Raw genomic sequence first — 114,248 nt, 5'->3', positions numbered from 1 at the left:
GATCCTCCATTTGAGGGGCAACGGGGATCACACGGGCAAAGAGCGCATCACCCAAGTCTTCGAGAATGAGAAAGCCGCGCGACTCGTCCTGTGCCAGAATCTGCGGCGCGCTGAGGCCAAGACCGGTCAGATAGCGGGCGATATGCAGAAAGGGGCGCACATCCTCGCCGCGCTCGGGCGGGGCATCCATCAGCACGGCCGTCGTGCCGGTTGAGGGATGGGTAAGGCGCAGGTAGCGCCGGTTCGAGGCGTCCCCCGCCAGCGGGGCAATCGCCGCCCCGGCCCAATCGGTCGCGGCGATGAACGCCTGCATCAAGGCGCTGCGGTCAGTCATTCAGAACCTCCTTCAGTCGCTGTGCCCAACTGTCATCCTGCCAAGCGATCCGCAAGAGGCGGTGATCCTCTGCACCGGGATTTGGCAGCGGTTCAAACTCCAGCCAGAGGGCGCCGGGCGGGGCCATATCCCCGAGCCGGTCAGGCCATTCAATCAGGCAGATGGCCTCTGCGAAGGCTTCGGTCAGCCCCAGTTCGATCAGGTCCATCGCATCGCCAAGGCGATAGAGATCGGCGTGCCAAATCTCGGCCCCCTGCCCCTGATAGGTCTGCACCAGCGTATAGGTGGGCGAAGGCACATCCTCGGGCGACAGAAGCAGGGCCTGGATCAGGCAGCGCGCAAAATGCGTCTTGCCCGCGCCGACACCGCCCGACAGCAGGAGCGTATCGCCCGGCCGGAGCCGGGGCGCCAAGGCGTGCGCCAAGGCGCAGGTCGCATCGGGGCTGGCAAGGAGGATCTGGGCGCAGGGATCGGACATGCCCCGACACTACACGCGCCGCGCCTGCCCGCAACCCGTCTCAACGCAGAGGCAGGCCCACGCGGTCGGCCTCGGCGATGGCGCGATCCTTGAGACAGAGCATGGATTGCCCCCGCCCAAGCGGCACGACACGCAGGTCAGCCCCGGCCTGACCCGGCGACACGGCGCGATCATGGAGGGTTGCAACCAGACGCCGGGTTGCGATGCGATCCTCGACCTCGGGCCAAAGGCCGGGATCGGGGTAGCGCGCCGCGCAGGCGGCGATGACATCATGCAGGCCCATCTCGGCAAAGCTCGAATCCGGGTCAACCCCCAGCATCTCGCCAAATGCGGTGTTGCAAAAGAGCAGGCGGCCATCCTGCGCGAGCACGGCAATGCCCTCCTCCAGACGGTCGATCACGGATTGGCGCAGGTCCATCTGCAGCCGGTGACGCCGGGTTGTCGACACCTCAAGCGAGATATCCTCGAACAGAAAGGCCACGGCGCCATCGGGATGGGGCCGCCCGGTAACGCGGTAGGTCTGGCCCGAAGGCAGGGTCCAGACCTCGTGATAGAGACCGCCCGCAGCACTCTTGACCATATCGGTGATCTGGCTACGCCAGCTTGCGTAATTCTTGGGTTCGGGCATCACTATCCGGTCGCGCAGGGCATCGAAAAAGCCAAAGAGGCTGGGCCGCGCGCTCAGGAATTCAGGGGGCAGACCCGTGAGATCCGTGAGCGCGGGATTGAAAACCGCAAGCATCATGGCCCGGTCAAAGACCACGAGACCGGTGGTGAGGTCGGCAAAAGTCTTGCTCAACGTCTGGACAAACTCGCGTTGCAGCGTTTCGGCACGAACAAGGCGGGTGATGTCCTGCGCGTGGTGGACACAGCCCATCGCGGTGCGGGTTACATGCAGGTCATAGACATGATCCTGATCGCCCGACTCGCCGGCAAGACGGAGCCGCGCACAGGAGGTGTCGCCCACATCCGGCGGAAAGTCGGGGCGCGCGGTCAGATGCGTAACATGGGCGGGCGGCACTGCGCCGGCGCTGTCATTTTGCCAGAGGATGGAACCGGCGCCATCCATGATCCAGATCGGGGTGGGCGCACGCTCGGCGGCCAAAGACCGGGAGAGAAGATCGTGACGCTCGCTTGCGAGGGCGTGGCAGGCGGCTGCGTCAACGGGGGCCGTGTCACGCAGCACGGCGCGCAGGCTATCTCGCTGCCGGATGAGGGTGAGGGCCGCGCCATCCTCGGCCTTCAAGAAGATGCTCTGGCCTGCGTGCATGTCGTCGTGATGTTGCGGCAGATCGCCAAACCGAAAACCCATCCAGTGGCAAAAGCGCGACCAATCGCTAACCTCTGTCGCGGCCTCGGGCAAAGACAGGCAGCGGGCATCGTGATCGACCAGCACGCCATCGCGAAAGAGAAAGGCCACATCGCGCGGGCCCGGTACCGCTTGCGCGCGCCGGCTAAGAGGGCTGGGGCGGCCCATCAGCCAGAGAATACCCAATGACAATAGAAGCGCCAAAGGCACAAGAACGGCGATATCCGAAGCAGCCATGGCAAACATCTACATCCCTCGCAGGCGGGTTCCGAGACCAAGCTTGGCCCAGAGTGGTTAAGAGGGTATTAACGCCGACCGGGGATCATCCGCGCAAAGGCTGATTGAGGCCCAAGGCGGGGTTGAGAGCCCCGGATGGGGCCTCGAGCGCGTCGCGGGGCCAGGACACCTCGACCAAGGCGCCGGTGCGCGCGGCACGGCTGGCCTCTTTGCGAAAGGAATCCGAGCCATTGGCAAAGGTGAGATCGGCGCCTGACCGTTCCAGCAGGGTCTTGGCGATGAATAGACCTAGGCCCATGCCCTCGTATTCCGGGCGCTGTGGGTCGTTGGCGGGGGCGCGGCGGCGGATGTAAGGATCGCCGATGCGCCCCAGCATGTCGGGCGGATAGCCGCGCCCGTCATCCATGATGCGCAGGGTGATTGTATCCGCGGTCCAGCCGCTTTCGACCCAGACATTGTCACGGGCGAAATCCACGGCGTTCTGGATCAGGTTGCGCAGGCCGTGGATCACCTCGGGTCGGCGCAGCACCGTGGGTTGGCTGGTCAAATCCTCTGGCCCGTGGTCGAAATGTATGTGTTTGCCGCGCGCGATATGCGGCTCTGCCGCCTCTTCGATGAGCGCGGTGAGGGGGGCGCTGCGCAGGTGCAGATCATCCTTGCCCACGCGCCCCATGGAACGCAGGATGTCGCGGCAGCGATCGGTCTGCTGCACGATAAGCAGAGCATCCTCGCGCAGGTCCGGGTAGTCAGCGAGTTCCTCGGCCAATTCGGCACTGGCCAGTTTGATCGTGGCCAGCGGCGTGCCCAGCTCATGCGCGGCGGCGGCCACCACGCCGCCCAGATCGGTCAGTTTCTGTTCGCGCGCCAAGGCCATTTGCGTCGCTTGCAGGGCGTCGGACATGGCGCGCATTTCCTGCACGATCCATCGCGAATAGACCCCGAGGAAAAGCACCGCGATAACAATCGCCACCCAGTTGCCAAAGCGGAATACATCCGGCATCGCCAGAACGAAACCGTCCTGAAGCCGCAGTGGCAAGTAGAATTGCATCAAGAGCGTGACGATCATGATCGCCATCGCGCCGAGAAAAGCGGTGGAGCGCCCCGAGAGCGCGGAGGCCGACACCGTGACCGGCCCCACAATCAGGATCGAAAAGGGATTGTGCAGCCCGCCCGTGAGATAGAGCAATAGCCCCAGTTGCAGCATGTCGAAGAGCACGACCTGAAAAGTATCCTGTTCCGACAGGCGCTTGTTCTCGGCAAAGACGAAGGAAGCCACCAGATTGCTGACGATGGAAACACCGATCACCAGAAAACACAGGCCGATTTCGAGATCGAGCCCATAGACCCGCTCGGCGATGATGAGGGCGGTCGCCTGCCCCACGATGGCCCACCAACGCAAAAGCACCAGCGTGCGCAGGCGAATCCAGTTGCCGCGTTGCGGGGATTTCAAGGGTTCTGGCGAGAGTTCAACCATATGTGCGCCTGCGTCCCATTGCATGCGAGAGGTGGGATGATACATAGGCAGCGTCGCACTCTGACCCCACGAACGCAAGGACATCCCATGACCCGATTGATCGCCATTGCCGCTGGATTAGCCGCCATCCTCGGGCTGGGGATCACCTATGCCATGACCATGATGAAGGGAGACGACGACCAGTTTGCGCAGTGCCGGGCGTCGAATGTCGCTGGCGGGGTGTCGCAGATCGGCGGTGCGTTTACACTTGTCAGCGAGACCGGCGAGACCGTGACCGACAAAGAGGTGATCGACCAGCCGGCGCTGATCTATTTCGGCTATACGTTCTGCCCTGATGTCTGCCCGCTCGACAATACGCGCAATGCCGAGGCGGTCGATCTGCTCGAGGACCGTGGTGAAATGGTCAAGCCGGTGTTCATCTCGATTGATCCCAAGCGGGACACGCCCGAGGTGATGGCGGAATACACCGACTATGTGCACCCCCGCCTGCTTGGCCTGACCGGCAGCGAAGAACAGGTGCGTGCCGCCTCAAAGGCCTATCGTACGTTTTTCCAGGCGCATCAGCCAACCGAGGGCGAAGAGGATTTCTATCTCGTGGACCATTCCACGATGACCTATCTGTCCCTTCCCGAGCATGGCTTTGTCGAGTTTTTCCGCCGTGACGTGACCGCAGAGCAAATGGCTGATCGCGTTCAATGTTTTCTTGACGCTCGTTAGAATAGCGCGTTTGTTTGACGCAGGTCAGGCTGCGGGCTAGAACCTGTGTCAGAATGGCGGAGCGGGAGGGACGGCATGACCGACGAGATACAGGATATCGGTGAAGATAGGTCTCTTCTGCTTGTGGATGATGACGAGGCGTTTCTGAAACGTCTGGCCAAGGCGATGGAAAAGCGCGGTTTCGAGGTTGAAACGGCAGGATCGGTCGCGGCCGGGCGCGCGATTGCCACGGCGCGCCCCCCCGCCTACGCGGTTTGCGATTTGCGGCTCGAGGATGGCAACGGGCTCGACGTGGTCGAGGTGATCCGCGAAAAACGCCCCGACAGCCGGATCGTGGTGCTGACGGGCTATGGCGCGATTGCAACCGCTGTTGCGGCGGTCAAAATCGGGGCCACGGATTACCTGTCCAAGCCAGCGGATGCCACCGACATCACCAACGCCCTCTTGGCCAATGGCGCCGACCTGCCGCCGCCCCCCGAGAACCCGATGAGCGCCGATCGGGTGCGATGGGAGCATATCCAGCGGGTCTATGAACTTTGTGATCGCAACGTGAGCGAAACCGCTCGTCGCCTCAATATGCACCGCCGCACCTTGCAGCGCATCCTCGCCAAGCGGTCGCCCAAGTAAGTTTGCACCGCGCCGGGGTGCGATTTGATCATTTAGCGTCAACAGACTATATTTTTAGCTAAGATTGTTTCTCAAAAGCCCGTATTAAACATTGAGGAATAATGTAAGGCCGTTCCGGGCAGGCAACAGGACGTGATTTTTGGGGGCATGGCAGTCATATCGGATGCGGTTGCGGCGCAAACGGGCGAAGATTCGCGCGTTTCGCAAGCATTTTTCGCTTAATCCGGTGATCAACCGCACCGATCGGATCAAGCCGGGCGATGTGTTGTTATTTTCAACCATGCGTGACGAGCATATTCGCCTGCCCTATTTCCTGCGCTATTACCGCGAATTGGGGATTTCGCACTTTCTGATCGTGGATAATGACAGCACCGATGGTGGCGCGGAATATCTGGCGGCGCAAGAGGATGTGTCGCTATGGTCAACCAAATCGAGCTACAAGCGCGCGCGGTTCGGGGTGGATTGGCTCAACTGGTTACAGGGCAAATATGGCCATGGTCATTGGACGCTGGTCGTCGATCCTGATGAATTCTTCATCTATCCGTTCTGCGATACGCGCCCCATTCGGGCGCTGACCGATTGGCTGGATACCTCTCAGGTCAAATCCTTTGGCGCGATGCTGCTCGATATGTATCCCAAGGGGCGGATTGATGCGGTTCCCTATCAGCCGGGGCAAAACCCGATAGAGATTGCCGCATGGTTCGATCCCGGTAATTACATCATCGAAAAGAATAAGTTTTACGGCAATCTCTGGATTCAGGGCGGGCCGCGGGCGCGGGTGTTTTTCCCGGACAACCCCAAAAAGGCGCCGGCGCTGAACAAGACACCGCTGGTGCGGTGGGACCGGCGCTATGCCTATGAAAGCTCGACCCATATGATCCTGCCGCGCGGTCTGAACCTGACCTATGACGAATGGGGCGGGGAAAAGGCGAGTGGCATCCTGCTCCATGCCAAGTTTCTGGACACCTTTACCGTCAAGGCGGCAGAGGAACTGACCCGCCGCCAGCATTATTCCGGCAGCGTCGAATACAAGGCCTATGCAGAGTTGGTGAAGGACAATCCCGAACTTTGGTGCAAATGGTCGGAAAAATATATAAACTGGCGACAATTAGAAATTCTCGGGTTGATGTCCAAGGGGAACTGGGCATGAGCACGGGGACGGGAACAGGGACAGAATGAGCGTCGGCATCATCATGCTGGTTCATACGGCCTTTGGTCGCGCCGAACAGGTGGCGCGCCACTGGGCGGCCTCAGGCTGTCCGCTGGTTATCCACGTCGATAAGGCAGTCCCACGCAAGACCTACAATGCCTTTGTGCAGGCGCTCTCGGACATGAGCGATGTGCGCTTTGCCCCGCGCCATCGGTGTGAGTGGGGCACCTGGGGGCTGGTCGCGGCAACACAGGGGGCCGCTGAGATCATGCTGCGCGACTTCAAAGCGGTGCGGCATGTGTATCTTGCCTCTGGTTCGTGCCTCCCGTTGCGCCCGGTGCAAGAGTTGATCGATTATCTGGGAAAGCGGCCACATACCGATTTCATCGAGAGTGCCACAACGGCGGACGTGCCTTGGACCATCGGCGGCTTGGATCAAGAGCGATTCACGCTGAGGTTTCCGTTTTCCTGGCGTAAGAACCGCTTTCTCTTTGACAAATACGTCGCGCTTCAAAGGCTGGTGCGGTTCAAGCGGCGCATTCCCAACGGTATCGTGCCGCATATGGGAAGCCAGTGGTGGTGTCTGACGCGGCAAACGCTATCCGCCATTCTGGAAGACCCGGAGAGGCGGATCTATGACCGTTATTTCTCCAAGGTGTGGATTCCCGACGAGAGCTATTTTCAGACCCTGGCGCGGCAATATTCCCGCCAAATCGAGAGCCGGTCACTGACGCTGTCGAAATTCGACTATCAGGGCAAGCCGCATATTTTCTATGATGATCACCTGCAACTCTTGCGGCGCTCCGACTGCTTTGTCGCGCGCAAGATCTGGCCCTTTGCCGACCGTCTTTATGAGGCGTTCTTGACCGATCAGGCCAGTGCGATGAAGCGGACAGAGCCGAACCCCGGCAAGATCGACCGCATTTTCGCCAAGGCGGTGGAGCGGCGCACGCGCGGGCGCCCCGGTCTCTATATGCAGAGCCGGTTTCCGGTCGAGGGGCGCGAGAACGGACTAACCTGCGCACCCTATTCGGTGTTCGAGGGTTTCAGCGATCTTTTCGAGAATTTCGAGCCGTGGCTGGCACGGATGACCGGCATGCGGGTGCATGGCCATCTCTTTGCGCCGGAACGGGCCGAATTTTCCGACGGGCAGATGGTGATGAACGGGGCGCTGTCAGACAGTGCCGCGCTGCGCGATTACAACCCGCGCGCCTTTCTGGCCAATCTGATCTGGAACACGCGCGGCGAGCGGCAATGTTTCCAGATGGGACCACGCGATGTGCTGACGGATATCGAGTGGGATATTGTCCGCGACCCCAACGCGCAGGTTTCGGTGATTTCGGGGGCTTGGGCGGTTCCACTCTTCAAATCCAACGCCAATTTCTCGGACATCCGGCGCGAGGCGGCACAGTTGCAGCGGATAGAGAGCAAGCATCTGGAGGTGCTGCGCTCGCAATGGATCAAGGCACGGGTGCGCATCTGGACCATGGCCGAATTCATCGAGGCCCCGATGGAGCCATTGCAAACAATCATCGACGAAATTGGCCAGCAGAACCTGCGCGGTTTGGCCGAGGTGCCGCGCATGGCCGATCTGACCGGCTTTGGTCAATTCCTGCAAAACCTCAAGAATCAAGGGATGCACCCCTATGTGATGGGGGATTTTCCGGTGGAGCAGGGGATAAACGAACCGCAGAACAATCCCCGCAAACCCTATCTTGTGCGATAAGGCCGAATGACAGGCAATTTTGATTATTTCGTGGTGTTCGCAGAGATGCGCACCGGGTCCAATTTTCTTGAAAGCAACCTGAATGCCTTTGACGGGATCGAATGCCATGGCGAGGCGTTCAATCCGCATTTCATCGGCTATCCCAACAAGACAGAGCTCTTGGGGTTGACCCAAGCTGAGCGGGACGAGGTGCCAGAGCGGTTGATCGGCGCAATCAAGGGGCAATCACAAGGCATCGGCGGGTTTCGCTATTTCCACGACCACGACCCGCGTATTCTGGATCTGATGCTCGACGATCCGCGCTGCGCCAAGATCATCCTGACACGCAACCCCGTCGAGAGCTATGTGTCGTGGAAGATTGCGCAGGCCACGGGACAATGGAAGCTGACCAATGTCAAACGCCGGCGCGACAGCAAGATCACCTTTGATCCAGAAGAGTTCGAGCTGCATGTGGGCCGGCTGCAGGCGTTTCAGGTGTTGCTGCTGAACCGGCTACAGGCCGCGGGGCAGACGGCGTTTTACGTGGCCTACGAGGATCTGCAAAACCTCGAGGTGATGAACGGTCTGGCGCGCTACCTGGGCTGCGAGACGCGGCTCGAGGCGCTCGATGCTTCGCTCAAGAAGCAGAACCCTGAACCACTGGAAAGCAAGGTCGAGAATTTCACGGAGATGGAGCGGGCGCTGGCGGGGCTCGATCCGTTCAACCTGACGCGCACCCCCAATTTCGAGCCGCGACGCGGCGCGGCCGTGCCCGGATTCGTCAGCGCGGCACGCGCGCCCTTGCTCTATATGCCGGTGCGCTCCGGTCCCGAGGCAGAGGTTTGTGCGTGGCTCGCGTCACTGGACAATGTGCCGGTAGACACCTTGCCCACCAAGCTCAATCAAAAGGCGCTGCGGCAATGGATGCGGCGCAAGGGAGGGCATCGACGCTTTACCGTGTTGCGACACCCGGTGGCACGCGCGCATGCTGCCTTTTGCGACAAAATCCTGATCAAGGGACCGGGATGCTATCGCGACATTCGCCGCACGCTGCGCAATTTTCACAAACTGCCGATTCCCCAAGGGGATTTGGATGCGAGTTATGATCGCGCCGCGCATCGAGAGGCGTTTGCCGCCTTTCTGCGGTTTCTCAAGGCAAATCTCGCGGGACAGACCGGCATAAGGGTGGATGCCCATTGGGCGACGCAGGCCGCCGTACTTGAGGGATTGGCGGACTTCGCCCCGCCCGACATGGTGGTGCGGGAAAGTGAAATGGCGGGGTATCTGACCGCCTTGGCCCGGCAGGTGGGCTATTCCAAGGCTCCTTCCCCGGCCAACGCGCGCGACACCGCACCCTTTCCACTGGCCGAGATCTACGATGCCGAAATCGAGGCTCTGACGCGCGACGCCTATTTACGCGACTACATGACCTTTGGCTTTGGCGATTGGGCGTGACAGCGCCGTGCCTCACGCAAGGGTGACGCGGGCAGTCTGTGCAGGGGCGGCGGAATGTGGGAGAGTTTGGGGCAACTGTCCTCTGACCGGAGCCTCATATGCGCCTTGTCTCTGTTCTTGCCCTCTGTCTGGCTCTTGCTGTGCCGCTGAGGGCCGCACCGCTCTGCGGTAATCCTGAGACGCCCTGCGAGACGCCGAATGGCAGCTATCACATCGCCCTGCCCAAAGGAACCGGGCCGCATCCGGTGATGATCTTTTTGCATGGGCACGGCGGGCGCGGCGGGCCAATGGTTGAGGGTGCCACCGCACGGGAGGCCACCGCGCGCGGCTATGCCTATATCGCGCCTAACGGGCTGATCCGTATGGGGCGCACGCGCCCCAGCTGGAATTTCCACCCGGATTTTCCGGGACAGCGCGATGAGGCGGCGTTCCTGCAAGAGGTGATGCAGGATGCCGCCGCACGCTTTGACATCGACCCAAAGCGCAGTCTCCTGGCTGGGTTTTCGATCGGCGGGTCTCTCACCAGCTATATCGCCTGCGCCACACCGGACGCCTTCAGCGCCTATGCCCCGGTGTCCGGCAGCTTTTGGCGACCGCATCCGACTGGCTGCGCCGGGCCTGTGCGGCTTTTGCATACGCATGGCTGGCGCGACGAAGTGGTGCCGCTCGAGGGGCGCGTGATCCGTCAGGTCATGGGGCGTGATTTTGCCCAGGGTGACGTGTTTCATGCCATGAGCCTGTGGCGCGCGGCCAATGGCTGTGACAATTACCGCGCCGACAGGTTCGAGACCTCGGGCGATTTCCTGCGCCGAAGTTGGACCCGCTGCGCCCCCGGTTCCGCGCTAGAGTTCGTGCTGTTCGACGGGGGGCATAGCGTGCCGAAAGGCTGGTCCACCATGGCGCTCGACTGGTTCGAGACGCTCAAGGGACCCGGCCAGTAGCGGTTACTCGGCGGCGATGGGCGGGCTCTCGGGATGGCGGAACATCATCCGGTGATTGCGGGCCAATTGCAGGATCGGCGGGGTATCGACCATCTCGGGCGTGGCCATCAGGGACGCAAGGCCACGTCGTTGATCCAGCCGCAGGCCCGACACCATCGAGAGCGGCACGGCGGCAACCAGGCTCACCGCAATCGGCAAAAGCCAGAGCGACACCACCCCCGCCGCCATACCGAGCACCAGAAGCGCACCGCTGACGGTTTCGAGCGCATGAAACTTGAGCACGGTGCGCGGGCTGTAATCGCCGCCTTTGCGCGCCTGCGGCGACCAAGTGGGACGAATGCCGATCACGGTGCGCAGCACCGCAACCACCTGTTGCACCATCATGATCGGCGAAAAGAGGATCGACAGCAACACTTCGACCAGCAGCGAGATGGCAAATCGTGCCCCGCCGCCATAGCGCTGCATTTTCTGCTCGGTGAGGCCGAGCGACAGCGCGCCCAGCATCTTGGGCGCAAGCAGCATCCCATACATGAACAGCAGGATGAGCACGGAACTGACCCGGCTCATTTCTGGCCAGACCGGATAGAGCGGGTTTTCCATCGAGAAATAGGTGATGACGCTGTCTTGGCCATTCCCCAGGATCGCCCAGATCACCAGAAGGCCGAACCACGCGGGCGAGAGCAGATAGCTCATCGCGCCGTGGAAAAGATGAAAGCGAGAGACCGGATGTAGGCCGCGCGTCGCCAGAAGGCTGAGGTGTTGAAGATTGCCATGGCACCAGCGGCGATCACGCAGCGCATAGTCGATCAGGGTGGCAGGCGGCTCTTCAAAGCTGCCGGGAATGGAGGGAAGGAACCGTACCGCCCAGCCGGCACGGCGCAAAAGCCCCGCCTCGACGAAATCATGACTGAGGATCAGACCGCCCTTGCCGCGCAGCGACGGCATGCGCGGCAGGCCCGCGCAATCCGCAAAGGCGCGGGTGCGCAGGATGGCGTTATGGCCCCAATAATTGCCTTCGGAGCCTGTCCAACCCGCCAGCCCCTGAGACAGAAGCATCCCGTAGACGGAGGCCGAGAATTGCTGCATCCGGCCAAAGAGCGTGTCAGAGCCCACCACCAGCGGGGCCGACTGAATAAGCCCTGCGGTCGGATCAAGCGACATCTCGTCAGAGAGGGCGATGACCGCCTCGGGGCTCATCAGGCTATCGGCGTCGAGCACAAGCATCGCCTCATAGGCACCGCCCCAGTTTTCCAGCCATTGCGCGATGTTGCCCACCTTGCGTTCGGTGTTCTGCAGCCGCCTGCGATACCAAACGGGGGCATCGGGCGGCATGGTGGCGCGCAGCGTGGCGTAGGCGCGTTGCTCGGCCACGGCGATGTCACTGTCCTGCGTGTCGGACAGGATAAAGAGTTCGAACCGATGCGCACTGCGCGCGGCGCGCAGTGCGCTCATCATGGCGCTGGCATTACCGAAAACCTCGGCCGTATCCTCATTATAGATCGGAACAAGCAGCGCCACTCGTAGCGCTTCGGGGGTCGCGCCGGCGCGGGCGGTTTGCTGATTGCGGTGTACGGCAAGGCCAAGCGTCGCCGTGCCCATCGCCAGAGCAATCCAAAAGAAGGTGGCAACAACAAAGGCCAGCAGCACCCATTCCAGCCACCAGATGCCATTTGTCGACAACCAATCGCCAAAGGCCCAAGCCAGAACGCCAGTGGTCAGAACGGCGGGCACAAAGGCCGCCACACGCCGCCATTGAAACACGGCGGCGGGGTGCCAGACCGGCGCACTGGGGTCTCGATAGGCGTGACGCAGGCTCTGGACCGGATGGGCCAGAGGCGCAGGCGCGGGCATCAGCCCGGTGCCGGGAAAGGGGGTCAGACTGTCCATCGGTAAAGCCAGACTTCGGACACGGCCTGTCCTTGGTGATAGAGTTGCGCACGCATTTCCGACGCCTCGACATCGCCGGGATCAAAGGAAAACACCAGCCGCGGTCCGTCTGTTTCCGGATTGCGCTGAATTTGGGGGACAGACGTTTCAAAGGTGTTGGCCCTGACGTAAGCGACCAACTCCTCATAATCATCGGGCAAGGCGGGATGCGGGGCAAAGTCGATGACCACGACCTTGTGATCATTATGAGCAAAGCCCTTGCCCAGCCGGGTATTCAGCACCGGCGTCACCGGCTTGGTCACCTCGATCTGGTCGGTCCAGGTCATGCGATAGCTGAACGCGTGTTCAGACCCCTCCGCAAGAGGTGTCCGGGGTTTCCAATAGACAACGATATTGTCGTAGATTTCCTTATCCGTCGGGATTTCGACCAGCGTCACCGCGCCCTGTCCCCAATCTTCGCCGGGCGTGATCCAGAGGCTGGGACGCTCATGGTAATGCGCCTCGAGATCCTCAAAGTTGGAAAAAGCGCGCTCGCGCTGTGCCAGGCCGAAACCCTTGGGGTTATCATCGACGAAACTGGAAATCTGAATAAAGGTCGGGTTGGCCAAAGGCCGCCAGATCAACTCGCCATTGCCGTTGTGGATGCTGAGCCCGTCGCTGTCATGCACGGCGGGGCGGAAATCATCGAACCGGCCACGGTTGGTTTCGTCGAAATAGAACATCGAGGTCAGCGGCGCGATGCCGACATTCGCAAGCTCCGTGCGCGGCCAGAGGGTGCAGCGCACATCGACCTCTGTCGTGGTGCCACTGGGCCGCAAGGTGAAGTGATAGATGCCTGTGACAGAGGGGCTCTCGAGCAGGGCGTGGACCTTGTGCTCGGTGACCCCCGGTGCCGGCTTCTCGATCCAGAAGCGCGTGAAATCCGGAAACTCCTCGCCATCGGGCGAGGCGGTATTGAGCGCCAGGCCGCGCGCCGAGAGACCATAGGCCAGATCTCGCGCGATCACGCGGAAATAGCTCGCCCCTTGGAACACGGCGTATTCCTGAAAGAAGCCCGGCTTTTCAATCTCTGCCCGCAAGCGGATCCCGGAATAGCCCAAGGCGTCGTCCACGGGCAAATCCGGCACGATTTCGTGCAGGTCATAGAGCGCAAAATCAAATGGCAATTTGCGAGAGATGCCATTTTCGACCATGTTCACCTCTACCGCATGCGGAAAGTAGAGGCCCGGCGGGAACATGTCGAATTCAAGCGTGGTGTCAGTGCCCGCCCAGATCGCCTTGTCGGTATCGTAGCGAATACCGCGATACTGATCATAGGTCAGTTCCCGCCATGCGTCGGGCACGAACGGGCGCTCTGCATAGGGATTGGCCGCGATCTGGCGGGCCAACTCGTGCAGCATTGCTTCGGAAAAGGCCACGCCCCCCTCGGCCCGGGCCACGCCGGGCCAAAGCGCAAGTGCCGCGATGGATTTCAGAACATCTCGGCGGATCATTTCGCGACCCGCCATGGATGAGATTTAAACCAGGCCGCGATGTAAGCCACCGCGATCAATGCCCCGAACCCGATGAAATTCGCGAGCGTTATGTTCCAGGTAGTGCGTCCGATCTGGTCCATGACAAAGCCCGAAAAGCGGGCGAACACCATGGAGAAGACGAAGACCGCCAGCGATTGCTGCCCGACCTTCAGAATCATTTTGAGCAGAACTCCCCACACATATGAGATGACGCCAGTGCCAGTGGCGCGCAGGCGCATACCACCTTCTCCGGCCGCTGCCCAGCACAGATATGCAAGTGCCAGAAAATGTACATAGCGCAGGATTCCGAAATCGGATTTGTTGAACAGCCCGTTGTTTGCGCCGCGCCAGTCGCGGGCCCAATCAAAGCCGAATTCGCGCACGCCGATGTTGGAAAGCGGGATATTCGCGATGACAAGCGCTGCCGCGATGCCGATCAACACGCGGTTTACCGGCGGTTTGGGCAGCCAGCCGCGCATGAAGGCAAAGCCGGTGAAAAAGATCAACTGCCAGCCGAACGGGTTGAAGAACCATTCGCGATTCGACCAAGGCTCTGCCGGAAAGGCCAGGTGCCATTGGCCGAGGCCCAGTGAGTCGAGAAGAAACTCCTGCGCCATGAGCCAGGTCAGACCCATCGCCGCCGCCACGGCCCATAGGCTGATGCGGCTGAGCGCCACGATGACCGGCATCATCACGAGGATGACCATATACATCGGCAGAATGTCGAAATAGTTGGGGACATAGGTAAGCGTGAACAGACCCAGAAGCTGCGGGCCGGGATCGGCAAAGAACCTCTGGAGGTTCAGGCCATTGACATAGCTTTTGTCAAAACCGCCGAGGATGTCGAAAGCTGCAAGCATCGTCGCGATGACAAAGAACATCCCGATATGCGCCCAATAAACCTGCCAGACGCGATAGCCCACGCGCCCGGTGCCCAGCGCCCAGCCCGCGCGGTCAAAGGTGCGCCCAAAGGCAATGGCAGAGGCCATGCCCGAGCAGAACACAAAGATTTCGGTGGCATCCGAAAAACCCCAACGCGCCGGAATCCAGCTTGTGAAGAAATTGCGCGGGGTGTGGGCACACAGGATGATGAACATCGCAAGCCCGCGAAAGAAATCCAGCCGGATGTCGCGCGTGCTGGCGACCGGCTTGACGGCTGCATGGGTGGTTTGGCCATGCGTCATGGACGGATCTGCAACACTCGTCATAACGGTGCCGACTCCTCTTCGTAAATCTGTCGAGACCTATTCCGCCGGCAAACGGTCCGCGTCGTCCCAGTCAACGCGCGAGCGCGAGATAAGTTCCAGACGGGTATTGGCATAGGAATCAAGACGGCCCGCGCGCTGTGTGGCGCGCTCTTGCAAGATATTTTCTGCCTCATCGAGAAATCCGCCGCGAATGGCAGCGTCGATGGTCAGACGTTCAAACACATCGCGTTGCGCGTGACTTCCACCCGCAAGCTGCATCGAGCGCCGCGCGCGGCCAAGGTTTAGAAAGGCAGTCTTGTAATCGCCTTCACCAAAGGCCTCGAGCCCAGTGGCCGCCGACAGACCGGGATTGGCCATGCGCGCCATCAGTTCGCCCGCATTGGTCTGTTTTGCGTCGCGGTGCATCCGCGCCAACATCCCCTTGACGGCCATGTCACGGTTGTCACCAACAAGCGCCAGCAAATAATGCAGGTCGGCAAAGAGCAGGCAGGCATCTTCGCTGCGCCGCTCGGAAATCTCGGCCAATTCCTCCCAACGGTCGCCGACGTCATGCCCCTCGAGTTCGAGCCGCATCAAGAGAGAGGTGCCGTTAGAAATGTCGCGGAAATCGTCGGTCTTGTCGCGGCGAATCTCTGTGTCATAGAGGTCGAAAACCGCGTCAATCTCCCCTTGATCGAGATGCATCAGCGCCTTGTGCCACCAGACATGATAGCGAAAATTGTTGCAATGCGCCCAGGCATGCTCGCGCCCTTCGAGCCAGTTGAGCCCGGCGCGCGCATTGGCGGTCATGTCAAAGACATGCGCAACCGCATGCAGACCCCAGGCATCATCGGGCGACAGGCTGAGGCCAAGACGACCAGCGGTCTCCGCGCGCGCATAGTCGCCGGTTTCTTCGAGCGAGAAGGCATGACAGCCAAAGAGATAACCGCGCGCCGGATTCTTGGCATCATAGGCGGGCAAAAGTGCCTCAATCGAGGCGCGCATGCCCTTGCCATCGCCAAGGATGAACCGGGTGGCATGGCTGATCTTCATCGCCAGCGCGTCCTCGGGCCAGCGCGTGAGGATCGCTTCCATCTCGCGCACGGTCTCGGACGGACGACCATCGAGCCATGCCCCAAGCGCGCGGACATAGCCCGCCTCACGCGCGGTTGGAACGCTGCGTTGTGCGGCATCGACGGCAGAACGATGTGCCTCCTGCGCGGTTTCGTTCAATTCGCGCCGCCCCAGCATAAGGAAAAATAGCCCCTTGGTGGCATGGGCCATGGCAAAATCCGGCTCTTGGCTAAGAACAGCCCCCAGATATTCAGGGGTCTTGGCGGCATGGGCGAGAAAGGCCAATACCATCTTGTCCCACGCCTCAGCGGCGGTAGGGGATGATATGGTCAACTCATACCCGAATTGATCTGAACGCATGACCCGAAATCCTTTTTCTAGCTCTCACCACAGCTATTTCGGCAAAATATGAAAGCGGCAACACATCCGCCCCCCACCTCACCAAGTCGTTATCGCCAGCTTAACGATTGTGACCGCCAAGTGGCAGGGCAATAGGTGTAATGCACCGGAAAATAGGCGCAATTTCGCTTAGACGGGTATCGCTGGCGACCACCCCGCCTCAAAATCATTCAGCGATGGCGGTTTCGGCGACGGTTTTGAAAACATCATCCAGTTCGGACGCAAGCGCCCGGAGGTCATCGCCGCCCTCGTCGAAATAGGGTGTAAAAACCACAGTCGGCGTCTTGTAGCTGAGGGTTGCGGTGCCGTCGGAATCTTCGGTCACATAAAGACGGATCGGGGCCTCGATTCCCGCCGCGACACTGGCGGCCAGCATGCGGCGCGCATAGTCGTTGCGGTAAAGGCCAAAGATACGGTTGCCCGGGATGGTGATCCCCTGCCCGCGCGCGCCATCCGAGGCGCTCGCCTGTGTGACAATCGCGATGGGCGCAGTCTTGACCGCTTCGCGCACAGCCTCGACCAACGCGTCAAAGCCTTTGTCGGTGTCGTGGATGACCCAGCCTTCACGCGGTTCCAGTGCTTGTGCCGCGCCAGACAGGAACAGAAAGGCGGTCAGAATTGTCAGAAATCGTTGCATGAAATGGCCCTCCGGCTGCACCCGGAGGGGTAAGGCATCGCCCGAGTCGCAGCAAATCACGTGGCCGCGAGGCGAGGTTACAGATCGCGCCTCAGTGTTGAGAGCACCGCCTCGGTATCCGCCCCGGTCGCAGGCGGAGCAGAACGGTAACTGACCGGTGTGCGCGAAAACTTCAGCGGATTACCAATGAGACGCACCGTGCCTTTGGCGGTATCCGGCGCAGGCATGGTGATGGTCATGCCGCGCGCCTGTGCCTGCTCGGTTTCCAGCGCCTGCCCAATCGTGTTGACCGGCCCCACAGGCACCTTGCGCACCTCAAGCCCGTCGATGACATGCGCGGTGGTGCGCGTGGCCAACACCTCGGCGATCATCGGCACAAGAGTATCGCGATGCGCAAGCCGCGCGGTATTGTTGGCATAGTGCGGATCGGTGGCCCAATCAGGACGGCCCAGATAATCGCAAAAGCGGGCATATTGGCTGTCATTGCCCACGGCCACGATCACATGGCCATCGGCGGTGGCAAAGACCTGATAGGGCACGATATTGGGATGGGCATTGCCCGCGCGCGTGGGCGAGACCCCGGAGGTGAGATAATTCAGCCCTTGATTGACCAGCCACGCCATCGTGGCATCAACCAGGGCGATATCGATATGCTGGCCCTCGCCGGTGACGTCACGGTGACGCAGCGCCGCCAGAATCCCGGTCGCCGCATAGAGGCCGCAGACCACATCTGCCACGCCCACGCCCACCTTCATCGGCTCTCCCCCGGCCTCGCCGGTGATCGACATGATGCCGCCATAGCCTTGCGCCATGAGGTCATAACCCGGCTTCTCACGGTTCGGGCCGGTCTGGCCGAAACCGGAAATCGAGCAATAGACGAGGCCGGGATAGGCAGCGCAGAGCGTTTCGTGATCAAGACCGTATTTGCGCAAACCGCCGGGTTTGAAATTCTCGATCACCACATCGGCGCGGCCAGCGAGGTCATGCAGCAGGCGCTGCACCTCGGGGTCGGTCAGGTCCACCGCCACGGATTTCTTGTTGCGGTTGGACGACATGAAATAGGCCGAGAGATCGGTGGGATTGCCCTCGGCATCCAGCGCAAAGGGCGGCCCCCACTGGCGGGTATCGTCGCCTTCTAGGCTCTCGATCTTGATCACCTCTGCCCCGAGGTCGCCCAGGAGCTGCGTACAGGTGGGACCCGCCAGAATACGGCTGAGGTCGAGGATAACGAGACCATCCAACGGGCCGGGCATGGGCATCTCCTCAGATACGGTTGTCGTAGGAGCCGCGATCTATCTCGGCGGCGATGACGGTAAAGGTGTCGGCCTCTTGCGCGGCCTGCAACGCGGCGCGCAATTCGGCGCGGTTGGTCACGCGCACGCCATGCCCGCCAAAGGCGCGCCCGATGGCGGCAAAATCGTGATGGCCGAAATCGACCGCCAGATTGACCATCTGCCGCTCGCGCTGCTTCTTTTCGATGAGAGCAAGGCTCGCATCGACGAAGACGACGAAGATTACTGGCAGTTTGAGTTCGGCCACGGTCGAGAGTTCGCCGGCGACCATGAGAAACCCGGCATCCCCCGAAAAGCTGACAACAGTGGCGTCGGGCGATGCCAGCTTGGCCCCCATCGCCAACGGCACGGCACAGCCCATCGTGCACAGCGCGGTGGATTGCAGCAAGGCGCGAGGGATGTAGCTCGTCCACATTTGCGACAAGAGGATGCGATGCGCACCGCTATCGACGGTGGCGATGGCATCCTGCGGCAGCACCGCGCGTGCCTCGGCGATGACACCAGCGGCCCCCCATTCGTCATCCGTTGGAAAGGCACCCGCCAGCGACACGCGGGCCGCGGTCACCTGTCCCCCCGTCCACGTCGCACGGGGACTGACGCCCTCGGTGATGGCCGCAAGAGAGGGCGCGCAGGCCCCGACGATATTCATCGTGGCTTGATGCATGTACTGATCGTTCGGCACGGCGGCGATGTCGATCACATTGACCTCTGCCGGGTGCCAGATCTCGCGCCAGCCGGGGCGCATTTCAATGGGGTCATAGCCCACGCAGAGGATCAGATCGGCCTCTTGCACCAGCGGCACGAGGATGCCGTCTGCCAAAGGCGACAGACCCGCGCCGCCCAGACAGAGCGGGTGGGTTTCGGGGATGATCCCCTTGGCCTTGTACGTGGTGATGACGGGGATGTTCAGGCGCTCGGCGGCCTCGAGGATTGTGGCGCTCGCCCCTTCATTGACCGCATCAAGGCCCACGATCATCAACGGGCGCTCGGCCGCCGCCAGCCAATCGCGGGCCGCTTGCGGCGCGGCGGGCTGCATCGGCACGGCATCGGGGCGTCGGCGCAGGCGGGGCGGGGTCACGCGCATATCCGCCACTGAAATCGGCACGTCGATATGCACGGGGCCGGGGCGGCCCTCGGTCGCGATGCCGATGGCCTTGTCGGCAATAATGTCGGCCCCTTGGGCGGTCAGGCGGAATGTGGCCTTGGTGATTGGGGCCAACACCGCCTCGTGGTCGAGGATCTGGTGGGTATATGTCAGCGCCTCATCGGCATCGACGCAGCCGGAGAGGACGATCAGCGGAACACGGTCCTGATGGGCGTTGGCGATGGCGTTGACCCCATTCAAAACCCCCGGTCCCAAAGTGGCAATCAGGATGCCGGGCGCGCCGGTGCGATGCCAAACCCCCTCGGCCATGAAGGCGGCGGCATTCTCATGGCGCGCCAACGTGACCTCGATTCCGGCTTTCGCCAGCGCATCCATCACGGTCAGAACCTCACCGCCCGGCATGCCAAACGCATGGCGACACCCCGCCTCGTAAAGACGCCGTGCAAGATAGTCGGCGGCGCGGTCTTTGGTCTGTCGGCTATCAGTCACGGGGCGGACTCCTCTGTCGTTCTGCGGACTTTGTGGCGGAGCGGTCGGGCGACCGCAAGCCCGGTTCGCGGCGCAAAGACCGGGGGAACACTGGTTTTTCCCCCTGCCCCACCCTAAATCCGGGTTGAGGGACTGCACAAAAGCGCCTAATCACGAGGCCATTCACATAGGTTCACCGGGCTGCCTCGCACCGGCCACAAGGAATTCCAATGGCAAATCATCTCTATCAGAACGACCTGCCCGATGGGCTGGACCTTGGCCCTGTCGTTGCGATTGACTGCGAAACCATGGGGCTGCACCCGCACCGCGACCGGCTCTGTGTTGTGCAGCTTTCGGGCGGGGATGGGCATGCGCATCTGGTGCAGGTGGCCAAGGGGCAGATCCACGCGCCCAATCTGGCAAGGTTGCTGGAAAATCCCGACGTGCTCAAACTCTTTCACTTTGGCCGGTTCGATATTGCCGCGATGCACAATGCCTTCGGCGCGTTGGCCGCCCCGGTCTATTGCACCAAGATCGCCTCGAAGCTGATCCGCACCTACACGGACCGTCATGGCCTTAAATATCTGTTGCAAGAGTTGCTGGGCGTCGACATCTCCAAGCAGCAGCAAAGCTCGGATTGGGGGGCAGAGAGCCTCAGCGCCGCGCAGCTCGACTATGCCGCGTCCGACGTGCTTTACTTGCACCGCTTGCGCGAAGAATTGAACGCGCGGCTGATCCGCGAGGGTCGGATGGATCTGGCACAGGCCTGTTTCGATTTTCTGCCGCAGCGGGCGCTGCTCGATCTTGCGGGCTGGCCCGAGATCGACATTTTCGCACATTGACGGATGGCCCGCGCGCAGAACACCTATTCGCGGATCGTGGCTTGGATCAAGATCATCCTGCCACTCAGCGCGCTTGGGCTGCTGTCGACGCTGTTTCTGTTCTCGCGCACGGTAGATCCCACGCTCTCTGTGCCCTCGTCGCAGATCGACCTTGAGCAGCGGGCGCAGGATCTCGGCGCGACCAACCCACGCTTTGCTGGGGTCACACGAGAGGGCGACGAAATCCGTTTCGCCGCTGAATTCGCGCGCCCGGATCGGGACACGCCCGAGCATCTGATCGCGGACGGGGTGACGGCGCAGATACGGTTGAGCGCCGGCACGGTGATCGACATAACATCGGGTCAGGCGCAGATGCAGCAGGGGCAAATGACCGCGAGCCTGATGGGAGAGGTGCAGATCACCACCTCGACCGGCTATGTCATCGACACAGAGCGCCTGAATTCCCGACTGGATGAGGTCTATGCTGAAACGCCGGGACAGGTCACGGCAACCGGCCCGGTTGGCGCGCTGACCGCCGGGCGGATGCTGCTGCATAACAATGCCGAGAGCGGTGCGCCGGAATTGCTTTTCACCGAGGGTGTCAAGCTGATATACCAGCCGGGGGAAGCGGGGGAATGAAACCAGTGCCAAGAGTTTCCGGAATGATCGCGGCCATCGCATTGGCCCTTTTGCCTGTGGTCGGATGGGCGCAGGCCGGGCAGGTCGCCTTTGGCAAAACCCAAGCGGATCGCAATCTGCCGGTCGAAGTGACCTCAGACAACCTCAGCGTCAATCAGGCCGACAATACCGCCACATTCACCGGCAATGTGGTGATCGGTCAGGGCGAAATGCGGCTTGCGGCCCCTCGGGTGCTGGTGGTCTACCTTCCCGACCGTACCGGAATTGAGAGCCTGGAGGCCACCGGCGGCGTGACACTGGTCAGCGGCGAGGATGCCGCCGAGGCCGAGCGCGCCGATTACAACATCTCAACCGGCATGATCGAGTTGCGCGGCAATGTGCTCTTGGTGCAGGGGACGAATGCCATCACCGGCGAGACCGTGCTGGTCGATACCGCAGGAGGCACGGCGCAGGTCAGCGGTCGGGTCAAGACCATTCTGCAGCCGGGGACCACCCCATGAGCCGCCCGGCGTTGACACTGGCGCATGAGAGCACCGGTCTGGTGGTCGAGAACCTGCGCAAGAGCTATCGCAAGCGCTTGGTCATTCGCGATGTCACGCTCACCCTGCGCCAAGGCGAGGTCGTGGCACTCCTGGGGCCGAACGGATCGGGCAAGACCACGACATTCTACGCCATCGCCGGGCTGATCTATCCAGAGGGCGGGCACATCCGGATCGACGGGCGCGACGTGACCGGACTGCCGATGTATCGCCGGGCCAAGCTAGGGATCGGGTATCTGCCGCAGGAAATGTCGATTTTCCGCGGCCTGTCGGTCGAGGATAACATTCTGGCGATCCTCGATATTGCCGAAAAGGACCGGCACAAGCGGCGCGAGCGCTTGGAAGAGTTGCTGTCGGATTTCTCGATCGAGCATCTCCGCCGCGCACCCGCTCTTGCCCTGTCGGGGGGCGAGCGGCGGCGGGTCGAAATCGCCCGCTGTCTGGCCGCCAATCCGCGTTACCTCTTGCTGGACGAACCCTTTGCTGGGGTCGATCCGATTTCGGTGGGCGACATCCGGCATCTGGTGGCCGACCTCAAGAAACGGGGCATCGGCGTGCTGATCACCGATCACAATGTTCGCGAAACGCTCGAAATCGTTGACCGCGCGTATATCTTGCATGATGGCAAAGTGCTGATGTCGGGCAGCCCTCGCGATGTGGTGGAAAACGAGAATGTGCGCCGCGTCTATCTGGGCGACAGCTTTCGCATTTCCTGACTGCGACATAGGCGGCAAATCCGCGCCCCTCTCCTTCAAATCAGATTGACAAGATGCGCGGAAAGCGCGTCAATTGAGCTATGACATGTGTTGATCTCGCGCTGTTCCCTGAATGGCCCCCGCGACAAGGGCCTGTCTTGGGACAATTTCACCACCTGTCAGTTTTCAGCATCCGGGATTAACCAGACCCGCGGAGTAATCGCCGCGTATGGCCCCGGCTTGTCAATCGAAGGAGATGAGATGCGGTATCAAATCAGTGGAAAGCAGATCGACATCGGCGAGGCCCTGCAAACGCATGTGAAAGAGGAATTGGGCACGGCTGTTGCAAAATACGCCGAACGTCCGACCGATGCGATGGTCGTCTTTTCCAAGAGCGCTAGCGAATTCGCCTGCGAAACCATCGTGCATCTTTCTACGGGCCTGACGGCGCAGGCCAGCGCCAAGGCGCACGAAATCTACGCCGCCTTCGATGCCTGTTGCGAGAAGATGGAAAAGCAATTGCGCCGCTACAAACGACGGCTCAAGGACCATCACCGTGACCGGGCGGAACCGGTTGAACTCTTTGGAGCGTCCACTTATATCCTCGCCGCAGATAGCGCGGAAACGGAATCAGAGCCCGACAGCCTGCAACCGATCATCGTCGCCGAGATGGAGACCAAGATTCCATCGCTCTCGGTTGGTGAAGCGGTCATGCAGATGGAACTGGCGGGTGCACCTGTTTTAGTTTTCCGCAAACAAGGCAAGGATACGGTCAATGTCGTGTATCGTCGTGAGGACGGCAACATCGGCTGGATTGACCCATAACGAGAGGGTGGCAGGCGGTGACACGCTTGTCTGAGCGGCTCAATTCATGGAACTTCCGATGATCCTCAAGCCAGAGGCGGTGCGCGTTTTGTCAGGGGCAACCAGCAAGAAGCGTCTGATACATGAACTCGGCAATATTGCCGAAGCCGCCTATGGCGTGTCCCATTCCGCAGCTGTCGAGGCCCTCTTGGAGCGTGAGAGCCTGGGTCCGACGGGTGTCGGCCACGGCGTTGCACTCCCGCATGCCCGCTTGGATGGATTGGATCAGGTGGTGGGCGTTCTGACTTTGTTGGAAAAACCGATCGACTTCGACTCGGTGGATCGGCAGCCGGTGGATTTGGCCTTTGCGCTCTTTGCACCAATTGATGCGGGCGTTGAGCATCTCAAGGCGCTGGCGCTGGTGTCGCGCACCCTGCGCGACCCGGGGCTGCGCGCCAAGCTGCGCTCCAACACCGATCCCTTGACGCTCTACACCATCGTCACCGAGGCGCAGGCGGTGCAAGCCGCCTGACGCCTGTCTCGGGCGAACGGCCGCCCTCAGACCAGCCGGTCGCCCGGTTCTTTTCCCGCGAAAAATGCATCGAGATTGTCGAGCGCGCGAAAGCCCATGGCATCGCGCGTGGCGCGGGTCGCGCTGCCGATATGAGGCAGCATGAAGACATTCTCATGCGCCGCAAACGCCGGGTTGCCACCCGGCTCTACCTTGAAGCAATCGAGACCGGCGGCGGCAACATGGCCGGATTTCAGAGCCGCCAAGAGCGCATCCTCGTCAATCAGCGCGCCGCGGGCGGTGTTGACCACAACAGCCCCCGCAGGCAACAGCGCAAGGCGCTCAGCGTTCAGCAGATTGGTCGTGTCGGGCGTGGCCGGGCAATGCAGCGACAGGAAGTCCGCCACTTCAAGCAAACTCTCCACATCGGCATGAAAAACGGCACCGTGTTCCTCGTCAGGCGCAAGCCGCGTGCGGTTGTGATAATGGATTTCCATGTCAAAGCCGCGCGCCTTGGCGGCAAAGGCACGGCCCACACGCCCCATGCCGATGATCCCCAGCCGTGCGCCGGTCATCTGCTTGCCCACCATGAAAGAGGGCGACCAGCTATCCCATTGCCCCTGCCGCACGATCCGGTCTCCTGCGACCGCGTGCCGTGCAGCCCCCAGCATCAAGAGCATGGCAATCTCGGCGGTGGCGTCGGACAGCACATCTGGCGTGTTGGTGACGACGATTCCAGCGGCCTTGAGCGCCGCCAGATCGCAATGATCGACCCCGACCGAGTGGTTGGCAACGATCTTGAGCCTCGGATCAAGCTGCGCCACCACGTCGGCGCTGAAATGCTCGGAGTGGCACGGGATCATCCCGTCAACCTTGGCGCTAATGGCGATGATCTCTGCGGCGGTGCCGGGGGTGTCCGCTTCATTCACGATCACCTCATAATCGCGGCGGGCGCGGGCAAGCGTGGCGTCGGAGAGGCGGCGCGGAATCCAGAGGACTTTCTTGTCCGGCATGTCAGCTTTTGTTCTTGCTCGAGGTCACAAAATCATACGCGGCAAGCGCTGCAGTCAGGCCAACAACGACCCAAAGGTCGAACGTGCCGACCTTCTCCGCAAGGATATAGAGAAAAGCGGCAAAGACCGCGAAGGCAAACATCGCCATAATTCTGTTCATGTCGTCATCCTTTTCTCATGCTGTGGCCTCGGACAGCCAGCCCGTGAACCAGTTTGCGTTGCGCAAGAGCCGCGCGTCATTGCCGCGCGCGGCAACAAATTGCACGCCCATCGGAAGGCCATTCTCCGCCGTAAAGGCAGGCACCGTGATCGCCGGCGTGCCGGTCAACGTCCAAAGCCCGTTGAAAATGGCATCGCCGGTATACTCCAGCCCCTCAGGTGCGGGGCCCGTGGCGGCGGGACAGAGGATCGCATCACAGCGCTCAAAAATCTCGTCCAGCCCGGCATAGAGCACATCGGCCCAGTCGAGTGCCGCAAGATAGTCGCGGGCGAGCGTGGCATTGCCCGTTTTCAACGCCTCTTGCGTGCGCGGCCCAAGCGCGTCGATGGATTTGCCATAGCGGTAATAGTATTTCGCCATTTCCGCGAAATTGATCCGCGCCCGCACCTCTGCCGCCTCATCAAAGGCATTGGGCAGGGGCGCTTCGAACACCTGTTCGCCCAACGCCTCGATCAGTTCGTCAAAGGCCGCGTGCAACTGCGGATCGGCCTTGTCCCAGCCCGGCGGGCGGACAAAGGCAAATACCGGCTTGAGCGGCGGCGCTGACGTGGCCACCGACAAGAGCGGGGGCACAGGGGCAGGCGTGGTCGCAGGGTCGCCCGCGTCATGGCCCATGAGAACCTCAGCCAGAAGCGCCGCATCGGCGGGCGTGCGGGCAAACACCCCAAGCGTATCAAGCGTGGGCGATTGCATCAGAACGCCTGTGCGCGGGATCGCGCCAAAGCTGGGCTTGAACCCTGTCACACCGCAATAGGACGCCGGGCGGATCACCGAGCCGCCAGTCTGCGTGCCAACCGCGAGCGGCACCATGCCATCCGCCACTGCCGCAGCAGAGCCCGAGGACGAACCGCCGGGCGTATGGGCGGGGTTGAGCGGATTGCGGGTGGGCCCGGCGTGCATATAGGCCAGTTCTGTCGTGATCGTCTTGCCCATGATCACCGCACCCGCTGCCTTGAGCCGCGCAACGATGGCAGCGTCCTTGATGGGGATGCGCCCCGCATCCAGCGGACAGCCATTTTCCGTCGGAATTTTCGCGGTGTCGATAATGTCCTTGAGTGCCACCGGCAGGCCATGCAGCGGCCCGATAGGGCGCCCGGCCTGTCGTTGCGCATCAAGCGCCTTTGCCTGTTGACGGGCAAAATCGGCGTCAAACCACGCCCAGGCCCTGATCTCAGGTTCTCGCGCCTCGATGCGGGCGATGCAGGCCTCGACCAGATCGAGCACGCTCAGCGCCCCCGAGGCCAGACGCGCACGCAGGGCGCACGCATCCAGCATCAGGATATCGGCCTTATTTGCCATACATCAGCTCCGGCAGATAGAACACGATCTGCGGGAAGATATACATCAGGGCCATCGCGATAAAGACGCAGAAGAGAAACGGCATGACGCCCGAGAAAATCTGCGTAAGCTTGATCTCTGGCGGGGCGATCCCTTTGAGGTAATAGGCCGACATCGCCATAGGTGGGGTCAAGAAACTGGTTTGCAGGTTGAGCGCCACCAGAATGCCGAAGAAGAGCGGATCCACTTCGAAGAACGCCAAGAGTGGCAGGAAAATCGGCACGAAGATGATGATGATCTCGGACCATTCCAGCGGCCAGCCCAGCAGAAAGATGATGAGCTGCGCCAAGAGAAGGAACATCAGCGGGCTGAGGTTCATGCTCTGGACGAAATCCGAAATAATGTGCTCGCCACCGAGATAGGAAAACACCGCCGAGAACGTGTAGGAGCCGACAAAGAGCCAGCAAACCATCGCCGTTGTCCGCACGGTGAGATAGACACTCTCTCGCATCCGTTGCCATGTCATCGCGCGGTAGACGAAGGCGAGGAAGATGCCACCCAGTGCGCCAATTGACGCCGCTTCGGTCGGGGTTGCAAGACCGAGCAGGATCGAGCCAAGCACCGCGAGAATAAGAAACGCCAGCGGCACAAAGGACGTTACGATCATAAGGAAAAGCTGCATCTTGGGGATGTCAGGAATTTCCTCTTTGCTGGGCTTGGGTGCCACGGACGGCTGAATGATCGCCCGACCGATCACATAGACCAGATAGAGCCCGACGAGCGTAAGCCCCGGCAGGAGCGCCGCTGCATAGAGCTTGACGATAGAGACGTTGGACGCAGCCGCATAGACAATCAGCATGATCGAGGGCGGGATGAGAATACCCAGCGTGCCACCAGCGCAAATAATCCCGCTTGCGAATGACGGATCATACCGCGCCTTGAGCATGGCAGGCAGCGCCAGAAGACCCATCAGCGTCACCACAGCCCCCACGATGCCGGTGGCCGTGGCAAAGAGCGCACAGGTCACAAGAGCCGCCACGCCCATCGAGCCCGGCATGTTCTTGGCGGCGACGTTGAGCGTCGAGAAAAGACGGTCCACAATATTCGCCCGCTCAACGATGTAGCCCATGAACAGGAACAGCGGCACGGCGGTGAGAACCTCGTTCGACATCACGGTATAGGTCTGATTGACGAAGAGGTCGAATATTCGGTTGTTGAAGAACCCCTCGAGCCACAAGCTCCATTGGTCCCAGGTGCCGGCATCCTCGCCTAGCCGGTTAAAGCTGCGCCACATGCGACCAGCGTCGAAATAGGCGTAGTAACCAAAGCCGATCCCCATGGCCATGAGGGTAAAGGCGATGGGAAAGCCCAGAAATACGAAGATAAGGAAAAGGCCCAGCATCATCAGGGCGATTTGCGGATCGGTCATGGATGTGCGTCCTTTTCGGCCTCGGCGGCCTTTTGCATCAGCAGGTCTTCGGTCTCGAAGACGTCTTCATCGGCCTTGAGCCATTCATTCGTGCGCATGCAGTGAATGCAGCGGCACACTTGGGCAATGCCCTGGATGAAGAGAAGAATTCCGGCGGCGACGATCACGGTCTTGAACTGATAGATCGGGATGCCTGCGGGGCTGTTCACGGACACCTCGGCATAGGACCATGACCGCGCGGCATATTTCCAGCCCGCAGCGATGAGCGCGATGATCCCCGGAAAGAAGAACAGAATGTAGAGAACCAGATCGACCTTGGCCTGATTGCGTGGCTGCCAGAGGCGATAGAGAAAATCACCCCGCACATGTCCGCCGCGCGACAAGGTATAGGCTCCGCCCATCATGAAGAGCGTGCCATACATGATGAAAGACACATCCAACGACCACGCGGTCGGGTTGTTGAAGACATATCGCACCACCACTTCATAGCCGGTGCCAAAGGCCATCAGCACAATCAGCCAGGCAAACGCCTTGCCGAACCAGGCCGACAGGTTGTCGGCGAAACGTATGAAACCGATCACACGGAGCCCCCTCTATTTTGAAAGTGGCCCCGGCGTTTCCTGCGCCGGGGCCCTGGATTTTTCGGTTGTTACACCGGGATTACAACTTGAGCTTGCCGGGGAAGTAATGATCGTAAGCAAGCGCGTAATCGGGTGAGTTCATCAATTCGTAGAACGTCACATCCTGAACCCATGCCCGCTGGCTGTCGAGGCACTTCTTCATGAACGGGTCTTCTTCGAGAACGGGGATCAGCTTGTCCCACGCCTCGATCTGGCCGTTCAGGATGTCCGTGGACGTGCGGTGCACGGTGACACCTGCCTCTTCCTGAAGCCACTTGAGGTCGGCCGAGTAACGACGCATCGCCTTGGCGGTGTTGGCGGTCGAAGCGGCCTCCACACCATATTTCAGGATCGCGCGCAGATCGGGATCAAGGTCTTCCATGGTGAGCTTGTTGAACAGGAATTCAAAGCTCTCGGACGCCTGGTGGTACGAGGACAGGTAGTAGTTCTTGGCCACGTCATGCGCACCGAAGTCCTTGTCCGACGACGGGTTGTTGAACTCGAACGCGTCAATCACGCCGCGCTCCATTGCCGGCACGATCTCGCCGCCCGGAAGCTGTGCCACGGACATGCCCATGGACTGCAACAGATCCGCCGCAAGACCCACGGTGCGATACTTGAAGCCTTGCAGGTCAGCGACGGTGTTCACCTCACCCTTGAACCAGCCAAAGGGCTGCGCGAACATCGGGAAGCCGAGATAACCATCAACCTCCATGCCGAGGATATCGTTCACCAGCTCGTCATAAAGCGCCTTGCCGCCACCCTCATAGAACCAGCTCAGCATCGTTGTGGCCGAGCCGCCGAACACGGGCCCGGTACCAAAGAGCGAGGCCGCCTTGTTCTTGCCATACCAATACACCGGCACCGAATGGGCGATGTCGAGCACGCCGTCGTTCACGGCATCGAGCACCTGGAAAGCAGCCACGACCGCACCCGCGGGCAGCACGTCGATCTTCAGGCGGCCACCAGACATCGCCTCAACCCGGTCGGCGTAATCCTGTGCAAATTCTTGCCAGATATTACCCGATCCCCAGGATGTCTGCATCTTGAGCACCAAGGGCGCTTGTGCCAACACCGCCGGAGCCGCGAGCGCGCCCGCAGCAACCGCCGGCGCCCCAACCGCCGCGCGGCGCAGGAACGAGCGCCGGTCCATCTTCGACTTGTTTGTCATTTTAGTCCTCCCTTAAATCTGTTGCGTCTGTTCGCATCGGATGGCGGGCAAAGCATAACCCCCACGGGCGATTCGAAGCCCTGTTTCCGCCACACGCGGGCAATCGTAACGCTTATGTGAGTAAAGGCAAGCATTCTGGTAAGATTAATTTACCAAATTGGCTTGATTTCCTGTTCCAGACGACAGTTTTGCGGGCCAGCCCATGGACCACGCGCGCCGATGCGCCTTGCGCGCCCCCTCTTGCTTTGATTTAACCGCTGCAATTGTCCCGCCGGAGGCCACCCATGGTCGATATCGCCACCCGTGTGCATAATCACAAATGGAAGATCGACCCGATTGTCCGATCCCTGATCGACACCGATTTCTACAAACTCTTGATGTGCCAATCGGTGTTTCGCCGGCGTCCCGATACAACCGTCACCTTTTCGCTGATCAACCGCAGCAGCGCGATCCGTCTGGCCGATCTCGTGGATGAGGGCGAGCTGCGCGAGCAACTGGATCACATCCGGTCCCTGTCGCTGTCGCGCGGCGAGAGCACCTGGATGCGCGGCAACATGTTCTATGGCAAGCGCAGCATGTTCACGCCCGAATTTATGGATTGGTTCGAGGCTCTGCGCCTGCCGCCCTATCATCTGGAAAAACGCGACGGGCAATACGAACTAACATTCGAGGGCAAGTGGCCCGAGGTGATGCTCTGGGAAATCCCGGCGCTGGCCGTGCTGATGGAATTGCGGTCGCGCGCGGTGCTGCATCACCTCAAGAAGTTCGAGCTTCAGGTGCTTTATGCCCGTGCCATGACCAAGCTGTGGGAAAAGGTCGAACATCTGCGCCCCATCGAGGGGCTGCGCATCGCCGACTTCGGCACAAGGCGGCGGCATTCATTTCTGTGGCAGGATTGGTGCGTGCAGGCGATGAGCGAGCGGTTGGGCAACCGCTTTGTCGGCACATCGAATTGCCTGATCGCCAAGAACCGCGATCTGGAGGCGATCGGGACCAATGCCCATGAATTGCCCATGGTCTATGCCGCCCTGGCCGAGGATGATGCGGCGCTGGCGCGCGCGCCCTACGAGGTGCTCTCGGACTGGCATGAAGAGCATGATGGCAACCTGCGCATCATCCTGCCCGACACCTATGGGACCAAGGGTTTTCTCGACAATGCGCCCGACTGGCTGGCGGGGTGGACCGGCATACGCATCGATTCCGGTGCGCCCGAAGAAGGGGCGGAAACCGCGATAAACTGGTGGAAATCACGCGGCGAGGATCCGCGGCAAAAGATGGTGATCTTTTCCGATGGTCTCGATGTGGACCGCATCATCGCGTTGCATCAGCGTTTTTCAGGACGGGTGCGTTGCTCATTCGGCTGGGGTACGCTCTTGACCAACGATTTCAGGGGATTGACGCCGGATGATGCGTTGGCCCCGTTTTCACTGGTGTGCAAGGCGGTGGCCGCCAATGGGCGACCCACGGTCAAGCTGTCGGACAACCCGCGCAAGGCGATGGGACCCGCCGATCAGATCGCCCGCTACCAGCGCGTCTTTGGTGTGGGCGCACAGGAAGAGTTCGAGGTTATCGTCTAACGCCTGACATGGAGGTAATGCGCATGGACCTCTATCACACATCACCAATTCAAAGGCCTGCGCGCCAGTGGGCGAGCTCACAGGCCCGCCCGCGGCAGATGCGATGAGCCGGGGGGTGGGCCGACGCACGGTTCTGGCGGGATTGGGCGCGGTCGCCTGTGCAGCGGGCAGTGCCGCGGCACAACAGGGCAAACGCACCGTCGTTATTGGCGCGGGTCTGGCGGGGCTCTCGGCGGCGCGCGCGCTTCACGACGCAGGGCATGCCGTGACGATACTAGAGGCCAGCCCACGGGTTGGCGGGCGCATCCGGACATCGCGCCATTGGCCCGACCTGCCGATCGACCTTGGCGCAAGCTGGATACACGGACAGCGCGACAATCCCCTGACGGATCTGGCGCGGCAGAGCGGCGCACGGATGGTTGCGACGAGCTACAATGCAGCAATCCTCTTGGCGCAGGACGGATCGGAGATTGACCCGGACATGCGCCCAGCCAACACCCTTTTGCGCCGCGCCCTTGCCGCCACAGAGAGGCGCTCGCGCGACATTTCCGTGATGCAGGCGCTCGAGGCCGCGCCTGAATGGCAAAGCGCCGATGCAGACCTGCGGCGTCTGGTGCTCTATCTGGTCAACAGCACGCTGGAGCAGGAATACGGAAGCCCCGCGCGCCTCTTGTCGGCGTGGTATGGCGATGAGGGCGAGGACTTCGGCGGCGCGGAGGTGCTCTTTCCGCTGGGGTTCGACCAGATCACAACCCGGCTTGCGCAAGGATTGGACATCCGGCTCTCTTCCCCCGTGCAGGAGATTGCTCCTGGCGAGGTCCGTCTGGCCGATGGCAGCCGGATTGCGGCAGAGCGGGTAATCTGCACCCTGCCGCTTGGCGTTCTGAAATCGGGGCGGGTGCGCTTTGGCGCGGCCCTCACGCGCGCGCGACAGGCGGCCATCGACAGCCTGCGGATGGGCCTCTTGAACAAATGCGTGCTGCGCTTTGATCGCATTCATTGGCCCGGGGATGTGGACTGGATCGGCTGGCTGGGTCCGCGTCCGGGCTTCTGGGGGGAATGGGTCTCACTGGCGCATACGATGGCGGTGCCTGTTTTGATCGGCTTCAACGCCGCCGATCCGGCCACCGAGATCGAAGGCATGAGTGATCGTGACACCCGCACCGCCGCGCAGGATGCGCTGCGCGCGATGTTCGGCACCGGGTTTCCGGCACCTCTGGATTCGCAGATCACCCGCTGGGGGCAAGAACCGCTGAGCAGAGGCAGCTATAGCTACAACGCGGTTGGCACCGGGCCCACGACGCGGCGCGCCTTGGCGGGTTCGGACTGGAACGGGCAACTCTGGTTTGCCGGCGAGGCCTGCTCGGTCGGGCATTTCGGCACGGCGCATGGCGCGGTTTTGACGGGGCGAGAGGTCGCGCAGGCCATTCTCAAGGACGGATAAGCCCCGCCACCTGTCGACCGATCACCCCAATCGCCGGCCTGTGGCGCGGTCGAAAAGGTGCATGTTCTCGGGCTTGATACCGAGGCGCAGGATCTCTCCACCATGCGCAACCGTATGGACGCCAGGCAGGCTTGCGGTAAACCCTTGGCCCGTTTCCAGCTTGCCGTGCAACAGCGTGTTGGCCCCCAGGGGCTCGGCAAGCTGCACCTGCATCGCAATCGGCCCCTCGGGATCGGGCACAAGATGCTCTGGCCTGAGCCCCAGCATCACAGGCCCCCGATGACCCGTCGGATTGGGCAGCCGGGTCGCCCCCAGCCAGAGCGCGCCCTCCCGCCCCTCACCTTCCAGCACATTCATCGACGGGCTGCCAATGAACTGCGCCGCAAAGAGCGTGGCAGGACGCTCGTAGACATCCAGAGGCGTGCCGATCTGTTCGGCGCGGCCTGCATTCATCACGATCATGCGGTCCGCCATGGTCATCGCCTCGACCTGATCATGGGTGACATAGAGCGATGTGATGCCGAGCTTGGCCTGCAACTCGCGGATCTCCAGACGCATCTGAACCCGCAGCTTGGCATCGAGGTTGGACAAGGGTTCGTCAAAGAGAAAGACCGACGGCGCGCGCACGATGGCACGCCCCATGGCGACACGCTGGCGCTGACCGCCCGAAAGCTGCCGGGGCTTGCGATCCAGCAACTCGGTCAGTTGCAGGAGTTTGGCCGCATCCTGCACCTTGGCCGCAATCTCGGCCTTGGGCAGTCCCGCGATCTTGAGGCCATAGCCCATGTTCTGCGCAACGCTCATATGCGGATAGAGCGCGTAATTCTGGAACACCATGGCGATGTCACGGTCCATCGGCTCCAGATCATTGGCGCGGCGATTGCCGATGCGCAACTCGCCCTCGGTGATCGTCTCTAGCCCCGCGACCATGCGCAACAGGGTGGATTTGCCACAGCCCGAGGGGCCGACAATGACAATAAATTCGCCATCCGCCACGTCGAGGCTGACACCCTTGATCACCTCGGTCGGTCCAAAGCGTTTCTTGATATTGTCGAAGGTTACGGTTGCCATTGGGTCTATTTCTCGCTGTCCACGAGGCCGCGGATAAAGAGTTTCTGCATCGAGATGACCACCACCACCGGCGGGATCATCGCAAGGATCGAGGTGGCCATGATCACCGGCCAATCGGCCACGTCATCGCCCGATGGAAACATCTGGCGGATGCCCATGACGATCGTGTTCATCGACGGATCCGTGGTGATCAGAAGCGGCCAGAGATATTGGTTCCAGCCATAGATGAAGAGGATCACGAAAAGCGCCGCGATATTGGTGCGGCTCATCGGCAAGAGGATATCGCGAAAGAACTGCATCGGGCTCGCCCCGTCGACGCGCGCCGCTTCGGCCAACTCATCGGGAATAGTGAGGAAGAATTGACGAAAGAGAAAGGTTGCAGTGGCCGACGCGACAAGCGGAAAGATCAGACCCTGATAACTGTTGAGCATGCCAAAGCCCGCGATCACCTCATAGGTCGGCACGATCCGCACCTCGACAGGCAGCATCAAGGTGAGGAAGATCAGCCAGAAGAACATATTGCGCCCCGGAAAGCGGAAATAGACGATGGCAAAGGCCGAGGTGAGCGAGATGATGATCTTGCCCACGGCAATCCCCACCGCCATGATCAGCGAGTTGCCCAACATGCTCAGCACCGGCACGTTGACGCCCGAGAAAAGGGCTGCGGTGTAATTCTCGATCAGTTGGTCGCCGGGCCAGAGCGGCATCGGCGGGCGCACGATTTCCGGCTGCGTCACAGTCGAGGCAACGAAAGCCAGCCAGATCGGAAAGAAAATCACGAGCACGCCCGCGATCATGCACAGATGCGTGAGCCAAAGACCCGCACCGCGCCGCTCCACCATGCCTGTGATCTCGCGCGCCATCAGTAGTGCACCCGTTTCTCGATGTATTTGAATTGCAGCACCGTGAGCAGGCCCACGACCACCAACAGGATCACCGATTGCGCGGCGCTAGACCCCAGATCCTGACTGACAAAGCCATCGGAAAACACCTTGTAGACGAGGATTGTCGTGGATTGCTGCGGCCCCCCGGCGGTGATGGTGTGGATCACACCAAAGGTCTCGAAGAACGCATAGACGATATTGACCACGAGCAGGAAAAACGTGGTGGGCGACAGGAGCGGCAGCACGATGGTAAAGAACCGCCGCCAGAACCGCGCGCCGTCGATGGCAGCCGCCTCGATGATCGAGCGGGGCACGGCCTGAAGCGCGGCAAAGAAGAACAGGAAATTATAGCTGATCCGCCCCCAGGCAGAGGCGGCGACGACCAGCCCCATCGCCTCGGTTCCGTTCAGCACATGGTTCCAATCATAGCCCAGTTGCCCCAGATACCACGACACCACGCCCACGCGGGTGTTGAACATGAACATCCACAGCACCCCCGCGATGGCCGGGGCCACGGCATAGGGCCAGATGAGCAGCGTCCGGTATGTGCCCGCCGATTTCACCAGCCGGTCGGCCATGACCGCCAGAAAGAGCGCCGGGATCATCGACGCCAGCGTGACCAGCGTGGAAAACACCGCCGTGGTGACAAAAGACGCGCGGTAATAGGGATCGCCAAGCAGGTATTCGAAATTCCCCAGCCCCACGAATTGCGACGACAGGCCGAAAGGATCAGGAATAAAGAGCGACTGCCAGACCGCCTGCCCCGCCGGATAAAAGAAGAACACCGCAGAGATGAACACCTGCGGAGCGATCAGGCAGAGCGGCAAGAGCCAGCCCTTGAAGGTGACACGTTTTTCCATGCGCGGTCAGGGGCCGGTTGCCCGGCCCCGCCCTAAATCAGCGATTGGCTTGCTCGAAGCGGCGCAGCAGTTGATTGCCGCGTTCCACCGCCGTATCCAGCGCCGCCTGCGCGTCCTTGTCGCCGGACCAGACGGCCTCCAGCTCTTCGTCGATGATCGCGCGGATCTGATCAAAGGACCCAAGACGCAACCCCTTGGAATTCTCGGTCGGTTCCTTGCTGGTCATCTGGATCACGGCAACATCCGTGCCGGGGTTGGCCTCGTAGAACCCCGCCGCGCGCGTCACCTCGGCAGCGGCAGAGGTGATGGGCAGATAGCCGGTGTTCTGGTGCCATTGCGCCTGCACCTCGGGCGAGGAGAGGTAGTTGAGGAACGCGGCGGTGGCCTTGTATTCCTCGGGCTCATGCCCGGCCAGCACCCAGAGTGAGGCGCCGCCGATGATGGTATTCTGCGGCGCACCCTCAACCCCGTCCCAATAGGGCAAGGGGCGGATCTGGAAGTCGAACTGCGCTTCGGCCTTCACACCGGCATAGCCTGCCGAGCTTTCGGTGAAGAGGGCACAGTTTCCGGCGCGGAAATTGGCCCCGGCTTCGTTGCGGCGACCGGCATAGATGAATTTGCCGTCCTGCGCCCATTCCCCCAGCTTGGAAATATGCTGCACCTGGAGCGGTCCGTTGAACACAAGTTCCGTGTCCAGACCGCCAAAGCCATTGGCCTGCGTGGCAAATGGCACATTGTGATAGGCCGAGAAGCTCTCGAGATGGACCCAGCTCTGCCAGGAGGTGGTGTAGGGGCAGGCATGGCCCGCCTCTTTGAGTTGGCCCAGCACCGTGTCAACGTTTTGCCATGTGCTGAGGTCCGTGTCGGGGTCGATCCCCGCCCCTTCCAGCGCGTCGCGATTCACATAGAGAACCTGCGTCGAAGAGTTGTAGGGCAGCGAGAGCATTTGCCCCTCGGCGGTGGTGTAATAGCCGGTAACGGCAGAGAGGTAGGCATTGGGATCAAAGGGCAGACCCGACTCGTCCATGACCTCGTAGACCGGCTTGATTGCCCCTTTGGCGGCCATCATGCTTGCGGTGCCAACCTCGAAGACCTGGAGGATTTGCGGCTGTTCGCCCGCGCGGAACGCGGCGATCCCGGCATTCAGCGCCTCGGAATAATTGCCTTTGGGCGTGGCCGTGACCTTGTAATCGCTCTGCCCGGCGTTAAAGCCAGCAACCTGTTCATCGAGCAATTCGGCCAGCCGCCCCGTGAAGGCGTGCCAGAATTGAATCTCGGTCTGCGCGGCGGCGGTGAGTGGTGCAAGGGCCGTGGTGGCCGCAAGAATGGCGCCAAAAGCGAATTTAGACATCTGATCCTCCCTGTGGAACGCGTGCCCGGATCATCCCGTCCAGCCGCGTCTTGCGCGGTCAAGCTACACGTAAAACGCGAACAGGCAACCGTAGTAACGGCTGCCTGTGCAAATTTCACCAAACTGTTATGAACCGGATCAGCCCAGGGTGATGGGTGTCACCAGCCCTTGTTCACGCGCCAGTTTGGCCGCGACCGAGGCCACGGCAAGATCCTGAAGCCCGACGCCCGTGCCATCAAAGAGCGTGATTTCCGTCTCCGACGCGCGCCCGCCATGGGTGCCGTTGATAACAGCGCCGATGGGGGTAATGTCGCCTTCGGCAATCAGGCCCTTGCCCACCGCATGCTGTGCCTCACCGATGGTGATCGACTGCGCGATCTCATCAGCAAAGACCGTGGCACGGGTAAAGAGCGCCGGATCGACCTCTTGCTTGCCCTTGGTGTCGGTGCCCATGCAGGCGATATGCGTGCCGGGCTTGACCCAGTCTGCCATCATCAGCGGCTCAAAGGCTGAGGTGATCGTGATGATCACATCGGCCTGCGCGCCCAGCTCTTCTTGCGTTACCGCCTCGAACTCCAGCCCCAGCTCTTTTGCCACAGCGCCAAGGCGCGGCAGCATGTCGGGATGCGGGTTCCAGGCAACGACCTTTTCAAACGCGCGCTGCTCGACGGCGGCACGCAATTGGAAGGTGGATTGATGACCTGCACCGACCATGCCCAGAACCTTCGCGTCCTTGCGCGCGAGATGGGCGATGGAGACCGAGGACGAGGCCGCCGTGCGAATGGCGGTCAGGTAATTGCCGCCCACCAGCGCCGAAAGACGCCCGGTATCGGGATCAAACAGGAACACGGTGGACTGATGGTTGGTCAGCCCCTTGTCCATATTGCCCGGCCAATAACCCCCGGCCTTGAGGCCCAGCGCCAGGCCAGAGCGGTCAAACCCACCCTTGAAGCCATAGAGCGCATCGGCATGACCGATCGCCTCGCGAACCACCGGAAAGTTATAGGCATCGCCGCTTGCCATTGCGGCAAACACCGCCTCGACCGCGCCAAAGGCGTCCGCCCGGCTGATGATTTTCTGGCAGATTTCCTCGCCGACGATCACGAAACCGTCGGCGGCCACCTGTTGTTGGGTATTCATCATGCCAGCCCTTAGTAGGCCCGGCCGCGTGCTGAAACCGGCCATACGGTTTCAACCTTGCCGTTGCGGACGCCGACATACCAATCATGCACGTTGCAGGTCGGATCGCAGTGACCGGGTACAAGGCGCAGCTTTTCGTTCACCTTGAGCACGCCATCGGGATCGGACACAACGCCATGCTCGTCCGAGCATTTGACATATTGCACATCTGTGCGGCCAAAGACGAAGGGCAAGCCCGAGTCGACCGACTGTGCCTTGAGGCCCGCGTCAACGATGGCCTTGTCGGCCTTGGCATGGCTCATGACAGAGGTCAGGATGAACAGCGCATTTTCCCATTCGCCTTGGTCAATACGCTTGCCGTCCTTGTCGAGGATGCGGCCATAATCGGCGTCCATAAAGGCGTAAGAGCCACACTGAAGCTCGTTATAGACGCCCGAGTTACCTTCGAAATAGTAGCTGCCAGTGCCGCCGCCACCTACGATGTCGCACTCCAGCCCCTCGGCCTTGAGCGTGTCAACGGCATCCTTGACCTGCGCCACGGCGAGGTCGATCTTGGCCTTGCGGTCCTCGTATTTGTCCATGTGCTGCATCGCGCCCTGATAGGCTTGAATGCCCGCGAACTTGAGGCCGGGTGCGGCGTCAATCGCCTTGGCGATCTCCACCACGGCGGGGGTTGTCGTCACACCGCAGCGCCCAGCGCCACAGTCGATTTCAACGAGACATTCGATTTCGGTGCCATGCTTTTGCGCCGCCGCCGAGAGGTCGGCGACGTTGGCCAGATCATCAACGCAGCAGATGGTGCGCGCGCCAAGTTTCGGCATGCGGGCCAGACGGTCGATCTTGGCCGGGTCGCGAACCTGGTTCGAGACCAGAACGTCCTTGATCCCGCCACGGGCAAAGACTTCGGCCTCGCTGACCTTTTGACAGCAAACGCCGCAGGCACCGCCAAGGCTCTCCTGCAGCTTTGCCACGTCAACGGATTTGTGCATCTTGCCGTGGACGCGGTGGCGCATGCCATGATCGCGGGCCCAATCGCCCATTTTCTTGATGTTGCGCTCGAGAGCGTCGAGATCAAGCACCAAGCAAGGGGTCTGAATTTCGGATTCGTCCATGCCCGGCAATGCGGGAATGTCATAGCCTACCTCGTAGGCGTCGAGATTGATCGTGTCTTTCATCAGAGGTCCTCCCAGAATTCGGGTTTTTCAGTTACGGCGCGCGGGGGTCGCGCGCCGCTTGGAATTGGTCACTTGATCCACGGCAGCGTGTCGAGATCGACATTGCCACCCGTGATGATCACGCCGACGCGCTTGCCCGCGAAAACCTCGCGGTTCTTGAGGATGGTGGCAAGAGGCACCGCGCAACTTGCCTCGATCACGATCTTCATCCGCTTCCACGTGAGCTTCATCGCGTCGATGATTTCCTCTTCGCTGGCGGTCAGGATGTCGGTCACATTATGGCTCACGAAATGCCAGGTGTTTTCCTTGAGAGGCACCTTGAGACCATCGGCCACGGTATTGGGCGCGTCATCGGCGATGATATGGCCCGCCTTGAAACTGCGATAGGCGTCATCGGCCTGCTCGGGCTCTGCTGCATAGATCTCGACATGCGGCGCGATGTTCGACAGCGTCAGACAGGTGCCCGACACCATGCCACCCCCGCCGATGGGGGCGATCACGGCGTTCAGCCCCTCAACCTGCTCCATCAATTCGAGCGAACAGGTCGCCTGCCCGGTGATGACGCGCAGATCATTGTAGGGATGCACGAACTCCGCTCCGGTTTCTGCCTGCACCTTGGCGAACACCTCTTCGCGGCTGGTCGTTGACGGCTCGCATTCCGTGATGATCCCGCCATAGCCGCGCACCGCATCCTTTTTCGCCTGCGGCGCGGTGCGGGGCATGACCACATGACAGGGAATGCCCCGCCGCCCGGCGGCATAGCTGAGCGACAGCGCGTGATTGCCAGAGCTGTGGGTCGCCACGCCCATCTTGGCCATCTCGTCGGTCAACCCGAACACCGCGTTCGAGGCACCGCGCACCTTGAAGGCACCCGCCTTTTGGAAGTTCTCGCATTTGAAGAACAATTCCGCCCCGGTCAGCTCATTCAGATAAGACGAGGTCAGCACGGGCGTGCGGTGGATATAGGGTTTGATCCGCTCGTGCGCGGCGCGCACATCGTCGATCGTCAGGTCGCTCGGACTACGTTGATCCAGCATTTGGTCTTCCTTTCACGCGGCTTTTTCGGCCAAAACAGGCTTGGCGGTCGAGCGGTAGTATTCCTGCGCCGCGATCACGCCAGACCCCATCTTAACGGGGTAATTTAGATCCGCCATGGCCATTTCGAGCGTAGCGAGACCCGAGAGCATCATCGACTCGGTCAGGCTGCCGAGGTGGCCGATGCGGAAGGCGCGGCCGTTCATTTCACCCAGACCCACACCAAAGCTCATGCCATAGGTCGAGAACACGCGCTCGGTCAGACGGTTGCTGTCAAAGCCTTCGGGGACGAAAACCGCGCTGACCGTGTCAGAATACAGATCTGGCGTCTGCGCCACCAGTTTCAAGCCCCAAGCCGCAACCGCGCGGCGCACACCCTCAGCAATCCGGGTGTGACGGGCATAGACATTGTCCAACCCTTCCTCGAACAGCATGTTCAGGCTCTCGGCCATACCGTAGATCAGCTGCAGCGGCGGGGTATAGGGAAAGCCGCCCTTGGCATTTGCACCCATCATATCACGGAAATCAAAGAAGGTGCGCGGCAATTTCGCGGTTTCCATCATCGCCAGCGCCTTGGGGCTGACGGCGAGAATAGCCATGCCGGTGTTGAGCATGAAGCCCTTTTGCGACCCGGAGACAGCGATATCCACGCCCCAGGTGTCCATCTCGAAGGGCATCGAGCCCAAGGAACTGACGCAATCGACCATCAGCAGCGCCGGGTGCTTGGCAGCCTTCATCGCGGCCCGAACGGCGGCAATGTTGGACACGACGCCGGTCGCGGTCTCGTTATGGGTGACGAGAACGGCCTTGATGCTGTGGTCCTTGTCGGCCGTCAGCGCCTCTTGGAAACGGTCCGCGGGTGCGCCGCTGCCCCATGGGCATTCGATGATCTGAACATCCAGCCCATGCCGCTGACACATGTCGATCCAGCGATGGCTGAACATGCCATAACGCGCCACTAGAACCTTGTCGCCGGGGCTGAGCGTGTTGGTGATCGCCGCCTCCCAGCCACCTGTGCCCGACGCGGGAAAGGTGATGATCTCACCCTTGGCCGTGCCAAAGACCGTCTTGCAGCCCTTGAGAACCGGGGCAAGCGTGTTGACGAAAGCGGGCGAGCGGTGATCCTGTGTCTGCACCTGCATGGCGCGACGCAACCGGTCGGGGATATTCGTAGGACCGGGGATGAAAACCGGGTTTTGATCTGACATTGCACCATCCTCCTCTGAGATAGCACCAATATGGTGAAGACGGCCCCACTTTGCAATTTTCTTGAAAGGCATTTTCATTTTATTAATTAAATAAGCAAGCATATGTTTTTATTTGATTTTCATTTTTCCAAATCCAATTTAAGGAAATGCGTGAAAATATTTTTTATTCTGCATACAATCGCCTACCGAGTGAACCAGCAAGGGAATCACGACCATGACCCAGACCAAGCGCGCGCGCGGCCGTCCGAAATCGCAGTTTGCCGATAGCAGCGCCGGGACCATGCAAGCGCTGGATCGCGCGCTATCGGTGCTGACCGCCGTGGCCCGGCAAGAGGGGGTGAACCTGACCGATCTGTCGCTCAGCCTTGGCATCCCCACCGCCACGACGCACCGGATATTGACCACCCTGCAAAAGCGCGATTTCGTGCGCTTCGACGAAGAGCGGCAGGATTGGACCATCGGCATCGAGGCCTACCGCACCGGGGTGGCCTATCTCAAACGCACCAATCTGGCCGATGCGGGCCGGCCCGTGATGCGCCGATTGATGGAGCAGACCGGCGAAACCGCGAATCTCGCGGTACCGGACGGGGCCGAAGTGGTCTTTATCGGCCAGGTCGAGACTCAGAATCCGATCCGCGCGTTCTTTCCGCCCGGATCACGCACGCCGATGCATGCATCCGGCACCGGCAAGGCGATTCTGGCCGCACTGCCCGAGGATCGGCTGATGGCCTTGCTCAAGGGCGCAGGCCTCAAGGGGTTTACCGAAGAAACTTTGATCACCCCGCGCGCGCTTTTCGACGATCTGGCTGAAACCCGCGCGCGCGGTTGGTCGTTTGACCGCAACGAGCGGTACGACGGCATGTCCTGCATCGGGGCCGCGATATTCAACGACCGTGGCGAACCCTGCGCCGGGGTGTCCATCTCTGGCCCCAGCAGCCGGTTCCATGATGCGCAGATTTCGGAATTCGGCGCGGCCGTGGCACAGGCGGCGGCCCAGATCACCCATCTGATTGCAGGCAAGGTCATGGCTATTTCTGAAACAGCCGGGTCGCATTGAACAACTCGTCCAACTGTTCATAACGCTCGCGGGTGGCGGGCCAGCGTTCTTCCTGCACGGCGGCAATCAGCGCCTCCAACAGCATCATGGTCGAGATGTTGGAATCCCATGCCGACGGGATTTCGACCCAACAGTTGAAGGTATGCGTGGCAAGCTCTGAAATCGGGCTCATCCACTGATCGGTGATGAGCACCACGCGCACGCCGCGTTCGGTGGCGATCTCGGCCAGCCGCATCAGGCTGGTTTCATAGCGACGAATATCGAACATCAGCAGGGTGTCACCCTTGACCATGTCGAGCACGTAATGCGGCCATGTCGCCGAAGACGAGGTCATATGCGTGACCCGACCGCGCACCGCCTGAAAATGGGTAAAGGCGTAATCGGCCAAGGCCCGTGTGATTCGCCCCCCCACCAGATAGAGCCGCCCATCGGTATCGGCCAAAAGGCGCGCGGCCGCGTCGAACTGCGCGCTGTCGATATTGGCAAAGGTCTGTTCGATGTTCTGCGTCACCGCCTGCGCAAAGCGATTGAGCGAATGGGTGGCAGGCGCCTCGGAGGCCCAATTGGCGCGGCGTTGGGTCGGGCCAGAGACCTTGGCCTCCAACTCTTTCAACAGCGCCTGATGGAATTGCGGATACCCCTTGAAGCCCAGCTTCTGCACCATGCGCGCGATCGTCGGCGTAGAGACACCCGCATTCGCCGCGACGATGGTGATCGAGGCGAGACCAGCCGCCGGATAACTGTCCAAGAGCGCCTGCGCGAACTTGCGCTCTGATTGGGTGAGGGCGCTGTAATGCGCGCGGATCAGGTCGCGCACGGTTGGCGGAGGCTTGGTCACATCGCGGCTCCTGAACGGGTGCTGTCGAAACAGGCAGGCCGGATCTTATTCCGGTGATGCCCGCTGGAAATATATTGACACAATTTTCCTCATGTGGAAACATTTTTACAAATGCCGCAGGGGGGCGCATGACAAACGATCTGCACCGGGATGATTCTGACGTGGTCGAAGTGATCGGCGCGCAGGCCAAAGGCCCGGCACTGATCCTGTGCGAACATGCGTCGAATTTCATTCCAGCGCAGTATCAGGGCCTTGGGCTGAGCGCCGAGGCGCAGCAAAGCCATGCCGCCTGGGACCCCGGTGCGCGGGCCGTGGCGCTGACCCTGGCCAGCGCGCTCAATGCGCCGATGGTGGCGGCCAGGGTGTCGCGCCTTGTCTACGACTGCAACCGTCCTCCCGAGGCGGCAAGCGCCATGCCGGACCGCTCTGAACTGATTGAGGTGCCCGGCAATCGCAACCTGACCGAGGCAGAGCGCGCCGACCGGGCCGCGCAGGTCTACGCGCCGTTCTGCCGCGCTGTCGGCCAGGTGATCGCCGCGCGCAAGGCGGCGGGGCTGGCCACCGCGCTGATCACCATTCACAGCTTTACCCCGGTCTGGTTCGGCACACCCCGCGCCTGCGAAATCGGCATCCTGCATGACAGTGACACGCGGCTCGCCGATGCCATGCTGGCCGAGGCGCACCGCCTGCCCCATCGGATGATCCGACGCAACGATCCCTATGGCCCCGAGGATGGCGTGACCCACTCCTTGAAACTGCACGGGCTGGCGCATGACCTGCCCAATGTGATGATCGAGATCCGCAATGACCTCTTGCGTGATGCCGCGTCAGAGGCGCGCCTGGCAGACGAGGTGCTGACCTTGCTGCGCCCAGCGCTCAGTGCCCTAGGCGCAACGATACAAGGGGGCGCACATGCTTAGAACCATGCGCGCCTATATCCGCATCATCGACGCGATGAACCGATTTATCGGGCGGATCGCGATGTATCTGATTTTCGCGCTGGTCGGGGTGCTCTTGTGGTCCTCGGTCTCCAAGACATTCTTTAGCCCCGCACTCTGGACGCTGGAGACAGCGCAATTCGTGATGGTCGCCTATTACGTTCTGGGCGGGCCTTATTCGATCCAAATGGGAAGCAATGTGCGGATGGACCTGTTTTACGGCGATTGGTCGAACCGCACGCGCGCCATGGTCGACGTGATCACAGTGTTCTTTCTGCTCTTCTACCTTGGCGTCCTGCTCTATGGCGGGATCAGCTCGACCGCTTATTCCCTAGGCTACTTCGGTACCGAACCCATGGTGTTTTTCGGGGACCTCCTGCGAACGCTTGTGACAGAAGGTGCCGAGGCCGCGCGCGCCAAGATCGGCGTGCTCGAGCGCAGCTCGACCGTCTGGCGCCCCGTGATCTGGCCGATCAAGACGATCCTCGTCTTCGGTGTTTTCCTGATGCTGTTGCAGACACTGGCAGAGCTGTGTCGCGACATTCTGCGGCTGCGCGGCGAGGAGGTACCAAGTGTCCTATGAAATGATCGCGCTCTTCATGTTCGCGACCATGATGGTGATGCTCTTCACCGGGCAGCGCGTCTTTGGTGCCATCGGCTTTGTTGCGGTGATCGCGGCGCTGTTGCTCTGGGGCGACCGGGGTGGGTTCGATATCGCCTTTGCCTCGGCGATCAAGCTGATGAACTGGTATCCGCTGCTGACGCTGCCGATGTTCATCTTCATGGGCTACGTGATGAGCGAGAGCCGCATCGCCGACGACCTCTACAAGATGTTCCACGTCTGGATGGGACCAGTGCGCGGCGGGCTTGCCATCGGCACGATCGGCCTCATGGTGCTGGTGTCGGCCATGAACGGCCTCAGCGTGGCAGGCATGGCGATTGGGGCCACGATTGCCCTGCCGGAATTGCTGCGGCGCGGCTATGACAAGATCATGGTGACAGGGGTCATTCAGGCGGGATCGAGCCTTGGCATCCTCGTGCCGCCCTCTGTCGTGCTGGTGCTCTATGCGATGATCGCACGACAGCCCGTGGGTCAACTTTGGCTCGCGGGGATCATGCCAGGGCTGCTGATGGCCGCGCTCTTTATCCTCTACATCTATGTACGCTGCCGCATGCAGCCGCATCTTGGTCCGGTCCTGCCACCGGACGAGCGCACCATGCCTCTCGGCGAAAAGCTGAGACTGCTGCGCGCCGGTCTGCTGCCGCTGTTCATCTTCGTGGCGATGATGGTGCCCTTCGTCAACGGCTGGACCAGCCTCGTCGAAAGCTCGGCCATCGGTGCGATGACTGCCTTTATGGCTGCCGTGCTCAAGGGGCGGATGACGAAGACCGTGTTTGAAACCTCGGTCCGCATGACGCTCGGCATTTCCTGCATGTTCATGTGGATCATCCTTGCCGCCCTCGCCTTTGGCGCGGTGTTCGACGGGCTGGGCGCGGTCAAGGCGATCGAGAGCCTGTTCACCGAAAAGCTGGGGCTTGATCCATGGGTGATCCTTATCCTGATGCAGCTCAGCTTTATCGTCATGGGCACTTTTCTCGACGATACAGCAATGCTGGTGATCGTGGCCCCGCTCTATGTGCCGCTGGTCGGCGCGCTCGGGTTTGATCTTATATGGTATGGCGTGCTCTACACGATCACCACGCAGATCGCCTATATGACGCCGCCCTTTGGCTATAACCTGTTTCTGATGCGGGCCATGGCCCCGCCCGAAATCACCCTGCGCGACATCTATCGCTCGATCCTGCCCTTCGTGCTTGTCATGATGCTGGCACTGGCCCTTGTGATCATCTTTCCGCAGATCGCGCTCTGGCTGCCGCAGCTTGTTTATGGATGATGGAATAACCCGAGAACTCCGCCAACGGAGCAAACCAAACAGTGCAACCAACAGGAGTATCAAGACATGACCACCAGAAGAAAATTTCTCACCACCGCCGGGGTAGGTGCTGCGGCGACGCTGGCCAGCCCCGCCATCGTCAAGGCACAAGCCCCGATCAAGTGGCGGATGCAGACCTATGCAGGCGGCGCCTTGGGCGAGCATGTGACCAAGCCGATGGTCGATTTCGTCAACAGTGCTGCCAATGGTGAAATGGAGATCGAGCTGTTCTATGCCGATCAGATCGTGCCCACCGGAGAGCTGTTTCAGGCCCTCCAGCGCGGCACCATCGACGCGGTCCATTCCGATGACGATTCAATGGCATCGCCCACACCGCTGCGGCAGTTCGGCGGCTATTTCCCCTTTGCCACCAAGCATATCCTCGATGTGCCGGTGCTCTTTAACCAATACGGCCTCGCAGACATCTGGCGCGACGAATACGCCAAGGTTGGCGTGCAGTGGATTTCCTCGGCAGGACAGGATCCGTGCAACTTCAACACCAAGAAAGAGATCAAGTCTGTCGCCGATCTTGACGGGCTCAAGCTTTATACCTTCCCCACGGCCGGGCGGTTCCTGGCCAAGTTTGGCGTCGTGCCGGTCAACATTCCCTATGCGGATGCCGAGGTGGCGGTGCAGACCGGCGAGTTGGACGGCATGGCATGGTCCGGGATCACCGAGGATTACACCGTCGGTTGGGCCAACGTGACCGACTATTTCCTGACCAACAACATCTCGGGGGCGTGGATCGGATCTTGGTTCGTGAACCAGAGGCAGTGGGCCGATCTGCCAGATCACCTCAAGCAGTTGGTGATGGCCGCGACCGACGCCAGCCACACCTATCGCAATCAGTGGTATTGGGGCGGCGAAGCGCGCCTGCGCGCGCGCGGCGACAAGCTGGAACTGCGCACGGTGCCCGCCGATGAATGGGCCGAAGTCGAGAATGCCGCCAAGGAGTTCTGGACCGAGATCGCCGCAGAAGGCGAGATCGAGGCAAAGATCGTCGGCATCTTCCGCGAGTATAACGAGGTGATCAACAAGGCCGGTCCTCCCTATACCAACGGCTGATCGCCCCACGATGACACCGCCCGGCCCCGTTCAGACGCGGGGCCGGGTCACGTAAAGACACCCGCCGAATACCGATGTAATACCGACGCGATACCGCATGAAAAACAAGGACGCCGCCATGGCCCTCAGTCTCGAAGATCTCAAATCGAAGGTTGCCGCCGGCACGGTCGATACCGTGCTCGTTTGTCTCGTGGACATGCAGGGGCGGCTCATGGGCAAACGATTTCACGCAAGCCATTTTGTCAACAGCGCTTGGGAAGAAACCCATTGCTGTAATTACTTGCTGGCCACCGATCTGGAGATGACCACGCCCGAGGGCTTTGCCGCCACAAGCTGGGAGCGCGGCTATGGCGACTATGTGATGAAGCCCGATCTGAGCACGCTGCGCCCGATGCCGTGGCTCGAAGGCACGGTTATGGTGCTCTGCGATGTGCTCGATCACCACACCCATGCACCCGTCCCCCACAGCCCCCGCGCCATGCTCAAGGGGCAATTGGCGCGGCTTGATGCCATGGGCTTTGACGCGATGATGGCAACGGAACTCGAGTTCTTCCTGTTTGAGAAGAGCTATGACGAAATCCGCAAATCCGGCTATCGCGACCTCACACCTCTGGCGGGCTATAACGAGGATTACAATATCTTCCAGACCACCAAGGAAGAGCATGTAATGCGGCCCATCCGCAATCATCTCTATGCCGCCGGTCTGCCCATCGAAAACACCAAGGGCGAGGCAGAGGCAGGGCAAGAAGAGCTCAACATCAAATACGCCCCGGCGCTCGATACCGCCGACTACCACACCATCGCCAAACACGCGATCAAGGAGATTGCGTGGCAACAGGGGCACGCGGCCAGCTTTCTGCCGAAATGGGATCACCGGCGCGTCGGCTCATCCAGCCATGTGCATCAGTCGCTCTGGCAGGATGGCAAACCGGCGTTCTTCAATCCCGAGGACAGTCTCGGGATGTCGCAACTGATGAAACATTACATGGCTGGCCTGCTGAAATACGCGCCCGATTACACCTATTTCCTCGCCCCCTATATCAACAGCTACAAGCGGTTCCAGAAGGGCACCTTTGCGCCCACGCGCATCCTGTGGTCGGTGGACAATCGCACCGCAGGGTTCCGCCTTTGCGGCGAAGGGTCCAAAGCGGTGCGCGTGGAATGCCGCGTGGGCGGTTCGGACCTCAACCCCTACCTCGCGATGGCAGCGATGCTGGCGGCGGGCATCAAGGGCATCGAGGACAAGCTGGAACTGGCCCCGCCCGCGACCGGGGATGCCTATAGCGGCGAGAGCGGCCGCATTCCCGAAACGCTGCGCGATGCCTATCGCACGCTGAAAGACTCGCAATTCCTGCGCGACACCTTTGGTGATGAGGTCATAGATCACTATGCCCGCGCCGCGGAGGTCGAGATCGAGGACTTCGACCGCGTTGTCACGGATTACGAGGTGGCGCGCGGTTTCGAGCGGGCCTGAGCACCGCGCGCTCGGACTTGAGTACTTGTTGAACGATGAAAGGACGGGCGTCACGCCCGCGATCAAGGATGCGATCATGCAGACATTGAAATGTATCTCACCCATCGACGGATCGGTCTATGCCGAGCGTCCCGTGCTGTCCTTGGCTGCGGCGCAAGCGGCGGCTGAACGGGCACGCACAGCGCAGTCGGCATGGGCGGCGCGCCCCTTGCAAGAGCGCATCCAACTGGTGATGGCCGGTGTCGCCACCGTGGGGGCGATGAATGACGACATAGTGCCGGAACTGGCGCATATGATGGGTCGCCCGGTGCGCTATGGTGGGGAATTCCGCGGCTTTAACGAACGCGCCAGCCATATGGCAACGATTGCCCAAGGCGCGTTGGCCGACATCGCCGTGGGCGAAGATGCCACCTTCCTGCGCTATATCAAACGTGTGCCGCATGGCGTGGTCTTTGTCGTGGCGCCGTGGAACTATCCCTATATGACCGCGATCAACACCGTGGCGCCCGCGCTCATCGCGGGCAACACCGTGGTGCTGAAACACGCGACGCAAACCCTCCTCGTGGGCGAGCGCATGGCGCGCGCATTCCACGAGGCAGGCGTGCCCGAAGATGTGTTCCAGAACGTCTTTCTCGATCACGACACCACGTCAGCGTTGATCGCAGGCGGTGCCTTCAACTTCGTCAACTTCACCGGCTCGGTCGGTGGCGGGCGCGCGATGGAGCGGGCGGCAGCGGGCACCTTTACCGGGCTTGGTCTGGAACTTGGCGGCAAAGACCCCGGCTATGTGATGGAAGATGCCGATCTGGACGCAGCGGTTGAGACGCTGATCGACGGGGCGATGTTCAATTCCGGGCAATGCTGTTGCGGGATCGAACGCATTTATGTGCACCAGAGCCTCTATGATGCCTTTGTCGAGAAATCCGTGGCGCTGGTGAACACCTACAAGTTGGGCAATCCGATGAATGCTGAAACCACCATTGGGCCGATGGCGAATGTGCGCTTTGCCGCAGAGGTGCGCGCGCAGGTGGCCGAGGCGCTCGAAATGGGGGCCAAGGCGCATATCGCCACCATGCCCGAGGATGACGGTGCGGCGTATCTCACGCCGCAAATCCTGACGAATGTAACCCACAAGATGCGCGTCATGCGCGACGAAAGCTTTGGCCCCGTCGTGGGCATCATGCCCGTCGCCTCGGATGACGAAGCCATCGCGCTGATGAATGACAGCGAATTTGGCCTGACCGCCAGCCTCTGGACCGCCGACGTCGCCCGCGCGCAGGCGGTGGGCGACCGGATCGAGACCGGCACCGTATTCCTCAACCGTGCCGATTATCTCGATCCCGGTCTCTGCTGGACCGGCTGCAAGAACACCGGGCGCGGCGGCGGTCTCTCGGTGATCGGCTATCACAACCTCACGCGCCCCAAATCCTACCATCTCAAGAAGGTGACGAAATGACCCTGACTGCCAATTGGTCCTATCCGACCGCGATCAAATTCGGCGCTGGCCGGATTGCCGAACTGCCCGCCGCCTGTGCGCAGGCCGGGATCAAACGCCCGCTTCTCGTGACCGACAAGGGTCTTGCGGGCTTGCCGGTGACGGCCCGCACGCTCGACATTCTCGACGCCGCAGGCCTTGGCCGCGCGATGTTCTCAGAGGTCGATCCCAACCCCAACGAGATCAACCTCGAGGCCGGGGTTGCCGCCTACAAGGCGGGCGGGCATGACGGCGTGATCGCCTTTGGCGGCGGTTCGGGTCTCGACCTGGGCAAGATGGTCGCCTTCATGGCCGGGCAGACGCGGCCCATCTGGGATTTCGAGGATATCGGCGATTGGTGGACGCGCGCGAATGCCGATGCCATCGCACCGATCATCGCCGTGCCCACCACCGCCGGGACCGGATCGGAGGTGGGGCGCGCCAGCGTGATCACCAATTCCGTGACCCATGCGAAAAAGATCATCTTTCACCCCAAGGTTCTGCCGACGGTCGTGATCTGCGATCCCGAACTGACCGTCGGTATGCCGAAATTCATCACCGCAGGCACCGGGCTTGACGCCTTTGCGCATTGCGTCGAGGCGTTCTCTAGCCCGCATTACCACCCAATGTCGCAGGGCATCGCGCTAGAGGGCATGCGCCTTGTGATTGACTACCTGCCGCGCGCCTATGCCGATGGAACGGACATCGAAGCGCGCGCGCAGATGATGAGCGCCGCCGCCATGGGGGCCACCGCGTTTCAAAAAGGTCTCGGTGCCATCCACGCCATGAGCCACCCGATCGGAGCGCATTTCAACACCCACCACGGCACCACCAATGCGGTCTGCATGCCCGCCGTTCTCGACCTCAACGCCGATGTGATCCGCGACCGGTTTGACCGGGCGGCAGGGTATCTTGGAATTGAGCGCGGCTATGATGGATTCCGCGCCTTCGTGCAGGACTTCAACGACAGCCTCGGCATCCCGCGCCGCCTGAGCGACCTGGGCGTGACCGAGGCCGCGATCCCCGACCTCGTCCGCGATGCGCTGACCGATCCGAGCTGTGGCGGCAACCCGGTGACACTGACCGAGGCCAATCTGACCGCGCTTTTCAAGGCGGCACTCTGAAGGTTTGGGGGACAATGTCCCCCATCCCTCCACCCCGTCAGAGGCGGGCGCGCAGTGCCATCAGCCCGAAGCGCGGCAGGCGCAGCACCAACCGTGCCAAAATCTGCTCATACTCCACCTCGCCCGCCATCAGGCGCAGATAATCGCGCCGCAGGCTGGAGGAGCGTTGAAAGGCGCGAGCAAAGCCCGGCTCTAGCGCGGGCAGGAAGATGACCGGACGGATCAACCGCGCCATAAGCAATGCGCGATGCACAGGGCGCAAGGCACGGCAGTAATGGGGTAATGCGGTCTCTGGTTGCCCGGCACTCAACGCCGCAAGCGCCGCCTTGGCCGCCAACTGTCCGCTCTGCATCGCATAGCCGATGCCTTCGCCCGTGATTGGATCGACCAGCCCCGCCGCATCCCCCGCTAGCAGCACGGCACCTTGCCCCGGCACGGTGCGGAAATCCCCAAAGGGCAGGAACTGCCCTTTGAAAGACGCCTCAGCCGCGTCGATCCCCAGCATCTCGCAATAGGCGGACATGGCGCGTTTCATCTCGGGGTTCCTGGCCAAGACCCCACCCACGCCCACCGTGGTCGAACAGCGCTTGGGAAAGACCCAACCATAGCCCCACTGCGCCGCCCCCAAATCAATGCGGATCGGCGCGGCAGGATCCACATGCGCGCCGTCCGCCTCGATCTCGAGGCCAAAGCCGATGCGCGCGCGGTCAAACGGCTGGTCAAAAAGCTCCCGCGCCACTTGGCTATTGACCCCGTCCGCACCGATCAGCACGCCATAGCCAAGCATCGCGCCGCCTTTGAGCGTCACCGTTCCGCTGTCACGGTCGATCTCTGCCACCGCCTGCCCGGTGAAATCCTGCGCACCCGCAGCCAACGCATGACCGCACAGCATGGCATCCATATCCCACCGCATCGTGGCGCAAAGGGCTGGCGCATCCTCGATGATCCCCACCGGCTGACCACGATAGCGGAAATCGACCGTGGTCTTGCGGTCCTGCGGACCAAACGGCATCTCATGCCCGAAAATATCAGCATAGTGGCGCCGCGCACGCCCGGTAACGAGGCCGCCGCAGAGCTTGTCGCGCGGAAAGGTCCTGCGGTCGATCAGAGCCACACGCAACCCGGCCTGCGCCGCCACAAAGGCAGCAGAGGCACCTGCGGGCCCGGCCCCGATCACGATCACATCGAAGCGGTCCACCTCTCAGACCTCTGGCAGGGCATCGCGCCGGATCATGGTGCGCAGCGCGAAACTTGACCGCATCGAGCGGATGCCCGGGGTCTGCATCAACCCCTCTTCCAGAAAGCGGTCGAAATCCCTCAGATCGGCCGCCACCACCCGCAAGAGCACATCCCGTGTGCCGGTCATCAGGTAACATTCCATCACCTCGTCGAACCGCCTAAGGCGCGTCTCAAAGGCCGAAATCGCATCCCTTGTGTGATGCTCCAACTCGACAAAGATAAAGGCGTTGAGCGGCAGGCCGAGCTTTTCCTGGTTCACCCGTGCCGCATAGCCGGTGATGACCCCCTCTGTTTCAAGCCGCGCAATGCGCCGCGCCAGAGGCGTGGGCGAAAGCCCCACCGCCGCCGACAGATCGGCAAGCTTCTGGCGTCCGTCGCGTTGCAGGGCAGCGATGATCTGACGGTCGATGCGATCCATTTTCCCTACTCTTTCCCCGTTTTTTGGGGATATCACCCAAAGGTCACGCGCAATTGACAAGAGTTTGCTGTTTTATCGCGCCTGACCGCTCTTACCTTGTGGGCAAGGAGGAGTCCAACATGCTCACACGTCTGGCGATATCCACACATGAAGAAGTTTACCGCGTCGAGGATCGCGAGAGCGGCCTGCGCGGGTTTATCGCGCTGCATTCCACGCGGCTCGGCCCGGCTGCGGGCGGCCTGCGCATGCGCACCTACGAGGGCGACGACGCCGCCCTTGAGGATGTGCTCAACCTCTCGCGCGGCATGAGCTACAAGAACGCGGCCGCCGGACTGCCCCTGGGCGGGGGCAAGGCCGTCATCCTGGGCGATCCCGACCACGCCAAGACACCGGCACTGCTGCGCGCCATGGGGCGCGCGATCAACAGGCTTCAGGGGCGCTATTGGACCGCCGAAGATATGGGCATGTCCCCCGAGGATATGGCCGAGCTTTCCCGCGAGACACGTTTTGTCGCCGGTCTGAACAGCGGCACACATGCCAGCGGCGATCCCTCGCCGGTAACCGCGCGGGGCGTTCTGGGCGCAATGCGTGCCGGGGCGGCGCAGCTCTGGGGCACGGAGAACCTCAGCGGTCGGCATGTGGCGGTGCAGGGGTTGGGCCATGTCGGCTGGCATCTGTGCCACCTGCTGCACGAGGCGGGGGCAAGGCTGAGCGTGGCGGATATGAATCCCGCCCACGTGGCCAGCACTGTGCGAGAGTTTGGCGCGACCATGGTCGATCCGCGCAGCATCCATGCCGTTGATGCCGACATATTTGCCCCCTGCGCCATCGGTGGCGTTCTCAATCCCCGCAGCATCCCCGAGATAAGGGCACAGATGGTCTGCGGTGCCGCCAATAACCAACTGGCAAGCCCCGAAGATGCCGAGCGCCTGCGCGCACGCGACATCCTCTACCTGCCCGACTACGTCGCCAATGGTGGCGGGATCATCAACGTCGCAGCAGAAATCCTGCGCATCGCGCCGCGCGCCCCCTGGGTCGACGAGAGGCTGGACGCAATGCAGGCGCGCATGGCGCATGTTCTCGCGCGCGCATCGGGCGAAGGCGTAAGCCCCGCAATGATCGCCGACCGACTGGTCGAGGAACAACTTTTGCAGGTAGCAGTCTGACGCCTCTCTACCAACGTGAATTGAGCCGGGGTTTCCGGCCTGTTACACTGTGCAAAACACTCACGGAGACCCTCATGCTGCGTTTGCCCCTGTCTTTTGCTCTGATCCTTGGACTGGCTGGGGGCGCCGCGGCGCAAACCGCGCTGAGCGAACGGGTTAGCCTCACGCATGGCACTTTCAGCAGTGGCGGCGGCCTCACGATTGCCACCGAACTGCGCCCGACGACGGACGGACGCACCGCGCTCTGCGGCGTCTGGTCCGAGAGCGAACACCAGTCGAGCTATACCATAGGTGCCGCCCGCGAACTCGTGCGTTTGGCGACGGTTTATGTAGACGGTCAGCGCGTCGCCCAGAACCTCGGAGAATTGCCACAGATCGACCCAAGGCTCGATTATGCCGGCGCGCCCGCAGGCTGCCTTCTCACCTCTCTGGCATGGAAGCCGGGCCGCGTGCCCGAGGTTTTCGTGCCGCGCAAACAGATCAGCCGCAGGAATGGCGGCGGCAGCGATCCACAGATCGATTTCACCCAGACCGGCACCGGCGCGATGAGTTCCTCTCTCCAAGTGATCCCGCTCCTGATCCGCAACAGCCGCACCGTGCCCCTCTCGAGCGCGGCGCAGATGGTCGAAGGACGCTATAGCAGCGGCGGCGGTCTGCGCCTTGCAGCAGAACTGCGCCCCGTTGGCGGACGCGCGCATCTTTGCGGGGTCTGGTCTGATCTGCCGGGGCAGGACCCCCGCACCGAGGGGCTGGGCCGCGAAATGTTGCGCCGCAGCCGCGTGACGCAATCAGGCCAAGAGATTGCCCGCGACCTTGGCAATCTGCGATGGGTGACGCCGCGCCGCGATTTCGCTGGCGCTGAGGCAACCTGCCTCGACCTTGGCACGCCTTGGCGCGCGGATCAGGCACGCGCACCGCTCACGCTGCACCTGCCCGAAACGGTGGTCTATCGCAGCACGACCCCCAAAGGTCAAAACGTCATCCGGTTTGGCTCTTGATCCGGGCGGTTTATTCACAACGCGATCGTGAGGCCCACAAGTTTTCGCTTGAAGCAGTCCAAGCGACGGTGCTATCCAGAGCGCCGCGGCGGGTATGGTGAAAAGGTATCACGAAAGCTTCCCAAGCTTCAGTTACGGGTTCGATTCCCGTTACCCGCTCCAGAAATTCATGACTTTTTAGCCGCGCAATTCCGTCAAAATCGCTTCGGCCGCCACGCGTGGGTCTTGGGCAGACCAGATGGGGCGACCGACGACGATGTGATCGGCCCCATCTGCGATGGCCTGCGCGGGAGTCGCCACTCTTTTTTGGTCGCCGAGGGCGCTACCCGCAGGGCGCACACCGGGGGTGACGATCAGGCGGCCTGCCGCCTCGGGCAACGCGCGGATCATCGCGGCCTCTTGCGGGCTGGCAATCACACCATCCGCTCCGGCGTCAAAGGCGCGACCCGCACGCTCGGCCACCAGATCGGGCATATCCCCTTGCTTGATCATCCCGGCATCCAGATCGGCCCGGTCCAGCGAGGTCAGGATGGTCACCGCGAGGATTTTCATCGGCTTGCCCGAGGCCCCCTCTTTCGCCGCGCGCACCACATGCGGATCACCATGCACGGTCAGGAAATCCAGATCAAATTGCGCCAGCCCCCGCACAGCCGCCTCGATCGTGGCACCGATGTCAAAGAGCTTCATGTCGAGGAAAATGCGCTTGCCCTGTTCGGTTTTTAGCTCATTGGCAAGGGCCAGCCCGCCGCCGGTGAGCATTCCGAGGCCGATCTTGTAAAACCCAACAGCGTCGCCCAATTGCTCGGTCAGTTTCAGTCCCGCCAGCGCGTCGGGTACATCGAGAGCTACGATCAGGCGGTCGTCGGTCATGGGGCGCGGTCCTCTGCTGTCGGATAACGCCCTTGTCGCGGGGGGGATGCGCGGCGTCAAGCCTCTGCGAACATTCCGTCAAGGGCAGAGTCCGCCCAGGTGATGCGGTTCACATTCCGGCGAAACTCGGGCAAACGCTTCAATTGCCGCAACGCATCGCGCCAGAGGGCATCATGGCTTGCCTCTTCTGCAGGGGCCGTGACGTTCAGACTGATCTGTCCGGTTTCCGTTTCCAGCAGCAACACGCCGCTCAGGCGGTCGGCCTGACTGTCCTGGCGCAGATCGCGCGCGCGCACCTTGATGATATGCATCATGAGAACCCTGTCACTGTTTACAACACAAACGACCAACACAGCTGGCAATTTACAGCCTTGATACTAACGATAGACTTGCGCAATCTCATGGTAAAATCACGACCCTTTTGCATCTTTTTCTGGATGAGCCTCCGGACTATCGCTTAGGCCACAAAGGCAGGCACAGGGTGCCCAATCACCCGGCGTAGCCGAATGTCTGACCGGCCAGAGCGGTGCAGATACCGCGCCCGCTCGACGAGGCCACGCATCACCCTTGCGAATTCCGCGGTCAGCGGTGCCCGGAAGAACACAGGATAAACCAGCCGCTCTTGCCCGTCGATCATTTCTGCCCGCGCGACAAAGGCCGCCCATTCCGGATTGTATCCAACCGCTTCAAGTCTCACTGCCTGCTCTGTCATTGCTTCTGACCTCTTTGAAGGGCGATATGGCCCTGTGGATAACTCCGAAAAAGATCGGTATCGCATTAGGTTCTGCCAAGTCCCTGTCACGAAAACGTGGCGCTCATGCGAATCCGGCACGATCTGTCTTGAACCTCACGGCGCCGTTACCCATTTATGGAGAGAGGTCCCCGACCGCCGCATGCCTAATGCTGGGTGCGCCACCGGGGGAACGCTTGTCAAAAGGAGAAAGCCCATGGACTTCAACAAGTTCACGGAACGGTCGCGTGGTTTTATTCAGGCGGCACAGACCATCGCGATGCGCGAAAGCCATCAGAAACTATCCCCCGAACATATTCTCAAGGCTCTGCTTGATGACCCCGAGGGGCTGGCCAGCAACTTGATCAAACGCGCCGGTGGCGCGCCGGAACGCGTGACACAGGCCAATGATATCGCACTGGCCAAAATTCCGCGTGTCTCTGGCGACGCCGGGCAGACCTATATGGACCAGCAGACCGGCAAGGTCCTGGCCGAGGCCGAGAAACTGGCGCAAAAGGCAGGCGACAGCTTTGTTCCGGTCGAGCGTATATTGACCGCGCTTGCGCTGGTGAAATCCCCCGCCAAGGATGCGCTGGAGGCTGGCGCGGTGTCCGCGCAGAAACTGAACGAGGCGATCAACGACATTCGCAAAGGTCGCACGGCCGATAGCGCCTCGGCAGAGGACACCTATGAGGCGTTGGAAAAATATGCCCGCGACCTGACCAAGGCCGCGCGCGAGGGCAAGATTGATCCCATCATCGGCCGTGATGATGAAATCCGCCGCGCCATGCAGGTGCTCAGCCGCCGCACCAAGAACAACCCGGTTCTGATCGGGGAACCGGGGGTGGGTAAAACCGCCATCGCCGAGGGCCTGGCCCTGCGCATCGTCAATGGCGACGTGCCCGAGTCCCTGCGCAACAAGCGACTTTTGTCGCTCGACATGGGCGCGCTGATTGCGGGGGCCAAGTATCGCGGTGAATTCGAGGAACGGCTCAAGGGTGTGCTGAACGAAGTGACTCAGGCCGCAGGAGAGATTATTCTCTTTATCGACGAGATGCACACGCTCGTGGGCGCCGGCAAGGCCGATGGCGCCATGGATGCCGCAAACCTCATCAAACCGGCACTCGCGCGCGGCGAATTGCACTGTATCGGCGCGACCACGCTCGATGAATATCGCAAGCATGTGGAAAAGGACGCGGCGCTCGCCCGCCGGTTCCAGCCGCTCGTGGTCGAAGAACCGACAGTCGAGGACACGATCTCGATCCTGCGCGGGATCAAGGAGAAATACGAGCTGCACCACGGCGTGCGCATCTCTGACTCCGCGCTTGTCGCTGCTGCCACGCTCTCGCACCGTTACATTACCGACCGGTTCTTGCCCGACAAGGCGATCGACCTGATGGACGAGGCCGCGAGCCGTCTGCGCATGGAAGTGGATAGCAAGCCCGAAGAGTTGGACGCGCTCGACCGCGAAATCCTGCAAAAGCAGATTGAGGCAGAAGCGCTCAAGAAAGAGGACGATGCCGCCTCTCGCGACCGTCTCGAAAAGCTGGAAAAGGAGCTGGGCGACCTGCAAGAGCGCTCGTCCGAAATGACCGCCAAATGGCAAGCCGAGCGTGACAAGCTGGCCGGCGCGCGCGACCTCAAGGAACAGCTTGACCGCGCCCGCGCCGAGTTGGACATCGCCAAGCGCGAAGGTAATCTCGCCCGCGCCGGCGAGCTGAGCTATGGTGTCATTCCTGGGCTGGAAAAGCAACTGGCCGAGGCCGAAACCCAAGGCGACGATGGCGTTATGGTGGAAGAGGCCGTGCGCCCCGAGCAGATCGCACAGGTGGTGGAACGCTGGACCGGCATCCCCACCGCCAAGATGCTGGAAGGCGAGCGCGACAAGCTCCTGGGCATGGAGGACAACCTCCACCGCCGGGTGATCGGCCAGAACACCGCCGTCAAGGCCGTGGCCAATGCCGTGCGCCGCGCACGCGCCGGGCTGAACGACGAGGGGCGCCCCTTGGGCAGCTTCCTGTTCCTTGGGCCAACCGGCGTGGGCAAGACCGAATTGACCAAGGCCGTCGCCGAGTTCCTCTTTGACGATGACAGCGCCATGGTTCGGATCGACATGAGCGAATTCATGGAAAAGCATTCTGTCTCGCGTCTGATCGGTGCGCCTCCGGGCTATGTCGGCTATGACGAGGGTGGCGTGTTGACCGAGGCCGTGCGCCGCAGGCCCTATCAGGTGGTCCTGTTCGACGAGGTCGAAAAGGCCCATCCTGAGGTGTTCAACGTGCTCTTGCAGGTGCTTGATGACGGCGTGCTGACCGACGGTCAGGGTCGCACCGTGGATTTCAAGCAGACGCTGATCATCCTCACGTCGAACCTTGGCTCTCAGGCGCTCAGCCAATTGCCCGAGGGGGCAGATGCCGCCACCGCCAAGCGCGATGTGATGGACGCCGTTCGGTCGCATTTCCGGCCCGAGTTCCTGAACCGGCTGGATGAGATCGTGGTGTTCGACCGCCTCACACGGCCGCAGATGGACGGTATCGTCGATATCCAGATGGCGCGCCTGCTCAAGCGGCTGGCAGCCCGCAAGATCCAACTGGAACTGGACGACAGCGCTCGCAAATGGCTGGCTGACGAGGGCTATGATCCGGTCTATGGCGCGCGTCCGCTCAAGCGGGTGATCCAACGCGCGTTGCAGGACCCGTTGGCCGAGGCGCTCTTGTCTGGGGATATCCTTGATGGGGCGGTGGTGCCGGTGACAGCAGGGCCAGAAGGTCTGATTATCGGAAACCGGGTTGGCAGCACGATACAAGAGCCACCAAAGGACGCCGTGGTTCACTAAAACCGAAAACGCCCCTCTGAGCGATCAGCGGGGCGTTTTTTCGCCAAGCAACTGCAATCAAACCGTGTTTGGCTTGGCCGCGTCGCGCTTGACCTTGTATTCCTCGGGGATTGGCATGCGGTTGAAGGCATCGAGACCGGCGATTTTATAGGCCTCAGCCAGCGTCGGATAGTTGAACGTGTTCTGCACGAAATAGTCCACCGTGCCCTTGAGGTTCAAAACCGCCTGCGCGATGTGGATCAACTCCGTCGCTCCCTCGCCCACGATCTGAACCCCCAGAACCCGCCGCGTCTTTAGCGAAAAGAGCATTTTCAGCATGCCATGCTCCAGCCCCATGATATGCCCTCGCGACGTTTCACGAAACCGGGCGACGCCCACCTCATAGGGGATGCCGCGCGTCTGCATTTCCTCTTCGGACATGCCGCAAGTGGAAATTTCGGGCACAGAATAGATGCCATAAGGAAACCACGGGCTTTCGGGAAGGGTCGGGATGTCGAGCGCATGACATGCCGCGACGCGCCCCTGTTGCACCGAAGTCGAGGCAAGGCTGGGATGCCCGATCACGTCGCCTGCGGCATAGATATGCGGCACCACCGTTTGATAGGTCTTGCGATTGACCTCAATCCGATTGCGATGATCGGTCTTGATCCCGGCCGCCGCCAGATTGAGCGCAGAGGTTGCACCCATACGCCCGGCAGCAAAGAGCAGCATTTCGGCCCGCACATGGCGGCCGTTGGCAAGGCTTACCTCGACATGCTCGCCCGCGTCCTCGATCCGCTCGATGGCAGAGCCTAGGCGCAGATCAACACCATTCTCGCGGATTTGATGGACGAAATCCTGAATGAGAACTCGATCGATGAAATCAAGAAAAGTATCCCGCGGCTCGATCAGGGTCACGCGCACGTCAAGGGCGGAAAACATCGTGGCATATTCCACCCCGATCACGCCCGCGCCCACGACGATCAGACTGCGCGGAATCTGCGCCAGTTCCAGAAACTCGTCGCTGTCCACCACGGTGCGCCCGTTGAACGGCACGTTGTCCGGGCGGTGCGTTTTGGTGCCGGTTGCAATCAAAAAGCGGTCGGCGGTCAGGCGCGTGACATCGCCCGCCTCGGTCGCAACCTCGATGGTCTTGTCATCCACGAACCGCGCCATGCCGTGCAGCGTATCGACATGGTTGCGGTTGAACTGATGTTCCAGAACATCAACCTCGTGGTCCAAGGTCATATGCAGCCGCGCCTTGAGGTCATCGGCGCCAATGTTGTCCTTGACCCGGTAAGAGCGGCCATAAAAGCTGCGCTCGCGCCAGCCCGAGAGGTTCAGTACAGTTTCGCGCAGTGTCTTGGACGGGATCGTGCCAGTATGCACCGACACGCCACCCAATCGATCCTTGCGGTCGATCACGAGCACGCGGCGTTTCAGTTTGCCCGCCTGAATGGCAGCGGCCCGTCCTGCAGGACCGCTGCCAACGATGATCAGGTCATAATGGCTCATATCTTAATCCGCATAGAGTGCTTCGGCATGGAAGGTGACGTGATCTTCCATAAACGTCGAGATGAAGAAATAGCTGTGGTCATAGCCTTTTTGAATCCGGAACGTGCCCTCTTGGCGGCGGGCGGTCATCGCATGAGCCAGCGTTTCGGGACGCAGCAGATCGAGAAATTGATCCTTGTCGCCGGTATCCACCAGAACCGGCCCGTCAAAGCCGCGCTCTGCCATCAAGAGGCTTGCATCATGCGCTGCCCAGGCGGACTCGTCCGCGCCGAGATAGGCCGTGAACTGCTTGCGGCCCCAATCGCTGTTGGTCGGGTTGCAGATCGGCGAAAAGGCCGACACGGACCGAAACCGCCCCGGCAGGGACATCGCTAGCGTCAGCGCACCATGTCCGCCCATGGAATGCCCGGTGATTGCCTGCCGGTCCATATCGAGGGCAAAATTCTCACCGATCAACGCTGGCAATTCCGTGGCGACATAATCCCACATCTGAAAATGCGGTGCCCAAGGGGATTGGGTGGCATTCACATAGAATCCGGCCCCCTGCCCCAGATCGAAATTCTCGTCATTGGCCACACCATCGCCGCGCGGGCTTGTGTCCGGAAAAATCAGGGCAATGCCTTGCTCTGCCGCCCAGCCCTGCGCACCGGCCTTTACCATCGCATTTTCATGGGTGCAGGTCAGGCCCGAGAGATACCATAGCACCGGCACCGGACCATCCTGCGCCTCAGCAGGCAGAAAGAGGCCAAAGGTCATATCTACGCCACACACCTCAGAGGCGTGGGTATAGACGCCCTGAGTGCCGCCGAAACAGGTGTTTTCCGAAACCGTTTTCATCATATTCTCCTCTAACGTCCGTAGGACTGTTCAGTAAAGTTGGTTCACCCAACCGATGACAAGCGACACCGTGATGATGGCAGCGCCGGTGGAAATCAGAATCGAGGACGAGACGCGCTTGGGTGCGACGCCGTAATGCTGTGCAAGCATAAAGACATTGCCCGCCACCGGCAGACTGGAGGCCGCAATCATCACCGCCCCGGCATAGGGGTCTACCTCGAAGAGGTAGAGCACGGCAAAGGCCACGAAAATCGGGTGCAGCACCAGTTTGCAAAACGATAGCCAGCCCGCAATATGCGGCCTCTCTGCGGATTTCGACGCGAGCGAAGCCCCGATGGCAAAGAGCGCGCCGGGTGTCGCAGCGCCGCCCAGAATACGCACGAAATCGTTGATCGGGTCCGGAATGGGCAAGCGCAGCCCAGACCAAGTCAGGCCCAGAACGATCGAGACAATCATCGGATTTTTCAAGAGCCCCATACCCACCGTGCGCAGAATACCGAAGCTAAGCCGCCCATCGCGTGAGCCGGTGATCAGAATAACCACAAGCGAACCGAACACGATAAGGTCGACCGCCAGCACGATCATCACCCAACCAATCGCCGCCTCACCCATCAGCATCGCAAGCATCGGCACGCCAAGAAACCCCACGTTTCCGATGACGGCGCACTGTGCCTCGATGGCGACCTCTTGCACATTAACGCGGCGCAAGAGCGCCACCGCCGTGGCGATGCCATAAACAAAGGCCGTGGCCCAGAGATAGGCGAGGATGAAATTCCAATCCAGCACATCTGCCAATGTAAGGTTGGCCGAGAACCGGAAGAGCATCGCCGAAAGCGCGAAATAAAAGACAAACTTGGTCAACCACGCGGTTGCCACCTCGGGAAAAAACCCGGTGCGCCCGGCACCATACCCAAGCCCGATGATCATGAAGAAAGGTAGGGTCTGGAGAAAGATACTCAGCATGCGGGTTTGGTAGACAGGCAAATGGGCAGGGTCAATCGCAACCATCATATGCGAGGGCAAATAGCCAAGAGAGCCCAGGATCACTCGCCTCGTGGTCTGTAGCGACAATGCGACAGCACCCCTGCGATGACGCTATCTATCTTTTTTAGCAATGTTTGCTATTATGACGGTCTGTCCGTATCTCGTTTCCGGTTTCATAACCTGATCAAGGTATTGAGAAATTTTGGTATAGATATCTGACATTACCTTGCTCAGGATTGTCTCCGCTCGTTTTCCGCGGGGGAAATCTTTTGTTGGGGGAAAAACAATGTCTGGAAAGTTTAGAATACCGGCTCTGATGGCCGGTTTGGCTCTTTGCGCATGTGCGTTGGAGCCGGTTGTTAGCAAAGGAACGATTTCTGTCGATGGCAAGAGCTATCCATTCGAAGAAGTCTATCAACCAGCATCTTATGGACCCGGAGGTGCAACGTCCTACTTCGTAACGATTGATGGGGTCCGTATAAGATGCTCGCCAATTGAACCCATGTGCCAAACTGAGGTTAGGCAATTTCTCGAGTTTAGTGCGTCAAGAACGTCTTCTCCTGCCATTGTTGTATCTGAGAGTCCTGCGGCGACCTCAGGAGGATTTGAATACGGCGACTAGGCTTTATCCGCTGCCGATCAGGACACCGGCGGCAAAAACCAGTGCCCCGCCCAAGACAACCTGAAACGCCGCCCGAAAGAACGGCGTTTCCATGTATTTGTTCTGAATCCAGGCGATTGCCCAGAGTTCGACGAACACAACCACAAAGGCGATGATCGTCGCGGTCCAAAAGTCCGGGATCAGATAGGGCAGGGCGTGCCCCAAACCGCCTACGGTTGTCATGATCCCAGATGCGAAACCGCGCTTCGTCGGGCTGCCACGCCCCGAGAGTTCGCCATCGTCGCTGGCAGCCTCGGTAAAGCCCATTGAAATGCCCGCGCCCACACTTGCCGCGAGGCCGACGAGGAAGGTGGTCCATGTGTCCTGCGTGGCAAAGGCCGTGGCAAAGATCGGTGCGAGCGTGGACACGGAGCCATCCATCAACCCGGCAAGCCCCGGCTGCACCCATGTCAGCACAAATTGCCGTTTCGCAGTGCGATCCTCGGCATCGCGCGCGTCGGCATCGAGATGTTCGGCCTCCAGCTCTTCGGCGCGGGATTGGTGCCCGGCCTCGGCCGCCGCGAGATCCCCAAGCAATTTACGGGTATCGGCATCGGTGGTGCGCTGTGCCGCCTTGAGATAAAAGGCACCAGCGTCGCGCTCCATCGCCTCGGCTTCGTCGCGGATACGCTCGATCCCAAGATTTTCGACCAACCAGATAGGGCGGCGGGCATAGAACCCGGCGACATGTTCGCGCCGGATCAGCGGGATCACCTCGCCAAAGCGGCTGCGATGCAGCTCGATCAGCCGGTGACGGTGGCCGTCCTCTTCGGTCGCCATCCCGTCAAAGATCGCGGCGGTATCCGGAAAATCCTGTCGTAGCATTTCAGCATAAGAGCGATAGATGCGTGCGTCATCCTCTTCCGAGGAAATAGCAAGTGCGAGAATCTCCTGCTCGCTCAGGTCGCGGAAGCGACGACGGGATGTCATGCCGGGAATCATCGGGCACCTCAATTAGAATTATTCTAAATTAGTTTAGCGCTGCATGCTTCAAAGGCAAAGGGGTGTTGTGCAGTTCAAAAAGTGAACTGCTTAGTTCATTTTAATCTTGAATTCTGAGCCGATCTGTTTAGTTATGTATCTGAACGAAACAGTTCAGTTATGGAGTTCGATATGAAAAGCGCCTTGACCGTTCTCACTCTCTCACTCAGCCTGATCGCGGCACCTGCCTTGGCCTTCAGCTTTGACACCAGCAGCCTGACACCCACGCTGACCTATCCCGAACCTGCGCCAGCGCCAGTGACGCAGGGCAATTCGGGTATCAACCGATAAGCCACGCCAGAAACACCGTCCCGTGACCGCGCGCAGACGGGCTTGCGGTTACGGGGTTGGGCCGACTACACTGTCCCGACCTGTGGGGAGGGGTTGGATGTCGGCACCAGCCGTTGAAATCAAGAAAGGTCGCAAGTTCGATCAAGTGCTCGAAGGGGCGCGGCGGGTCTTTATGCGCGATGGCTTTGAGGGCGCCAGCGTCGATGAAATCGCGCGGGAGGCGCAGGTATCCAAGGCGACGCTCTACAGCTATTTCCCCGACAAACGGCTACTTTTTTCCGAAGTGGCGCGGGTCGAATGCAACCGGCAAGCCGAAGAAGCGCTTGAAGTGATCGGCAAAGGGGCGAGCATCGAGCATGTGTTGCACGAAGCGGCCACGCGGATCGTGAGTTTCTTTCTATCGGATTTCGGCCAGCAAGTGTTTCGCATCTGCGTCTCGGAATCGCATCGGTTTCCTGAATTGGGGCGTCGATTCTATGCATCGGGCCCGGACCTTGTTCGTGAACGACTGAGCAAGGTCTTGCGACCCTATGTCGAAGCGGGGATTCTCAAGATCGACGACATGGACCTGGCCGCCAATCAGTTCGGCGAGCTGTGCAAGGGCGATCTCTTTATCCGCAGCCTCTGTGGCATGTGCACAGAGCCATCCAAGAAGGATATAGAGCGGGTGGTCAATGGCGCGGTCGAGATGTTTTTGGCCCGCTACCGCGCCTGATCAGGGGCACCGCGCCCCAGCATGTCCGCCGCAATTTTTTCGGCCATCATGATCGTGGGCGCGTTGGTATTCCCGCTCACGAGGCGCGGCATGATCGACGCGTCAACCACGCGCAACCCATCAACTCCGTGAACACGCGCGGCCGGATCGACCACCGCCATATCCCCGCGCCCCATCGCGCAGGTACCGACAGGGTGATAGATCGTATCGGCACGGGCGCGAATATCGGCCTCGAGTCCTGTATCGGACCAATCATGCGGATGCAGCCGCTCCTTGCGCCAAGGCTCGAGCGTGGGCGCACGCAAAATCCTGTCCATCTGCCGCGCACCTTGCATCATCACTGACAAATCGCGCGGATCGCTCAGGAACGCCGGATCAATCAGCGGCGCATCCGTGGCACGGGCAGAGCGTAGCGTCACCCGCCCCCGGCTATGAGGCCGCAACACGCAGACATGACAGGAATAACCGGGGCGGAAATGCAGCCGACGCATGTGATCTTCGACAATGCCGATGACGAAATGCAGTTGCAGATCAGGACGCGAAACCGAGGGATCTGAGCGCAAGAATGCTCCGGATTCGGCATAGGGCGTTGCGAAAGATCCCTGCCCGGTCTTGCGCCATTCCAAGGCCGCATTGCCCAGATGCCAGAGGCCCTTGGGACCCAAGCTGATGACATCGTCGCGCTTCGAGGTTTCCGCCAGGATGTAGTCCAGATGATCCTGTAGGTTTTCCCCCACACCCGGCAGGTCATGCAGAGGCGCGATACCCTGCGCCTGCAACGCCTCGGCAGGGCCGATCCCGGACAGCATGAGAAGCTGCGGCGAACCGAAGGCCCCACCGCTCAGGATCACTTCGCGTCGCGCGCGCATCTCTTGCTCGCGCCCCTTGTGGCGGTAGCGGAGGCCCGTGGCGCGTTTGCCGTCAAAGGTCACGCGCTCGGCCATGGCTCGGCTGATCACCGTCAGATTGGACCGCCTCATTGCCGGAAAGAGATAGGCAGCCGCGGCCGAGCAGCGTTCGCCGCGGTGCGGACCGTCAAAGAACTGCGTAACCTGATAATGCCCCGCACCCTCTTGGGTCGTGCCGTTGAAATCGGGGTTCCGGGGGATTTGCAGGCTCTCGCAGGCAGCGATGAAGGCCTCGGAAATAGCACGCGGCGCGCTCTGGTCCGTAACCTGAAGTGGCCCAGACTGGCCATGCAGTGCACCGCCATGCTGCGCATTCCGTTCCGCGGCACGAAACCACGGCAGAACGCTCTGCCAATCCCAACCATCACAGCCAAGTTCGGCCCACTCATCATAATCGGAGGGGTGGCCGCGCACGTAGAGCATGGCGTTGATCGCGCTCGAGCCGCCCAACGCCCGACCGCGCGGCTGAAATCCCCGCCGCCCGTTCAGCTGCGGCTGCGGCACGGTTTTCAGCGCCCAATTGTTGATCTTGGGTCGGCCTGACACCATCGCCGCCACGAGGCCCGGCGCGCGGACAAAGATGTCTTGCCCGGAACCGCCCGCCTCGATCAGGCAGACAGTGATGCTGGGGTCCTCGCTCAACCGCGCCGCAAGGACACAGCCCGCCGATCCCCCACCCACGATGATGTAGTCATAGATCATGGCCCGCCTCCCTCTGCCCCGCCACGCTAGTCTTAGGACCGTCCCAGACCAAAGCGCGACGTGGCGTCAGAGATGCGAAGGATCAGCTTGGGCTCATGCCGCGCAAACGCTCGGACCGGCGGCGCAGGTACTCCATGGTCGTCAGCAGCGCAATCGAGATCACCACGAGGATCGTCGCCACCGCCAGAATGGTCGGGCTGATCTGTTCACGCAGGCCGGTGAACATCTCCCACGGCAGGGTTTGCTGATTGGCCGAACCGACAAAAAGCACGACAACCACCTCATCGAAAGAGGTGATAAAGGCGAAGAGACCGCCCGAAATCACGCCCGGCAGGATGAGCGGCATCTGAACCCGAAAGAAGGTGGTCACAGGGTCTGCACCCATGTTCGCCGCCGCGCGCGTGAGCGAGCGATCAAAACCCACCAATGTAGCGGTCACGGTGATGATCACAAAGGGAATGCCCAGCGCCGCATGCGCCAAAACCACGCCGAAATAGGTACCTTGCAACCCGATACGGCTGTAGAAGAAATACATCCCAGCCGCCGAGATGATGAGCGGCACGATCATCGGCGAAATGAGGATCGCCATGATCGCGCGACGGAATGGCACGTGTTCTGAACTCAGGCCAATCGCAGCCAGCGTGCCAAAGCTCACCGAAAGAATGGTGGCTGCCGGAGCGATCATCAACGAATTGCGCAGCGCCTGTTGCCATTCGTTCGAGGTGAAGAAATCCTGATAATGCTTGAGGCTATAGCCGGCGGGATCAAACCGCAGCATCTCCGGCGTAAAGGTAAAGAAGTTCTGCGCGTTGAAGCTGAGCGGCATCACCACAAGGATGGGCGTGATCAGAAAGATGAAAATCGCCCCACAGATCACCCGGAATGTATAGTGCCAGAGCACCTGTCCACTGGTCAGATACGGCGCAAGATTGGCGCGGTAGCGCCCTTCGCCAATCCAAAAGATGAACCAAGAGAAGAAAAGACCAAAGAGCAGCCCCAGCACAAACCCCGGCACGCCAGCCAAGAGTACGCCCGCAATTATAAAGAGCGCGACAAGACCCCAGCGCGTGATCTTTTCTTGACCCAACCCAAAGACCGCCAGTGCAATGTAGGCCAGCAGCATGAGCGCAACGGCCCCAATCGCAACCCCCATCAAACCAGAGCCATGCGCCGTGCCGACAAAGAGGCCGACAAAGCCCCCGGCCGCGCCAATTACTGGCAGCGAAAAGGAAAGCGGCTTGGTTTCGACCGGTGTCAGTGTGAATCCGTTCATGTCTCTTACCCCAGCTTCACGTTGTCGATGCCGACGATCTTGTCATAGGCCCAGTAGAGGATCAGGACCACCCCCAGCAGGATCGTGCCCAACGCCGCCGCAAGACCCCAGTTGAGAGAGGACGAGATATGATATGCGATCCGGTTGGAAATGAACGTGCCTGTGGTGCCGCCCACAATCTCGGGAGTGATATAGTAACCGATGGCAAGGATGAAAACGAGGATCGACCCTGCACCGATTCCCGGAACCGATTGTGGAAAGTATACGCGCCAGAAGGCCGTCCAATTGTTTGCCCCAAGCGATTTGGCGGCGCGCAGATAGGTGGGGGGAATGGTCTGCATCACCGAATACATCGGCAGGATCATGAAGGGCAGCAGAATATGCGTCATAGCCACGATGGTGCCGAACTGATTGTTGATCATCACCAGACGGTTCTCATCCGCGACCAGCCCCAGCCAGACCAGAACGTCATTGATGACCCCCTGCTGCTGCAGCATCACCTTCCATGCGCTGGTGCGCACCAGAAGCGAGGTCCAGAATGGCAGAAGAACGAGGATCATCAACAGGTTGGCTGTGCGTGACGGCAGATTGGCCAGAATCCACGCCACAGGGTAGCCAAGGGCGACACAGGAAAAGGTGATCATCAGCGACATAAACATCGTGCGCTGAAAGAGAATGCCGTAGATGCGTTCATCCTCGCTGCGCAGGGCGATACCCTGCGGCGTCTTTTCCATGTCCACCGCATTCAGGAAGTAGCCGGTAGTATAGGGCGGCGAATAGGTTTTGATGGTTTCCCAAAACGTCGTATTGGCCCAATCCTTGTTCGACTCGAAAAAGGCCTCGCGCATCGCTATCGGCGGCAACGTTGCCGCAGTCGCCGCCCGCAAGCTATCTGCGCCGGGTCCGGCATAATTCTCCAGCGCGGTTTTCGTAGCCGGATCCTCAAGATCGAGCGCCAAGGCAGCATAAACGGCTTCCCAGGGTTCTTCCTTGGTGACGCTCTTGCCATCTACAAATTGGGTAAAGGCAGCAAAGGCCGCATAGGCGCGTGCGGTATTGGGCAGAATATCGGAAATCGCGGCACCGGGCAGAAATTCGGCATCACCGCTGAAGGTTGTCGCCTCCAGAGCCTCAAGCCGGGCGATCTGATTGGACATCAGTCGTGTATTAGGCTCTGCCCCGGCACCACCAGACATCATCTCGACCCAAGTCGTGGCTTCTGCAAAAGCGGGATCAATCCCTTCCAGCGCGTCTTGGAACACCTCTCCAATGTCGTTCATATCCCGCCCAGAGGTACGAAAGAGCGAGGAAATGCCGCTCTTCTCGTAGTTCAGGCGGCTTCCCAGCTTGGTGTGTTCCTTGGCCTCGGCGGCCAAAAAGAGATCAAAGAACAGCGCCCGAAACACCTGTTCATCGGGAACCTCGGTTGCATCCCAATCGCGCAATTCCTCAACCGTCATGGGCAGGGTGTTGCCAACGATCTGGTTTTCGACCGAACGGAACAGCATATCAACGATGGGTGCAATGAAGGTCAGGAGGACAAAGATCAATAGAGGGGCGATCAGCGCCAATGCCCGCATTTTCTGGGCACGCAAGGCGCGGCGCAGGCTGCGTTTCAGAGGCGTGCCATCGGCGGCAAGCATCGGGCCGGTGTGGGTGCTATCGCTCATGTCTTCCCCGTCGAAGTGTTCCGGTTATTCAGCCCGGGTCTTGTGCCCGGTCAAAGAAGCGGTGAGGCCGCGTGCGGCCCCACCTGTGGTTAGACTAGATTACTGGGCCAGCCACGACTGGAACTTGGCATCCAGATCATCGCGGTTGTCAGCCCACCATTCGTAGTCATAGATATGGACGTTTGACGCATTTGCCGGGTCGGTCGGCATATGCGGTGCCATGTCGATCCCAAGCTCTGCGTGCTTGCCCACCAGTGGTGCCGAAGATGCGCGCGCCGGACCATAGGAGATATAGGCTGCCTGATCCGCCAGACGCTGCGTGTCAGTGCCGAACTTGAGGAAGTCCATCACACGCGCCAGACGGTCTGCGGGCAGACCGGCGGGAACGATCCAGCCGTCGAGGTCAAAGGACTGCATGTCCCAGAGCATCGCGATCGGCTGACCCTGCTCTGCAATCGCCGAGAACAGACGACCATTGAACGTGGAGCCGATAAAGACTTCGCCATCTGCCAGAAGCTGCGGGGTTTCCGCACCGGCGGACCACCAGACAACCTGGTCCTTGATCGTGCCAAGCTTGGCAAGAGCGCGCTCGACGCCCTCGTCGGTGCCCAGAACGTCGTAAATCTCGTCCTTGGCCACGCCGTCGCAATAGAGCGCCCATTCCATGTTGTCGATCGGGCGCTTTTGCAGCGAGCGCTTGCCGGGATATTTGGCAAGGTCGAACACGTCACAAACGCTGCTCGGCGGCTCGGTGCCGGCGGGCACCATATCGGTGCGATAGCCGAAAGTGGTCGAGTAAACGATCTGCGGAATGAAGCAGTCGCTGACGATCAGATCGCCAAAGTCATCGCTGGCGGAGGTGCCATCGGGTGCTGCGGCCAGCATTTCGTCATGGTCGATTTCCATCGCCAGACCTTCGTCGCACAGACGCATCGAGTCAGAAGCCACCACATCGACCAGATCCCAGGTGATGTTGCCGGCTTCGTTCATCGCGCGCAGCTTGGCCACCGCCTCGGCAGAGCTTTCGTCCCAGGTCGCGGTCACGCCGGGATTGGCGGCCAGATAGGGCTGAACATAGGCCTTGTCCTGGCTGGCCTGATAAGCCCCGCCCCAGCTGACGATGGTCATGCTGTTGGCCATATCCTGTGCGGTGACGGCGGTGCCCGCAGCGACGGTCAGAGCCGTGGTCGCGAGCAGGGTTTTCGTCAGTTTCATAAACATACTCCCAGTTTATCCCGTTTTTCGATGGTTGGGCCCTGCGCTACGGGCGGAACGTCGAGGGCCTTGCTCAACCCGCACCGGTCCTGTGGCCGGCGCGCGTATTCTTATACTTGGGGCGCATCCAGTGCGCGGCAATCCTCTGGCAACCAGCCGATCTCGATCTGCTCTCCGGGTTGGAGACGGCGTTGATCGGGGGCGTTTCGGGTCTTGATGATGAAATCATCCGATCCTGCCACCCGGAGCCGCGTGCGGAAAATGTCACCCATGTAGATGAATTCCAGCACTTCAGCCTTGAGCGTATGCGCATCCGGCTTGAGGCGGTCACGATTGAACTCAACCCGTTCGGGGCGGATGGAAATCAGCGTGCGGTCGCCCGGTTTTTCGACATTCACGGGTTTCGCGTCAATCAGGTCGCCATTGTCCAGCTGCACAACAGCGATGCCATTCTTGATCTCTTTGACACGACCCTCGAGCGTGTTGTTCTCACCGATAAACTGCGCAACAAAGCTGTTCTTGGGGCTCTCGTACAGCTCATCCGGCGGCGCGATCTGCTGAATGCGTCCATCGTTGAAGACCGCCACCCGATCCGACATGGTCAGTGCTTCGGTCTGGTCATGGGTCACATAAACAGTAGTAATTCCGAGGTTGTGCGCAAGATGGGTGATTTCGAACTGCATCTTTTCGCGCAATTGCTTGTCCAGCGCGCCAAGGGGTTCGTCCATCAGCACCAATTCAGGCTCGAACACCAGCGCCCGGGCGAGAGCCACACGCTGTTGTTGGCCCCCAGACAGCTGCGACGGACGACGCCCACCAAAGGCACCCATTTCCACCATTTCAAGTGCCCGCTTGACCTTGGCCTCGCGGTCGGATTTGCCAATCTTGCGCACCTCGAGCGGAAAGCTGAGGTTTTCGGCAATCGTCATGTGTGGAAATAGCGCGTAATTCTGGAACACCATGCCAATGCCGCGCTTGTGTGGCGGAATGTTGTTGATGCTCACACCGTCCAATTTGATCTCGCCATGGGTGGCGGTTTCAAACCCTGCAAGCATCATCAGACAGGTCGTCTTGCCTGATCCCGACGGCCCCAGCATCGTCAGAAATTCGCCCTTGGGCAAGGTCAGGTTCAGATCCTTGACGACCAGTGTTTCGCCGTCATAGCTCTTTTGGACACGTTCAAACGCAACGAACGCATCGTTGTTCCCGGTATCTGCCAAAGTCGGCTCCCTATTTTATTCATCGCAAGCGTTTGCCTCGCGTTCGGAAGAAACTAAAACAAGATGGACCTTCACATGCAAGCGGATTGCGGCGCTTTTTTCCCGAAACCGACCTACACAGGTCAAATCGCCTGCAAGTCACGCAAGATAAGTCAATTTTCCTGCAATCGGCCGAGGCACGCTCCGCTTTAGCGCGAGCCCCGGCAGAGTTTTCGCCGGAAACAAGCTTATCCCAGCACCGATTGCACGGCTTTTGTGGTTTTGTGAATCACCTCATCCGCCTCGGATTTCGTCAGGCAGAAGGGCGGCGCAAAGCCCAGGATGTCGCCCTGCGGCATGGCCCGCGCAATGACACCCGTGGCCGCCAGCGCGGCAGAAACCTGCGGCCCCACCTTGTCGGCGGCCTCAAAGAAGACCCGATCATCGCGATCCTTGACGAACTCCACAGCGCAGAGCATCCCTTCGCCGCGCACCTCGCCGACATGCGCATGCGCTCCCAGAGCCTCGGCCATGCCACGATTAAGATAGCCGCCCACTTCACGGTTGTTGGCGATCAGGTTCAGATCATCTAGCAACTTGAGGTTGGCCACCCCCGCCGCCGCACCGATGGGATGCGCTGAATAGGTCCAGCCATGGCCAATAGGGCCATTCTCATCCGTGCCCTGCTCCAGCACCTTCCACATACGGTCACTGACGATGCTGCCCGAGAGCGGCGCATAGGCGCTGGTAAGGCCCTTGGCGATGGTGATGAGGTCCGGTTTCATACCATAGTGATCTGAACCGAACATGGTGCCCAAACGTCCAAAGCCCGTCACGACCTCATCTGCCACGAGCAGGATGTCATGCTTGGCCAGCACCTCTTGAATGGCGGCCCAATAGCCTGCGGGCGGCGGCACGATTCCCCCGGTGCCCAGCACCGGCTCGCCGATAAAGGCGGCGATTGTATCAGCCCCCTCGCGCGCGATCAGCGCCTCCAACTCCGCCACGCAATGCGCGACGAACTGCGCCTCGGTCTGATCCAGATTGGCGCGGCGGTAATAATAGGGGGCCTCGGTGTGGATCACCTGCGCCAGCGGCAGGTCGAATTTCTTGTGGAAGAGTTCGAGCCCGGTAAGCGAGCCGGTCATCAGCCCCGAACCGTGATAACCGCGCCAACGGCTGATGATCTTCTTCTTTTCAGGCCGTCCAAGGATGTTGTTGTAATACCAAATCAGCTTGACGTTGGTCTCGTTGGCGTCACTGCCCGAGAGGCCAAAATAGACCTTGGACATATGCGCCGGTGCGCGGTCCAGAACCATCTTGGACAAGGTGATCGACGCCTCGGTCCCGTGCCCCACATAGGCGTGATAATAGGCCAGTTCCCGTGCCTGCGCGGCGATCGCCTCGGCAATCTCTTGACGGCCGTAGCCCACGTTGACGCAGTAAAGCCCGGCAAAGGCATCAAGCAGGCGATTGCCGTCGCGATCCTCGATATGACTGCCGCTGCCGGTCTTGATCACGCGGTTGGGTGCCTCGCCGCGTGCGAACTGCGCAAGATGCGTGGAGGGGTGAAAGAAATTCTCGCGATCCCATTGATCGAGTTGGTCATTCCGCAGCATTTTTGTTCCTTTCGTTTGTTCTGGGGCACCGGAATTTTGAAAAAATTCCGGGCCGAAATCTTTTCAAGATTTCGTCTGCTCACGCCCAATCGCGGCAGACATATTTGATCTCCATGAATTCCTCCATGCCGCGCCGCGCCCCTTCACGGCCCAGCCCCGATTGCTTGACCCCACCAAAGGGGATCGGTGCGCCCGTGACCTTGGTGCGGTTCACCGCCACCATGCCGAATTGCAGCGCCCGCGTCATGCGATAGATGCGGCGCGGATCGTGGCAGTGCAAATAGGCGATTAGGCCATATTCAGTAGCATTGGCGCGGGCGACCACTTCTTTTTCGGTGTCAAAGGGCGTGATTGCGGCCACTGGACCAAAGGTCTCATCGCGCATGATCTCGGCGGCGTCAGGCACATCCGTCAGAACAGTTGGTTGATAGAAAAGCGGTCCTAGGGCATCGCGCTTGCCACCGCAGGCCAGCGTCGCGCCATGCGCCAGAGCATCGGCCACATGCTCTTCCTGCTTTCGAATGGCCTTCTCGTTCATCAACGGGCCGATGTCGGGATCGTCCATGCCGCGCCCGATGGTGAGCCTCTGTACTGCGTCTGTAAACCGTCGGCAGAATTCCTCGTAAATCGCGCGCTCCACATAGATGCGGTTCGCCCCCAGACAGTCCTGTCCGGATGTAGCGAATTTTGCCTTGATCGTTTCATTTACGGCCGCGTCCAGATCGGCATTCTTAAACACGATCACGGGCGCATGACCGCCCAATTCCAGCACCAGTTTCTTGACCGTCCCGGCGCATTGGCGATAAAGCAACTGCCCGATATTGGTCGAGCCGGTAAAGCTAAGGACACGCACGCGGGCGTCTTGGGTCCAAGGTTCGACCACCACGGCGGCATTACCCGTGACCACGTTGAACACACCCGCCGGAAACCCCGCCCGTTCAGCCAATTCGGCTAGGGCCAGCGCGGAATACGGCGTTTCGGCGCTTGGGTGTGCGACCACGGTGCAACCCGCCGCCATCGCCGCCGCCGCCTTGCGTGTGAGCATGGCTGAGGGAAAATTCCACGGCGTGATGAGCGCCGCCACGCCCACCGGCTCCAGCCACAGCTCCACCTCGGCATCGGGCAGGTGGCTTGTGACTCCTTCGATATTGGGGCGCTTGGCCTCTTCGGCATAATACTCCACGAAACTCGCGGCATAGTCGATCTCGCCACGTGCTTCACTTAGGGGTTTGCCCTGCTCCAGCACCATGATCCGCGCGAGGTCTTCGCGATGCGCAAGGATCAGATCGAACCAGCGGCGGAGAAGTGCTGCGCGGTCTTGCGGCAGGGTCATCGCCCAGCCGCCAAACGCACCCTGCGCAGCATCGACCGCGGCACAAGCCTGATCTGCGCTGAGGCTGGCGACGGCCCCCAGCGTGCTGCCATCGGCGGGATTGGTTACGGCAAAGGTTGCCGTATCGTCGCCGCCGACCCATTTGCCGCCGACATAGGCAAAGCTGCGCACAAGGCGTGTGTCGGTGATCCCGTTGCGGGTCCAGATGGCTGAGTCGGACATGGTGACGCTCCCTTCGCGCCAAAGAATGTCTTGGCTCTGCCAAAGAGGGAGACTGAAGTTTGCCGCAAGCGCAGACTAATCTTCTGCCAGGCGCCCACAAAAAAGATGATTCATTCGAAAAACATCTCGAGCGGCGGCAAGCGCGGGGATTTGACCGGCTTGGTCACGATATAGGTAAAATAGCGCGCGAGCCCGATCCGCGCCTCAAGCATCTGGTCAATGAGCCGCTGATAGGTGTCGATGTCGCGGGTCACGATCTGCATGAGATAGTCAAACCCGCCCCCCAGCGCCCAACAGGCCGTCACCTCGCCGTAGCGCTGCATACTGTCCTCGAAGGCGCGGAAGGAGGCGGGTGTATGATCCGCCAATTCCACCGCAACAAAGACGGTCACATGCGACCCCAGTTTCCTGAGATTGATGCGCGCATGATACCCTTCGATCAGGCCAGCCTCTTCCAGCCGTTTGAGCCGCTCCCAGCACGGGCTGGCCGATAGACCCACCCGCTCCGCCAGATCAGCCTTGGTGATGCGACCCTCATCAGCCAGCACCCGCAGGATATCGAGATCGCGCGCATCAAGTTTCATGCGGTGATGACCGTGCCCAGATCGCGCCCCTTGAGCCGCGCCATCACATGCGTGGCAATCGCCGTATCCTGCACGCCGGTGCCGGTCAGATCGCAAATGGTGATCTCGGCATCGCTCTTGCGCCCGCGCGCGCGCCCCCGGATCACATCGCCCAGTTCGACCGGCGCGCCCTTGGTCCATATCCCGGCCTCGATCGCGCTGCGCAACTCGCCCAGATGCTCAACCTGCGTCGCGCGATCGGCAACGTAAAGATCGGCCTTGATCAAGGCCTGCGGATCAATTTCGTTCTTGCCCGCCTGATCCGACCCCATGGCGGTGATATGCAATTCGGGATGTAACCATTTCGCCTCGATCACCGGGGACTGTGCCGGGGTGGTGGTAATGACCAACTGGCTGGCCAGCATCAGATCGGCAGGAGAGTCTACCACGCGGATAACGCATTTGAGGTCCGCCAGATCGGCGGCACAGGCGCGCGCGCGCTCGGCATCCCGGCCCCAGATGAGCAGTCGGTCAAACGGACGCACCAGCCGCGCCGCCCGCGCCTGAAGCCGCGCCTGAACACCCGTGCCGATGATACCTACGGTATGCACAGTCTCGGGGGCGAGATGCTGCGCCGCGACCGCACCGGCGGCGGCCGTGCGCAAATCGGTCAGATAGCCATTGTCGAGGAATACCGCCTCGACCAGACCGGTCTTGGCGGAAAACAGGATCATCAGCCCGTTGAGACTGGGCAGTCCCAGCTTGGGATTGTCAAAGAAGCCCGGACTGACCTTGATCGCGAACCCGTCAAAGCCGGGGATATAGGCAGTCTTTACATCCACCTCGCCATGCACATCCGCGAGGTCCATCGACATCACCGGCGGCATGACAACGCCGCCATCCGAGAGCGCCCCAAAGGCTTTCTCGATCACCTTGACGGTTTCACGGTCCAGCTTGACCGCGCCGCGCAATTCCGCCTCTGTCACGATCCGAATATCATGTGCCATATGTCTTACCCTCAATTACCTTGTCGCCCAAAATCACATCCTGCCCGGTCACAACCCTGGTGAACATCGCCATATCGAGATTGCGGCCGGTGATGATGGTGGCGGTGGGCCCTTGCGGCAGCACCTTGCCACTCAGCACCGCTGCAATACCCACGACGCAGGCCCCCTCTGCCACGATCCGGTCCTCGTAATAGAGCACCTGCATCGCGCGATAAATCTCTTCTTCCGTGACGAGGACCACATCATCCAGCAAATCGCGGCACATGGCAAAACTCAGACGATTTGCCATACCGATGCCGCCGCCCAGACTATCGGCCAGGCTTGGCACCTCTTCGACATCGACAGGATGGCCGGCGCGCAGGCTCTCGTACATCGCGGCGCCTCGGTCCATGCTGATGCCGATGACGCGCAGGTCGGGTTTGATCGTCTTGGCGGCCAGCGCAACGCCTGCCGCCAGACCGCCACCCGACAAGGGTATGAGCAGCGCTTCCAGATCAGGGCGCGCCGCCATGAGTTCCAGCCCGATGGTGCCCTGGCCCGCAATCACCAGCGGGTCGTCGAAGGGCGAGATTTCGGTCAGCCCGTCCTCGGCAACCAGACGCTCTGCCTCGGCCTGGGCGGCATCCTGAGAGCGGCCGATGATCCGCACCTCGGCCCCCAGCGCCCGAATGCCGTCTACCTTGGCCTGCGGCACCAATTCCGACATGCAGATCACCGCCCGCAAGCCACGTGCCCGCGCCGCATAGGCCACGCCGCGGCCATGGTTGCCGGTCGAGCAACAGGTAACGCCAGCCGCGTTCTGCGCACCCGCCACGGCATTGAGCGCGCCACGCAGTTTGAACGCGCCGATGGGCTGCATATTCTCCAGCTTGAGCAGGAACTCACCACCCGCAATCCCGCTCATATAGGACGAAGGCACCAGCGGCGTGCGGTCCGCCACCCCGGCGATCACCTGTGCTGCGGCATAGACATCGGCCAGAACGGGACGCATCTTGGTATTCCTCTTGTCAGATGGCGCGCAGCTTGCGTCGCGGCGAGCCTAGCGTCAACTCCGCGTCGCGAGATGGTCTGAAAACGACAGGATGCGGCGTTTTTCTTGGGGCGAGCGGCAACCAAAGCCACAACTATGGTCAGGATAATTTAACTACGGATCCCCGACATGATCGAAAAAGACCTGCCCTTCTCGGCACAGGAATACCAGCGGCGGCTGGACAAGACCCGCGCCGCCATGGCCCGGCTTGACCTTGACGCGCTCTTTGTCACCGACCCGTCCAACCAGCATTGGCTGACCGGCTATGATGGCTGGTCGTTCTATGTGCACCAGGGCGTTCTGGTCTTTCCCGAGGCAGATCCGATCTGGTGGGGCCGCAATCAGGATGCCAATGGCGGCGTGCGCACCGTCTGGATGACCGACGACCGCGTGATCGGCTATGCCGACAATTACGTGCAGTCGACCGAACGCCACCCGATGCAGGATCTGGCGGAGCGGCTCAAGGGTATGGGCCTTGCCGACAAGCGGATCGGCGTGGAAATGGACAATTACTATTTCTCTGCCAAGGCAATGCAGACCCTGCGCGAGGAACTGCCAGAGGCCACATTCCTCGACGCCACCGCGCTGGTGAACTGGCAGCGCACGGTAAAATCCGAAGAAGAGCTCGGGTTCATGCGCAAGGCGGCGCTGATTTCGGAAAAGATCACCGACGGGCTGATGGAGCGGGTCGAGCCGGGCATTCCCAAGAACGAGATCGTGGCAGAGATCTTTCGCGATGCCATCCGGGGGGTCGAGGGCGCGTGGGGCGACTATCCCGCGATCGTGCCGCTCTTGCCGTCAGGCTCTGATGCCGCGGCACCGCACCTGACGTGGAATGGGCGAGAATTCGCGACCGGCGAGGCCACGTTCTTTGAGATCTCGGGCTGTTACCGGCGCTATCACGCACCTTTCTGCCGCACGCTCTTTCTGGGCAAGCCGCCGCAATTCCTGCTCGATGCGGAAAAGGCGCTGGTCGAGGGGTTAGAGGCGGGGCTGGAGGCCGCGAAGGCGGGCAACCGCGCCTGTGACATCGCGAATGCCTTGGCCGCCCCACTGGAGCGTGCCGGCATCGAACGTGGCGCGCGCTGTGGCTATCCCATCGGTCTGAGCTATCCGCCCGACTGGGGCGAGCGCACGATTTCCCTGCGCTCCGAGGATGAAACCGTGTTGGAACCGGGCATGACATTCCATTTCATGCCGGGGCTCTGGATGTCCGACTGGGGATTGGAAATCACCGAGTCCATTCTGATCAAGGAAAGCGGCCCGGCGGAAACCTTTTGCAATCGTCCACGCAAGATGTTCGTCAAGGATTGAGCAGAGAAGGCCCCCATCGACCGTGGGGGCCTTTTGCAATTCCGCCCTATTCCCATTCCATCTGTTCATAGACCCGACCGGCATTCTTGGTGGCCAGTTCCTCGAACGTGTCGAGATGGGTATAGGCGGATTGGTCAACGTAATAGGCATCGGCCAGATCACCGCCCGCGTCGATATGCTCGCGAATCTGGGCGCGCAGATGTTCCAGGTAGCCCTTGGTGTAACGGCGCACCTGATCCATGTTGGTTGGGTGGCCGTGACCGGGAATCACATAGGTGGCACCCAGCGCCTCGAATTCTGTATCCCAGGTTTCCAGCCAATCCGCCGTGATCGTATCGGGGAAGATCGGTAACATGCGTTCGTGAAACGCCATGTCACCGGAAATCACGAGGCTTTGCTCCGGCAGCCATATAACAATATCTCCGGGACTATGGGCCGGCCCCAGATAGCGTGCCTCGATCCGGACATCGCCCATCTCGACGATGTATTCATCGCTGAAGGTCTCGGTCGGCAGCACCACGCTGGTGCCTTCGGCGCGCTCCTTGGTCACGCGCTGCGCCGCCTCGAGATCACCGCCGCCATGATTTTCGAACTCGGCCGCCGCATCGCTATGTGCCACGATGGGCACGCCCTGTTCCGCCCAATAGGAATTGCCCAACATGGCGTGGCCCTGACCGTTTTCATTGAGCACCAGCTTGACGGGCTGATCGGTAACCATCTTGATTTCATCGTGCAGGGCCCTAGCCAGCCCGTAGGATGCGCCACCATTGATCACCACCACGCCGTCGCCCGTGACGATGAAGCTGAGGTTGTTGTTGTGTCCGGCATTTTCATAAGTCGGGGGCGCGGTCGCCCCGATGGCGGACCAGACGTGCGGGATCACCTCGACCGGTTTGGAATAAAGCAGGGAGGCCGGGTACTGATCGGGAATATCCTCGCTCGCGACCGCGGCGCTGGCGGCGCAGAAAGACAAGGCGCTCAGGGTCACACGCATCATCTCAGACCTCCGCCACGAAGCGGTAGGCTTCGCCATCCCGTTCGACCCGGCCTAACCCGCCCCCGGGCAGATGAAAGCCGACCATCGCCATCTGATCGGTCGCCAACTGGTCGAGGAGTTGCGTGCGCGTCGCGATCCCGGTCTCGGCATCCTGATCCGATCCGCTGGCCCAATCAGGCCGGGCAAAGGCCAGATGACCGTTGCCAATGGCATCACCCACGACCAATGCCGCCTCTGTCCCCTGACGGATTTCAAACGCCATGTGGCCGGGCGTATGGCCGGGCGTATCATGCGCGAGGATACCCGGCAGCACCTCTTGCCCGCCATCGATGAATTCCATCAGATCCTCAATCGCCGCCAGACGCCGGGCAGCCCCCACGGCAAAACTTGCCCGCTCTGCACCGATGCTCTCGACCGTGGCGGGGTCTGTCCAATACTCCCATTCCGCCTGCCCGATCATGTAGCTGGCATTGGCGAACACGGGATCGTCAAAGTCATCCAGCACGCCCCAGAGGTGATCCGGATGCGCATGGGTAAAGAGAACATGGGTGATGTCATCAGCGCTGACTCCGATGGCGTCAAGCGCCTCGAGGATTTTCCCAGCACTCGGCATGAACCCAGACCCTGACCCCGCATCGAAGAGCACCGTGCGCTCAGCATCCTGAAACAGCGTCAGATTGCAGGGCGGCTCGACCGTGTCGCCAGTGATGCCGTAATGCGCCAGAACAGGCGCGGCATCAGCAGCGGGCAGGTTGCCCAACAAAAACTCCATTGGCAGCACGAGATTACCGTCGCTAAGCGTGGTGATCCTGGAATTCCCGAGGGTCAGCTCAGTAGCTGCGAAGCTGGGGCGCGGCAGCCCGACAAGGGCACTGGCCCCCATAGCCGCCAGAATTTGGCGTCGGTGCAAATTCATGATTTCCTCCCCCTTATTTATTCGCATTTGTGAATATGATGCTCTGACATGTGTCAAAACACAAGTCAAAACAAGGCTGCGTTTGATGCTGATTTCCGCGCAGAGATGCGGTAGGAACGCTGAATCGGACCTCTTAATGCGTGATCATCAAAGCCCATGGACAATGAACTTCCCGCCTATCTGACAACCAAGGAGGTCGCAGACCTGCTTCGGGTGAAGGAGCGCAAGGTTTACGACATGGTCGCCACTGGCGAGATTCCGCATCGCAAGATCACCGGCAAGCTCTTGTTTCCCCACAACGAGTTGATGTGCTGGATCGAGGGAACGGGCGTCACCCTGCCCTCCGAGCGCCCGGCGCTTGTGACCGGCTCGCACGATCCGCTTCTGGATTGGGCGCTGCGCGAGAGCGGTGCAGGGCTTGCAACCCTCTGGAATGGAAGTTGTGACGGGCTAGAGGTATTTGCCGACGGCCGCGCGGTTTTGGCGGGGCTTCATATTCCGGGCGATACAGACTGGAATATTCCCGCGCTTGAGGCGCGCGGACTGCGCGACGCCGTTCTGATTGGCTGGGCAGAGCGGAGGCGCGGACTGATCCTGACACCTGCCGTGGCGGATATGGTGCAGGGGGTGAGCGATCTGCGCGGACGTCGCGTGATCCTGCGGCAGGAGGGGGCAGGTACCACCGCGCTCTTTGCCCGCATGATGGCCGAGGCGGGTATGACGGCGGATGACATCCTGACCCCTGCCAGCCCCGCCCATACCGAAAGCGATGCCGCCGCCGCCGTCGCCGCAGGCGAGGCCGAAGCGACCCTCGGGATCGAATCCATGGCACGGCAATTTCGGCTGGTGTTCCGTCCCTTGGTGCAAGAACGCTTTGACCTCTTGATCGACCGTCGCGCTTATTTCACCGACCCTGTACAACGACTTGTCGCCTTCATGCGGTCCGAAACGATGGTCGCCAAAGCCTCGGCGCTCGGCGGTTATGATCTGAGGGGACTGGGCGAGGTGCGCTGGATTTCCGCCTGAACCGGCCGTTCTCAGACAGGTCACAAACGGATCGGGCGGAACTCTCTCGAAGTTCCGCCCAGTTTCAAAACCGCTTGAAGAACAAGGTCAGCCGTTCGCGTTCGGGAAGAACAACTGCTGACCGTCGATCTTGTAATCCGCGATGGCCTGTTGCCCCTCTGCTGACAACACCCAGTCGATGAAGGCCTGCCCGGCCTCGGCCTTGACGTTCTCGTGCTTTGCCGGGTTCACGAGGATGATCCCATACTGGTTGAACAGGCGCGTGTCGCCTTCTACCGCTATCTGGTAATCGCCCTTGTTACCAAAGGAAATCCACGTTGCACGGTCGGTTAGCACATAGGCCCCCATTGCCGTGCCGGTATTGAGCGTGGCCCCCATCCCGGAGCCGGTTTCGCGATACCAATCTCCCGACGCGGCGGCGGCATCAATGCCCGCCTCTTTCCACAGTTTCAATTCTGCCTTGTGGGTGCCGCTGTCATCGCCGCGCGAGGCAAAAGTCGCGCCGGTTTCGGCAATCTTGGCCAGAGCGGCCGTAATATCCTTGGTCCCGGCAATACCTGCTGGATCGGCGGGTGGTCCGACGAGAATGAAATCGTTGTACATCACGTCCGACCGTTGAAGCCCATGGCCTTCAGCCACGAATTTCTCCTCTGCCGCCTTGGCATGGACAAAGAGCACGTCGCCATCGCCATTCTCGGCATTCTTGATCGCCTGCCCGGTGCCCACCGCCACGACGCGCACCTCTATGCCGGTCTTGTCCTGAAAGATCGGAAGAATATGGTCAAAGAGCCCCGAGTTCTGCGTCGAAGTGGTGGATTGCACCACGATGAACTGATCCTGCGCCTGCACGGCTCCAGACAGGCCCAAGGCAAGCGCCGCACCTGCGGCAAGCGAGAAAAGATGACGTCTGAGCATGAAATTGTCCCTGTCTTTTGGCTGTCAGAAAGTTGTGCCTGTGTAGAGCCGCCCTTGGGTCCAGGCGCGCGCAGCCTCGGACCGGGGACGGCCAAGAACCTGCTCTATCGGGCCAGTTTCGGCGACGCGACCTGCATGCATGAAAATCACCTCGTCCCCTAGCCGCCCGGCCTGTCCCAGATCATGCGTGACCATGACAATCGTCACGCCGCGCGCATGGGCCGCGTTGATCAGATCCTCGATCCGTTGGGTCGAGGCCGGGTCGAGGCTGCTGGTCGGTTCATCCAGGAACAAGAGGCGCGGCTTGCAGATCAGAGCGCGCGCCAAGGCAAGGCGCTGTTGCTCGCCGCCCGAGAGGACACGCGCGGGATGTCGCGCCAGTTCGCTGAGCCCGGCCAGTTCGAGTGCATGCGCCGCCTCTGCCGCACGCTCTGCACCGCGCACGCCATGTACCGAAAGCGCAAAGTTGAGATTGGCCAGCACCGACCGCCGCAGCATCACGGGGCGCTGAAACACCATGGCCTGCGCGCGGCGCGCTTTTTCATCAGGGGTTTGCCCCTGCCAGAGCACTTGCCCGGCGGACGGCGTCAAGAGACCATGCAGCAAACGCAAAAGCAGGCTCTTGCCAGCGCCATTCGCCCCCATGATCAAGATGCGCCGCCCCTCGGGTATCGAAAGGGACAGATCATGAATCAGCCGCTTGCCACCTGCGTCGAATGACAGGCCGCGCGCCTCTAGCAGCGGAATGCGCGTGGCGACCTCAGCGGTGGTCATATCCATCACCGTGTCACGCATAGGCCGCCCGCACCGCAGAGGCCCGGAGCGCCATCACAACCGCGTTCACGAGCACCGCAAGAACCAGCAAGACCACGCCAAGGGCCAGCGCCAGCTCAAGATTTCCCTTGGATGTCTCGAGGGCAATGGTCGTGGTCATCACGCGGGTCACATGGTTTATATTGCCGCCCACGATCAGTACAGCGCCTACCTCGGCCACGGCGCGGCCAAACCCCGCCAGCGCCACGGTCATCAGGCTATACCGTGCATCCCAAAGCAGGGCCGCAACCCGTTCATGCGCGCGCAGGCCCATCGAGGCGAACTGCTCGGCGTATTCGCCGTGCAGATCCTCGACCACCTGTTTCGTGAGCGCCGCCACGATCGGGGTTACAAGTATCGTCTGCGCGATGATCATCGCGGCTGGGGTGTAGAGCAACTGAAGGGAGCCAAAAGGGCCGGAGGCGGACAGCATGAGATAGACGAACAGCCCAACCACCACCGGCGGCAATCCCATCAAGGCATTGAGGATAACCGTCATCACCCCGCGCCCCGGAAACCGGAACGCACCCACCATCGCCCCCAAGGGCAGGCCGATCAGGCAGGACAAAAGCACCGCGGAAAGCGTGACATGGAGCGACAGCCCGACGATCTCGCTCAGGTTCCGATCCCAATTGAGGATCAGAACAAAGGCCTCGGACATGATGTCGCCAAAGCTGAACACGTGCGATTTCTCCCCTCTTCGGGAAAAAATACACAAAAAGACACAATGCACCAGCCCCTAACGCGACAGCGCCTCATGGTTTTGCGGCTCGCAAGCGCCAGAGGCGGAGCGGTTGGCTCAATTCAGGGCCGTTTGGCCCAGCGGTGACATGCGCCGCATACAGGCGCGCCAGCGTGTCGCGCTGCGCTTCGGCCAATGCGCGACGCGAGGGGTCGACGCGGGCGAGATACTCGATGAAGGCGTCCAAATCGGCCACCGGCGTAGGTCGATGATACGTCACGGGCGCAGGCCCAGTCGCCGCGCCCGCCGCCAGAATGGCATCAATCGCCCGAATCGCCGCGTGGCGCATCTCTGTCTCATCCTCGACCGGGCGCATGACCTCAAAGAAAGCGCCCTCTGCCAAGGGCTCTACAATGACGACTTCTCCGCCGGGGCGCAGAACGCGCAACGCCTCTAGCAGGCCGTTCTGCATCAGAGGCAGGGGCACATGATGCAGCGCGTTCAGGAAAATACAGGCGTCAAAGGATTCTGCGGCAAAGGGCAATTGCTCTGCCCCGCCAAGCTCGAATCGGGCATCGGGAACAACCAGACGCGCGGCGGCCACCGCTTCGGATGCCGGATCCATACCGGTCACGTCATAGCCCGCCTGTACCAGAATGCGCGCCAACGCCCCGTGACCACAGCCGATATCGAGCACCGCCCGCGCGCCGATTTCAGACAGGATCGCCAAGAGGCGCGCGGCTGTATCCGGCGCTTCAGTCATCGCCGAACTCTGCGCGCAGCGCGGCGCTATTCGCCCCAAGGGCGGGCACAGACCCCAGGGCGGCCTCGACACCGTCCATCTGCGCACCGGGGGCCAGCATTCGCACCGGGCCAGACGGTGTCTCGACCGTGACGTGGCGGTTCTGGGGATGGCTGACCAGATCCTCCATCTCGCTCACGCGCCCATAGGCGATCCGCGCGGCACGCAGGCGTTCGGCCATGGCATCGCGGGGCAGCGCGGCAAAGATCGGGCGCAGCACCGCATCAAGGGCCTCGCGATTGGCAACGCGGTTCGAATTGCTGTCAAAGCGCGGGTCGCGGGCAAGCGTCGCATCGCCCAGGATCGTGTCGCAGAACGTGGCCCATTCGCGCTCGTTCTGGATCGAGATCAAAACCGCCTTGCCATCGCTGCCCTGATAGACGCCATAGGGGGCGATCGTGGGGTGATTGAGACCGGCGCGCGGTGGCACCTTGCCGCCGTAAGCATATTGCAGATAGGGCACGTTCATCCAGTCGCTCAGCGCATGGAACAGTGACACCGCGATGTGCCTGCCCTCGCCCGTTGTCGCACGCCCGATCAAGGCCTCGAGAATGGCCTGATAAGCGGTCATTCCCGCAGCGATGTCACATACTGAAACCCCGGTACGCGCCGGGCCATGCTCATTTCCGGTAATCGACGAGAGACCGGTTTCGGCCTGAACCAAGAGATCATAGGCCTTGAGATCCGCCAGCGGCCCCTCTTCGCCATAGCCCGAGATCGAGACCGTGATCAGGCGCGGGTAATCGGCACGCAAGCGGGCGGGCGCAAATCCCAGACGATCAATCGCACCCGGCGCGAGATTCTGGATGAACACATCGGCCTTGCTGAGCATCCGCTCCATCAACGCGCGGTCCGCCTCTTGCCGCAGGTCGAGGCAGAGCGATTCCTTGCCTCGGTTGAGCCAGACGAAATAGGCGCTTTCGCCATGGACCAAGGCGTCATACCCCCGCGCGAAATCGCCTTCGGGCCGCTCGACCTTAATCACCCGCGCACCGGCCTCTGCCAGACGGCCTGACGCATAGGGCGCGGCGACCGCCTGTTCGACGGAAACAACCAATAATCCGGCAAGGTCAGTGCGCATCGGGGCCTCTTCTCCTTTTGGGGGCAGTCTGGCGGGACCATGCATTATTGCACCGGGTCTGGGAAATACCCGTCTTTTTGAACGGGTATAAGGCCCGACTATGGGCAACCATAGGCTTGCGTTCTAGCATTTCGCGTTGATAAGCTTTTTGCCTATGGATATTCGCCAACTCCGCTACTTCATTGCCATCGCCGAAGCCCCCTCCCTCTCGGCGGCGGCGCATCGGCTGGGTGTGGCGCAACCCTCGCTGTCGCAGCATGTAGCGCGGATGGAAACTGAGCTTGGCGTGCGCCTGATCGACCGCTCGCCGCGCGGCTCGATGCTGACCGCGGAAGGGCAGGTTCTCTTGCGCCACGCGCGCGAGATAAGCGCAGCGATGTCACGCTGCGTGGACGAAATGCGCGATGCTTCGGGCGCACCGCGCGGCAAGGTTGGATTTGGCCTACCGCCCTCGGTGTCGATGGTGCTGTCCGTGCCCCTGGCCGAAACCGTGCGGGTGGAGCTACCCGATATTCGCCTGCGCGTGGTCGAGGCCATGAGCGGCTATATCAAGGCATGGGTCAGTGATGGCACCGTTGACATGGGCCTGATCTATGACCTTCAGGACGCGGATCATTTCCGCATCACCCATGTTCTAGATGAACGCCTGCATGTCTATTCCGCCCCGGACAACTGGCCGTTTGACACACCCCCCGGCACACCCGTACCGCTCCGCGCACTGGAACCGCTTGACATGATCCTGCCTCAGGCCGCCCACGGCCTGCGCAAGACGATCGAGAGCTATGCCGCACCGCTTGGCCTGCGCCTCAACGTGCCCATTGAGATGGACGCGATGACACAAATCAAGGAACTCGTGGCGCGCGGCTCGGGTCATGCGATCTTTTCGCCCTCGGCGGTGCATGATGCGGTGGCACGGGGCGAACTTGTCGGAGCGCCGATCACGGACCCCGACATGGTGCGGCCCGTCTATCTTGTCTCGAATCCCGCCTTTCCAACCAGCCGCGCCAGCCGCGCGGTCGAGGCGATCACACTCGACGTGCTGCGCGATCTGGTGCGGCGAGGCATCTGGCAAGGTGAGCTGCGGCTATAGGCGCGCTCAATGGCCGCAAGCGGGCATTGATATTTCCGCTGGCATCAAAAACCTGTCACCTAGGGGCCGAGCATTGTGAGAGACGGACATGACATCTTTTGATCCAACGGCAGACTATGCCGACATCCGCGCAGGTGTAGCCCGCGTTTGCGCCGAGTTTCCCGGCGCCTACTGGCGCGATCTGGATGCGCGACGCGCCTATCCCAAGGACTTTGTCGATGCGCTGATCCGCGAGGGGTATCTGGCGGCGATGATTCCCGAGAAATTCGGTGGATCTGGTCTTAACCTGACAGCGGCGGCGGTCATTCTCGAGGAAATTCATCGCTCTGGCTGCAACGCCGCCGCCTGTCATGCACAGATGTACACGATGGGCACGGTTTTGCGACACGGGTCAGAGGCACAGAAGGCCGCCTATTTACCCGGTATCGCCGATGGTTCCTTGCGGCTTCAGGCCTTTGGCGTGACCGAGCCGACAAGCGGCACCGACACGCTGGCGCTGAAAACCACGGCGCGGCGGGACGGCGATGAATACGTGATCAACGGCCAGAAAATCTGGACCTCTCGGGTGGAACATTCGGACCTGATGGTCCTCTTGGCGCGCACGACCCCGCGCGAAGAGGCGAAATCGAAAACCGATGGCCTGTCGGTGTTCCTGATCGACCTGCGCGGCCAAGTCGGGAACGGCATCGACATCCGCCCCATTCGAACCATGATCAATCACGCCACCACCGAAGTGTTTTTTGACAACCTGCGTATTCCGGCGGACTGTCTGGTCGGCGAGGAGGGCAAAGGGTTTCGCTACATCCTCTCGGGCATGAATTCCGAGCGCATCCTCATTGCCGCCGAATGTATCGGGGATGCCAAGTGGTTCCTCAAGACCGGCGCGGACTATGCCCGCGAGCGGGTGGTGTTTGGCGCGCCCATCGGGGTCAATCAGGGCGTGCAGTTTCCGCTGGCCCGCGCACATGCGCATCTGATGGCCGCCGAAGCGATCGTTTATCGCGCTGCCGCAATGTATGATGCAGGGCTGAATCCCGGTGTCGAGGCCAATACTGCAAAGCTTCTTGCGTCCGAGGCAAGCTGGGAAGCGGGCGAGGCCTGCATGCAGACCCATGGCGGCTTTGCCTTTGCCGAGGAATATGATGTCGAGCGCAAGTGGCGCGAGGCGCGGCTCTATCAGATTGCGCCGATTTCGACCAATCTGATCCTGTGCCATATTGCAGAGCAGGTACTGGGCCTGCCAAAGTCCTACGGACCGGGACGCGGGCAATAGGGGAACGGAATGAACGATTACGCGGATTGGATCGGGCGCAGCTATAGCCGGTCAGAACCAATTTCCGAGCGCTTGGTACGGGAATACCGTGCCACGCTGGCGGGCACTTTGGCCGAAGCAGAAATGCCGGTTGGGCTGCATTGGTGTCTGGTTCCCGATACGGTCACGCCGGATCAGCTGGGGCGCGATTGTCATCCCAAGACGGGGATCTTCCTGCCTGCCCTGCCCCTGCCCCGCCGCATGTGGGCTGGAGGAGAGATCGAGTTTCACGCGCCTTTTGCCCCCGGCGATCTGGTGACACGAGAGACGACGATCGACGATGTGACATTCAAGGAGGGGCGCAGCGGCAAGCTGGGCTTTGTCACACAGCGGCACGTTTACAGTGTAGGCGGCACGGCGCGCCTGACCGAGCGGCAGGATATCGTCTATCGCGAGGACCCCAAGCCGGGACAGGCCAAGGCACCAGAGCCCGCCGAGGAATGGACCAACGCAACCGCGTGGCAGATTACGCCGGATTCGACCCTGCTTTTCCGGTTCTCGTCGCTCACTTTCAATGGCCACCGCATCCATTATGACCACCCTTATGCGACCGGGGTTGAGGGATACGAGGGGCTGGTTGTGCATGGTCCGATGCAGGCGGTCTGGATGATGAATCTGGCGACGCATATCTTGGGCCGCCTACCCACGCGGTTCACCTATCGCGGCCTCACCCCGCTCATCTGCAACCTGCCCGTAGCGATCGAGGCGCGCGAGGCTGAGGGTGGCCTCGACCTGCGTGTGCGGCGCATGGGCGATGGGGTGGCGACCATGGCCGCGCGGGCCGAATGAGATAGATTGACATAACTAGAAAATTAGTTATATTAGATCCATGAGCACGACAAGCCCCACCGCCCGCGCCCTTGCCGCTCTTGGCCATGACACGCGCCTTGCAGTCTTTCGACTGTTGGTGCGCGCGGGCGAAGAAGGGCTGAACGTGGGCGAGATTGGGCAGCATCTGGATCAGGCGCCCTCGACCCTCGCGCATCACCTGTCGGCCTTGGTTGACTCTGGCTTGGTGATGCAAGAGCGGCAGGGGCGCACGGTGATCAATCGCGTGGACTATGCTGCCATGAGGCGAACACTGAATTTCCTGACATCGGAATGCTGCACCGGGGTAAAACTGACCAAGACTGAAAACGCTGCCTGACTTCAATTTTTTACCTCAATTAAACGACTTTTCTAGGGATATGGACATGACAGACTCGAGCCAGCCTCACCCCCGCGCTGCCGTATTGCTACGGCTCATTTGGAAAGACCATCGCATCTGGATCATCTCGGCATTGATCCTGATCCTGCTTGCGATTTTCGACACGACACAGGCGCGCGCCACGCTCGCCTTTACGGCCGAGGCGCTGCTCGGCACCGCGCCGTTTCTCTTACTCTCCATCGGCATCGCCGCCTGGGCCACTGCGACAGGTGCGGATAATCTGATCGCCCGCGCCTTTACCGGCGCGCCTGCCGTGATGATCCTTCTTGCGGCCTTGGCGGGGGGCCTCTCGCCCTTTTGCTCGTGCGGGGTGATTCCGCTGATCGCCGCCCTGCTGGCAATGGGCGTACCACTCTCGGCGGTCATGGCCTTCTGGCTTGCCTCGCCGGTGATGGACCCGTCAATGTTCGTGCTGACCACCGGCGTTCTGGGGTTGGAGTTTGCCATTGCCAAAACACTCGCCGCAATCGGCCTGGGGCTTATGGGGGGATGGGTCGTGCATCTGTTGGGCCGCGCCGGGGGGCTTAATGATCCGCTGCGCGATGGAATCGGCAACGGCGGTTGTGGCGGCAGCAAACTGCGCGCACCCAAACCTGTCGTCTGGCGCTTTTGGACCGATCCGGCGCGCAGGGCCAAGTTTGGTCGTGAGGCGCTGAATGTGACCCTGTTTCTGCTGAAATGGCTCACTCTGGCCTTTATACTGGAGAGCCTCATGCTCGCCTTTATCCCGGCAGAGACCATCACGCAGGCGCTTGGGGGCACCGGCATTATCCCGATCCTGTTGGGCACTCTGATCGGCGTGCCTGCCTATCTGAATGGGTACGCCGCCCTTCCGCTGGTCGGTGGGTTGATTGGTCAGGGCATGGCCCCCGGTGCCGGTCTGGCCTTTCTCGTGGCCGGTGGCGTCACGTCCTTGCCGGCGGCCATCGCAGTCTGGGCCTTGGTCAAACCACGGGTTTTCGCGCTCTACATCGCCCTGTCGCTCACCGGGGCGTTTGCGGCGGGGCTGATCTTTCAACTGTGGAACATGACATGAGACAGTTGCAGATTGAGGTGAGCGGCCTTGAGCCCGGCGCGCGCCTGCTGGCCCCGGCCGGCATGTGCAGCCCCGAAAACGCCGTTTCGGCCACAACCGTGACTGGCGGAGACATCGTTACCGTAGCGCTCGAGCCTGAATTGGGTCTTACCGCGCTCTGGATCGAGGCTGCGAGCGAGACTGTCACACTCACCCATACCATCTCCCCCGCGCCCAAAGACCAAGGCTATCCCGAGGCGGTTTATACTTCGCGCATCAACCGCTATACCGTCGCTGCCGATGATCTGGCCGAGGCCAGCCGCACCATTGCGGCCAAGGCAGGCGGCGGGCGCGCGGGCATCGACGCATTGGTCGCCGAGGCTGAGGCGCGTTTCTCCTACGATCATCCCGAGGCGCGGTTCAATGATGGGGCCGAAGCAGTACCCTACCTTTCATGCGGCACAACGCCCGGCTCTTGCGTGGATATCAACACCTATCTCGTCGCCAGCCTGCGCGCGGCGGGCTATGAGGCGGGCTATGTCTATGGCTACTTCTTTCCGGCGGAAAAGGGGGGCGCCACCCATGACATGCATTGCTGGGTTGTCACCCGCCATGCCGGCGAGGTGCTCGACTGGGACATCGCGCATCACATGAAGGCGGGGCTTGGCCCGACAGAACCCGGTCTCAATCCGCGTCCGGGTTGGCGGGTCGCGCTCGGGCATTCGATGGGTCACGGCTATGACATGGGCGACACGATGGCCCGCCTCAAACTCCTGGCCGAGCCGATGCAGCCTGGACCGGACGGCACATGGCGGAAACTGCCCATCATCGCGCGGCTGCCCGCGACCTGACCCTTGCAGAGCTGCCTGCATTTTGAGCATAAACCGCTGGGAGTCTGCCTCTCAGCGGTTTAGTTTTGCCCAATGGTAAATTTCTGTAGAAAATTGACCGGATAAATTTTACCAATTGGTAAAACCAAAAAGACTGCCCACTGACAACATGGAGATCAACATGACACGCCTGCCACTTTCTCGCCGTCGCTTTATGGCCACCACGGCCGGCGCCGCGCTCATCGCCGGGGCCTCTGGCCTGCGCTCGCCGCTGCGCGCCGCCGAACCGATCAAGACCGCCGGTATCTACACGGTGCCCGTCGAACAACAATGGGTCAGCCGGATTCACAAGGCCGCCATGACCGCGCAAGAGCGGGGCGATGTCGAGTATGTCTATTCCGAGAATGTCTCGAACACCGATTACGCCCGTGTCATGCGCGAATATGCCGAACAGGGCTACAAGCTCATCATCGGTGAGGTCTTCGCGGTCGAGCAAGAAGCGCGCGAAGTGGCCGCCGATTACCCCGATATCGCCTTCCTGATGGGGTCGAGCTTCAAGGAGGACCCGGCGCTGGCGAATTTCGCGGTGTTCGACAACTATATTCAGGACGCCTCTTACCTCTCGGGCATCATTGCGGGCGCGATGACCAAGACCGCCAATATCGGCATGGTCGGCGGTTTCCCGATCCCCGAGGTCAACCGCCTGATGCACGCCTTCATGGCCGGTGCCCGTGAAATGAACCCCGAGCTCAAGTTCCAGGTGAGCTTTATCGGGTCCTGGTTCGATCCGCCCAAGGCCAAGGAAACCGCTTTTGCCATGATCGAGGGCGGCGCGGACATGCTCTATGCCGAACGCTTTGGCGTGTCGGATGCGGCGCAGGAAAAGGGTGTGCTGGCCATCGGCAACGTGATCGACACCCAAGCCGATTATCCCAAAACGGTCGTCGCCTCGGCGCTCTGGCATTTCGAGCCGACGCTTGATGCGGCGATTGCCGCTGTGAACGCGGGCAATTTCACAGCCGCCGACTACGGCGTCTATTCCTTCATGAAGGCAGGCGGATGCTCTCTGGCGCCGCTTGGGACCTTCGAGGGCAAGGTGCCCGAGGCGGCACTGGCGCTGGTGGCAGAACGCGAGGCGGCGATCAAGGCGGGCACCTTTACCGTCGAGATCAACGACGAAGAGCCGAAATCCTCGTAAATGACAGGCGCAGATACGGCGCAGGTCGTTCTGCGTCTTGACAGGATCACCAAGCGTTTCGGCGCGCTCACCGCGAATGACGCGGTGAGCCTCAACCTGCATCGAGGCGAGGTCGTGGCCCTCCTGGGGGAAAACGGTGCGGGCAAAACCACGCTGATGAACATCCTGTTCGGCCAGTATACCGCCGATGAGGGACAGGTGATGGTGATGGGGCAGGCCCTGCCCCCCGGCAATCCCCGTGCCGCATTGGAGGCGGGTGTGGGTATGGTGCATCAGCACTTCACGCTGGCCGACAACCTCACCGTTCTGGAGAACGTCACGCTAGGCACCGAGCCGCTTTGGCGCTGGCGCTCGGAGCGTGCCGCCGCGCGCACCAAGATCGCAAGGCTTTCAGCCGATTTTCACCTGGCGGTCGATCCTGACGCGCGTGTCGGCAGCCTCACCGTGGGGGAACGGCAGCGCGTTGAAATCCTGAAGGCGCTCTACCGCGAGGCGCGCATTCTTATTCTGGATGAGCCGACCGCCGTTCTGACTCCACAGGAAACCGACGATCTCTTTGCTACCCTGCGCGAGGCGGTGGCCAAGGGCCTCTCGATCGTGTTCATCAGCCACAAGCTGCATGAGGTGATGGATATTGCCCACCGGGTCGTGATCCTGCGCCATGGCAAGGTGGTGGCAGAAATGGCCACGACAGATACCGACCGCCACGCACTTGCCGCTGCTATGGTCGGCAGCACGGTTAGCGCGCCACGGGTTGCCCCCGGCGTACCCGGCAAGGCGCTCATGCATCTCGAAGCGGTCGGAACACCTGACCGGGGCAGCGCGCCGGGATTGAAATCGGTGACTGTCAGCCTGCGCGCGGGCCAGATCACCGGGCTTGCCGGGGTCTCTGGAAACGGGCAGGCAGCGTTGGCCGATTTGATTGCCGGCCTGAGCACACCCGCGATGGGGCAGATCAACCTTGATGGGCACACACTGGCCACATGGTCGCCACGTGCCGCTGTCGAGCATGGCATCGCCCGTATCCCGGAAGATCGGCACAAAACCGGCACGATTGCTGATTTTTCCCTCACCGAAAATGCCATTCTGGAGAGCTATCACAAACCCCCGATGAGTCGCGTGGGCTGGATGAGCTGGCCCCGCGCCGAGGCCGAGACACAGGCGATCATCAAAGGCTACGACGTACGCTGTCCCGGGCCGGATACACGCATCCGCCTGCTCTCGGGCGGCAATATGCAGAAACTGATCCTTGGCCGCGTGCTCGAGGCCAATCCGCGTATCATCCTCGCCAACCAGCCCGTGCGCGGACTGGACATCGGCGCCGTCAACTATGTGCATGAACAGTTGCTCAAGGCCCGCGACCGGGGCGCGGCGGTGCTGCTGATTTCCGAGGATCTGGACGAGATCATGGCGCTCTCGGACGTGATCCATGTGATGTCCGAAGGTCGCCTCTCGCCCGAATTTGCGCGGGGCACGATGACCCCTGCCGAACTTGGCGTATGGATGGCGGGCCATGGGTTTGAAGCGGGGTTGGCGCATGCGTCTTGAACCCATCGCCAACCCGAGCCTCGCGCGCAGCACGCTGCCGCCCGTGCTGGCGATTGCCGCAACGGTGATCGTGGCCTCGCTCTTGGCGATGCTGGCGGGGGCCAATCCCTTTGCCGTATTGGGATTGATCCTCAAAGGCGCGGCGGGATCAAAATTCGCCGTGTTAGAGACACTCAATCGCGCCACGCCGCTCATTTTCACCGGGCTTGCCGTGGCCGTGGCATTCCGTGCCCGGCTCTGGAACATCGGCGCGGAGGCACAGCTCTATGCCGGGGCCCTGATGACGGTGGTCCTTGGAACTGGCGCGTTGCCATGGTCTGCCACAGCGCTCTTGCCCACGCTGGTCCTCGTGTCGATGTTGGCGGGCGCGGCTGTTCTGCTCGTCCCCGCGCTGCTCAAGGTGCGGTTCGGCGTTGATGAGGTGGTCACGACGCTCCTCTTCAACTTCATCTTTCTCCTCTTCATCTCACTCCTGCTGGAAGGACCGCTCAAGGACCCGATGGGCATGGGCTGGCCCAAATCCGAACGCCTGATTGCCGAGGCGCGCCTGCCGCGTATCGTCGAGGGTTTGCGCCTGCATTGGGGCTTTGCGCTCGCGCTGATTGCCGCCGCGCTTGTCTGGGTTATTCAACGCCGCACCACCTTGGGCTATGAGATGCGCGCCGTTGGCCTGAACCGCGAGGCGGCGCGCTTTGCGGGTATTCCGGTCAACGCGGTACTGATCAAGACAGCGGTTCTTTCGGGTGGCCTTGCGGCGCTCGCCGGTTTCTCGGAGGTGGCAGGCGTCAAGGGCAGCCTCACGCTCGATCTCAGCCCCGGCTTTGGCTATACGGGCATCATCGTGGCGATGCTGGCGCTGCTCAATCCGCTCGGCGTCATCGCTGCCGCCCTCTTCGTGGCGGGTATCTTCGTGGGTGCCGACAGCATGAGCCGCGCCGTGGGCGTGCCGACCTATCTGGCCGATATCATGCTGGCGACAGCACTCTTGCTCATGGTGCTGGCGATATTGCTCACGCGATTCCGGGTGGTGAGGGAATAGCGCATGGACATACTTGATATCCTCCTCTCCGCCAGTTTCTGGGCCGCCGCGATCCGCATTGCGAGCCCGCTGATCTTTGCCACCCTGGGCGAGTTGATCTGCGAGCGCGCGGGCGTGCTCAATCTTGGCATCGAGGGGATCATGGTTGCCGGTGCGTTTGCCGGATGGATGGCGGTGTATTCCGGTCTGGGTCTCTGGCCGGGTGTTGCGGTGGCGATGGTCGTCGGCATGGGCTTTGGCGCGGTGCATAGCCTCTTGACCGTGCCTTTCGGCCTCTCGCAGCATGTGGTGGGGCTTGGCGTCACGCTCCTTGCTACCTCCTCGACCTATTACGCCTATCGCCTCGCCCTGCCAGAGGTGACAAGCCCGCCGAAAATCACGGCCTTTCAGCCATGGGAGATCCCGCTGCTGTCCGACATTCCGCTGATCGGCCCAGCGCTCTTTTCACAAACCCCGCTGACCTATCTGGCCTTCCTCCTCGTGGGCGTGGTCAGCCTCGTGCTCTATCGCACGCCGCTTGGCCTTGCGCTGCGCGCGGCGGGCGAGAATCCGGCGGCGGTGGCGGCACAGGGCCTGTCGGTCACGGGCTTGCGCATGGGCGCGGTGATCGTCGGATCGGGGCTGATGGCCATGGGGGGTGCGTTTCTGACCATGTCGGCCTTTGACTCCTTTTTCTTCGAGATGGTCAACGGGCGCGGCTGGATCTGCATCGCGCTGGTGGTGTTTGGCGCTTGGAAACCGGGCAAGGCGCTGTTGGGCGCAGTGCTGTTTGCGGCCTTCGACGCGTTGCAAATCCGGGTGCAGCAGACACCGCTCGGCGCGGACATTCCCTATCAGGTCTTTCTGATGACGCCCTATGTCCTCTCGATCCTCGCGCTCATCGTCATGTCGCGCCGCGCCGAGGTGCCGGCTGCCCTGATGGTGGCCTTCAACAAGGGAGAACGCTGATGTTCGATCTGATCGTCAAGGGCGGCACGCTGCCCGATGGCACCGTGGCCGATATTGGCATTGCCGGCGACCGGATCACGGCGATTGGGCAGCTTGAAGGGGCCGAGGCAGGCCAGGTGATCGACGCCAGCGGCGATCTCGTGAGCCCACCCTTTGTCGATCCGCATTTTCACCTTGACGCGACGCTGAGCTATGGTCTTCCGCGCATCAACGCCTCTGGCACGCTGTTGGAGGGGATCGGTCTCTGGGGCGAGTTGAAGCAGATCGTCACACAAGAGGAAATGGTCGCTCGCGCGCTCGAGTATTGCGACTGGGCCGCCTCGATGGGTCTCTTGGCGATCCGCAGTCATGTCGATACCTGCGACGACAGCCTCAAGGGCGTGGCCGCGATGCTAGAGGTGCGCGGCAAGGTCAAAGGCTATATCGACCTGCAACTCGTGGCCTTTCCGCAGGATGGTTTCTACCGCGATCCCACCGCGCGCGCCAACACGCTCCGCGCCCTCGACATGGGCGTCGACGTGGTGGGCGGCATCCCGCATTTCGAACGCACGATGGCGGATGGCGCAGCCTCGGTCCGGGAACTCTGCGAGATTGCGGCGAAGCGCGGCCTGATGGTGGACATGCATTGCGACGAGAGCGACGACCCCCTCAGTCGCCATATCGAAACGCTGGCCTGTGAGGCGCAGCGCCTCGGGCTTCAGGGGCGGGTTGCGGGCAGCCACCTCACCTCGATGCATTCGATGGACAATTACTATGTGTCGAAACTCCTGCCGCTGATGGCCGAGGCAGGCGTCGCCGCAATCCCCAACCCGCTGATCAACATCATGCTGCAGGGGCGGCATGACACATTTCCCAAGCGGCGCGGTCTCACCCGCGTGAAGGAAATGCAGGCTCAGGGTATCACCGTGGGCTGGGGACAGGATTGCGTGCGCGACCCGTGGTACAGCCTCGGCACCGCAGACATGCTCGATGTCGCCTTCATGGGGCTGCATGTGGCGCAGATGAGTAGCCCCGAAGAGATGCGGCGCTGTTTCGACATGGTGACGATTGAGAACGCGCGCATTCTGGGGCTTACGGATTATGGCCTGCATGTGGGTGCCGTGGCTTCGCTCGTCGTACTCGACGCGGGCGATCCGATCGAGGCGGTGCGCCTGCGCGCCGCGCGCCTTGCGGTCGTGTCCAAGGGGCGGGTGATTGCGCGCACTCCACGCGGAGATGCCACACTAGAGATCTCTGGGCGGCCCGGTATGGTACGACGGCGGCACCCGGTCGCATAGGCGTATCCCGGCCTATCGCCTCGGATGACCACGCGACAGGCTTGCACCTCGGGCGACAAGTCGGGAACATTGGGCAAACTGTTCAGGAGCTTTAGCATGCGTGCCCTTTGTCTTGTTCTGCCTCTGGCGTCGCTCGCCCTGCCCGCAATGGCCGAGGATATCGCCCTCTCCAGCCGCGTCAGCGCCGTGACCCTCTATCCGCAAGGCGCAACCGTGACCCGCGAAGTGGCTTTTAGCGCCCCGGCGGGGCAGCATGACCTGATATTGGCCGATTTGCCAAAAGGCACGCCCCTCGCCTCTGTGCGGGTAGCGGTTGAGGGCGCGCGTATGGGAGGCCTCACCACGCGCAACGATTACGTGCCGCCCCGCGATGCCCCCGACAGTGCGGCCCTGATCGCGGCCCGTGCCGAGGTCGAGCGGCTGGAAGAGGCGTTGCGCCTTGCCCGCGAAGGCATCGCCGACATAGAGATCGAGGCAGAGGCGGCGCGCGCGCGTATCGCCTTTCTGGCGCAGATCGGACAAGGGGACGGGACCGCAACCCTGACGCCGGATCAACTGCGCGACCTGAGCGCCATGATCGGCAGCGAGACCCTGCTGGCCCGTCAGGCCGAAGCCGCCGCAACCCGCCGGGCCGAGGCCGCCAAACGTGCCCTCAAGGACCAGATCAAGGCGCGCGATGCCGCGCGACAAGCGTTGAACGCACTCGTGCCCGAGGACGAGGCCCGCGCCATGCTCGCCGTGGCGATCACCTCGGATGCAGACACCCAAGGCACGCTGACCGTAACCTACACCATCCCCGATGCAGGCTGGCAGCCGCTCTATGATCTGCACCTGGCGCGCGACAGCGGCGCACTCAGGATCGAACGCGGTGCGTTTGTGCAGCAATCCACCGGTGAGAATTGGCAAGACATCGCGCTAACCCTCTCGACCCTGCGACCGTCACAGCAGACCGAACCGGGACAAATCTGGCCTTGGATCGTGCGGATTGATGATCCCGAGGCGATTCAACCGATGGCGCGCGGCAAGGCCGAAGCGGTGTTCATGGCCGCACCCGTGGCAGAGGCCGCAACCTCTGACATGGCCGTTGCCAGCTTTGACGGGCTATCGGTCAGCTATAGCTATCCCGCCCCTGTCAGTGTCACCACCGGGGCCGATAATGTGCGCCTCATGCTGGCCCCGATGGAAACCAAGGCCGAGGTCGTGGCACAGGCGGTGCCGATGCTGGATCAGACCGCCTACCTCATGGCGCGCCTGACGAATGACACCGGCGAGATCCTCTTGCCTACATCCGAGGCGCGGTTCTACCTCGACGGGCGCTATGTCGGGCAACGCTGGCTCAACCTGATCGCGGACGGGGACAAGGCCGACATGTCCTTTGGCCCGATCGAGGGGCTGCGTCTGACCCGTCTGGTGCGTGACCGCAATGAAGGAGACCGGGGCATCCTCACAAAATCCAATGAGCAGACAGAGACGGTCGAGATCACCGTCGAGAACCTGACAGGAGAGGTATGGCCGCTGCGCCTGATCGACCGCGTGCCAGTATCCGAACAAGAGGATCTGGAGATAACCTGGACTGCCGAACCGATGCCCGCCGAGCGGGACATTGAGGGCGCGCGCGGGATTTTGGCGTGGACATTTGATCTACCTGCCCGAGAGACGCAGACAATCACGGTAAACACGCGGATGACATGGCCCGAGGGCAAGGTGCTGCAATGATACTGGCGGTTTAGCGCCGCGCTTCCCAACTGCTCGACGCATACTGGCGGGTGTAGAATTCCGCCATCAGCCCGATCATCAGAAGTGCAATACCGACGTAATACGGATACTCAAGCGAGGTCCGATGCGGAAAATAGTTGATGAACACGAAACCGCGCGTCTGGTCGATGATGTGAAACAGTGGGTTCCAGTCAAACATGTTCATCATGAATGTGGGCAAGGTGTTCACCACGAACATCTTGCCTGAGGCGATCATATTGGCCCGCTGATAGATCATGGCAAAGATCGTCACGAAGCCAGGTGCCCATGGCTTGATCGCCAAGAGCACGAGACCTACAGCAACACCTGTGAACCACGCGGTCAGGATCATGCCAAAGGCCTGAATGGGCTGGTAAATGGTGATCGGCACGAAACCCACATGGTAAACGAAAAGCACCACAAAAAGCGATAGAACTTGAATGTAGAGCGAGCTGAGCGCCGCCGAACAGATCGCGATGACCGTGTTCATCGGCGCGTGTTGCATCATGGGAGATGCTGGCCCCTCGGCCCCCATGACCGCGCTCATCGCCTTGATATGGGTGATGTAAACAAAGATGCCGGACATCATGAACAGTAGGAAATCACCACGAATTTTCATGCCTTTGAGGCCAAGCACCGAGAACATGAAGTAAAACGCGAGCACCATGATGACTACGGTCATGATATTCTTGACCAATGCCACTACAGCATTGCCATCGCTCTTGCGGACATCCCGCACGGCGGCATGATAAATCAGCTCTGCAATGGTGATTGCCGAGTGCAGATTTGATCTGGGGCGGGTGGTCTTGAACATGGCGCGGTGCCGCTGGTCTCTGATTTTGTGGTCCGGGTTTCTTGCCGTCCTTGCGAGAGCGTATCATAAGGGCGCAGATATAATCCATCGGTTAACGGCGCAAAGTGGCGTCTTGGCGGCAAAGGAGTGGCGATTTGGAGTATGACAGGCTGATTTCGGTGATGCGGGCCCTAGCGCTTGAAGCCGGGGCAAAGATCATGGACATCTACGAGGCGGATGATTTCGCGGTAAAGGTCAAGTCCGACGCAAGCCCCGTCACAGAGGCGGACGAGGCGGCGGATGCGATCATCTCTGCCGGGCTGCGCGCCGCTTTCCCCGAGGTTCCACTGGTCACAGAAGAACAGGCGACGTCCCATGGCGAGACGGCCAAAACCTTTTTGATCGTTGACCCCTTGGATGGCACCAAGGAATTCATCAACCGGCGCGGTGATTTCACAGTCAATATCGCCTATGTCGAGGCAGGCGTGCCGACCAGAGGCGTGGTCTATGCCCCAGCCAAGGGGCGCATGTTCTACACGCTGGCCGATGGCAGTTCGGTCGAGGAAGAAGGGCCGTTTGCATTGGACACACCCGGTGCCTTGCGGCCCGTTCGGGTGGCGCAACCGGACAATACCGCGCTCATGGTCGTGGCGAGCAAATCGCACCGCGATCAGGCCACCGACGACTACATCGGCAAATACGCGGTCAAGGACATGACGAGCGCGGGCTCCTCGCTCAAGTTCTGCCTTGTCGCGACCGGCGAGGCCGATCTCTATCCCCGTCTGGGGCGCACGATGGAATGGGATACCGCCGCCGGGCATGCTGTGCTGAATGGGGCAGGTGGGCAGGTGGTGCGCTTCGAGGATCATCAGCCGCTCACTTATGGCAAGGCAGATTTTGCCAATCCGTTCTTTATCGCCCTCGCCCCCGGCGTGGTTCTGAAAGGAGCATAAGATGAGCGTCGTCATCGTCATTCCTGCGCGCTATGCCTCGACCCGCTATCCCGGCAAACCGCTGGTGGCCCTGACCGGGGCCACGGGCGAGGCCAAGAGCCTGATCCAACGCTCATGGGAGGCCGCCTGTCAGGTGCAGGGTGTCGACCGGGTTGTTGTGGCCACCGATGACGACCGTATCCGCGCAGCCTCCGAGGCATTCGGTGCAGAGGTTGTCATGACCTCTGAAAGTTGCGGCAACGGCACCGAGCGCTGTGCCGAGGCGCTGGAGGTGATGGGCGGCGACTATGACATCATCGTCAACCTGCAAGGCGACGCACCGCTCACCCCGCATTGGTTCGTCGAGGATCTGATCGCTGGCCTGCGCGCAGATTCCGGGGCAGAGGTGGCAACGCCCGTGCTGCGATGTGACGGTCGCGCCCTCAACGGCTTTCTCGACGACCGCGCAAATGGCCGGGTCGGCGGCACAACGGCGGTCTTTGGCGAGGGCGCGCGCGCGCTCTATTTCTCCAAGGAGGTGATCCCCTACACCCCTCGTCGCTATGAGGCAGAGGAGGAGACGCCCGTCTTTCACCATGTCGGTGTCTACGCCTACCGCCCACAAGCGCTGCGCGACTATGCCACCTGGCCCATCGGGCCGCTGGAAAAGCTCGAAGGGCTAGAGCAGTTGCGGTTTCTCGAACGCGGGCGCGCCGTGCTATGCGTCGAGGTCGCAGCGCAGGGACGACAATTCTGGGAGTTGAACAACCCCGAGGATGTGCCCCGGATCGAGGCGATGATGCAAGAAATGGGCATGGGCTAAAGACCGCTCATCAATACCCTGCCAAATCGCAACATTTCGCGAATTTTCCCCTTAACACGATGCAAAAGACGTCGCTGTTGTGTAAGGTGACCAAAAGTTATCCAGGAGCATTCCATGCGTAGCAAAGTAACCAAGGCAATCTTTCCAGTCGCCGGGCTTGGAACACGGTTCCTGCCAGCCACGAAATCGGTGCCCAAGGAAATCATGACGCTGGTTGATCGTCCCTTGGTGCAATACGCCATAGATGAGGCGCGCGCCGCCGGGATCAAGGAATTCATCTTCATCACCTCGCGCGGCAAAGGTGCGCTTGAGGATTATTTCGACTACGCCCCTCAGCTTGAGGCCGAGCTGCGCCGCAAAGGTAAGGATGACCTGCTCGAAATCCTGAAATCCACCAACATGGACAGCGGCGAAGTGGCATATATGCGCCAGCACAAGCCGCTAGGTCTGGGCCATGCCGTGTGGTGCGCGCGGCGGCTCATCTCGAACGAACCCTTTGCCGTGATCCTGCCGGATGACGTGATTGCCGCGGAAAAACCCTGTCTTGCACAGATGGTCGAGGCCTTTGAGGAAACGCAGGGCAATATCGTGGCGGCGATGGAAGTGCCAGATTCCATGACGAGCTCTTACGGTATTCTCGATATCAAAGAGGATATGGGAAGCATCGTGTCGACCAAAGGCATGGTGGAAAAACCAGCCGCAGGCACGGCCCCCTCGAACCTCGCGGTGATCGGGCGCTATATCCTGACCCCTACCGTCTTGCAGAAACTCAACCGCAAGCAGGCTGGCGCAGGTGGCGAAATCCAACTGACCGATGCCATTGATGCCGCGCGCGAAGATGGCGAGGAGGTTTACGGTTTCCGCTTTCAGGGCCAGCGGTTCGATTGCGGCTCTAAAGCAGGGTTCTTGCAGGCAACCGTGGCTTTTGCGCTGGCGCGCGACGAGTTGCGGGATGAACTTTGGAATTATATTTCGGACGTGGTTCACTCTGAAAAAGCGGCTCAGTAAGACACCACGAAAGGACTACTGGTGACGCATATTCTGGTCACAGGCGGGGCGGGCTATATCGGCAGCCACGCCTGCAAGACATTGGCGCAAGCAGGCTATACGCCTGTCACCTACGACAATCTGTGCACCGGCTGGCAGGACGCCGTGAAATTCGGCCCCTTCGAGCAAGGCGATCTGACGGATCGCGCGCGGCTCGATGAGGTATTTGCCACCTATCGACCCGCGGCGGTGATGCATTTTGCAGCACTCAGCCAAGTGGGCGAGAGCATGCGTGATCCAGGTCTCTATTGGCACAACAACGTCGCCGGGTCGCTGTCGCTGATTCAGGCGGCAGTGGCAGCGAACTGTCTCGACTTTGTGTTTTCCTCGACCTGCGCCACCTATGGCGATCAGGACAACGTACTGCTTGACGAGGGGTGCACGCAGCAACCGATCAATGCCTATGGTGCCTCCAAGCGCGCCATCGAGGACATGCTCCGCGATTTCGGGGCCGCATATGGCCTGCGCCATGTGATTTTCCGCTACTTCAACGTCGCAGGTGCCGACCCAGAGGCAGAGATTGGTGAATTTCACCAACCCGAAACCCACCTTATCCCGCTGATGCTGGATGCAATCGACGGCAAGCGCGCTGCGCTGACGATCTTTGGCACGGATTACGATACGCCCGACGGCACCTGTATCCGCGATTATGTGCATGTCAGTGATCTGGTCGACGCGCATGTTCTGGGCCTCAAATGGCTAGAGGCAGGCAACAGCAGCCGCATATTCAACCTTGGCACCGGGACCGGATTTTCCGTGCGCGAGGTGATCGACCAATCTGCGGCCGTGACGAACCGGGCCGTGCCCGTGGTCGAAGGCGCACGGCGGCCAGGCGATTGCACGCGGCTTGTTTCGGGATCGACCCGCGCCGCGGCAGAACTAGGCTGGCAGCCGAAACGCTCTACGCTCGCACAAATGATCGGGGATGCGTGGCGCTGGCATCAGACTGGACATTACGACAAATAGCGCTGACTCTGCCGCTTGGGGGATCACGGGGACCGCATGGCCACAGGCGAGAGGATCAGCGATCTGGCGATGACCTATCGCCTACGGTGGAAGCGGCGGCGCCTGCTGTGGCGTAGCTTTCGCAAAAGGCGGCAACTGCGTTGTGTTCGTGACGAAACAGCCCAGATCAAACCCGCTGATATCCTCTGCTTCAGCACAGTCCGAAACGAGGTGGTGCGACTACCCTATTTCCTCGACCATCACCGGAACCTTGGCGTGCGGCATTTCCTGATTGTCGAGAATGCCAGCGACGATGGCACACGTGACTATCTGGCCGCGCAACCCGATGTCTCGCTCTGGAGCACGGACCATAGCTACAAGCTGTCGCGCTTTGGCGTCGATTGGCTGACTTGGTTGCAGATGAAACACGGCCACGGCCACTGGTGCCTGACCTTGGATGCCGATGAATGCCTGATCTATCCCTATCACGACACCCGCCCCCTTCCCGCGCTTTGTGAATGGCTGGAAGGGCAAAAGCGCCGCTCTTTCGGCGCGCTGATGCTGGATATGTATCCGCAAGGCCCGCTATCGCAACATCCCTATGAGGCTGGATCATACCCGTTCGCGGCGCTGTGCTGGTTCGATGGCGGTAATTATGGAATGCGGCAAAAACAGGATTTGCAGAACCTTTGGATTCAAGGCGGCCCGCGTGCCCGGATGTTCTTTGCCAGCGATCCACGCCGTGCACCGACCATGGGCAAGGTGCCCTTGGTCAAATGGAACCGACGCTATGCCTATGTGAGTTCCGCGCATGCACTCCTGCCCCGACGGCTGAATCATGTCTATGACACGACCGGGGGCGAGTTGACCTCCGGCATCCTGCTGCACAGCAAATTCCTCAACACCGTGGTCGAACGCTCTGCCGAAGAAAAGGCCCGACAAGAGCATTTTGCCAATAGTAGTCTCTATGACGGCTACTACGACGCGTTGCAGGCAGACCCGGATCTATGGTGCGAAGGTTCGACCCGGCTGGTTGGCTGGCGCCAACTCGAGGCGATGGGGCTCATGTCGCGCGGCGGTTGGAATTAGCCAATCTCGGCGATAAGGGCCTGATAGCGCGCGGTGTAGTCATTGCGCGTCTCGACCGGGGGACGAAGGGTGATGCAAAGCCCCTGCAGCAGCGCAGCATCAGGTTTGCCAAAGAAACGATCCGCCTCAGCCACCGAGAACCCCGCGATTTCTGTGGCCTCCATCCAGGCGCTGATTTTATCGGCCTGCTTGATCTGTTTCTTGATCGCAGGCGGGATCGCGGCGGGCAGGCCAAAGCGGATGTGGATCGCCGCAGCAAGGCGTTTGTCAAGATCGTCATAGCCCGGCCCGACCGCGTTCTTGACCGGGGATATCATGTCGCCGATCACGTATTCCGGCGCATCATGCAGGAGCGCGGCCAATCGCCATTTGGCGGGAGCAGCAGGCGTCAGGCGGGAATAGAGCCTTTCGACCAGCAAGGAGTGCTCGGCCACGGAATAGGCAAAGTCACCCAAGGTCTGCCCATTCCAGCGGGCGACAAAACTGAGACCATGGGCAATATCCTCAATCTCGATATCAACGGGCGTGGGATCAAGCAGATCAAGCCGCCGACCCGAGAGCATCTTTTGCCAGGCGCGGGGTTTGGGCATACGGCCTCCGGAAATGTTGGACGATCCTGCCTAGCGCGGCACGGCCGATTTTGCAAAGCCCTGCATGATCCCCGCCAGAAGAGGCGAGTCAGCGCGCGCGGCAACAAAGTTGTAACCCTTGAATGGATCGCTCTTGAGAGCCCGGATTGTGGCAATGTCGGGCATGGCAGTCAGGCCATTTTCGCTGGAGTAGACACTAAGCCCAGGCTGTGCCAGCAAATGCGCGCTCACCGTGCAGTCCGGATCGCTGCCATGATCCTCGTAGATCAGAACCGATCCTTCGGCGATGGCGCGGGCGGCACCCGAAATGGCCGCAATTTCTGCTCCTTCGACATCAAGCTTGATCAGCGCGGCGGTGCCGGGGGGGACAAGATCGTCGATGGCAAGCGTCGTCACGGTCTCGGTCCGGTCCTGCGCACTCGCTGGGATGTCGCCCATCAAGCGGGCAGAGGCATGGCTGAGATGGGTATTCACAAAAGTCAGCACCTGACCAGACAGCGCATGGATCGCCGCACGGTGAAGCGTGACACCCGGCAGCGCGGAGGCATTGCCCCGCAACCGATCGAATGTCCGCGCTGAAGCCTCGACCGCGATCACGCGCTCAAAGAGCGGCTCGGCGCGGGTTGTCCAATACCCCATGTTTGCGCCGAGATCGCAAAAGAGCGGCGTCGCCCCGGCGGCAGCGCGCAACACCGCATCAACCTCGGGCTCATAGGGCGCAAGATAAAGCGCGAAGCGAGTCCAATAGCCATCGTTGAGGAGGATACGATAGGGTGCCGCCTCGCCGTCATGCAGGATAACCGCATTCTCGGAGTCGAAAAGCCGCCCAAGGCCACGCGCAAACCGGCCATAGAGCCCGCGTGTAACGGCAAGGCGAAAGAGCCCCATCAAGAGCGTGTATTGCAGCCGCGCGGCTGGGCTGGAGAAGGTAAGGCGAGGTGAGGCGATCATGGCGACAGACCTAGGCAAAGGCTGATCCGGGTGCAAACCCTAAACACAAACGCCACACGCGCTTGTGCGCGGAGTTTTAGTGCAACGCGATCCTCGCTTCCCCCGATTGATGGCACGGAAACCCGGCGCACTCGCACGCCAGAGTTGAGAAGAAAGACATGTTCAAACGTCTCTGTTCCATCGCAATCATCTTTGGTGTCGCAGCCCTCGTACCGCTCACCCACGTGCAAACGATGACCTGCCTGCCGCGCGCCGATCTGATTGAACACCTTGAGGAGCGCTATTCCGAGCATCTGGCAGGCGGCGGCCTGCAAAGTGCGCAACAGTTGCTTGAAATCTGGGCGTCGGATCAGACAGGCAGCTTCACCGTCTTTGTGACCCGGCCTGATGGGCTGAGTTGTGTGATCGCCACGGGCCAGAACTGGCAGGATGCCGCACCAACCCACCCAGAGGGGGTGGCGGGCTAATCGCGCATTGTCCAGAGGGGATGCGAGTGCTATCTGCCTTGCAAATTCATCATGCAAGGAGCCACTCCAGATGGCAAAAGATTACATCGTCAAGGACATCAACCTCGCCGCTTATGGGCGCAAGGAACTGGACATTGCGGAAACTGAAATGCCGGGCTTGATGGCTCTGCGCAAGGAGTACGGCGAAGTCAAACCGCTCAAGGGTGCCCGGATCGTCGGAAGCCTGCACATGACCATTCAGACGGCCGTGTTGATCGAAACGCTGGTGGATCTGGGCGCAGATGTTCGTTGGGCGTCTTGCAACATTTTTTCGACACAGGACCACGCAGCAGCGGCGATTGCCGCAGGGGGAACCCCGGTTTTTGCGATCAAGGGGCAGAGCCTTGAGGAGCACTGGGATTATCTCGACAAATCCTTCATGTTCGAGGACGGCCCGAACATGATCCTCGACGATGGCGGCGATGCGACGCTCTATGTCCTGCTCGGCGCGCGCGCAGAAGCGGGCGAAGACATCATCCCGGTCCCCGCCTCGGAAGAGGAAGAAGTGATCAAGGCGCAAATCGCCAAGCGGATGAAGGCCAGCCCCGGTTGGTTCACAAAGGTCCGCGACCAGATCAAGGGCGTATCCGAGGAAACCACAACCGGCGTTCATCGTCTCTATGACCTGCACAAGAAGGGGCAGCTGCCCTTCCCGGCCATCAACGTCAACGACTCGGTGACCAAGTCGAAATTCGACAATAAATACGGCTGCAAAGAGAGCCTTGTGGACGGTATTCGCCGCGCCACCGACACCATGATGGCAGGCAAGGTTGCCGTCGTCTGCGGCTATGGCGACGTGGGCAAAGGCTCTGCCGCGTCGCTGCGTGGCGCCGGTGCGCGCGTGAAAGTGACCGAAGTAGATCCGATTTGCGCCCTTCAGGCGGCGATGGACGGGTTCGAAGTGGTTGTGCTGGAGGATGTGATCGACAGCGCCGACATCTTCATCACCACCACCGGCAACAAGGACGTGATCCGCATCGAGCACATGCGCGCGATGAAGGATATGGCGATCGTCGGCAACATCGGCCATTTCGACAACGAAATTCAGGTTGCCGCCCTCAAGAACCACAAATGGACCAATATCAAGGACCAGGTGGACATGATCGAGATGCCTTCGGGCAACCGGATCATTCTTTTGTCCGAGGGTCGCCTGTTGAACCTCGGCAACGCCACTGGCCATCCGTCGTTCGTTATGTCTGCATCTTTCACCAATCAGGTGCTGGCGCAGATCGAGCTTTGGACCAAAGGCGACCAATACGGCAACGAGGTCTATGTCCTGCCGAAACATCTTGACGAGAAAGTCGCGCGTTTGCATCTTGATCGCATTGGCGTCAAGCTTACGCAGTTGCGGCAAGATCAGGCGGATTACATCGGCGTTGGCACTGATGGCCCGTTCAAGCCGGAGCATTACCGATATTAACCAAATCAGCTATTGGACAGGAGACCGATGTTGAAGAAGAGCTTTTTTAATGTCGGTGTCCTGGCCCTTGGCCTGACACTCGGCCTGGGTGGCATCTCGGCGGCGCACGCCAAGCCGAAAGTCACCGAAACAATCAAAACCTACCCGGTTTCGGCCACCTCGCTTGCAGGGTTGGCGCAGGAAATGGACAAAAAAGGCCCCAAGAGCTATTGGGCCTATACCACGTGGTATGTGCAGTGGACTGGCGACTGCAAATTGAGCGTCACGGTCGACATCATCCTGCCAAAGCACAAAAACCCCTCTAAAATGCCCGCAGACGTTCGTAAGAAATTCGATAGCATGCTGGCAGCACTGACCGAGCATGAACGGCAGCACGGGCGTCATGGTATTGCGGCCGCCGAAGAGATCGAGCGCGCCGGGTGCGCGGGCGGCGACGCAATCATCAAGAAATACAACGCCGTCGACATAAAATTCGACAAGACCACCGACCATGGCCGAAAGAAGGGTGTAACGCTCAACTAGGGTCTTCTTCGTGGTCGATCGCTGCTTTGACAGGGTTTTCGCCCAAGGGGAGGATTAGGGAAGATTTCCCTTTGTCTTCGAAAAATCCCCGGCTATCGTGCCCGAAGCGTCATTTGTGGGGCTTGGTAAAACGATGGGCCGGCCTTTTGCCGGAAAATGGGAGAGAAGTGATGGGAAAGCGTGACGACCTGATCGCGAAATACGCGGATGATCTGCGGAATAAATGCGGGATGGAACCGGATATGGATCTGCTGACCAAGGTGACGATTGGCTGCGGTCCGGCGATTTACAATGCCGATGCCTCGACGGTTGCGGGCAGCCAACCGGCAGAGCTTGAGACGGTCAAGACGAATTTTCTCGTCAAGAAACTGGGGCTGGCCGACAGCCCGGCGCTGATGGATGCAATCAATCAGGTGATCGAGACCTATGGCAAATCCGAGCGCAACAAATATCGTGCGGTGATCTATTACATGTTGACCAAGCATTTCGGCAAGGAAGCCGCGTATCGCTAAGACGATGATCCAATCAGATATCAGAGCGCCCGCCCCCGGCGGGTGTTCTTGTTTCTGGTTCAGGAATGGGTGCGGAAATCACCAGTATCAAGCACCGGAGCCGCATCTATATCCTCAGCGTCAAGCAGGGTGGCGACCCGCTCAAGAGACGCCACAAGCTGCGCCTGTTCCCAATCCGCAAGCGCCTCGAACTTGCGCACATAACGCTGCTGAAGCGCGTCAGGCGCACGGCGGATGGTCTCATGACCTGCATCGGTGATCACGATATTGGTCTGGCGGCGGTCGGTCTGCGACTTTTCCCGCGTCACCATCCCGTGTTTCACCAGTTTGTCCACCAGGGCCGTAATGGTCGCCTGAGACACGCGCATCTGGTGCGCGATGTGGGTTGCAGTGCAACTGCCCCGTTCAGCCACGATCTGTAGCACGCGGAATTGCACCGCCGTCAGCCCCGCTGCGGTAGCGAGCTTGCGCCCATAAATTTCGGTTGCGCGCAGGATGCGACGCAGGGCGATCAAGCTTTGGTCTGTGCGGTCCATCCGAGCCCCTCTTGTAATGGCTGTAATGGTCGCAAAGCTGTCGCTCAATTGCAATTTCATTCCTCCTGAGAAACTAATTTAGTTCGCTAATTAAATATATAGAGCAGTTAGGGTAGAAATTTAAGGGTTTTTATCAAAAATCCACTGTAAACTCTATTTTGATCGGAAAGGTTGATTTATGGGCGGTCTTGTTATATTTAGTTATACAAAGCAAATAGAGAGGTCACTCAGCGATGCGACATGCGATGGAAATGTTTCGGAAAGCCCTGCCAACCCTGCGCAAGCCCTCGTCCGAGGATGGCGCAGCCATTTGGGAGCTGATTCAGGTCTGCAAGCCGCTCGATGAAAACTCGATGTATTGCAACCTGATACAATGCGATCATTTCCGCGACACCTGCATCGTTGCTGAGTTGGGCGGCGAGATTGTCGGCTGGGTGTCGGGCTATATCCTGCCCGATGACCCCGAGACCTTCTTTGTCTGGCAAGTGGCCGTTTCGGAAAAGGCGCGGGGCACTGGGCTTGGCACGCTGATGCTGCGCGGGCTGCTGTCGCGTGACATCTGCAAGGATGTGACCCGGGTGCAAACCACGATTACCCGCGACAACGCCGCAAGCTGGGCGCTTTTCCGAAAGTTCAGCGATCTGAACGACGGCGAATTGTCGAGCACGCCGTATTTCTCGAAATCGCTGCATTTCAACGATCTGCACGACACCGAATACATGGTCACGATCGCCATGAAAGAGCGGATGAAAAAGGCGGCCTGATCCTCAGGCCTCCTGCCCGCCCATTTCCCAATCACATGAAGGAACACGTTATGACGACTGACATGTCAGCCGACCTGGAAATTTTTGCCCGCCGCGAGAGCGAGGCACGCAGCTATTGCCGCAGCTTTCCCACCGCCTTTGTCAAGGCGCAGGGGTCCGAGATGACTGACGCGCAGGGCAATACCTATATCGACTTTCTCGCCGGGTGCTCGTCACTCAACTATGGGCACAACGACCCGGACATGAAGGCGGCATTGATAGAGCATATCACCGCCGATGGGGTCACCCATGGTCTTGATATGCACACCGGGGCCAAGGCCGATTTCCTGCGTGCGTTCGAGGATATCATCCTGAAACCACGCGGCATGGATTATAAGGTGATGATGACCGGCCCGACCGGCACCAACGCGGTCGAGGCCGCAATGAAACTGGCGCGCAAGGTCACGGGGCGGCGCAACATCATTGCCTTTACCAACGGGTTTCACGGCATGACCATGGGCGCGCTGAGCTGCACCGGAAACGCGGGCAAGCGCGCGGGCGCAGGCGGCGGATCGCTCTGCGGCACCACGCACATGCCCTATGAGGGCGCGTTTGGATCGGATGTGGACAGCCTTCGTATTATCGAGGAAATGCTGGGCAACCCATCAAGCGGCGTCGATGCGCCTGCCGCCTTTATCATCGAGCCGGTGCAGGGCGAGGGCGGGCTGAATGCCGCCTCCACCGCCTTCATGCAGGGGGTCGCCCGGCTGGCCAAAGAGCATGGCGCGCTGCTGATCGTCGATGACATTCAGGCCGGATGCGGGCGCACCGGCACCTTCTTCAGCTTTGAAGAGATGGGCATCGAGCCGGATCTCATCCCGATGGCCAAGAGCTTTTCGGGGATGGGCCTGCCCTTTGCCACGCTGCTGATCAAGCCCGAGCATGACATCTGGGGCCCAGCCGAGCATAACGGCACCTTCCGCGGCAACACCCATGCCTTTGTCACCGCACGTGTGGCGATCGAAAAATTCTGGGCGGATGATGCGTTCCAGAAATCTATCGCCGCCAAGTCTGAAATCTTGCGCGATGCACTTATACGGATCGCCGATGGTATTCCCGGCGCCCGCCCCAAGGGGCGTGGCATGATGCAGGGGGTCGATGTGGGGGATGGCGCACTTGCCTCGGCCATCTGTGCCCGAGCCTTTGAAAAGGGGCTTATCATAGAGACCTCGGGCGCCCATGATGAGGTGGTCAAAGTGCTTGCCGCCCTGACAACGCCTGAGGCAACCCTGAAAAAGGGATTGGACATCCTCGAAGCGGCGGCGCGTGAGGTGACACAGACACAGAAACTTGCAGCGGAGTAACAGGAATGATCGTAAGAGACTTCAACAAGATCATCGAAGAAGAGCGCGGACGCGTCGTATCGGACGCGCAATGGTCGAGTGTGCGGATGCTTCTGGCCGACGACGGGATGGGGTTTTCCTTCCACATCACGTTCCTCGAGCCCGGTTCGGAACATACGTTCGAATACAAAAACCACTTTGAGAGCGTCTATTGCATGCAGGGCAAAGGCTCGATCACCGATATCGCCACGGGCGAGACGCATGATATCAAGCCAGGCGTCATGTATGCGCTCGACAAGCATGATCGCCACATCCTGCGCGCCGAAGAAGAGCTGGTCATGGCCTGCTGCTTCAACCCGCCGGTGACAGGCAAAGAGGTGCATCAGGCCGATGGCTCTTACGCGCTGGAAAGCGCCTGACAAGAGGGTCCGGGCAGCAGCCCGGATAAGAGGAATATGACATTTCCAGATCACACCGTTGAAAAGATCGGCGGCACATCCATGAGCCGTGTAAACGAGCTTCTCGACACACTCTTTATCGGCTCCCGTGAGGGCGATGCGCTCTATCACCGTATCTTTGTGGTCTCGGCCTTTGGCGGGATCACCAACAAGCTGTTGGAGCATAAGAAATCCGGCACGCCGGGGGTCTATGCGCGCTTCGCCAACGGGGATGACGATCACGGCTGGCTGGACGCTTTGACCGAGGTGGGCCACGCAATGCGCGAAGCGCATCGCGACATCCTCGACAATCCCGGCGACCGCAGCATGGCGGACGAGTTCGTGCGCGAGCGGATCGAAGGCGCGCGCTCGTGCCTCTTCGATCTGCAACGGCTGTGCTCCTACGGTCATTTCCGCCTGAGCGATCACATGCTGGTCATCCGCGAATTGTTGTCTGGTCTGGGCGAATCCCATTCGGCCTTTGTCACCACGCTTCTGTTGCAGCGGGCTGGCGTGAATGCGCGGTTCATCGACCTCAGCGGTTGGCGCGACGAGAGCGAGCACAGCCTGTCCGAACGCATCGCGGCAGGCCTACAAGACGTGGACCTGTCCAGCGAAATGCCGATTGTCACCGGCTATGCCCAATGCACCGAAGGGCTCATGCGCGAATTCGACCGGGGCTATTCCGAGGTGACATTCGCCACTATCGCTGCCTACACGAGCGCGAAAGAGGCGATCATCCACAAGGAATTCCACCTGTCCTCTGCCGATCCCAAGCTGGTGGGCGAAGAGGCGGTGCGCAAGCTGGGCCATACCAATTATGACGTCGCGGATCAGCTCTCGAATCTCGGGATGGAGGCGATCCATCCCAAGGCGGCCAAGACCCTGCGGCAGGCGGATGTTGCACTTCGGGTGACGAATGCCTTTGATCCCGGCGATCCGGGAACGCTGATCGACGATCAGCCGACCGATACC

The 114,248-nt window shown here is 60.9% G+C and carries 110 protein-coding genes and 1 tRNA gene (2 of these 111 cut by a window edge); 55 read left to right on the top strand and 56 right to left on the bottom strand.

Annotated features, from left to right (window positions below):
* From AACZ65_RS03150 to AACZ65_RS03135, 4 genes are all read right to left on the bottom strand, one after another.
* A protein-coding gene (locus tag AACZ65_RS03150; RefSeq protein WP_339667914.1) for a phosphotransferase crosses the window boundary here: on the bottom strand, window positions 1-334 show its beginning. 680 nt of this gene lie to the left of the window's left edge; the window shows 334 of its 1,014 coding nt (coding positions 1-334); the start codon lies at window positions 332-334; the stop codon falls past the left edge of the window.
* Entirely contained in the window at window positions 327-812 is a 486-nt protein-coding gene (gene tsaE / locus AACZ65_RS03145; protein WP_339667912.1) for a tRNA (adenosine(37)-N6)-threonylcarbamoyltransferase complex ATPase subunit type 1 TsaE, read from the bottom strand. Before tsaE ends, AACZ65_RS03150 begins: the two co-directional genes overlap by 8 nt.
* A 40-nt stretch (window positions 813-852) precedes the next feature.
* A complete protein-coding gene (locus AACZ65_RS03140) occupies window positions 853-2,358 on the bottom strand; it encodes a PAS-domain containing protein (protein WP_339667910.1) in 1,506 nt (501 codons plus the stop codon).
* Between the two features lie 85 nt (window positions 2,359-2,443).
* Window positions 2,444-3,832, bottom strand: coding sequence for an ActS/PrrB/RegB family redox-sensitive histidine kinase (locus tag AACZ65_RS03135; RefSeq protein ID WP_339668019.1), 1,389 nt, complete (start codon window positions 3,830-3,832; stop codon window positions 2,444-2,446).
* A gap of 87 nt (window positions 3,833-3,919) precedes the next feature.
* Here AACZ65_RS03135 and AACZ65_RS03130 point away from each other — a divergent pair, with 87 nt between their 5' ends.
* From AACZ65_RS03130 to AACZ65_RS03105, 6 genes are all read left to right on the top strand, one after another.
* Entirely contained in the window at window positions 3,920-4,549 is a 630-nt protein-coding gene (locus AACZ65_RS03130; protein ID WP_339667908.1) for an SCO family protein, read from the top strand.
* Window positions 4,550-4,624: 75 nt separating this feature from the next.
* Window positions 4,625-5,176, top strand: coding sequence for an ActR/PrrA/RegA family redox response regulator transcription factor (locus tag AACZ65_RS03125; protein WP_037270382.1), 552 nt, complete (start codon window positions 4,625-4,627; stop codon window positions 5,174-5,176).
* Between the two features lie 163 nt (window positions 5,177-5,339).
* Window positions 5,340-6,326 carry a glycosyltransferase family 2 protein gene (locus AACZ65_RS03120; RefSeq protein WP_037270384.1) on the top strand — a complete coding sequence of 329 codons (987 nt, stop codon included), beginning with the start codon at window positions 5,340-5,342 and terminating at the stop codon, window positions 6,324-6,326.
* Window positions 6,327-6,351: 25 nt separating this feature from the next.
* Window positions 6,352-8,052 (top strand): beta-1,6-N-acetylglucosaminyltransferase, encoded by a 1,701-nt coding sequence (locus tag AACZ65_RS03115; protein ID WP_339667902.1) that lies wholly within the window; start codon window positions 6,352-6,354, stop codon window positions 8,050-8,052.
* A gap of 6 nt (window positions 8,053-8,058) precedes the next feature.
* Window positions 8,059-9,486 carry a sulfotransferase family 2 domain-containing protein gene (locus AACZ65_RS03110; RefSeq protein ID WP_339667900.1) on the top strand — a complete coding sequence of 476 codons (1,428 nt, stop codon included), beginning with the start codon at window positions 8,059-8,061 and terminating at the stop codon, window positions 9,484-9,486.
* A gap of 98 nt (window positions 9,487-9,584) precedes the next feature.
* Window positions 9,585-10,427 (top strand): PHB depolymerase family esterase, encoded by an 843-nt coding sequence (locus AACZ65_RS03105; protein ID WP_339667898.1) that lies wholly within the window; start codon window positions 9,585-9,587, stop codon window positions 10,425-10,427.
* A gap of 3 nt (window positions 10,428-10,430) precedes the next feature.
* On the opposite strand, the gene mdoH is transcribed toward AACZ65_RS03105, so the two are convergent.
* From mdoH to AACZ65_RS03070, 7 genes are all read right to left on the bottom strand, one after another.
* On the bottom strand, window positions 10,431-12,314 hold the full coding sequence (gene mdoH, locus AACZ65_RS03100) for a glucans biosynthesis glucosyltransferase MdoH (protein ID WP_339667896.1): 1,884 nt from the start codon (window positions 12,312-12,314) through the stop codon (window positions 10,431-10,433).
* A complete protein-coding gene (locus AACZ65_RS03095) occupies window positions 12,302-13,807 on the bottom strand; it encodes a glucan biosynthesis protein G (RefSeq protein WP_339667894.1) in 1,506 nt (501 codons plus the stop codon). Before AACZ65_RS03095 ends, mdoH begins: the two co-directional genes overlap by 13 nt.
* Entirely contained in the window at window positions 13,804-15,012 is a 1,209-nt protein-coding gene (locus AACZ65_RS03090; protein WP_297544225.1) for an OpgC domain-containing protein, read from the bottom strand. Before AACZ65_RS03090 ends, AACZ65_RS03095 begins: the two co-directional genes overlap by 4 nt.
* 60 nt (window positions 15,013-15,072) lie before the next feature.
* A complete protein-coding gene (locus AACZ65_RS03085; RefSeq protein ID WP_339667892.1) occupies window positions 15,073-16,449 on the bottom strand; it encodes a tetratricopeptide repeat protein in 1,377 nt (458 codons plus the stop codon).
* Between the two features lie 205 nt (window positions 16,450-16,654).
* Window positions 16,655-17,125, bottom strand: coding sequence for a DUF302 domain-containing protein (locus tag AACZ65_RS03080; protein WP_339667890.1), 471 nt, complete (start codon window positions 17,123-17,125; stop codon window positions 16,655-16,657).
* 77 nt (window positions 17,126-17,202) lie between these two features.
* A complete protein-coding gene (locus AACZ65_RS03075) occupies window positions 17,203-18,378 on the bottom strand; it encodes a CoA transferase (RefSeq protein WP_339667888.1) in 1,176 nt (391 codons plus the stop codon).
* 10 nt (window positions 18,379-18,388) lie between these two features.
* On the bottom strand, window positions 18,389-20,011 hold the full coding sequence (locus tag AACZ65_RS03070; protein WP_339667886.1) for a thiamine pyrophosphate-binding protein: 1,623 nt from the start codon (window positions 20,009-20,011) through the stop codon (window positions 18,389-18,391).
* Between the two features lie 209 nt (window positions 20,012-20,220).
* Here AACZ65_RS03070 and AACZ65_RS03065 point away from each other — a divergent pair, with 209 nt between their 5' ends.
* From AACZ65_RS03065 to AACZ65_RS03040, 6 genes are all read left to right on the top strand, one after another.
* Window positions 20,221-20,832, top strand: a complete 612-nt coding sequence (locus AACZ65_RS03065) for a ribonuclease D (RefSeq protein WP_339667884.1) — start codon at window positions 20,221-20,223, stop codon at window positions 20,830-20,832.
* Between the two features lie 3 nt (window positions 20,833-20,835).
* Window positions 20,836-21,450, top strand: coding sequence for an LPS export ABC transporter periplasmic protein LptC (lptC, locus tag AACZ65_RS03060; RefSeq protein WP_339667882.1), 615 nt, complete (start codon window positions 20,836-20,838; stop codon window positions 21,448-21,450).
* A 23-nt stretch (window positions 21,451-21,473) separates the two neighbouring features.
* Entirely contained in the window at window positions 21,474-21,950 is a 477-nt protein-coding gene (lptA, locus tag AACZ65_RS03055; RefSeq protein WP_339667880.1) for a lipopolysaccharide transport periplasmic protein LptA, read from the top strand.
* On the top strand, window positions 21,947-22,705 hold the full coding sequence (gene lptB / locus AACZ65_RS03050) for an LPS export ABC transporter ATP-binding protein (RefSeq protein ID WP_339667878.1): 759 nt from the start codon (window positions 21,947-21,949) through the stop codon (window positions 22,703-22,705). Before lptA ends, lptB begins: the two co-directional genes overlap by 4 nt.
* 240 nt (window positions 22,706-22,945) lie before the next feature.
* Window positions 22,946-23,509, top strand: a complete 564-nt coding sequence (gene raiA / locus AACZ65_RS03045; protein ID WP_037276805.1) for a ribosome-associated translation inhibitor RaiA — start codon at window positions 22,946-22,948, stop codon at window positions 23,507-23,509.
* Between the two features lie 46 nt (window positions 23,510-23,555).
* On the top strand, window positions 23,556-24,020 hold the full coding sequence (locus AACZ65_RS03040; RefSeq protein WP_297543460.1) for a PTS sugar transporter subunit IIA: 465 nt from the start codon (window positions 23,556-23,558) through the stop codon (window positions 24,018-24,020).
* A 26-nt stretch (window positions 24,021-24,046) separates the two neighbouring features.
* Here the strand turns inward: AACZ65_RS03040 and AACZ65_RS03035 are convergent, their stop codons facing one another.
* From AACZ65_RS03035 to AACZ65_RS03010, 6 genes are all read right to left on the bottom strand, one after another.
* Window positions 24,047-25,012 (bottom strand): D-glycerate dehydrogenase, encoded by a 966-nt coding sequence (locus AACZ65_RS03035; protein WP_339667875.1) that lies wholly within the window; start codon window positions 25,010-25,012, stop codon window positions 24,047-24,049.
* Window position 25,013: 1 nt separating this feature from the next.
* Window positions 25,014-25,172 (bottom strand): hypothetical protein, encoded by a 159-nt coding sequence (locus AACZ65_RS03030; RefSeq protein ID WP_170062592.1) that lies wholly within the window; start codon window positions 25,170-25,172, stop codon window positions 25,014-25,016.
* A gap of 15 nt (window positions 25,173-25,187) precedes the next feature.
* The gene (locus AACZ65_RS03025) at window positions 25,188-26,531 is read right to left on the bottom strand and encodes an amidase (protein ID WP_339667873.1); all 1,344 of its coding nucleotides are present in this window, start codon (window positions 26,529-26,531) and stop codon (window positions 25,188-25,190) included.
* On the bottom strand, window positions 26,521-27,939 hold the full coding sequence (locus tag AACZ65_RS03020; protein WP_339667871.1) for a TRAP transporter large permease subunit: 1,419 nt from the start codon (window positions 27,937-27,939) through the stop codon (window positions 26,521-26,523). Before AACZ65_RS03020 ends, AACZ65_RS03025 begins: the two co-directional genes overlap by 11 nt.
* A complete protein-coding gene (locus tag AACZ65_RS03015; protein WP_037275850.1) occupies window positions 27,936-28,520 on the bottom strand; it encodes a TRAP transporter small permease subunit in 585 nt (194 codons plus the stop codon). The genes AACZ65_RS03020 and AACZ65_RS03015 overlap by 4 nt, the downstream gene beginning before the upstream one ends.
* Before the next feature lie 79 nt (window positions 28,521-28,599).
* Complete coding sequence (locus AACZ65_RS03010) at window positions 28,600-29,730, bottom strand: TRAP transporter substrate-binding protein (protein ID WP_339667867.1); 1,131 nt, start codon at window positions 29,728-29,730, stop codon at window positions 28,600-28,602.
* 284 nt (window positions 29,731-30,014) lie between these two features.
* On the opposite strand from AACZ65_RS03010, the gene pncB reads away from it, so the two are divergent.
* Window positions 30,015-31,307, top strand: coding sequence for a nicotinate phosphoribosyltransferase (gene pncB, locus AACZ65_RS03005; RefSeq protein ID WP_339667865.1), 1,293 nt, complete (start codon window positions 30,015-30,017; stop codon window positions 31,305-31,307).
* A 67-nt stretch (window positions 31,308-31,374) separates the two neighbouring features.
* Entirely contained in the window at window positions 31,375-32,751 is a 1,377-nt protein-coding gene (locus AACZ65_RS03000; RefSeq protein ID WP_339667863.1) for an FAD-dependent oxidoreductase, read from the top strand.
* Window positions 32,752-32,772: 21 nt separating this feature from the next.
* Here the strand turns inward: AACZ65_RS03000 and ugpC are convergent, their stop codons facing one another.
* The 8 genes from ugpC to bhcA all read right to left on the bottom strand — a co-directional run bounded on the left by ugpC (window position 32,773) and on the right by bhcA (window position 41,475).
* Window positions 32,773-33,822: a sn-glycerol-3-phosphate ABC transporter ATP-binding protein UgpC gene (gene ugpC / locus AACZ65_RS02995; RefSeq protein ID WP_339667861.1), complete on the bottom strand. Its 1,050-nt coding sequence runs from the start codon at window positions 33,820-33,822 to the stop codon at window positions 32,773-32,775.
* 5 nt (window positions 33,823-33,827) lie between these two features.
* Complete coding sequence (ugpE, locus tag AACZ65_RS02990) at window positions 33,828-34,664, bottom strand: sn-glycerol-3-phosphate ABC transporter permease UgpE (protein ID WP_339668014.1); 837 nt, start codon at window positions 34,662-34,664, stop codon at window positions 33,828-33,830.
* Between the two features lie 20 nt (window positions 34,665-34,684).
* Window positions 34,685-35,566: a sn-glycerol-3-phosphate ABC transporter permease UgpA gene (gene ugpA, locus AACZ65_RS02985; protein WP_339667859.1), complete on the bottom strand. Its 882-nt coding sequence runs from the start codon at window positions 35,564-35,566 to the stop codon at window positions 34,685-34,687.
* A 37-nt stretch (window positions 35,567-35,603) separates the two neighbouring features.
* A complete protein-coding gene (gene ugpB / locus AACZ65_RS02980) occupies window positions 35,604-36,917 on the bottom strand; it encodes a sn-glycerol-3-phosphate ABC transporter substrate-binding protein UgpB (RefSeq protein ID WP_339667857.1) in 1,314 nt (437 codons plus the stop codon).
* 138 nt (window positions 36,918-37,055) lie between these two features.
* Window positions 37,056-38,060 carry an iminosuccinate reductase BhcD gene (gene bhcD, locus AACZ65_RS02975; RefSeq protein WP_339667855.1) on the bottom strand — a complete coding sequence of 335 codons (1,005 nt, stop codon included), beginning with the start codon at window positions 38,058-38,060 and terminating at the stop codon, window positions 37,056-37,058.
* A gap of 8 nt (window positions 38,061-38,068) precedes the next feature.
* Window positions 38,069-39,232, bottom strand: coding sequence for a 3-hydroxy-D-aspartate aldolase BhcC (gene bhcC, locus AACZ65_RS02970; RefSeq protein ID WP_339667853.1), 1,164 nt, complete (start codon window positions 39,230-39,232; stop codon window positions 38,069-38,071).
* 68 nt (window positions 39,233-39,300) lie between these two features.
* A complete protein-coding gene (gene bhcB / locus AACZ65_RS02965; protein WP_339667851.1) occupies window positions 39,301-40,269 on the bottom strand; it encodes a beta-hydroxyaspartate dehydratase BhcB in 969 nt (322 codons plus the stop codon).
* Between the two features lie 12 nt (window positions 40,270-40,281).
* Window positions 40,282-41,475: an L-aspartate--glyoxylate aminotransferase BhcA gene (gene bhcA, locus AACZ65_RS02960; RefSeq protein ID WP_339667849.1), complete on the bottom strand. Its 1,194-nt coding sequence runs from the start codon at window positions 41,473-41,475 to the stop codon at window positions 40,282-40,284.
* A 214-nt stretch (window positions 41,476-41,689) separates the two neighbouring features.
* Here bhcA and bhcR point away from each other — a divergent pair, with 214 nt between their 5' ends.
* Entirely contained in the window at window positions 41,690-42,532 is an 843-nt protein-coding gene (gene bhcR, locus AACZ65_RS02955; protein WP_339667847.1) for an HTH-type transcriptional regulator BhcR, read from the top strand.
* Here bhcR and AACZ65_RS02950 read toward each other — a convergent pair.
* Window positions 42,504-43,370 (bottom strand): MurR/RpiR family transcriptional regulator, encoded by an 867-nt coding sequence (locus AACZ65_RS02950; protein ID WP_339667845.1) that lies wholly within the window; start codon window positions 43,368-43,370, stop codon window positions 42,504-42,506. The genes bhcR and AACZ65_RS02950 overlap by 29 nt on opposite strands.
* Before the next feature lie 128 nt (window positions 43,371-43,498).
* Here AACZ65_RS02950 and AACZ65_RS02945 point away from each other — a divergent pair, with 128 nt between their 5' ends.
* From AACZ65_RS02945 to AACZ65_RS02915, 7 genes are all read left to right on the top strand, one after another.
* Window positions 43,499-44,290, top strand: a complete 792-nt coding sequence (locus AACZ65_RS02945) for an N-formylglutamate amidohydrolase (RefSeq protein ID WP_339667843.1) — start codon at window positions 43,499-43,501, stop codon at window positions 44,288-44,290.
* Complete coding sequence (locus AACZ65_RS02940; protein ID WP_339667841.1) at window positions 44,283-44,891, top strand: TRAP transporter small permease subunit; 609 nt, start codon at window positions 44,283-44,285, stop codon at window positions 44,889-44,891. The genes AACZ65_RS02945 and AACZ65_RS02940 overlap by 8 nt, the downstream gene beginning before the upstream one ends.
* The gene (locus AACZ65_RS02935; protein ID WP_339667839.1) at window positions 44,881-46,203 is read left to right on the top strand and encodes a TRAP transporter large permease subunit; all 1,323 of its coding nucleotides are present in this window, start codon (window positions 44,881-44,883) and stop codon (window positions 46,201-46,203) included. The genes AACZ65_RS02940 and AACZ65_RS02935 overlap by 11 nt, the downstream gene beginning before the upstream one ends.
* Window positions 46,204-46,269: 66 nt before the next feature.
* Window positions 46,270-47,307: a TRAP transporter substrate-binding protein gene (locus AACZ65_RS02930; RefSeq protein ID WP_037275880.1), complete on the top strand. Its 1,038-nt coding sequence runs from the start codon at window positions 46,270-46,272 to the stop codon at window positions 47,305-47,307.
* A 118-nt stretch (window positions 47,308-47,425) separates the two neighbouring features.
* Entirely contained in the window at window positions 47,426-48,781 is a 1,356-nt protein-coding gene (locus AACZ65_RS02925; protein ID WP_339667837.1) for a glutamine synthetase family protein, read from the top strand.
* A gap of 73 nt (window positions 48,782-48,854) precedes the next feature.
* Window positions 48,855-50,237 (top strand): aldehyde dehydrogenase family protein, encoded by a 1,383-nt coding sequence (locus tag AACZ65_RS02920; protein WP_339668013.1) that lies wholly within the window; start codon window positions 48,855-48,857, stop codon window positions 50,235-50,237.
* A complete protein-coding gene (locus tag AACZ65_RS02915) occupies window positions 50,234-51,379 on the top strand; it encodes an iron-containing alcohol dehydrogenase (protein WP_339667835.1) in 1,146 nt (381 codons plus the stop codon). The genes AACZ65_RS02920 and AACZ65_RS02915 overlap by 4 nt, the downstream gene beginning before the upstream one ends.
* A 37-nt stretch (window positions 51,380-51,416) precedes the next feature.
* Here AACZ65_RS02915 and AACZ65_RS02910 read toward each other — a convergent pair whose 3' ends face one another.
* The gene (locus AACZ65_RS02910; RefSeq protein ID WP_339667834.1) at window positions 51,417-52,577 is read right to left on the bottom strand and encodes a geranylgeranyl reductase family protein; all 1,161 of its coding nucleotides are present in this window, start codon (window positions 52,575-52,577) and stop codon (window positions 51,417-51,419) included.
* A gap of 3 nt (window positions 52,578-52,580) precedes the next feature.
* Complete coding sequence (locus tag AACZ65_RS02905) at window positions 52,581-53,036, bottom strand: Lrp/AsnC family transcriptional regulator (protein WP_037275888.1); 456 nt, start codon at window positions 53,034-53,036, stop codon at window positions 52,581-52,583.
* Window positions 53,037-53,155: 119 nt separating this feature from the next.
* Here AACZ65_RS02905 and AACZ65_RS02900 point away from each other — a divergent pair, with 119 nt between their 5' ends.
* The 3 genes from AACZ65_RS02900 to AACZ65_RS02890 all read left to right on the top strand — a co-directional run bounded on the left by AACZ65_RS02900 (window position 53,156) and on the right by AACZ65_RS02890 (window position 55,362).
* Complete coding sequence (locus AACZ65_RS02900) at window positions 53,156-54,202, top strand: Glu/Leu/Phe/Val dehydrogenase dimerization domain-containing protein (protein WP_339667833.1); 1,047 nt, start codon at window positions 53,156-53,158, stop codon at window positions 54,200-54,202.
* Between the two features lie 74 nt (window positions 54,203-54,276).
* Window positions 54,277-55,200: an orotidine 5-phosphate decarboxylase gene (locus tag AACZ65_RS02895; RefSeq protein WP_339667832.1), complete on the top strand. Its 924-nt coding sequence runs from the start codon at window positions 54,277-54,279 to the stop codon at window positions 55,198-55,200.
* Window positions 55,201-55,288: 88 nt separating this feature from the next.
* A tRNA-Gly gene (locus AACZ65_RS02890) sits at window positions 55,289-55,362 on the top strand.
* Between the two features lie 15 nt (window positions 55,363-55,377).
* Here the strand turns inward: AACZ65_RS02890 and pyrF are convergent.
* The 3 genes from pyrF to AACZ65_RS02875 form a co-directional block, all read right to left on the bottom strand.
* Window positions 55,378-56,070 carry an orotidine-5'-phosphate decarboxylase gene (gene pyrF / locus AACZ65_RS02885; protein WP_339667830.1) on the bottom strand — a complete coding sequence of 231 codons (693 nt, stop codon included), beginning with the start codon at window positions 56,068-56,070 and terminating at the stop codon, window positions 55,378-55,380.
* Window positions 56,071-56,126: 56 nt separating this feature from the next.
* Window positions 56,127-56,381, bottom strand: a complete 255-nt coding sequence (locus AACZ65_RS02880; RefSeq protein WP_339667828.1) for a hypothetical protein — start codon at window positions 56,379-56,381, stop codon at window positions 56,127-56,129.
* 146 nt (window positions 56,382-56,527) lie between these two features.
* Complete coding sequence (locus tag AACZ65_RS02875; protein WP_339667826.1) at window positions 56,528-56,767, bottom strand: hypothetical protein; 240 nt, start codon at window positions 56,765-56,767, stop codon at window positions 56,528-56,530.
* A gap of 250 nt (window positions 56,768-57,017) precedes the next feature.
* Here AACZ65_RS02875 and clpB point away from each other — a divergent pair, with 250 nt between their 5' ends.
* Window positions 57,018-59,636 (top strand): ATP-dependent chaperone ClpB, encoded by a 2,619-nt coding sequence (gene clpB / locus AACZ65_RS02870; protein WP_339667824.1) that lies wholly within the window; start codon window positions 57,018-57,020, stop codon window positions 59,634-59,636.
* Window positions 59,637-59,693: 57 nt separating this feature from the next.
* Here clpB and sthA read toward each other — a convergent pair whose 3' ends face one another.
* From sthA to mbfA, 4 genes are all read right to left on the bottom strand, one after another.
* A complete protein-coding gene (gene sthA, locus AACZ65_RS02865) occupies window positions 59,694-61,130 on the bottom strand; it encodes a Si-specific NAD(P)(+) transhydrogenase (RefSeq protein ID WP_037275901.1) in 1,437 nt (478 codons plus the stop codon).
* A gap of 3 nt (window positions 61,131-61,133) precedes the next feature.
* Window positions 61,134-61,967 carry an S-formylglutathione hydrolase gene (gene fghA / locus AACZ65_RS02860; protein ID WP_339667821.1) on the bottom strand — a complete coding sequence of 278 codons (834 nt, stop codon included), beginning with the start codon at window positions 61,965-61,967 and terminating at the stop codon, window positions 61,134-61,136.
* Between the two features lie 30 nt (window positions 61,968-61,997).
* Entirely contained in the window at window positions 61,998-62,930 is a 933-nt protein-coding gene (locus AACZ65_RS02855; RefSeq protein ID WP_037276816.1) for an AEC family transporter, read from the bottom strand.
* 646 nt (window positions 62,931-63,576) lie between these two features.
* Window positions 63,577-64,554, bottom strand: a complete 978-nt coding sequence (gene mbfA / locus AACZ65_RS02850) for an iron exporter MbfA (RefSeq protein WP_037275903.1) — start codon at window positions 64,552-64,554, stop codon at window positions 63,577-63,579.
* Between the two features lie 171 nt (window positions 64,555-64,725).
* Here mbfA and AACZ65_RS02845 point away from each other — a divergent pair, with 171 nt between their 5' ends.
* Window positions 64,726-64,884 carry a hypothetical protein gene (locus tag AACZ65_RS02845; protein WP_170062591.1) on the top strand — a complete coding sequence of 53 codons (159 nt, stop codon included), beginning with the start codon at window positions 64,726-64,728 and terminating at the stop codon, window positions 64,882-64,884.
* Window positions 64,885-64,981: 97 nt separating this feature from the next.
* Window positions 64,982-65,599, top strand: coding sequence for a TetR/AcrR family transcriptional regulator (locus tag AACZ65_RS02840; RefSeq protein ID WP_339667818.1), 618 nt, complete (start codon window positions 64,982-64,984; stop codon window positions 65,597-65,599).
* On the opposite strand, the gene AACZ65_RS02835 is transcribed toward AACZ65_RS02840, so the two are convergent.
* From AACZ65_RS02835 to eutB, 10 genes are all read right to left on the bottom strand, one after another.
* A complete protein-coding gene (locus tag AACZ65_RS02835; RefSeq protein WP_339667817.1) occupies window positions 65,587-67,209 on the bottom strand; it encodes a GMC family oxidoreductase N-terminal domain-containing protein in 1,623 nt (540 codons plus the stop codon). The two genes, AACZ65_RS02840 and AACZ65_RS02835, sit on opposite strands and share 13 nt — an antisense overlap.
* An 82-nt stretch (window positions 67,210-67,291) precedes the next feature.
* A complete protein-coding gene (locus AACZ65_RS02830; RefSeq protein WP_339667816.1) occupies window positions 67,292-68,482 on the bottom strand; it encodes an ABC transporter permease in 1,191 nt (396 codons plus the stop codon).
* Between the two features lie 5 nt (window positions 68,483-68,487).
* Window positions 68,488-70,152, bottom strand: coding sequence for an ABC transporter permease (locus AACZ65_RS02825; protein ID WP_339667815.1), 1,665 nt, complete (start codon window positions 70,150-70,152; stop codon window positions 68,488-68,490).
* Between the two features lie 99 nt (window positions 70,153-70,251).
* Window positions 70,252-71,367 (bottom strand): extracellular solute-binding protein, encoded by a 1,116-nt coding sequence (locus tag AACZ65_RS02820; protein WP_037275912.1) that lies wholly within the window; start codon window positions 71,365-71,367, stop codon window positions 70,252-70,254.
* A gap of 110 nt (window positions 71,368-71,477) precedes the next feature.
* Complete coding sequence (locus AACZ65_RS02815) at window positions 71,478-72,587, bottom strand: ABC transporter ATP-binding protein (RefSeq protein WP_081507341.1); 1,110 nt, start codon at window positions 72,585-72,587, stop codon at window positions 71,478-71,480.
* Window positions 72,588-72,814: 227 nt separating this feature from the next.
* Entirely contained in the window at window positions 72,815-74,185 is a 1,371-nt protein-coding gene (locus AACZ65_RS02810) for an aspartate aminotransferase family protein (protein WP_339667814.1), read from the bottom strand.
* 79 nt (window positions 74,186-74,264) lie between these two features.
* On the bottom strand, window positions 74,265-75,740 hold the full coding sequence (locus tag AACZ65_RS02805) for an NAD-dependent succinate-semialdehyde dehydrogenase (protein WP_339667813.1): 1,476 nt from the start codon (window positions 75,738-75,740) through the stop codon (window positions 74,265-74,267).
* Between the two features lie 110 nt (window positions 75,741-75,850).
* Window positions 75,851-76,324 (bottom strand): Lrp/AsnC family transcriptional regulator, encoded by a 474-nt coding sequence (locus AACZ65_RS02800; RefSeq protein WP_339667812.1) that lies wholly within the window; start codon window positions 76,322-76,324, stop codon window positions 75,851-75,853.
* Window positions 76,321-77,310 carry a cyclodeaminase gene (locus AACZ65_RS02795; RefSeq protein ID WP_339667811.1) on the bottom strand — a complete coding sequence of 330 codons (990 nt, stop codon included), beginning with the start codon at window positions 77,308-77,310 and terminating at the stop codon, window positions 76,321-76,323. Before AACZ65_RS02795 ends, AACZ65_RS02800 begins: the two co-directional genes overlap by 4 nt.
* On the bottom strand, window positions 77,300-78,301 hold the full coding sequence (gene eutB / locus AACZ65_RS02790) for a hydroxyectoine utilization dehydratase EutB (RefSeq protein ID WP_339667809.1): 1,002 nt from the start codon (window positions 78,299-78,301) through the stop codon (window positions 77,300-77,302). The genes AACZ65_RS02795 and eutB overlap by 11 nt, the downstream gene beginning before the upstream one ends.
* A 168-nt stretch (window positions 78,302-78,469) precedes the next feature.
* On the opposite strand from eutB, the gene doeA reads away from it, so the two are divergent.
* Window positions 78,470-79,654: an ectoine hydrolase DoeA gene (gene doeA / locus AACZ65_RS02785; protein WP_297543537.1), complete on the top strand. Its 1,185-nt coding sequence runs from the start codon at window positions 78,470-78,472 to the stop codon at window positions 79,652-79,654.
* A gap of 46 nt (window positions 79,655-79,700) precedes the next feature.
* Here doeA and AACZ65_RS02780 read toward each other — a convergent pair whose 3' ends face one another.
* Together AACZ65_RS02780 and AACZ65_RS02775 are read right to left on the bottom strand one after the other, a co-directional pair.
* Window positions 79,701-80,651: an MBL fold metallo-hydrolase gene (locus AACZ65_RS02780; RefSeq protein WP_339667806.1), complete on the bottom strand. Its 951-nt coding sequence runs from the start codon at window positions 80,649-80,651 to the stop codon at window positions 79,701-79,703.
* A 1-nt stretch (window position 80,652) separates the two neighbouring features.
* Window positions 80,653-81,567 (bottom strand): MBL fold metallo-hydrolase, encoded by a 915-nt coding sequence (locus tag AACZ65_RS02775; RefSeq protein ID WP_339667804.1) that lies wholly within the window; start codon window positions 81,565-81,567, stop codon window positions 80,653-80,655.
* Between the two features lie 156 nt (window positions 81,568-81,723).
* Between AACZ65_RS02775 and AACZ65_RS02770 the strand changes: the two genes are divergently transcribed.
* Entirely contained in the window at window positions 81,724-82,593 is an 870-nt protein-coding gene (locus AACZ65_RS02770) for a helix-turn-helix transcriptional regulator (RefSeq protein WP_339667803.1), read from the top strand.
* Between the two features lie 87 nt (window positions 82,594-82,680).
* On the opposite strand, the gene AACZ65_RS02765 is transcribed toward AACZ65_RS02770, so the two are convergent.
* The 5 genes from AACZ65_RS02765 to AACZ65_RS02745 form a co-directional block, all read right to left on the bottom strand.
* Window positions 82,681-83,508 carry an extracellular solute-binding protein gene (locus tag AACZ65_RS02765; protein WP_339667802.1) on the bottom strand — a complete coding sequence of 276 codons (828 nt, stop codon included), beginning with the start codon at window positions 83,506-83,508 and terminating at the stop codon, window positions 82,681-82,683.
* A 24-nt stretch (window positions 83,509-83,532) separates the two neighbouring features.
* Window positions 83,533-84,288 carry an ATP-binding cassette domain-containing protein gene (locus AACZ65_RS02760; RefSeq protein ID WP_339667801.1) on the bottom strand — a complete coding sequence of 252 codons (756 nt, stop codon included), beginning with the start codon at window positions 84,286-84,288 and terminating at the stop codon, window positions 83,533-83,535.
* 7 nt (window positions 84,289-84,295) lie between these two features.
* A complete protein-coding gene (locus tag AACZ65_RS02755) occupies window positions 84,296-85,003 on the bottom strand; it encodes an ABC transporter permease (protein ID WP_339667800.1) in 708 nt (235 codons plus the stop codon).
* Between the two features lie 73 nt (window positions 85,004-85,076).
* Window positions 85,077-85,766: a class I SAM-dependent methyltransferase gene (locus AACZ65_RS02750; protein ID WP_339667799.1), complete on the bottom strand. Its 690-nt coding sequence runs from the start codon at window positions 85,764-85,766 to the stop codon at window positions 85,077-85,079.
* Entirely contained in the window at window positions 85,759-86,886 is a 1,128-nt protein-coding gene (locus tag AACZ65_RS02745) for a CaiB/BaiF CoA-transferase family protein (RefSeq protein WP_339667798.1), read from the bottom strand. The genes AACZ65_RS02750 and AACZ65_RS02745 overlap by 8 nt, the downstream gene beginning before the upstream one ends.
* Window positions 86,887-87,040: 154 nt before the next feature.
* On the opposite strand from AACZ65_RS02745, the gene AACZ65_RS02740 reads away from it, so the two are divergent.
* The 12 genes from AACZ65_RS02740 to AACZ65_RS02685 all read left to right on the top strand — a co-directional run bounded on the left by AACZ65_RS02740 (window position 87,041) and on the right by AACZ65_RS02685 (window position 100,066).
* Window positions 87,041-87,976, top strand: a complete 936-nt coding sequence (locus AACZ65_RS02740) for a LysR family transcriptional regulator (protein ID WP_339667797.1) — start codon at window positions 87,041-87,043, stop codon at window positions 87,974-87,976.
* Between the two features lie 88 nt (window positions 87,977-88,064).
* Complete coding sequence (locus AACZ65_RS02735; RefSeq protein ID WP_297543558.1) at window positions 88,065-89,249, top strand: acyl-CoA dehydrogenase family protein; 1,185 nt, start codon at window positions 88,065-88,067, stop codon at window positions 89,247-89,249.
* A gap of 9 nt (window positions 89,250-89,258) precedes the next feature.
* Entirely contained in the window at window positions 89,259-90,077 is an 819-nt protein-coding gene (locus AACZ65_RS02730) for a MaoC family dehydratase N-terminal domain-containing protein (protein WP_339667796.1), read from the top strand.
* 40 nt (window positions 90,078-90,117) lie between these two features.
* Window positions 90,118-90,435 (top strand): metalloregulator ArsR/SmtB family transcription factor, encoded by a 318-nt coding sequence (locus tag AACZ65_RS02725; protein WP_339667795.1) that lies wholly within the window; start codon window positions 90,118-90,120, stop codon window positions 90,433-90,435.
* Window positions 90,436-90,475: 40 nt separating this feature from the next.
* A complete protein-coding gene (locus AACZ65_RS02720; protein WP_339667794.1) occupies window positions 90,476-91,531 on the top strand; it encodes a permease in 1,056 nt (351 codons plus the stop codon).
* Entirely contained in the window at window positions 91,528-92,361 is an 834-nt protein-coding gene (locus tag AACZ65_RS02715) for a transglutaminase-like domain-containing protein (RefSeq protein ID WP_339667793.1), read from the top strand. Before AACZ65_RS02720 ends, AACZ65_RS02715 begins: the two co-directional genes overlap by 4 nt.
* 148 nt (window positions 92,362-92,509) lie before the next feature.
* Complete coding sequence (locus AACZ65_RS02710) at window positions 92,510-93,538, top strand: BMP family protein (RefSeq protein ID WP_339667792.1); 1,029 nt, start codon at window positions 92,510-92,512, stop codon at window positions 93,536-93,538.
* A complete protein-coding gene (locus AACZ65_RS02705; RefSeq protein ID WP_339667791.1) occupies window positions 93,539-95,086 on the top strand; it encodes an ABC transporter ATP-binding protein in 1,548 nt (515 codons plus the stop codon).
* Window positions 95,076-96,125 carry an ABC transporter permease gene (locus AACZ65_RS02700; protein ID WP_339667790.1) on the top strand — a complete coding sequence of 350 codons (1,050 nt, stop codon included), beginning with the start codon at window positions 95,076-95,078 and terminating at the stop codon, window positions 96,123-96,125. Before AACZ65_RS02705 ends, AACZ65_RS02700 begins: the two co-directional genes overlap by 11 nt.
* A 3-nt stretch (window positions 96,126-96,128) precedes the next feature.
* Complete coding sequence (locus AACZ65_RS02695) at window positions 96,129-97,073, top strand: ABC transporter permease (protein ID WP_297543573.1); 945 nt, start codon at window positions 96,129-96,131, stop codon at window positions 97,071-97,073.
* Window positions 97,073-98,350, top strand: a complete 1,278-nt coding sequence (locus AACZ65_RS02690; RefSeq protein WP_339667788.1) for an amidohydrolase family protein — start codon at window positions 97,073-97,075, stop codon at window positions 98,348-98,350. Before AACZ65_RS02695 ends, AACZ65_RS02690 begins: the two co-directional genes overlap by 1 nt.
* A gap of 96 nt (window positions 98,351-98,446) precedes the next feature.
* Entirely contained in the window at window positions 98,447-100,066 is a 1,620-nt protein-coding gene (locus AACZ65_RS02685) for a DUF4139 domain-containing protein (protein ID WP_339667787.1), read from the top strand.
* A 10-nt stretch (window positions 100,067-100,076) separates the two neighbouring features.
* Here the strand turns inward: AACZ65_RS02685 and AACZ65_RS02680 are convergent, their stop codons facing one another.
* Complete coding sequence (locus AACZ65_RS02680) at window positions 100,077-100,898, bottom strand: ABC transporter permease (protein ID WP_339667786.1); 822 nt, start codon at window positions 100,896-100,898, stop codon at window positions 100,077-100,079.
* Between the two features lie 134 nt (window positions 100,899-101,032).
* On the opposite strand from AACZ65_RS02680, the gene cysQ reads away from it, so the two are divergent.
* The 5 genes from cysQ to AACZ65_RS02655 all read left to right on the top strand — a co-directional run bounded on the left by cysQ (window position 101,033) and on the right by AACZ65_RS02655 (window position 105,713).
* Entirely contained in the window at window positions 101,033-101,830 is a 798-nt protein-coding gene (gene cysQ / locus AACZ65_RS02675) for a 3'(2'),5'-bisphosphate nucleotidase CysQ (RefSeq protein ID WP_339667785.1), read from the top strand.
* A 1-nt stretch (window position 101,831) separates the two neighbouring features.
* Window positions 101,832-102,632, top strand: a complete 801-nt coding sequence (locus AACZ65_RS02670; protein ID WP_339667784.1) for a manno-octulosonate cytidylyltransferase — start codon at window positions 101,832-101,834, stop codon at window positions 102,630-102,632.
* Window positions 102,633-102,746: 114 nt separating this feature from the next.
* On the top strand, window positions 102,747-103,640 hold the full coding sequence (locus AACZ65_RS02665; RefSeq protein ID WP_037275979.1) for a UTP--glucose-1-phosphate uridylyltransferase: 894 nt from the start codon (window positions 102,747-102,749) through the stop codon (window positions 103,638-103,640).
* Between the two features lie 21 nt (window positions 103,641-103,661).
* Window positions 103,662-104,645, top strand: a complete 984-nt coding sequence (gene galE / locus AACZ65_RS02660) for a UDP-glucose 4-epimerase GalE (RefSeq protein ID WP_339667783.1) — start codon at window positions 103,662-103,664, stop codon at window positions 104,643-104,645.
* A 36-nt stretch (window positions 104,646-104,681) separates the two neighbouring features.
* Entirely contained in the window at window positions 104,682-105,713 is a 1,032-nt protein-coding gene (locus AACZ65_RS02655; protein WP_339667782.1) for a glycosyltransferase family 2 protein, read from the top strand.
* On the opposite strand, the gene AACZ65_RS02650 is transcribed toward AACZ65_RS02655, so the two are convergent.
* Window positions 105,710-106,303, bottom strand: coding sequence for an HD family hydrolase (locus tag AACZ65_RS02650; RefSeq protein ID WP_339667781.1), 594 nt, complete (start codon window positions 106,301-106,303; stop codon window positions 105,710-105,712). The two genes, AACZ65_RS02655 and AACZ65_RS02650, sit on opposite strands and share 4 nt — an antisense overlap.
* A gap of 30 nt (window positions 106,304-106,333) precedes the next feature.
* The gene (locus AACZ65_RS02645; RefSeq protein ID WP_339667780.1) at window positions 106,334-107,254 is read right to left on the bottom strand and encodes an FkbM family methyltransferase; all 921 of its coding nucleotides are present in this window, start codon (window positions 107,252-107,254) and stop codon (window positions 106,334-106,336) included.
* 158 nt (window positions 107,255-107,412) lie between these two features.
* Here AACZ65_RS02645 and AACZ65_RS02640 point away from each other — a divergent pair, with 158 nt between their 5' ends.
* The 4 genes from AACZ65_RS02640 (at window position 107,413) to AACZ65_RS02625 (ending at window position 110,214) form a co-directional block, all read left to right on the top strand.
* Entirely contained in the window at window positions 107,413-107,721 is a 309-nt protein-coding gene (locus AACZ65_RS02640) for a hypothetical protein (protein ID WP_339667779.1), read from the top strand.
* Between the two features lie 70 nt (window positions 107,722-107,791).
* Window positions 107,792-109,180, top strand: coding sequence for an adenosylhomocysteinase (ahcY, locus tag AACZ65_RS02635; protein WP_339667778.1), 1,389 nt, complete (start codon window positions 107,792-107,794; stop codon window positions 109,178-109,180).
* 27 nt (window positions 109,181-109,207) lie between these two features.
* Entirely contained in the window at window positions 109,208-109,702 is a 495-nt protein-coding gene (locus AACZ65_RS02630; protein WP_339667777.1) for a DUF922 domain-containing protein, read from the top strand.
* A gap of 170 nt (window positions 109,703-109,872) precedes the next feature.
* Window positions 109,873-110,214: a DUF2853 family protein gene (locus AACZ65_RS02625; RefSeq protein WP_037276000.1), complete on the top strand. Its 342-nt coding sequence runs from the start codon at window positions 109,873-109,875 to the stop codon at window positions 110,212-110,214.
* Between the two features lie 59 nt (window positions 110,215-110,273).
* On the opposite strand, the gene AACZ65_RS02620 is transcribed toward AACZ65_RS02625, so the two are convergent.
* Window positions 110,274-110,750 (bottom strand): MarR family transcriptional regulator, encoded by a 477-nt coding sequence (locus AACZ65_RS02620; protein ID WP_037276003.1) that lies wholly within the window; start codon window positions 110,748-110,750, stop codon window positions 110,274-110,276.
* A gap of 245 nt (window positions 110,751-110,995) precedes the next feature.
* Here AACZ65_RS02620 and ectA point away from each other — a divergent pair, with 245 nt between their 5' ends.
* The 4 genes in view from ectA to AACZ65_RS02600 are tightly spaced (at most 50 nt apart) and all read left to right on the top strand, a layout consistent with a single transcriptional unit that may run on beyond the window.
* The gene (ectA, locus tag AACZ65_RS02615) at window positions 110,996-111,514 is read left to right on the top strand and encodes a diaminobutyrate acetyltransferase (RefSeq protein WP_339668012.1); all 519 of its coding nucleotides are present in this window, start codon (window positions 110,996-110,998) and stop codon (window positions 111,512-111,514) included.
* Window positions 111,515-111,564: 50 nt separating this feature from the next.
* Window positions 111,565-112,857 carry a diaminobutyrate--2-oxoglutarate transaminase gene (gene ectB / locus AACZ65_RS02610; RefSeq protein WP_339667776.1) on the top strand — a complete coding sequence of 431 codons (1,293 nt, stop codon included), beginning with the start codon at window positions 111,565-111,567 and terminating at the stop codon, window positions 112,855-112,857.
* A gap of 5 nt (window positions 112,858-112,862) precedes the next feature.
* Entirely contained in the window at window positions 112,863-113,255 is a 393-nt protein-coding gene (locus AACZ65_RS02605; protein ID WP_339667775.1) for an ectoine synthase, read from the top strand.
* A 36-nt stretch (window positions 113,256-113,291) separates the two neighbouring features.
* Window positions 113,292-114,248: the 5' portion of an aspartate kinase gene (locus AACZ65_RS02600; protein WP_339667774.1), read on the top strand. The gene runs 480 nt beyond the window's last position; the window shows 957 of its 1,437 coding nt (coding positions 1-957); the start codon lies at window positions 113,292-113,294; the stop codon falls past the right edge of the window.

This window comes from uncultured Roseovarius sp. (genome assembly GCF_963972555.1).
Lineage (GTDB): Bacteria > Pseudomonadota > Alphaproteobacteria > Rhodobacterales > Rhodobacteraceae > Roseovarius > Roseovarius mucosus.
This window is presented reverse-complemented; position numbering and strand designations above follow the sequence as displayed.

Bases quoted from the DNA above. Each gene is read 5' to 3' on its own strand.
- AACZ65_RS03025 (WP_339667873.1), bottom strand. From the start codon at position 26,531: ATGGCAAATAAGGCCGATATCCTGATGCTGGATGCGTGCGCCCTGCGT.
- AACZ65_RS02680 (WP_339667786.1), bottom strand. From the start codon at position 100,898: ATGTTCAAGACCACCCGCCCCAGATCAAATCTGCACTCGGCAATCACC.
- sthA (WP_037275901.1), bottom strand. From the start codon at position 61,130: ATGAGCCATTATGACCTGATCATCGTTGGCAGCGGTCCTGCAGGACGG.
- AACZ65_RS02625 (WP_037276000.1), top strand. From the start codon at position 109,873: ATGGGAAAGCGTGACGACCTGATCGCGAAATACGCGGATGATCTGCGG.
- AACZ65_RS02670 (WP_339667784.1), top strand. From the start codon at position 101,832: ATGAGCGTCGTCATCGTCATTCCTGCGCGCTATGCCTCGACCCGCTAT.
- tsaE (WP_339667912.1), bottom strand. From the start codon at position 812: ATGTCCGATCCCTGCGCCCAGATCCTCCTTGCCAGCCCCGATGCGACC.
- AACZ65_RS02705 (WP_339667791.1), top strand. From the start codon at position 93,539: ATGACAGGCGCAGATACGGCGCAGGTCGTTCTGCGTCTTGACAGGATC.
- AACZ65_RS02925 (WP_339667837.1), top strand. From the start codon at position 47,426: ATGGCCCTCAGTCTCGAAGATCTCAAATCGAAGGTTGCCGCCGGCACG.
- AACZ65_RS03140 (WP_339667910.1), bottom strand. From the start codon at position 2,358: ATGGCTGCTTCGGATATCGCCGTTCTTGTGCCTTTGGCGCTTCTATTG.
- AACZ65_RS02750 (WP_339667799.1), bottom strand. From the start codon at position 85,766: ATGACTGAAGCGCCGGATACAGCCGCGCGCCTCTTGGCGATCCTGTCT.
- AACZ65_RS02655 (WP_339667782.1), top strand. From the start codon at position 104,682: ATGGCCACAGGCGAGAGGATCAGCGATCTGGCGATGACCTATCGCCTA.
- clpB (WP_339667824.1), top strand. From the start codon at position 57,018: ATGGACTTCAACAAGTTCACGGAACGGTCGCGTGGTTTTATTCAGGCG.
- AACZ65_RS02725 (WP_339667795.1), top strand. From the start codon at position 90,118: ATGAGCACGACAAGCCCCACCGCCCGCGCCCTTGCCGCTCTTGGCCAT.
- AACZ65_RS02835 (WP_339667817.1), bottom strand. From the start codon at position 67,209: ATGATCTATGACTACATCATCGTGGGTGGGGGATCGGCGGGCTGTGTC.
- AACZ65_RS02735 (WP_297543558.1), top strand. From the start codon at position 88,065: ATGACATCTTTTGATCCAACGGCAGACTATGCCGACATCCGCGCAGGT.
- AACZ65_RS02930 (WP_037275880.1), top strand. From the start codon at position 46,270: ATGACCACCAGAAGAAAATTTCTCACCACCGCCGGGGTAGGTGCTGCG.
- AACZ65_RS02900 (WP_339667833.1), top strand. From the start codon at position 53,156: ATGCTCACACGTCTGGCGATATCCACACATGAAGAAGTTTACCGCGTC.
- AACZ65_RS03120 (WP_037270384.1), top strand. From the start codon at position 5,340: ATGCGGTTGCGGCGCAAACGGGCGAAGATTCGCGCGTTTCGCAAGCAT.
- pncB (WP_339667865.1), top strand. From the start codon at position 30,015: ATGGTCGATATCGCCACCCGTGTGCATAATCACAAATGGAAGATCGAC.
- eutB (WP_339667809.1), bottom strand. From the start codon at position 78,301: ATGCGTCCCGTTCTGGCCGATGTCTATGCCGCAGCACAGGTGATCGCC.
- AACZ65_RS02640 (WP_339667779.1), top strand. From the start codon at position 107,413: ATGTTCAAACGTCTCTGTTCCATCGCAATCATCTTTGGTGTCGCAGCC.
- AACZ65_RS02915 (WP_339667835.1), top strand. From the start codon at position 50,234: ATGACCCTGACTGCCAATTGGTCCTATCCGACCGCGATCAAATTCGGC.
- AACZ65_RS02700 (WP_339667790.1), top strand. From the start codon at position 95,076: ATGCGTCTTGAACCCATCGCCAACCCGAGCCTCGCGCGCAGCACGCTG.
- pyrF (WP_339667830.1), bottom strand. From the start codon at position 56,070: ATGACCGACGACCGCCTGATCGTAGCTCTCGATGTACCCGACGCGCTG.
- ectA (WP_339668012.1), top strand. From the start codon at position 110,996: ATGGAAATGTTTCGGAAAGCCCTGCCAACCCTGCGCAAGCCCTCGTCC.
- raiA (WP_037276805.1), top strand. From the start codon at position 22,946: ATGCGGTATCAAATCAGTGGAAAGCAGATCGACATCGGCGAGGCCCTG.
- ectB (WP_339667776.1), top strand. From the start codon at position 111,565: ATGACGACTGACATGTCAGCCGACCTGGAAATTTTTGCCCGCCGCGAG.
- AACZ65_RS02810 (WP_339667814.1), bottom strand. From the start codon at position 74,185: ATGCTGCGGAATGACCAACTCGATCAATGGGATCGCGAGAATTTCTTT.
- AACZ65_RS02825 (WP_339667815.1), bottom strand. From the start codon at position 70,152: ATGAGCGATAGCACCCACACCGGCCCGATGCTTGCCGCCGATGGCACG.
- AACZ65_RS03030 (WP_170062592.1), bottom strand. From the start codon at position 25,172: ATGAACAGAATTATGGCGATGTTTGCCTTCGCGGTCTTTGCCGCTTTT.
- AACZ65_RS02650 (WP_339667781.1), bottom strand. From the start codon at position 106,303: ATGCCCAAACCCCGCGCCTGGCAAAAGATGCTCTCGGGTCGGCGGCTT.
- ahcY (WP_339667778.1), top strand. From the start codon at position 107,792: ATGGCAAAAGATTACATCGTCAAGGACATCAACCTCGCCGCTTATGGG.
- AACZ65_RS02905 (WP_037275888.1), bottom strand. From the start codon at position 53,036: ATGGATCGCATCGACCGTCAGATCATCGCTGCCCTGCAACGCGACGGA.
- AACZ65_RS02715 (WP_339667793.1), top strand. From the start codon at position 91,528: ATGAGACAGTTGCAGATTGAGGTGAGCGGCCTTGAGCCCGGCGCGCGC.
- lptC (WP_339667882.1), top strand. From the start codon at position 20,836: ATGGCCCGCGCGCAGAACACCTATTCGCGGATCGTGGCTTGGATCAAG.
- AACZ65_RS02805 (WP_339667813.1), bottom strand. From the start codon at position 75,740: ATGTCCGACTCAGCCATCTGGACCCGCAACGGGATCACCGACACACGC.
- AACZ65_RS03135 (WP_339668019.1), bottom strand. From the start codon at position 3,832: ATGGTTGAACTCTCGCCAGAACCCTTGAAATCCCCGCAACGCGGCAAC.
- AACZ65_RS02765 (WP_339667802.1), bottom strand. From the start codon at position 83,508: ATGCTCAGACGTCATCTTTTCTCGCTTGCCGCAGGTGCGGCGCTTGCC.
- AACZ65_RS02800 (WP_339667812.1), bottom strand. From the start codon at position 76,324: ATGAAACTTGATGCGCGCGATCTCGATATCCTGCGGGTGCTGGCTGAT.
- bhcB (WP_339667851.1), bottom strand. From the start codon at position 40,269: ATGCTGGATCAACGTAGTCCGAGCGACCTGACGATCGACGATGTGCGC.
- bhcC (WP_339667853.1), bottom strand. From the start codon at position 39,232: ATGAAAGACACGATCAATCTCGACGCCTACGAGGTAGGCTATGACATT.
- AACZ65_RS02605 (WP_339667775.1), top strand. From the start codon at position 112,863: ATGATCGTAAGAGACTTCAACAAGATCATCGAAGAAGAGCGCGGACGC.
- AACZ65_RS02630 (WP_339667777.1), top strand. From the start codon at position 109,208: ATGTTGAAGAAGAGCTTTTTTAATGTCGGTGTCCTGGCCCTTGGCCTG.
- AACZ65_RS03010 (WP_339667867.1), bottom strand. From the start codon at position 29,730: ATGACAAACAAGTCGAAGATGGACCGGCGCTCGTTCCTGCGCCGCGCG.
- AACZ65_RS03065 (WP_339667884.1), top strand. From the start codon at position 20,221: ATGGCAAATCATCTCTATCAGAACGACCTGCCCGATGGGCTGGACCTT.
- lptA (WP_339667880.1), top strand. From the start codon at position 21,474: ATGATCGCGGCCATCGCATTGGCCCTTTTGCCTGTGGTCGGATGGGCG.
- bhcR (WP_339667847.1), top strand. From the start codon at position 41,690: ATGACCCAGACCAAGCGCGCGCGCGGCCGTCCGAAATCGCAGTTTGCC.
- AACZ65_RS02880 (WP_339667828.1), bottom strand. From the start codon at position 56,381: ATGCATATCATCAAGGTGCGCGCGCGCGATCTGCGCCAGGACAGTCAG.
- AACZ65_RS02685 (WP_339667787.1), top strand. From the start codon at position 98,447: ATGCGTGCCCTTTGTCTTGTTCTGCCTCTGGCGTCGCTCGCCCTGCCC.
- AACZ65_RS02665 (WP_037275979.1), top strand. From the start codon at position 102,747: ATGCGTAGCAAAGTAACCAAGGCAATCTTTCCAGTCGCCGGGCTTGGA.
- AACZ65_RS02820 (WP_037275912.1), bottom strand. From the start codon at position 71,367: ATGAAACTGACGAAAACCCTGCTCGCGACCACGGCTCTGACCGTCGCT.
- doeA (WP_297543537.1), top strand. From the start codon at position 78,470: ATGATCGAAAAAGACCTGCCCTTCTCGGCACAGGAATACCAGCGGCGG.
- bhcA (WP_339667849.1), bottom strand. From the start codon at position 41,475: ATGTCAGATCAAAACCCGGTTTTCATCCCCGGTCCTACGAATATCCCC.
- AACZ65_RS03095 (WP_339667894.1), bottom strand. From the start codon at position 13,807: ATGATCCGCCGAGATGTTCTGAAATCCATCGCGGCACTTGCGCTTTGG.
- AACZ65_RS03110 (WP_339667900.1), top strand. From the start codon at position 8,059: ATGACAGGCAATTTTGATTATTTCGTGGTGTTCGCAGAGATGCGCACC.
- AACZ65_RS03085 (WP_339667892.1), bottom strand. From the start codon at position 16,449: ATGCGTTCAGATCAATTCGGGTATGAGTTGACCATATCATCCCCTACC.
- AACZ65_RS02745 (WP_339667798.1), bottom strand. From the start codon at position 86,886: ATGCGCACTGACCTTGCCGGATTATTGGTTGTTTCCGTCGAACAGGCG.
- AACZ65_RS02775 (WP_339667804.1), bottom strand. From the start codon at position 81,567: ATGAATTTGCACCGACGCCAAATTCTGGCGGCTATGGGGGCCAGTGCC.
- AACZ65_RS02620 (WP_037276003.1), bottom strand. From the start codon at position 110,750: ATGGACCGCACAGACCAAAGCTTGATCGCCCTGCGTCGCATCCTGCGC.
- AACZ65_RS02830 (WP_339667816.1), bottom strand. From the start codon at position 68,482: ATGAACGGATTCACACTGACACCGGTCGAAACCAAGCCGCTTTCCTTT.
- AACZ65_RS02710 (WP_339667792.1), top strand. From the start codon at position 92,510: ATGGAGATCAACATGACACGCCTGCCACTTTCTCGCCGTCGCTTTATG.
- AACZ65_RS03090 (WP_297544225.1), bottom strand. From the start codon at position 15,012: ATGACGCATGGCCAAACCACCCATGCAGCCGTCAAGCCGGTCGCCAGC.
- ugpB (WP_339667857.1), bottom strand. From the start codon at position 36,917: ATGTCTAAATTCGCTTTTGGCGCCATTCTTGCGGCCACCACGGCCCTT.
- AACZ65_RS03105 (WP_339667898.1), top strand. From the start codon at position 9,585: ATGCGCCTTGTCTCTGTTCTTGCCCTCTGTCTGGCTCTTGCTGTGCCG.
- mbfA (WP_037275903.1), bottom strand. From the start codon at position 64,554: ATGATTCCCGGCATGACATCCCGTCGTCGCTTCCGCGACCTGAGCGAG.
- mdoH (WP_339667896.1), bottom strand. From the start codon at position 12,314: ATGGACAGTCTGACCCCCTTTCCCGGCACCGGGCTGATGCCCGCGCCT.
- AACZ65_RS02690 (WP_339667788.1), top strand. From the start codon at position 97,073: ATGTTCGATCTGATCGTCAAGGGCGGCACGCTGCCCGATGGCACCGTG.
- AACZ65_RS03125 (WP_037270382.1), top strand. From the start codon at position 4,625: ATGACCGACGAGATACAGGATATCGGTGAAGATAGGTCTCTTCTGCTT.
- AACZ65_RS02845 (WP_170062591.1), top strand. From the start codon at position 64,726: ATGAAAAGCGCCTTGACCGTTCTCACTCTCTCACTCAGCCTGATCGCG.
- AACZ65_RS03075 (WP_339667888.1), bottom strand. From the start codon at position 18,378: ATGCCCGGCCCGTTGGATGGTCTCGTTATCCTCGACCTCAGCCGTATT.
- bhcD (WP_339667855.1), bottom strand. From the start codon at position 38,060: ATGATGAATACCCAACAACAGGTGGCCGCCGACGGTTTCGTGATCGTC.
- AACZ65_RS02720 (WP_339667794.1), top strand. From the start codon at position 90,476: ATGGACATGACAGACTCGAGCCAGCCTCACCCCCGCGCTGCCGTATTG.
- AACZ65_RS02840 (WP_339667818.1), top strand. From the start codon at position 64,982: ATGTCGGCACCAGCCGTTGAAATCAAGAAAGGTCGCAAGTTCGATCAA.
- AACZ65_RS02895 (WP_339667832.1), top strand. From the start codon at position 54,277: ATGCTGCGTTTGCCCCTGTCTTTTGCTCTGATCCTTGGACTGGCTGGG.
- ugpA (WP_339667859.1), bottom strand. From the start codon at position 35,566: ATGGAAAAACGTGTCACCTTCAAGGGCTGGCTCTTGCCGCTCTGCCTG.
- AACZ65_RS02645 (WP_339667780.1), bottom strand. From the start codon at position 107,254: ATGATCGCCTCACCTCGCCTTACCTTCTCCAGCCCAGCCGCGCGGCTG.
- AACZ65_RS03035 (WP_339667875.1), bottom strand. From the start codon at position 25,012: ATGCCGGACAAGAAAGTCCTCTGGATTCCGCGCCGCCTCTCCGACGCC.
- AACZ65_RS02730 (WP_339667796.1), top strand. From the start codon at position 89,259: ATGAACGATTACGCGGATTGGATCGGGCGCAGCTATAGCCGGTCAGAA.
- lptB (WP_339667878.1), top strand. From the start codon at position 21,947: ATGAGCCGCCCGGCGTTGACACTGGCGCATGAGAGCACCGGTCTGGTG.
- AACZ65_RS02945 (WP_339667843.1), top strand. From the start codon at position 43,499: ATGACAAACGATCTGCACCGGGATGATTCTGACGTGGTCGAAGTGATC.
- AACZ65_RS02940 (WP_339667841.1), top strand. From the start codon at position 44,283: ATGCTTAGAACCATGCGCGCCTATATCCGCATCATCGACGCGATGAAC.
- AACZ65_RS02770 (WP_339667803.1), top strand. From the start codon at position 81,724: ATGGACAATGAACTTCCCGCCTATCTGACAACCAAGGAGGTCGCAGAC.
- AACZ65_RS02695 (WP_297543573.1), top strand. From the start codon at position 96,129: ATGGACATACTTGATATCCTCCTCTCCGCCAGTTTCTGGGCCGCCGCG.
- ugpC (WP_339667861.1), bottom strand. From the start codon at position 33,822: ATGGCAACCGTAACCTTCGACAATATCAAGAAACGCTTTGGACCGACC.
- fghA (WP_339667821.1), bottom strand. From the start codon at position 61,967: ATGAAAACGGTTTCGGAAAACACCTGTTTCGGCGGCACTCAGGGCGTC.
- AACZ65_RS02795 (WP_339667811.1), bottom strand. From the start codon at position 77,310: ATGGCACATGATATTCGGATCGTGACAGAGGCGGAATTGCGCGGCGCG.
- AACZ65_RS03130 (WP_339667908.1), top strand. From the start codon at position 3,920: ATGACCCGATTGATCGCCATTGCCGCTGGATTAGCCGCCATCCTCGGG.
- AACZ65_RS02760 (WP_339667801.1), bottom strand. From the start codon at position 84,288: ATGGATATGACCACCGCTGAGGTCGCCACGCGCATTCCGCTGCTAGAG.
- AACZ65_RS02855 (WP_037276816.1), bottom strand. From the start codon at position 62,930: ATGCTGAGTATCTTTCTCCAGACCCTACCTTTCTTCATGATCATCGGG.
- ugpE (WP_339668014.1), bottom strand. From the start codon at position 34,664: ATGGTGGAGCGGCGCGGTGCGGGTCTTTGGCTCACGCATCTGTGCATG.
- AACZ65_RS03080 (WP_339667890.1), bottom strand. From the start codon at position 17,125: ATGCAACGATTTCTGACAATTCTGACCGCCTTTCTGTTCCTGTCTGGC.
- AACZ65_RS03115 (WP_339667902.1), top strand. From the start codon at position 6,352: ATGAGCGTCGGCATCATCATGCTGGTTCATACGGCCTTTGGTCGCGCC.
- AACZ65_RS02740 (WP_339667797.1), top strand. From the start codon at position 87,041: ATGGATATTCGCCAACTCCGCTACTTCATTGCCATCGCCGAAGCCCCC.
- AACZ65_RS02780 (WP_339667806.1), bottom strand. From the start codon at position 80,651: ATGATGCGTGTGACCCTGAGCGCCTTGTCTTTCTGCGCCGCCAGCGCC.
- AACZ65_RS03020 (WP_339667871.1), bottom strand. From the start codon at position 27,939: ATGACCGATCCGCAAATCGCCCTGATGATGCTGGGCCTTTTCCTTATC.
- AACZ65_RS03040 (WP_297543460.1), top strand. From the start codon at position 23,556: ATGGAACTTCCGATGATCCTCAAGCCAGAGGCGGTGCGCGTTTTGTCA.